The organism is Blastococcus sp. TML/C7B (assembly GCF_016612845.1).
In the GTDB taxonomy this organism is placed as follows: domain Bacteria; phylum Actinomycetota; class Actinomycetes; order Mycobacteriales; family Geodermatophilaceae; genus Blastococcus.
Genome location: NZ_JAEOAA010000002.1, coordinates 1,076,523 through 1,190,523, shown reverse-complemented (window position 1 = coordinate 1,190,523; position 114,001 = coordinate 1,076,523). Strand labels below are relative to the sequence as shown.

General features: G+C 73.7%; 108 protein-coding genes, 4 tRNA genes, 7 pseudogenes and 1 riboswitch (2 of these 120 only partly in view). Of the genes and pseudogenes, 89 read left to right on the top strand and 30 right to left on the bottom strand.

Annotated features, from left to right (window positions below):
* Together JKP76_RS18660 and JKP76_RS18655 are read left to right on the top strand one after the other, a co-directional pair.
* Positions 1–665, top strand: partial view of an SDR family oxidoreductase gene (locus JKP76_RS18660; protein ID WP_200492252.1) — the 3' portion only. 97 nt of this gene lie to the left of the window's left edge; the window shows 665 of its 762 coding nt (coding positions 98–762); its start codon lies beyond the left edge, outside the window; its stop codon occupies positions 663–665.
* 130 nt (positions 666–795) lie between these two features.
* The gene (locus tag JKP76_RS18655; RefSeq protein ID WP_200492251.1) at positions 796–1,278 is read left to right on the top strand and encodes a ribose-5-phosphate isomerase; all 483 of its coding nucleotides are present in this window, start codon (positions 796–798) and stop codon (positions 1,276–1,278) included.
* Position 1,279: 1 nt separating this feature from the next.
* On the opposite strand, the gene JKP76_RS18650 is transcribed toward JKP76_RS18655, so the two are convergent.
* The 3 genes and pseudogenes from JKP76_RS18650 to JKP76_RS18640 all read right to left on the bottom strand — a co-directional run bounded on the left by JKP76_RS18650 (position 1,280) and on the right by JKP76_RS18640 (position 5,006).
* A complete protein-coding gene (locus JKP76_RS18650) occupies positions 1,280–2,524 on the bottom strand; it encodes a GNAT family N-acetyltransferase (protein ID WP_200492250.1) in 1,245 nt (414 codons plus the stop codon).
* Between the two features lie 496 nt (positions 2,525–3,020).
* A pseudogene (locus JKP76_RS24255) lies at positions 3,021–3,684 on the bottom strand (response regulator transcription factor).
* Positions 3,681–5,006, bottom strand: coding sequence for a sensor histidine kinase (locus tag JKP76_RS18640; RefSeq protein WP_200492249.1), 1,326 nt, complete (start codon positions 5,004–5,006; stop codon positions 3,681–3,683). Before JKP76_RS18640 ends, JKP76_RS24255 begins: the two are co-directional and overlap by 4 nt.
* A 343-nt stretch (positions 5,007–5,349) precedes the next feature.
* On the opposite strand from JKP76_RS18640, the gene JKP76_RS18635 reads away from it, so the two are divergent.
* Positions 5,350–6,873 (top strand): hypothetical protein, encoded by a 1,524-nt coding sequence (locus JKP76_RS18635; RefSeq protein ID WP_309229533.1) that lies wholly within the window; start codon positions 5,350–5,352, stop codon positions 6,871–6,873.
* A gap of 74 nt (positions 6,874–6,947) precedes the next feature.
* Positions 6,948–7,931: a sigma-70 family RNA polymerase sigma factor gene (locus JKP76_RS18630; RefSeq protein WP_200492247.1), complete on the top strand. Its 984-nt coding sequence runs from the start codon at positions 6,948–6,950 to the stop codon at positions 7,929–7,931.
* Positions 7,932–7,947: 16 nt separating this feature from the next.
* Here the strand turns inward: JKP76_RS18630 and JKP76_RS18625 are convergent, their stop codons facing one another.
* Positions 7,948–8,367, bottom strand: a complete 420-nt coding sequence (locus JKP76_RS18625; protein ID WP_309229534.1) for an MmcQ/YjbR family DNA-binding protein — start codon at positions 8,365–8,367, stop codon at positions 7,948–7,950.
* Between the two features lie 70 nt (positions 8,368–8,437).
* Between JKP76_RS18625 and JKP76_RS18620 the strand changes: the two genes are divergently transcribed.
* Positions 8,438–8,956, top strand: coding sequence for a hemerythrin domain-containing protein (locus JKP76_RS18620; RefSeq protein WP_200492246.1), 519 nt, complete (start codon positions 8,438–8,440; stop codon positions 8,954–8,956).
* 8 nt (positions 8,957–8,964) lie between these two features.
* On the opposite strand, the gene JKP76_RS18615 is transcribed toward JKP76_RS18620, so the two are convergent.
* From JKP76_RS18615 to JKP76_RS18605, 3 genes are all read right to left on the bottom strand, one after another.
* Positions 8,965–9,876 (bottom strand): Fpg/Nei family DNA glycosylase, encoded by a 912-nt coding sequence (locus tag JKP76_RS18615; protein WP_200492245.1) that lies wholly within the window; start codon positions 9,874–9,876, stop codon positions 8,965–8,967.
* A gap of 138 nt (positions 9,877–10,014) precedes the next feature.
* The gene (locus JKP76_RS18610) at positions 10,015–11,226 is read right to left on the bottom strand and encodes a cytochrome P450 (protein ID WP_200492244.1); all 1,212 of its coding nucleotides are present in this window, start codon (positions 11,224–11,226) and stop codon (positions 10,015–10,017) included.
* Positions 11,227–11,302: 76 nt separating this feature from the next.
* A tRNA-Gly gene (locus JKP76_RS18605) sits at positions 11,303–11,376 on the bottom strand.
* A 77-nt stretch (positions 11,377–11,453) separates the two neighbouring features.
* Here JKP76_RS18605 and JKP76_RS18600 point away from each other — a divergent pair.
* From JKP76_RS18600 to JKP76_RS18570, 7 genes are all read left to right on the top strand, one after another.
* Positions 11,454–12,896, top strand: coding sequence for an amidase (locus JKP76_RS18600; protein WP_200492243.1), 1,443 nt, complete (start codon positions 11,454–11,456; stop codon positions 12,894–12,896).
* Positions 12,897–12,948: 52 nt separating this feature from the next.
* Positions 12,949–13,026 (top strand) — tRNA-Pro (locus JKP76_RS18595).
* A gap of 232 nt (positions 13,027–13,258) precedes the next feature.
* Positions 13,259–14,707: a trigger factor gene (gene tig, locus JKP76_RS18590; protein ID WP_200492242.1), complete on the top strand. Its 1,449-nt coding sequence runs from the start codon at positions 13,259–13,261 to the stop codon at positions 14,705–14,707.
* Positions 14,708–14,994: 287 nt separating this feature from the next.
* Complete coding sequence (locus tag JKP76_RS18585) at positions 14,995–15,633, top strand: ATP-dependent Clp protease proteolytic subunit (RefSeq protein ID WP_375335662.1); 639 nt, start codon at positions 14,995–14,997, stop codon at positions 15,631–15,633.
* 16 nt (positions 15,634–15,649) lie between these two features.
* Positions 15,650–16,279 (top strand): ATP-dependent Clp protease proteolytic subunit, encoded by a 630-nt coding sequence (locus JKP76_RS18580; protein WP_200492241.1) that lies wholly within the window; start codon positions 15,650–15,652, stop codon positions 16,277–16,279.
* Positions 16,280–16,602: 323 nt separating this feature from the next.
* Entirely contained in the window at positions 16,603–17,871 is a 1,269-nt protein-coding gene (gene clpX / locus JKP76_RS18575) for an ATP-dependent Clp protease ATP-binding subunit ClpX (RefSeq protein WP_200492240.1), read from the top strand.
* Between the two features lie 197 nt (positions 17,872–18,068).
* On the top strand, positions 18,069–18,986 hold the full coding sequence (locus JKP76_RS18570; RefSeq protein ID WP_200492239.1) for a DUF559 domain-containing protein: 918 nt from the start codon (positions 18,069–18,071) through the stop codon (positions 18,984–18,986).
* Positions 18,987–19,038: 52 nt separating this feature from the next.
* On the opposite strand, the gene valS is transcribed toward JKP76_RS18570, so the two are convergent.
* Positions 19,039–21,624 (bottom strand): valine--tRNA ligase, encoded by a 2,586-nt coding sequence (gene valS / locus JKP76_RS18565; RefSeq protein ID WP_200492238.1) that lies wholly within the window; start codon positions 21,622–21,624, stop codon positions 19,039–19,041.
* An 84-nt stretch (positions 21,625–21,708) separates the two neighbouring features.
* Here valS and JKP76_RS18560 point away from each other — a divergent pair, with 84 nt between their 5' ends.
* From JKP76_RS18560 to JKP76_RS18500, 14 genes and pseudogenes are all read left to right on the top strand, one after another.
* On the top strand, positions 21,709–22,146 hold the full coding sequence (locus JKP76_RS18560) for a YccF domain-containing protein (protein ID WP_200492237.1): 438 nt from the start codon (positions 21,709–21,711) through the stop codon (positions 22,144–22,146).
* A gap of 39 nt (positions 22,147–22,185) precedes the next feature.
* The gene (locus JKP76_RS18555; RefSeq protein WP_200492236.1) at positions 22,186–23,541 is read left to right on the top strand and encodes a folylpolyglutamate synthase/dihydrofolate synthase family protein; all 1,356 of its coding nucleotides are present in this window, start codon (positions 22,186–22,188) and stop codon (positions 23,539–23,541) included.
* Positions 23,538–23,942 (top strand): DUF4233 domain-containing protein, encoded by a 405-nt coding sequence (locus tag JKP76_RS18550; protein ID WP_200492235.1) that lies wholly within the window; start codon positions 23,538–23,540, stop codon positions 23,940–23,942. Before JKP76_RS18555 ends, JKP76_RS18550 begins: the two co-directional genes overlap by 4 nt.
* A 12-nt stretch (positions 23,943–23,954) precedes the next feature.
* Positions 23,955–25,097, top strand: a complete 1,143-nt coding sequence (locus JKP76_RS18545; RefSeq protein ID WP_200492234.1) for an NADH:flavin oxidoreductase/NADH oxidase — start codon at positions 23,955–23,957, stop codon at positions 25,095–25,097.
* Between the two features lie 36 nt (positions 25,098–25,133).
* Positions 25,134–25,544, top strand: a complete 411-nt coding sequence (ndk, locus tag JKP76_RS18540; protein ID WP_200492233.1) for a nucleoside-diphosphate kinase — start codon at positions 25,134–25,136, stop codon at positions 25,542–25,544.
* Between the two features lie 132 nt (positions 25,545–25,676).
* Positions 25,677–27,620 carry a TIGR03960 family B12-binding radical SAM protein gene (locus tag JKP76_RS18535; protein ID WP_200492232.1) on the top strand — a complete coding sequence of 648 codons (1,944 nt, stop codon included), beginning with the start codon at positions 25,677–25,679 and terminating at the stop codon, positions 27,618–27,620.
* Entirely contained in the window at positions 27,620–28,387 is a 768-nt protein-coding gene (locus JKP76_RS18530) for a TIGR03936 family radical SAM-associated protein (protein ID WP_200492231.1), read from the top strand. The genes JKP76_RS18535 and JKP76_RS18530 overlap by 1 nt, the downstream gene beginning before the upstream one ends.
* A 289-nt stretch (positions 28,388–28,676) precedes the next feature.
* Complete coding sequence (locus JKP76_RS23665; RefSeq protein ID WP_309233049.1) at positions 28,677–31,856, top strand: Rne/Rng family ribonuclease; 3,180 nt, start codon at positions 28,677–28,679, stop codon at positions 31,854–31,856.
* A 234-nt stretch (positions 31,857–32,090) separates the two neighbouring features.
* Positions 32,091–32,402 carry a 50S ribosomal protein L21 gene (gene rplU / locus JKP76_RS18520; protein WP_200492229.1) on the top strand — a complete coding sequence of 104 codons (312 nt, stop codon included), beginning with the start codon at positions 32,091–32,093 and terminating at the stop codon, positions 32,400–32,402.
* Positions 32,403–32,409: 7 nt separating this feature from the next.
* Positions 32,410–32,667: a 50S ribosomal protein L27 gene (gene rpmA, locus JKP76_RS18515; RefSeq protein WP_091984959.1), complete on the top strand. Its 258-nt coding sequence runs from the start codon at positions 32,410–32,412 to the stop codon at positions 32,665–32,667.
* A gap of 118 nt (positions 32,668–32,785) precedes the next feature.
* A pseudogene (obgE, locus tag JKP76_RS24250) lies at positions 32,786–32,971 on the top strand (GTPase ObgE); the annotation flags it as partial.
* Positions 32,907–34,277 carry a GTPase ObgE gene (obgE, locus tag JKP76_RS18510; RefSeq protein WP_375335661.1) on the top strand — a complete coding sequence of 457 codons (1,371 nt, stop codon included), beginning with the start codon at positions 32,907–32,909 and terminating at the stop codon, positions 34,275–34,277. The pseudogene obgE (JKP76_RS24250) and the gene obgE (JKP76_RS18510), both read left to right, overlap by 65 nt.
* Positions 34,274–35,389 carry a glutamate 5-kinase gene (proB, locus tag JKP76_RS18505; RefSeq protein WP_200492228.1) on the top strand — a complete coding sequence of 372 codons (1,116 nt, stop codon included), beginning with the start codon at positions 34,274–34,276 and terminating at the stop codon, positions 35,387–35,389. Before obgE (JKP76_RS18510) ends, proB begins: the two co-directional genes overlap by 4 nt.
* A 42-nt stretch (positions 35,390–35,431) precedes the next feature.
* Positions 35,432–35,914, top strand: a complete 483-nt coding sequence (locus JKP76_RS18500) for a peptide deformylase (RefSeq protein ID WP_200492227.1) — start codon at positions 35,432–35,434, stop codon at positions 35,912–35,914.
* A 12-nt stretch (positions 35,915–35,926) separates the two neighbouring features.
* On the opposite strand, the gene JKP76_RS18495 is transcribed toward JKP76_RS18500, so the two are convergent.
* From JKP76_RS18495 to JKP76_RS18480, 4 genes are read right to left on the bottom strand one after another with little or no spacing between them, the layout of a single operon-like run.
* Entirely contained in the window at positions 35,927–36,322 is a 396-nt protein-coding gene (locus tag JKP76_RS18495; protein ID WP_200492226.1) for a Fur family transcriptional regulator, read from the bottom strand.
* A complete protein-coding gene (locus JKP76_RS18490) occupies positions 36,319–37,347 on the bottom strand; it encodes a metal ABC transporter permease (RefSeq protein ID WP_200492225.1) in 1,029 nt (342 codons plus the stop codon). The genes JKP76_RS18495 and JKP76_RS18490 overlap by 4 nt, the downstream gene beginning before the upstream one ends.
* 1 nt (position 37,348) lies before the next feature.
* Positions 37,349–38,161, bottom strand: a complete 813-nt coding sequence (locus JKP76_RS18485; RefSeq protein WP_309233048.1) for an ATP-binding cassette domain-containing protein — start codon at positions 38,159–38,161, stop codon at positions 37,349–37,351.
* Complete coding sequence (locus JKP76_RS18480) at positions 38,158–39,147, bottom strand: metal ABC transporter substrate-binding protein (protein WP_242472014.1); 990 nt, start codon at positions 39,145–39,147, stop codon at positions 38,158–38,160. The genes JKP76_RS18485 and JKP76_RS18480 overlap by 4 nt, the downstream gene beginning before the upstream one ends.
* 313 nt (positions 39,148–39,460) lie before the next feature.
* Between JKP76_RS18480 and JKP76_RS18475 the strand changes: the two genes are divergently transcribed.
* The 10 genes and pseudogenes from JKP76_RS18475 to holA all read left to right on the top strand — a co-directional run bounded on the left by JKP76_RS18475 (position 39,461) and on the right by holA (position 50,685).
* Complete coding sequence (locus JKP76_RS18475) at positions 39,461–40,480, top strand: glutamate-5-semialdehyde dehydrogenase (RefSeq protein ID WP_309233047.1); 1,020 nt, start codon at positions 39,461–39,463, stop codon at positions 40,478–40,480.
* A 59-nt stretch (positions 40,481–40,539) separates the two neighbouring features.
* Entirely contained in the window at positions 40,540–41,427 is an 888-nt protein-coding gene (locus tag JKP76_RS18470; RefSeq protein ID WP_200492224.1) for a MoxR family ATPase, read from the top strand.
* An 11-nt stretch (positions 41,428–41,438) separates the two neighbouring features.
* The gene (locus JKP76_RS18465) at positions 41,439–42,863 is read left to right on the top strand and encodes a VWA domain-containing protein (RefSeq protein WP_309229538.1); all 1,425 of its coding nucleotides are present in this window, start codon (positions 41,439–41,441) and stop codon (positions 42,861–42,863) included.
* A 518-nt stretch (positions 42,864–43,381) separates the two neighbouring features.
* Entirely contained in the window at positions 43,382–44,602 is a 1,221-nt protein-coding gene (gene nadD / locus JKP76_RS21770) for a nicotinate-nucleotide adenylyltransferase (RefSeq protein ID WP_309233046.1), read from the top strand.
* Complete coding sequence (locus JKP76_RS18450) at positions 44,599–45,330, top strand: histidine phosphatase family protein (protein WP_200492221.1); 732 nt, start codon at positions 44,599–44,601, stop codon at positions 45,328–45,330. Before nadD ends, JKP76_RS18450 begins: the two co-directional genes overlap by 4 nt.
* Before the next feature lie 35 nt (positions 45,331–45,365).
* Positions 45,366–46,277 carry a DegV family protein gene (locus JKP76_RS18445; protein WP_200492220.1) on the top strand — a complete coding sequence of 304 codons (912 nt, stop codon included), beginning with the start codon at positions 45,366–45,368 and terminating at the stop codon, positions 46,275–46,277.
* Positions 46,278–46,438: 161 nt separating this feature from the next.
* Positions 46,439–47,272 carry a ComEA family DNA-binding protein gene (locus tag JKP76_RS18440; protein ID WP_200492219.1) on the top strand — a complete coding sequence of 278 codons (834 nt, stop codon included), beginning with the start codon at positions 46,439–46,441 and terminating at the stop codon, positions 47,270–47,272.
* Positions 47,273–47,532: 260 nt separating this feature from the next.
* Positions 47,533–48,693 (top strand): annotated as a pseudogene (locus tag JKP76_RS23660) (ComEC/Rec2 family competence protein); the annotation flags it as partial.
* A 340-nt stretch (positions 48,694–49,033) separates the two neighbouring features.
* Complete coding sequence (locus tag JKP76_RS21760; protein WP_242472386.1) at positions 49,034–49,618, top strand: ComEC/Rec2 family competence protein; 585 nt, start codon at positions 49,034–49,036, stop codon at positions 49,616–49,618.
* 65 nt (positions 49,619–49,683) lie between these two features.
* Positions 49,684–50,685 carry a DNA polymerase III subunit delta gene (gene holA / locus JKP76_RS21755; protein ID WP_309229683.1) on the top strand — a complete coding sequence of 334 codons (1,002 nt, stop codon included), beginning with the start codon at positions 49,684–49,686 and terminating at the stop codon, positions 50,683–50,685.
* Positions 50,686–50,775: 90 nt separating this feature from the next.
* Here the strand turns inward: holA and rpsT are convergent, their stop codons facing one another.
* A complete protein-coding gene (gene rpsT / locus JKP76_RS18430; protein WP_200492218.1) occupies positions 50,776–51,036 on the bottom strand; it encodes a 30S ribosomal protein S20 in 261 nt (86 codons plus the stop codon).
* Positions 51,037–51,254: 218 nt separating this feature from the next.
* Between rpsT and lepA the strand changes: the two are divergent.
* The 3 genes and pseudogenes from lepA (at position 51,255) to JKP76_RS18415 (ending at position 54,187) form a co-directional block, all read left to right on the top strand.
* Positions 51,255–53,085, top strand: a pseudogene (lepA, locus tag JKP76_RS18425) (translation elongation factor 4).
* Positions 53,082–53,741, top strand: coding sequence for an MOSC domain-containing protein (locus JKP76_RS18420; protein WP_309229542.1), 660 nt, complete (start codon positions 53,082–53,084; stop codon positions 53,739–53,741). The pseudogene lepA and the gene JKP76_RS18420 overlap by 4 nt, the downstream one beginning before the upstream one ends.
* Positions 53,742–53,794: 53 nt before the next feature.
* Positions 53,795–53,860: riboswitch (guanidine-III (ykkC-III) riboswitch) on the top strand.
* Positions 53,861–53,872: 12 nt separating this feature from the next.
* Positions 53,873–54,187, top strand: a complete 315-nt coding sequence (locus tag JKP76_RS18415) for a multidrug efflux SMR transporter (protein WP_200492217.1) — start codon at positions 53,873–53,875, stop codon at positions 54,185–54,187.
* Between the two features lie 27 nt (positions 54,188–54,214).
* On the opposite strand, the gene JKP76_RS18410 is transcribed toward JKP76_RS18415, so the two are convergent.
* On the bottom strand, positions 54,215–55,180 hold the full coding sequence (locus tag JKP76_RS18410; protein ID WP_200492216.1) for a zinc-binding dehydrogenase: 966 nt from the start codon (positions 55,178–55,180) through the stop codon (positions 54,215–54,217).
* Between the two features lie 103 nt (positions 55,181–55,283).
* Here JKP76_RS18410 and JKP76_RS18405 point away from each other — a divergent pair, with 103 nt between their 5' ends.
* Positions 55,284–56,126 carry a patatin-like phospholipase family protein gene (locus JKP76_RS18405; protein ID WP_200492215.1) on the top strand — a complete coding sequence of 281 codons (843 nt, stop codon included), beginning with the start codon at positions 55,284–55,286 and terminating at the stop codon, positions 56,124–56,126.
* On the opposite strand, the gene selD is transcribed toward JKP76_RS18405, so the two are convergent.
* Both selD and JKP76_RS23655 read right to left on the bottom strand, forming a co-directional pair.
* The gene (selD, locus tag JKP76_RS18400) at positions 56,123–57,130 is read right to left on the bottom strand and encodes a selenide, water dikinase SelD (protein ID WP_200492214.1); all 1,008 of its coding nucleotides are present in this window, start codon (positions 57,128–57,130) and stop codon (positions 56,123–56,125) included. The two genes, JKP76_RS18405 and selD, sit on opposite strands and share 4 nt — an antisense overlap.
* 40 nt (positions 57,131–57,170) lie before the next feature.
* The gene (locus JKP76_RS23655; RefSeq protein WP_200492213.1) at positions 57,171–57,464 is read right to left on the bottom strand and encodes a hypothetical protein; all 294 of its coding nucleotides are present in this window, start codon (positions 57,462–57,464) and stop codon (positions 57,171–57,173) included.
* 64 nt (positions 57,465–57,528) lie between these two features.
* On the opposite strand from JKP76_RS23655, the gene JKP76_RS18390 reads away from it, so the two are divergent.
* The 3 genes from JKP76_RS18390 to JKP76_RS18380 all read left to right on the top strand — a co-directional run bounded on the left by JKP76_RS18390 (position 57,529) and on the right by JKP76_RS18380 (position 60,723).
* Positions 57,529–57,624: transfer RNA gene (locus JKP76_RS18390), tRNA-OTHER, on the top strand.
* A gap of 30 nt (positions 57,625–57,654) precedes the next feature.
* Positions 57,655–58,986 carry an L-seryl-tRNA(Sec) selenium transferase gene (selA, locus tag JKP76_RS18385; protein WP_200492212.1) on the top strand — a complete coding sequence of 444 codons (1,332 nt, stop codon included), beginning with the start codon at positions 57,655–57,657 and terminating at the stop codon, positions 58,984–58,986.
* Positions 58,987–59,028: 42 nt separating this feature from the next.
* On the top strand, positions 59,029–60,723 hold the full coding sequence (locus tag JKP76_RS18380; protein WP_309233045.1) for a SelB C-terminal domain-containing protein: 1,695 nt from the start codon (positions 59,029–59,031) through the stop codon (positions 60,721–60,723).
* Positions 60,724–60,725: 2 nt separating this feature from the next.
* On the opposite strand, the gene JKP76_RS18375 is transcribed toward JKP76_RS18380, so the two are convergent.
* The gene (locus JKP76_RS18375; RefSeq protein WP_200492211.1) at positions 60,726–61,178 is read right to left on the bottom strand and encodes a MarR family transcriptional regulator; all 453 of its coding nucleotides are present in this window, start codon (positions 61,176–61,178) and stop codon (positions 60,726–60,728) included.
* A gap of 80 nt (positions 61,179–61,258) precedes the next feature.
* On the opposite strand from JKP76_RS18375, the gene JKP76_RS18370 reads away from it, so the two are divergent.
* Positions 61,259–61,906 carry a maleylpyruvate isomerase family mycothiol-dependent enzyme gene (locus JKP76_RS18370; protein ID WP_200492210.1) on the top strand — a complete coding sequence of 216 codons (648 nt, stop codon included), beginning with the start codon at positions 61,259–61,261 and terminating at the stop codon, positions 61,904–61,906.
* On the opposite strand, the gene JKP76_RS18365 is transcribed toward JKP76_RS18370, so the two are convergent.
* The gene (locus JKP76_RS18365) at positions 61,903–62,682 is read right to left on the bottom strand and encodes an enoyl-CoA hydratase-related protein (protein ID WP_200492209.1); all 780 of its coding nucleotides are present in this window, start codon (positions 62,680–62,682) and stop codon (positions 61,903–61,905) included. The genes JKP76_RS18370 and JKP76_RS18365 overlap by 4 nt on opposite strands.
* Here JKP76_RS18365 and hemW point away from each other — a divergent pair.
* From hemW to JKP76_RS18340, 6 genes are all read left to right on the top strand, one after another.
* Positions 62,674–63,951 carry a radical SAM family heme chaperone HemW gene (gene hemW / locus JKP76_RS18360; protein ID WP_309229543.1) on the top strand — a complete coding sequence of 426 codons (1,278 nt, stop codon included), beginning with the start codon at positions 62,674–62,676 and terminating at the stop codon, positions 63,949–63,951. The genes JKP76_RS18365 and hemW overlap by 9 nt on opposite strands.
* Before the next feature lie 103 nt (positions 63,952–64,054).
* Complete coding sequence (locus JKP76_RS18355; protein WP_200492208.1) at positions 64,055–64,237, top strand: hypothetical protein; 183 nt, start codon at positions 64,055–64,057, stop codon at positions 64,235–64,237.
* A gap of 88 nt (positions 64,238–64,325) precedes the next feature.
* A complete protein-coding gene (locus JKP76_RS18350; RefSeq protein WP_200492207.1) occupies positions 64,326–64,652 on the top strand; it encodes a TraR/DksA C4-type zinc finger protein in 327 nt (108 codons plus the stop codon).
* A 27-nt stretch (positions 64,653–64,679) separates the two neighbouring features.
* Entirely contained in the window at positions 64,680–65,009 is a 330-nt protein-coding gene (locus JKP76_RS24245; protein WP_375335660.1) for an FAD-dependent oxidoreductase, read from the top strand.
* A complete protein-coding gene (locus JKP76_RS18345) occupies positions 65,006–65,929 on the top strand; it encodes an NAD(P)/FAD-dependent oxidoreductase (RefSeq protein ID WP_375335659.1) in 924 nt (307 codons plus the stop codon). The genes JKP76_RS24245 and JKP76_RS18345 overlap by 4 nt, the downstream gene beginning before the upstream one ends.
* A gap of 2 nt (positions 65,930–65,931) precedes the next feature.
* Positions 65,932–67,287, top strand: coding sequence for a DUF2254 domain-containing protein (locus JKP76_RS18340; protein WP_200492206.1), 1,356 nt, complete (start codon positions 65,932–65,934; stop codon positions 67,285–67,287).
* An 89-nt stretch (positions 67,288–67,376) separates the two neighbouring features.
* Here the strand turns inward: JKP76_RS18340 and JKP76_RS18335 are convergent.
* Positions 67,377–67,667, bottom strand: a pseudogene (locus tag JKP76_RS18335) (type II toxin-antitoxin system VapB family antitoxin); the annotation flags it as partial.
* 236 nt (positions 67,668–67,903) lie between these two features.
* Here JKP76_RS18335 and hrcA point away from each other — a divergent pair.
* From hrcA to JKP76_RS18320, 3 genes are read left to right on the top strand one after another with little or no spacing between them, the layout of a single operon-like run.
* Positions 67,904–68,926: a heat-inducible transcriptional repressor HrcA gene (gene hrcA / locus JKP76_RS18330; RefSeq protein WP_200492205.1), complete on the top strand. Its 1,023-nt coding sequence runs from the start codon at positions 67,904–67,906 to the stop codon at positions 68,924–68,926.
* 14 nt (positions 68,927–68,940) lie between these two features.
* Positions 68,941–70,074: a molecular chaperone DnaJ gene (gene dnaJ, locus JKP76_RS18325; protein WP_200492204.1), complete on the top strand. Its 1,134-nt coding sequence runs from the start codon at positions 68,941–68,943 to the stop codon at positions 70,072–70,074.
* 5 nt (positions 70,075–70,079) lie between these two features.
* A complete protein-coding gene (locus tag JKP76_RS18320) occupies positions 70,080–70,832 on the top strand; it encodes a 16S rRNA (uracil(1498)-N(3))-methyltransferase (RefSeq protein ID WP_200492203.1) in 753 nt (250 codons plus the stop codon).
* Between the two features lie 302 nt (positions 70,833–71,134).
* Here the strand turns inward: JKP76_RS18320 and JKP76_RS18315 are convergent, their stop codons facing one another.
* From JKP76_RS18315 to JKP76_RS22785, 3 genes and pseudogenes are all read right to left on the bottom strand, one after another.
* Entirely contained in the window at positions 71,135–71,323 is a 189-nt protein-coding gene (locus JKP76_RS18315; RefSeq protein WP_200492202.1) for a YbdD/YjiX family protein, read from the bottom strand.
* Positions 71,320–72,969: a carbon starvation CstA family protein gene (locus tag JKP76_RS22790; RefSeq protein WP_255522715.1), complete on the bottom strand. Its 1,650-nt coding sequence runs from the start codon at positions 72,967–72,969 to the stop codon at positions 71,320–71,322. Before JKP76_RS22790 ends, JKP76_RS18315 begins: the two co-directional genes overlap by 4 nt.
* 106 nt (positions 72,970–73,075) lie before the next feature.
* Positions 73,076–73,477 (bottom strand): annotated as a pseudogene (locus JKP76_RS22785) (carbon starvation CstA family protein); the annotation flags it as partial.
* A 212-nt stretch (positions 73,478–73,689) separates the two neighbouring features.
* On the opposite strand from JKP76_RS22785, the gene JKP76_RS18305 reads away from it, so the two are divergent.
* The 9 genes and pseudogenes from JKP76_RS18305 to JKP76_RS18265 all read left to right on the top strand — a co-directional run bounded on the left by JKP76_RS18305 (position 73,690) and on the right by JKP76_RS18265 (position 80,845).
* Positions 73,690–74,049 (top strand): HIT domain-containing protein, encoded by a 360-nt coding sequence (locus tag JKP76_RS18305; protein ID WP_309229546.1) that lies wholly within the window; start codon positions 73,690–73,692, stop codon positions 74,047–74,049.
* 25 nt (positions 74,050–74,074) lie between these two features.
* Positions 74,075–74,899 carry an enoyl-CoA hydratase/isomerase family protein gene (locus tag JKP76_RS18300; protein WP_200492201.1) on the top strand — a complete coding sequence of 275 codons (825 nt, stop codon included), beginning with the start codon at positions 74,075–74,077 and terminating at the stop codon, positions 74,897–74,899.
* Between the two features lie 167 nt (positions 74,900–75,066).
* Positions 75,067–76,122 carry a PhoH family protein gene (locus JKP76_RS18295; protein ID WP_375335658.1) on the top strand — a complete coding sequence of 352 codons (1,056 nt, stop codon included), beginning with the start codon at positions 75,067–75,069 and terminating at the stop codon, positions 76,120–76,122.
* A 5-nt stretch (positions 76,123–76,127) separates the two neighbouring features.
* Positions 76,128–76,631 (top strand): rRNA maturation RNase YbeY, encoded by a 504-nt coding sequence (gene ybeY, locus JKP76_RS18290; protein WP_200492200.1) that lies wholly within the window; start codon positions 76,128–76,130, stop codon positions 76,629–76,631.
* Positions 76,628–77,977 carry a hemolysin family protein gene (locus JKP76_RS18285; RefSeq protein WP_200492199.1) on the top strand — a complete coding sequence of 450 codons (1,350 nt, stop codon included), beginning with the start codon at positions 76,628–76,630 and terminating at the stop codon, positions 77,975–77,977. The genes ybeY and JKP76_RS18285 overlap by 4 nt, the downstream gene beginning before the upstream one ends.
* A gap of 4 nt (positions 77,978–77,981) precedes the next feature.
* Positions 77,982–78,314: a cytidine deaminase gene (locus JKP76_RS18280; protein WP_200492198.1), complete on the top strand. Its 333-nt coding sequence runs from the start codon at positions 77,982–77,984 to the stop codon at positions 78,312–78,314.
* Between the two features lie 44 nt (positions 78,315–78,358).
* Positions 78,359–79,276: a GTPase Era gene (gene era / locus JKP76_RS18275; protein WP_200492197.1), complete on the top strand. Its 918-nt coding sequence runs from the start codon at positions 78,359–78,361 to the stop codon at positions 79,274–79,276.
* A pseudogene (gene recO / locus JKP76_RS18270) lies at positions 79,276–79,944 on the top strand (DNA repair protein RecO); the annotation flags it as partial. The gene era and the pseudogene recO, both read left to right, overlap by 1 nt.
* Before the next feature lie 136 nt (positions 79,945–80,080).
* Entirely contained in the window at positions 80,081–80,845 is a 765-nt protein-coding gene (locus JKP76_RS18265; RefSeq protein WP_200492196.1) for an isoprenyl transferase, read from the top strand.
* On the opposite strand, the gene JKP76_RS18260 is transcribed toward JKP76_RS18265, so the two are convergent.
* Positions 80,842–82,059 (bottom strand): CaiB/BaiF CoA-transferase family protein, encoded by a 1,218-nt coding sequence (locus JKP76_RS18260; RefSeq protein WP_200492195.1) that lies wholly within the window; start codon positions 82,057–82,059, stop codon positions 80,842–80,844. The genes JKP76_RS18265 and JKP76_RS18260 overlap by 4 nt on opposite strands.
* A 25-nt stretch (positions 82,060–82,084) precedes the next feature.
* On the opposite strand from JKP76_RS18260, the gene JKP76_RS18255 reads away from it, so the two are divergent.
* The 6 genes from JKP76_RS18255 (at position 82,085) to JKP76_RS18230 (ending at position 86,606) form a co-directional block, all read left to right on the top strand.
* Complete coding sequence (locus JKP76_RS18255) at positions 82,085–83,248, top strand: acyl-CoA dehydrogenase family protein (RefSeq protein ID WP_200492194.1); 1,164 nt, start codon at positions 82,085–82,087, stop codon at positions 83,246–83,248.
* Between the two features lie 3 nt (positions 83,249–83,251).
* Positions 83,252–84,016: an SDR family NAD(P)-dependent oxidoreductase gene (locus tag JKP76_RS18250; protein WP_200492193.1), complete on the top strand. Its 765-nt coding sequence runs from the start codon at positions 83,252–83,254 to the stop codon at positions 84,014–84,016.
* Between the two features lie 26 nt (positions 84,017–84,042).
* Positions 84,043–84,315, top strand: a complete 273-nt coding sequence (locus JKP76_RS18245; RefSeq protein ID WP_200492192.1) for an antibiotic biosynthesis monooxygenase — start codon at positions 84,043–84,045, stop codon at positions 84,313–84,315.
* Positions 84,312–84,710 (top strand): rhodanese-like domain-containing protein, encoded by a 399-nt coding sequence (locus JKP76_RS18240; protein WP_200492191.1) that lies wholly within the window; start codon positions 84,312–84,314, stop codon positions 84,708–84,710. Before JKP76_RS18245 ends, JKP76_RS18240 begins: the two co-directional genes overlap by 4 nt.
* Before the next feature lie 46 nt (positions 84,711–84,756).
* On the top strand, positions 84,757–85,131 hold the full coding sequence (locus JKP76_RS18235) for an HNH endonuclease signature motif containing protein (protein WP_309229549.1): 375 nt from the start codon (positions 84,757–84,759) through the stop codon (positions 85,129–85,131).
* A 71-nt stretch (positions 85,132–85,202) separates the two neighbouring features.
* Entirely contained in the window at positions 85,203–86,606 is a 1,404-nt protein-coding gene (locus tag JKP76_RS18230) for a glycine--tRNA ligase (RefSeq protein ID WP_309233043.1), read from the top strand.
* 4 nt (positions 86,607–86,610) lie between these two features.
* Here the strand turns inward: JKP76_RS18230 and JKP76_RS18225 are convergent, their stop codons facing one another.
* Positions 86,611–87,183 carry a DinB family protein gene (locus tag JKP76_RS18225; RefSeq protein WP_200492189.1) on the bottom strand — a complete coding sequence of 191 codons (573 nt, stop codon included), beginning with the start codon at positions 87,181–87,183 and terminating at the stop codon, positions 86,611–86,613.
* Between the two features lie 25 nt (positions 87,184–87,208).
* On the bottom strand, positions 87,209–87,877 hold the full coding sequence (locus tag JKP76_RS18220; RefSeq protein WP_200492188.1) for a bifunctional 2-polyprenyl-6-hydroxyphenol methylase/3-demethylubiquinol 3-O-methyltransferase UbiG: 669 nt from the start codon (positions 87,875–87,877) through the stop codon (positions 87,209–87,211).
* A gap of 21 nt (positions 87,878–87,898) precedes the next feature.
* Here JKP76_RS18220 and JKP76_RS21735 point away from each other — a divergent pair, with 21 nt between their 5' ends.
* From JKP76_RS21735 to JKP76_RS18200, 5 genes are all read left to right on the top strand, one after another.
* The gene (locus tag JKP76_RS21735; RefSeq protein ID WP_309233042.1) at positions 87,899–88,504 is read left to right on the top strand and encodes a tRNA-dihydrouridine synthase; all 606 of its coding nucleotides are present in this window, start codon (positions 87,899–87,901) and stop codon (positions 88,502–88,504) included.
* Between the two features lie 43 nt (positions 88,505–88,547).
* The gene (locus JKP76_RS21730) at positions 88,548–89,057 is read left to right on the top strand and encodes a tRNA-dihydrouridine synthase (protein ID WP_309233041.1); all 510 of its coding nucleotides are present in this window, start codon (positions 88,548–88,550) and stop codon (positions 89,055–89,057) included.
* Between the two features lie 16 nt (positions 89,058–89,073).
* Complete coding sequence (locus JKP76_RS18210) at positions 89,074–89,502, top strand: hypothetical protein (RefSeq protein ID WP_200492187.1); 429 nt, start codon at positions 89,074–89,076, stop codon at positions 89,500–89,502.
* A 76-nt stretch (positions 89,503–89,578) separates the two neighbouring features.
* Complete coding sequence (ppdK, locus tag JKP76_RS18205) at positions 89,579–92,281, top strand: pyruvate, phosphate dikinase (protein ID WP_200492186.1); 2,703 nt, start codon at positions 89,579–89,581, stop codon at positions 92,279–92,281.
* 26 nt (positions 92,282–92,307) lie between these two features.
* Positions 92,308–93,189, top strand: coding sequence for an ABC transporter substrate-binding protein (locus JKP76_RS18200; protein WP_200492185.1), 882 nt, complete (start codon positions 92,308–92,310; stop codon positions 93,187–93,189).
* Between the two features lie 63 nt (positions 93,190–93,252).
* On the opposite strand, the gene katG is transcribed toward JKP76_RS18200, so the two are convergent.
* Positions 93,253–95,475 (bottom strand): catalase/peroxidase HPI, encoded by a 2,223-nt coding sequence (gene katG / locus JKP76_RS18195; protein WP_200492184.1) that lies wholly within the window; start codon positions 95,473–95,475, stop codon positions 93,253–93,255.
* A 47-nt stretch (positions 95,476–95,522) separates the two neighbouring features.
* Positions 95,523–95,957, bottom strand: coding sequence for a Fur family transcriptional regulator (locus JKP76_RS18190; protein WP_200492183.1), 435 nt, complete (start codon positions 95,955–95,957; stop codon positions 95,523–95,525).
* 83 nt (positions 95,958–96,040) lie between these two features.
* Here JKP76_RS18190 and JKP76_RS18185 point away from each other — a divergent pair, with 83 nt between their 5' ends.
* From JKP76_RS18185 to JKP76_RS18170, 3 genes are read left to right on the top strand one after another with little or no spacing between them, the layout of a single operon-like run.
* Entirely contained in the window at positions 96,041–96,670 is a 630-nt protein-coding gene (locus JKP76_RS18185; protein WP_309229552.1) for a YdcF family protein, read from the top strand.
* Positions 96,671–96,680: 10 nt separating this feature from the next.
* Positions 96,681–99,077, top strand: a complete 2,397-nt coding sequence (gene dnaG, locus JKP76_RS18175) for a DNA primase (RefSeq protein WP_309233040.1) — start codon at positions 96,681–96,683, stop codon at positions 99,075–99,077.
* On the top strand, positions 99,074–99,628 hold the full coding sequence (locus tag JKP76_RS18170) for a hypothetical protein (protein WP_200492181.1): 555 nt from the start codon (positions 99,074–99,076) through the stop codon (positions 99,626–99,628). The genes dnaG and JKP76_RS18170 overlap by 4 nt, the downstream gene beginning before the upstream one ends.
* A gap of 1 nt (position 99,629) precedes the next feature.
* Here the strand turns inward: JKP76_RS18170 and JKP76_RS18165 are convergent, their stop codons facing one another.
* Entirely contained in the window at positions 99,630–99,839 is a 210-nt protein-coding gene (locus JKP76_RS18165) for a hypothetical protein (protein WP_200492180.1), read from the bottom strand.
* Between the two features lie 142 nt (positions 99,840–99,981).
* Between JKP76_RS18165 and JKP76_RS18160 the strand changes: the two genes are divergently transcribed.
* Together JKP76_RS18160 and xerC are read left to right on the top strand one after the other, a co-directional pair.
* Positions 99,982–100,054 (top strand) — tRNA-Asn (locus tag JKP76_RS18160).
* A 110-nt stretch (positions 100,055–100,164) separates the two neighbouring features.
* Positions 100,165–101,415, top strand: a complete 1,251-nt coding sequence (xerC, locus tag JKP76_RS18155; protein ID WP_163205927.1) for a tyrosine recombinase XerC — start codon at positions 100,165–100,167, stop codon at positions 101,413–101,415.
* Positions 101,416–101,470: 55 nt separating this feature from the next.
* On the opposite strand, the gene JKP76_RS18150 is transcribed toward xerC, so the two are convergent.
* The gene (locus JKP76_RS18150) at positions 101,471–101,674 is read right to left on the bottom strand and encodes a helix-turn-helix domain-containing protein (protein ID WP_163205929.1); all 204 of its coding nucleotides are present in this window, start codon (positions 101,672–101,674) and stop codon (positions 101,471–101,473) included.
* A 247-nt stretch (positions 101,675–101,921) separates the two neighbouring features.
* On the opposite strand from JKP76_RS18150, the gene JKP76_RS18145 reads away from it, so the two are divergent.
* The 4 genes from JKP76_RS18145 to JKP76_RS18130 all read left to right on the top strand — a co-directional run bounded on the left by JKP76_RS18145 (position 101,922) and on the right by JKP76_RS18130 (position 107,185).
* Positions 101,922–103,142, top strand: coding sequence for an ABC-three component system protein (locus JKP76_RS18145; protein WP_200492179.1), 1,221 nt, complete (start codon positions 101,922–101,924; stop codon positions 103,140–103,142).
* Between the two features lie 82 nt (positions 103,143–103,224).
* A complete protein-coding gene (locus tag JKP76_RS18140) occupies positions 103,225–103,704 on the top strand; it encodes a three component ABC system middle component (RefSeq protein ID WP_309229554.1) in 480 nt (159 codons plus the stop codon).
* 5 nt (positions 103,705–103,709) lie between these two features.
* Positions 103,710–105,734 carry a DUF3732 domain-containing protein gene (locus tag JKP76_RS18135; protein ID WP_200492177.1) on the top strand — a complete coding sequence of 675 codons (2,025 nt, stop codon included), beginning with the start codon at positions 103,710–103,712 and terminating at the stop codon, positions 105,732–105,734.
* Positions 105,735–106,150: 416 nt separating this feature from the next.
* A complete protein-coding gene (locus JKP76_RS18130; RefSeq protein ID WP_200492176.1) occupies positions 106,151–107,185 on the top strand; it encodes a hypothetical protein in 1,035 nt (344 codons plus the stop codon).
* Between the two features lie 173 nt (positions 107,186–107,358).
* On the opposite strand, the gene JKP76_RS18125 is transcribed toward JKP76_RS18130, so the two are convergent.
* Positions 107,359–107,535 carry a hypothetical protein gene (locus tag JKP76_RS18125; protein ID WP_200492175.1) on the bottom strand — a complete coding sequence of 59 codons (177 nt, stop codon included), beginning with the start codon at positions 107,533–107,535 and terminating at the stop codon, positions 107,359–107,361.
* A 724-nt stretch (positions 107,536–108,259) separates the two neighbouring features.
* Here JKP76_RS18125 and JKP76_RS18120 point away from each other — a divergent pair.
* From JKP76_RS18120 to JKP76_RS18090, 7 genes are all read left to right on the top strand, one after another.
* A complete protein-coding gene (locus JKP76_RS18120) occupies positions 108,260–108,877 on the top strand; it encodes a hypothetical protein (RefSeq protein ID WP_242472011.1) in 618 nt (205 codons plus the stop codon).
* A gap of 29 nt (positions 108,878–108,906) precedes the next feature.
* Positions 108,907–109,830, top strand: a complete 924-nt coding sequence (locus tag JKP76_RS18115) for a hypothetical protein (RefSeq protein WP_309229555.1) — start codon at positions 108,907–108,909, stop codon at positions 109,828–109,830.
* Positions 109,827–110,561 (top strand): SAF domain-containing protein, encoded by a 735-nt coding sequence (locus tag JKP76_RS18110; protein WP_200492173.1) that lies wholly within the window; start codon positions 109,827–109,829, stop codon positions 110,559–110,561. The genes JKP76_RS18115 and JKP76_RS18110 overlap by 4 nt, the downstream gene beginning before the upstream one ends.
* Positions 110,562–110,565: 4 nt before the next feature.
* Entirely contained in the window at positions 110,566–111,348 is a 783-nt protein-coding gene (locus JKP76_RS18105; protein WP_200492172.1) for a hypothetical protein, read from the top strand.
* A gap of 176 nt (positions 111,349–111,524) precedes the next feature.
* Entirely contained in the window at positions 111,525–112,874 is a 1,350-nt protein-coding gene (locus JKP76_RS18100) for a CpaF/VirB11 family protein (protein WP_309233039.1), read from the top strand.
* Complete coding sequence (locus tag JKP76_RS18095) at positions 112,871–113,737, top strand: type II secretion system F family protein (protein ID WP_200492170.1); 867 nt, start codon at positions 112,871–112,873, stop codon at positions 113,735–113,737. The genes JKP76_RS18100 and JKP76_RS18095 overlap by 4 nt, the downstream gene beginning before the upstream one ends.
* Before the next feature lie 29 nt (positions 113,738–113,766).
* A protein-coding gene (locus tag JKP76_RS18090; RefSeq protein ID WP_207146582.1) for a type II secretion system F family protein crosses the window boundary here: on the top strand, positions 113,767–114,001 show its beginning. It continues 632 nt past the right edge of the window; the window shows 235 of its 867 coding nt (coding positions 1–235); the start codon lies at positions 113,767–113,769; its stop codon lies off the right edge, out of view.

Here is a 114,001-nt window from a genome sequence, read left to right as displayed (position 1 = left end):
TCGCGCTGACCGCCCGCCGCCTGGACCGGCTCGAGGCGCTGCGCGATGAGCTGCTCGCCGCGCACCCCGGCATCCGGGTGGTCGTCGCGGCCATGGACGTCGACGACCCGGCCTCGGTCGCCGAGGTGATGCCCCGTCTGGCCGAGGAGCTGGGCGGCGTCGACCGGGTGATCGTCAACGCCGGCATCGGCAAGGGCGGCTCGGTCGGCACCGGCGCGGCCGCGGACAACCGCGCGGTGCTGCTCACCAACGTGCTCGGCTCGCACGCGCAGTGCGAGGCGGCGATGGAGCTCTTCCGCAGCCAGGGCGCCGGGCACCTGGTGCTCATCTCCTCGGTCGCCTCGGTCCGCGGCATGCCCGGCACCCGCACCGCCTACGGCGCGAGCAAGGCCGCGCTCAACTCGCTGGCCGAGGGCATCCGCTCCGACGTGTACGGCTCGCGGATCGTCGTCTCCACGGTGCTGCCCGGCTACATCGCCACCGACATCAACGCCGGACGGCGGGGCCCGCTCACCGTCGGGTTGGACAAGGGCGTGGCCGCGCTGGTCGCCGTCGTCGAGCGGGAGCCGGTGCGCGGCTACGTGCCCGAGTGGCCCTGGCGCCCGGTCGCCCGCCTGCTGAAGGTGCTCCCGCTCCCCGCCGTCCGCCGCCTCACCGGCTCCTGAACGGGACTTTCGGTACCGAAAGTCCGGGAGAGTCGGGGACTTTCGGTACAGAAAGTCCGCGGTGGGGCGGCGGGCGCACGGGCCCGGGACCCCGGGGACCGGGACGCCGCCCGCCTGACAAACTGCACCCATGCGCGTCTTCGTCGGAACCGACCACGCCGGCCTCGAGTTCAAGGACCACCTCAAGCAGGTGCTCGCCGACGCCGGCCACGAGCCCGTCGACTGCGGGGCGTTCGAGTACGACGCCCAGGACGACTACCCGCCCTTCTGCTTCGAGGTCGGCGAGCGCACGGTCGCTGAGCCCGGTTCGTTCGGCGTCGTCATCGGCGGCTCGGGCAACGGCGAGCAGATCGCGGCCAACAAGGTGCCCGGCGTCCGCGCCGCGCTGGTCTGGAACACCGCCACCGCGCAGCTGGCCCGCCAGCACAACGACGCGAACGTCGTCTCGATCGGCGCCCGGCAGCACAGCGTCGAGGAGGCCACCGAGCTGGTGCTCGAGTTCCTCCGCACCGACTTCAGCGGCGACGAGCGGCACGTCCGCCGGATCGGGCTGATCAGCGACTACGAGCGCGACCGGCACCGCCCCGCCGGGGGACTGCCCACCGGGCGCTGACTCAGAACTCGTCCGGGCACCACGGGGTGACCGGCCAGCCGAACCCCGTCGACGCCTGGACGACGGCGCCCGGGCTCACCTCGTGCACCCGGCCGGCTGCCTGCAGCGAGGCGAGGGTGACCCCACCCAGGTAGGCCGCCGACAGCTCCTCGATGCCGAGGACGACGTCGGGGTCGCGGTCGGTGCGGTCGCAGAAAGCGCCGGCGGGGTGCCCCCACAGGTGCCAGCGGCCGGTGTTCTCCGGGCAGAACTCGTCGCGCACCTCGAACACCAGGTCCAGCGGGGCGGGGTAGCGGCGGGCGGAGAGCGCGCGGCCGACGTCGACCACCCGGACCCACAGCGCGTCGACCGGCCGGGCGTGCAGGGCGCGCGGGTCGGCGAGCAGGTGGCGCAGCGGGTCGTCGTCCGAGGCCATCGGGGAGTGGACGGTGCGGACGAGGTCGATCGAGAGCAGGTACCGCCACAGCGCGGCGTAGCCCGCCGGCGTCGCGGCGCGCACCTCGCCGACGGTGAGCTCGCCCTCGGGCTCGCTCGTGTCGCTCCAACGGGCCTTGCGCCGGTAGGTCGCGTACCCGGTCGCGGAGCCGTCGGCCTCGGTGTGCAGCAGCAGCTGCTGGGCGGGCCGGCCCTTGCGCTCCTCGGGCTCGTCGAGCAGCACCCGGTCCCACCAGCGCTCGTCGCGGGCCAGGTTGCCCGGCACCCAGCGGCGCAGCTGCTCGTGCACCCGCGCGGCCGCGGCCCGGAACTCGCCAGGCTCCGCCGGCCGCACCGCACCGGTGCCCAGGTCGGTGCCGGGCCGCAGCCGCAGCCGCTCGGTGCGGCCGGTCCAGCCGCCGCGGCGGGTGGCCGGGGCGTAGCCGAACCGGCCGTAGATGGCCGACTCCGCCGCCCAGAGAGCGGCGACCGGCTCGCGCTCGGCCGCGCGGATGTCGTCGAGCTGCCGGCGCATGATCGCGGTGAGCACGCCGCGCCGCCGGTGGGTGGGGGCGACGGTCACCCAGGTGATCCCCGCGCAGGGGACGACGGCGCCCGGCACGGTCAGCTCGCGGCTGTAGATGCCCGCGGTGGCGACGACCCGGTCGTCCTCCCACAGCGAGAGCGACCGGTCGAGCTCGGCCCACGGCGAGGGGACGTCGACGAACCGGCCGCTGGGCTCGTCGCCGAACACCCCGTACATGGCGCGCAGGAACCGGGGCCACTCGTCGGCGGTGATCGGGCGGAGCTGGGCGGCGGGGTCCTCGGGCACGGCCCGTGTCTACCGGTCGGGGGACTCTGGGCGCCAACGGGTTGTCGCCCGGCCCCGCGCTGCCCAGGATGCGCGGATGGACGACGAGCGGCCGATCGGCTGGTGGGTCAAGCGCCTCGACGCGCTCCTCGAGGAGGCGCTGGACTCCGTCGTCACCGGTGAGGGGCTGACCCGCCGCCACTGGCAGGTGCTGCACTCCCTCGCCGGCGGCGCCGTCCCGGAGGTCGACGTCGTCGCCGCGCTGGCCGACTTCGCCGGCGACACCACCGCCGTCGTCACCGACCTGGCCGCCCGCGGCTGGGTGGACCGGCCGCGGGCCGGCCTGCTGCACCTGACCGCCGAGGGCGTCGCCGCCCACGACCGGGTCCTGCGGGCGGTGGGCCGGGTGCGCCGGCACACCGCCGACGGGCTGTCCCGCCAGGAGTACGAGCGCACCGTGCTGGTGCTCGCCCGGATGGTGGAGAACGTTGGAGCGGGCGCTCGGCCGGCCCGGGGATCAGGAGCGCAGGTAGGCCAGCGTCGCCATGACCCGGCGGTGCTGGTCGCCGTCCTGGGTGAGGCCGAGCTTGGCGAAGATGTGCTGGGTGTGCTTCTCCACCGCGCCGGGGGTGACGACGAGCTCGCGGGCGATCGCGGTGTTCGAGTGCCCCTCCGCGATCAGCCCGAGCACCTCGCGCTCGCGGGGGGTGAGCCGCCGCACCGGGTCGTCGGCGCGCCGCCGTCCCGGGCACCTGCCGGCGTGCCTCGACGGCGGCGCGCAACCCCTCGTCGGTGTGCGTCGGCGGCATCCGGACGTCGACGACGGCGACCCGGTCCTTGAGCAGGTAGCCCACCCCGCCGGTGCCGTCGGCCAGCAGCTCGTCGGCGTAGGCCACCTCCACGTACTGGGAGAGCACCAGCACCGCCGTCCCGGGCACCTGCCGGCGCGCCTCGACGGCGGCGCGCAACCCCTCGTCGGTGTGCGTCGGCGGCATCCGGACGTCGACGACGGCGACGTCCGGCCGGTGCTCGACGACGGCGGCGACCAGTGACGGGCCGTCGGCGACCGCCGCGACCACGTGGGTGCCGGCCTCCCCGAGCAGCCGGACCAGGCCCTCCCGCAGGAGGACCGAGTCCTCGGCCAGCACCACGCGGAGGGCTCGGTCCCGGGGTCCGCTCACGTGCACGGCAGCTCCGCCGTCAGCCGGGTCGGCCCGCCGCGGGGGCTGTCCACGGTCAGCTGCCCGTCGACCGCGTGCAGCCGGTCGGTGAGCCCGGCCAGCCCGTGCCCGGGGGCGAGCACCGCGCCGCCGGCGCCGTCGTCCTCGACGACGACCCGCAGCCGGCCCGCCGCGCAGACCAGGGCGACCCGGCACAGCGTCGCGTCGCTGTGCTTCGCGACGTTGGCCAGCGCCTCGCTGACCACGAAGTAGGCGGTGTTCTCGGTGACCGGCGCCAGCCGCTCGGTGGGCAGGTCGACGGAGAGGTCGACCGGCACGGGGGAGCGGGCGGCGAGCGCGGCCAGCGCCGCGGCCAGCCCGCGGTCGGCGAGCACCGGCGGGGCGATCCCGCGGGACAGCGCGCGCAGCTCCTCGAGGGTCTCCCGGGCCAGGTCGGTCGCCTCGCCGAGGGTGGCGCGGGCGCGCGCGGGGTCGGTGTCGAGCTGCCGCTGGGCGCGGGCGAGGTCCATCGCCAGCCGGACCAGCCGCTGCTGCGGGCCGTCGTGGATGTCGCGCTCCAGCCGGCGCAGCGCGACCGCCTCGGCGGCGACGGCGGCCTCGCGGCCCTCGGCGAGCCGGCCGATCTCGGCCTGCGCGGCCGCGCGGGAGGTCAGCATCACCCGGCCCAGCTGGGCCTGCAGCAGCGCGACGGCGCGGACGACGAAGGGCAGCAGCAGGGCGAACACGACGCCGATCGCGGTGTTCAGGGCGATCCGCCGGCCGGCCGACGTCTCGAACCCCAGCAGCTCCAGCAGCTCCAGCAGGTCGGTGTTCTCGGTGTCCTGCGCGGCGTCGGGCAGCGCCCAGTCCCAGGCGCCGTAGGTGAGGCCGCCGAGGGCGAGCGACCAGGTGGTCACCGTGACGACGAAGGAGACGGTCGCGAGCGGGAAGCGGACGAGGGCGTGCAGGGCGTCCAGCCAGGTCTGCGGGTCCCGCAGCGGGGTGAGCAGCTTGCGGACCGGGCGGCCCTCGGCGACGAGGTAGGCGGGGTGCGGGACCGGCCGGTCGAGCACGGCCGGCAGCCAGGCCCGCTCGACGGTGGCGAACCCGCGGGCGGCGAGCAGCGTGGCGGCGAGAACGGCCACACCCACCCAGACCACGAGGAGCCCGGCGCCCGCGGCCAGGCCGGTGACCACGACGACGAAGGCGGCGATGGCCAGCGGGAAGCCGGTCAGCGTGTAGCCGGTGTCGATGCCGAGCCTGCGGAGCAGGCGCCGGGGACGTCGGATCGGCGCGGGTTCGGCGACGGTCATCGCGGGGAGGACGGCGGTGTCGGTGGTCATGCCGTCGAGCCTGGTGCAGGGCAGGGGCGCGTCCCAGCCCGCTGGCTGGTCGATCGGGGGTCGGGCTGGCCCGAACGGAGCGGCGTCATCGCGGTACCGATGCTCGCGGCCGGGGCCCGCCGGTGTCCAGCGCCCGGGCCCGGCGCTCCCCGCTTAGGGTCGGTCGAGGCGCGGACGTCGCGGGCACGGGGGACAGGACCCCGCGCCGCCGTGCCCGAACGGGAGGTCCTCCGTGCGTGCTCGTGCCATCCCCGCCGTCCTGGTTGCGGTGGTCGCTGCCGGGTGCACGGCCTCCGCCACGGACTCCCCGGGCGCGCCGGAGGGAGAGGACGCCGGAGCGGCCGTGACCGCCGCCCCCGGCGAGCGGCTCACCCTCCTGCCGCAGACCGAGCCGGCCGCCGCGGCGCTGGCCGCCAGCGACGTGTTCTTCGACAGCAGCCCCGTCGTGGTGAGCGCCCGGGCGGACGACCGCCCCGGCCTGCTGCTCGCCGCCTCCGCCGCGGTCGGGCTCGGGGTGCCGCTGCTGGTGGACGACGGCGACGGGTTCGCCGACGAGCTGGACCGGCTCGACGCCGGCACGGTGCTGGCGGTGGGGGAGGCCGACGGCGCGGGTGCCGACGGCCCCGACGTCGTCCGCGTGCCCGCGCGGGCGGGTGCGGTCGCCGCGAGCACCGGGCTGCCGCTCGACGAGGTCGAGGAGGTGGCGGCCGAGGATGAGCTGGAGGCGGTCGCCGATCTGGACCGCGACGAGCCGGTCGCGCTGGTCGACGAGGCGCCGGACGACCCGCGGGCCGACGACGACGTCGAGCAGCTGCCGCGGGTGCGCCCGGGCGCGGACCGCGCCGGCACCGTCGTCCTCGTGCCGGCGGAGGACGACGCGGTCGCCGCCGTCGCCACCGCCCGCGCCGCCGGTGCGCAGGTCGTCGTGCTCGACGGCCCGGCCGATCCGCGCGGCTCGGAGGCGGCGCGCACGGCGCTGGCCGACGAGGGCACCGAGTCGGTCGTCGCGCTCGGCGACCTCGCCGCCGACGAGGGCCTGGACTGGAAGGTGGAGACGGCGGCCTCCGGCACCGAGCTGCCCGGCGGCGGCCAGCTGCTGTTCCCGGGGCGCCTGCTCGTCGCGCTGTACGGCTACCCCGGCTCGGCCGCCCTCGGCGTGCTGGGGGAGCAGCCGGTGGAGGCGGCCATCCAGCGCGCCCGGGACCACGCCGCCCCGTACGAGCCGCTCGCCGGCGGCCGGACGGTGGTGCCGTCGTTCGAGATCATCGCGACCGTGGCCTCGGAGTTCCCCGGCCCGGACGGCAACTACTCCACCGAGAGCGAGGTCGACGCGCTGCGGCCCTGGGTGGAGGCGGCGGGCGAGGCCGGTGTCTACGTGGTGCTGGACCTGCAGCCCGGCCGCACCGACTTCGTCACGCAGGCCGAGCGCTACCGGCCGCTGCTGGAGCTGCCGCACGTCGGGTTGGCGCTGGACCCGGAGTGGCGGCTGGCCCCCGACCAGGTGCACCTGACCCAGATCGGCTCGGTCGGCGTCGAGGAGGTCAACCGCGTCGTGGGCTGGCTGGCCGACCTGACCCGGGAGGCGCGGCTTCCGCAGAAGCTGCTGGTCCTGCACCAGTTCCGCACCGACATGCTGCCCGGGCGCGAGGCCCTCGACGTCTCGCGCGACGAGCTGGCGGTGCTCGTGCACGCCGACGGCCAGGGCTCGCAGGGGGACAAGCAGGCGACCTGGAACCGCGTGCGGGAGGGCGCACCCCCGGTCTGGTGGGGGTGGAAGAACTTCTACGACGAGGACGCCCCGATGCTCACCCCGGAGCAGACCATGGAGCAGGTGCAGCCGGCACCGGACCTCGTCAGCTACCAGTAGGCGCTCGCCCCTCCCGTTCTGTCGGTGTCCTGTGATGTGCTGGCGCGCACACCGACCGGAGGAGTGGTTGCCAGGTGACCAGCGTGGCGCTCGGCCCGACCGACCAGCTCGATCCGCGGCTCCTCGAGCACCGCCGCGAGCTCACCGGCTACTGCTACCGGATGCTCGGCTCGGCGTTCGACGCCGACGACGCGGTGCAGGAGACGATGGTGCGCGCCTGGCGCGGCCTGGCCGACTTCGAGGGCCGCTCGGCGCTGCGGTCCTGGCTCTACCGGATCGCGACCAACGTCTGCCTCGACCAGCTCAACGGCCGGAACCGACGGGCGCTGCCGATGGACCTGGCGGGCGACCCCTACCCGCCGGTGCCGGCGTCGCTGGCGGGTCAGCGGCCGATGACGGCCTGGATCGAGCCCGTGCTCGACCGGCAGGTGCTGCCCGAGGACGGCGATCCGGCCGAGCAGGCGGTCGCCCGCGAGTCGATCCGGCTGGCGTTCATCGCGGCGCTGCAGCACCTGCCACCCCGGCAGCGGGCGGTGCTCATCCTGCGCGAGGTGCTGCGCTGGAAGGCCGAGGAGGTCGCCACGCTGCTGGAGACGACGGTGGCGTCGGTGAACAGCGCGCTGCAGCGGGCGCGGGCCACCCTCGCCGACCTGGACGGTCGCCCGGCGCCCCGCAGCCTGGACGACGACGACCGCGCGCTGCTCGCTCGCTACCTGGACGCCTTCGAGCGCTACGACATCGAGGCGTTCGTGCAGCTGCTGCACGAGGACGCCACCCAGCACATGCCCCCTTTCGAGATGTGGCTCCGCGGCGCGGAGGACATCGGCACCTGGATGCGGGGGCCGGGCGCGGAGTGCGCGGGGTCGCGGGTCTTCCTCACCTCGGCGAACGGGACGCCGGCGCTGGCGCAGTACCGCCGCCGCGAGGGCGGTGGCCACGAGCCGTGGGGGTTGCACGTGCTGGAGATCGAGGGCGGGAAGGTCGCCCACATCTCCAGCTTCCTCGACCTCGGGACGGGGCTGTTCGCCAAGCTCGGCCTGCCCGCGGGCTTCGACTGAGCGCACCGGCGCGGAGCTAGTCCGCCGCCCCGTGCTCGGTCAACCACACCGCCCGGCGGCGGGGGGAGGCCTGGGCGAGCCAGGCGTCCTGCACCACCTCGGCCAGTTCCTGTCGGCTGATCTCGCCGAGCCGGCTCGCCTGCACCAGCACCGAGCGGTGGCCGTCGAAGTGCGAGGTGGTGAAGAACGGCGTCCGCTCGTCCTGGACCAGCGCGAGCTTGTCCGTCTCGTCGGGCACCCAGAAGACGATCACGTCGGGCAGCTTGCGGCCCTCGGCGTCGACGGCGTCCGGCCGCGGGGTGCGGAAGAAGACGAAGGACTTCCCGCCCACCTGGTAGACGGCGTTGCCGCCCGACCCGTGGACGACGGTCACGTGCGGCATCGCCTGCGCGAGCTCGTGCACGTCCTCGACCCGCGCCGGCCGGTCAGCGGTCACGGCCGGCAGCGTAGGTGCGGGATCCGCGTTCGTGGAGCGGTCGCGCCGCGGAGCGGGTACCAAGGGCGGCATGTCCGACTTCGAGATCACCGCGCTGGTCCTGGCCGAGCACGAGATCTTCCGGCGGGACTTCGCCGCGCTCGACGACCTGCCCGCCGACGAGCTCGCCGCCGCCTGGGAGGCGCTGCACGCCAAGCTCGAGGTGCACGCCGTGGCCGAGGAGCAGCTGTTCTACCCGCTGCTGGCGCAAGAGGCCGACGGCGAGGAGGAGACGGCCGAGGGGGTGCACGACCACAACGAGATCCGGCACGCGGCGGCCGCGGTGGGGGAGCAGGAGGTCGGCAGCGAGGCCTGGTGGGAAGCGGTGCGGAACGCGCGGCAGGTCAACGCCGACCACATGGCCGAGGAGGAGACCGACTTCTTCCCGCCGTTCAAGGAGGCCGTCGACGACGAGCAGCGCGAGGCCCTCGGGATGCGCTGGCTGGCCTTCCACGACGAGCACGAGGAGGCCGAGGGGCTGTCCGGGGAGGACGCGGACGTGGCCGAGGTGGTCGCGATCGAGGTGCCCGAGGGCGACCCGACCGCGTAGGGCGCTGGTCAGCCGGGAGGTCGTCGCGCGTACCCGGGCGCGCCGCGCAGCCGCCGGCCGCGCGAGCCGAAGGACTCCTCGTTGACGCCCCGCCGCAGCCCGGGTCGGGTGGGCCGCTCGGCCAGGGACGGGAAGGGGCCGGGCTGGCAGTGCGGGCACCACCAGGTCTCGCGGGAGTAGGGCGTGCCCGTGACCGAGTCCCGGAAGGCCACCGGCGTCCCGCACCGGCGGCACGGCCGCTCGGCCCTGCCGTACACCCAGTGGGTCTGGCCCCGGCGGGTGTCGCCCGTGGTGACCTGACCCGGGTGGTCGAGCGAGTGCTGCATCATCCGGCGGGCCAGGCGGACGGTGGCCCGCAGGTCGACCTCGCGCACCGGCGTCCAGGGGGAGTAGCCGCGCAGGTAGCAGGTCTCGACGGCCCACAGGTTGCCGATGCCGGCGAGGTTCTTCTGGTCCAAGAGCGCCTCGACCAGCGGCCGCCCGGGATCGCGCAGCAGCCGCTCGACGGCCGCGTCCTCGTCCCACGACGGCCCGAGCAGGTCCGGCCCGAGGTGACCGACGACCGCGTCCTCGCGCGCGGTCTGGACGAGCTCGAGCACCGGCATGCGCAGCGCGTACGCCGTCGGGCCGTCGGTGTGCAGGACCAGCCGGATCTCGTCGTCGAAGGTGCGCGGCAGCCGCTTGCCGGGACCGACCACCTGCCAGGCGCCGTCCATCTGGAAGTGGGTGTGCAGCGTCAGCCCGCCGCTGAAGCGGGTGAGCATGTGCTTGCCGTAGGAGTCGAACGCAGTGATCGTGCGGCCGGCGAGGTCGGCCGTGGCGAGCTGCGGGACGCGGAAGTCGCTGCGCACGACGGTGCGGCCGACCAGGTGCCCGCGCATCCGGCGCGCGGCCTTCCAGACGCTGTCTCCCTCGGGCACGTTCCCATGGTGCCCGCCGGCTGACGGTCCCGCCGTCGCGACGAGAACGGCATCTCCTCGGAACGACGTGCTCGGACGCCCCGTCGGACCCTGAGTCGAGGGGCGTGACCCCGATGTGCGGTCGGAGAGGCCGTGACCTCAGCGCGCCCGAACGGGAGTGAAGCGGACCGGCATCGTGCGCGGCCCGAAGATGAACGCGGAGTCCTGCCACGTCGGCGGTCCCGCCGGCTCGATGTCGGGCAGCCGGGTGAGGATCTCGCGCAGCATCGCGGTGATCTCGACTCGGGCGATGTGCATGCCCAGGCAGGTGTGGCGGCCCACCCCGTATGCGATGTGCGGATTGGGGCTGCGGTCGACCCGGAACGCGTCCGGCTCGTCGAACACCGTCTCGTCGCGGTTGGCCGAGCCGTAGTAGACGACGACCTTGTCACCGGCGGAGATCTGCCGGCCGCCGAGCACGGTGTCCCGCGTCGCCGTGCGACGCATGTAGATGACCGGGCTGACGAAGCGCAACATCTCGTGCATCGCCGGCCCGAGCAGGCCATCGAGGTCGGCCTGCAGCCGCCGCCGCTCTCCCGGGTGGTCGAACAGCGCCTGCACCCCGCCCGCGACCAGGTTGCGGGTGGTGTCGCCACCCGCGTCGACGAGGAGCAGGAAGAACAGGCCGAAGTCCATCTCGTCCAGCCGCCGGCCGTCGACCTCGGCGTGCAGCAGCCGGCTGGCGAGGTCCTGGCCGGGCTTCGCGCGCTTCTCCGCCGCCACCTGCGAGGCGTAGCCGAACATCTCCAGCACTGCCTTCGTGCCGGCACCCTCCGGCACCTTCACGGGGTCGGCGTGGATGGTCTCGGTGAGGTGGTAGAGGCGGCGGCCGTCCTCGAGCGGGATGCCGAGCAGCTCCGCGATGACGTACGACGGCAGCTCGCCGGCGACGTCCGCGACCAGGTCGCACTCGCCCCGGCCGGCCACCCGGTCCACGATCGTGGCGGCCAGCTCGCCGATACGGCCGCTGAGGGCCTGTGCCGCCCTCGGCGTGAACTCCTCGTGCACCAGCCGCCGGTAGCTGGTGTGCAGCGGCGGGTCGCACGAGATCATCATCTGGTGATCGCCGGATCCCAGCGCCCCGCCGGCGTCGGCGATCATGATCGAGGGCTCGGATGAAAAGGTCTCGTGGTCCTTCTCGACCGCGATGACGTCGGCGCGCCGCGTCACGACCCAGAAGTCCGGCCCGCGCGGGTCGGCGTGGCGGTGGACCGGGTCGTGCCGGCGCAGCCAGCGGAACTGCTCGTGCGGCTGGCTGCCGGCGAAGGCCGTCGTGTCGAGCAGGTCGATGCGCGGCGCAGTCGTGGTCATGCCGGAAGCTAGCAGGGGAAGCAGCGCCCACGCCCTGCTGAGCTGCGCGGACACGCATCCACCCATGGCGAGGATGTGGAGCGGGTGACCGGGATCGAACCGGCATGGCCAGCTTGGAAGGCTGGGGCTCTACCATTGAGCTACACCCGCGAGGTGCCCGGACAGCCTAACGGCCGGAGCGCTCGCGGCCGCGCCGCCCCGGGCCGGACGCCGCTACGGTGCTCGACGTGACGCAGACCACGTGGATGGACGCCACCGCACAGGCCGAGCTGGTGCGCTCCGGCGAGGCGAGCCCGGCCGAGCTCGTCGACGCCGCGATCGAGCGCATCGAGCGGGTGAACCCGCAACTGGACGCGGTGATCCGCGACCGCTTCGACGACGCCCGCAAGGAGGCCGGGGGCGAGCTCCCCGACGGCCCGTTCCGCGGCGTCCCGATGCTGCTCAAGGACCTCGGTTGCCACGTCGCGGGCGAGGCCACGAACTACGGCACCTCGTTCCTGCGCGACGCCGACGTCCGCTGGCCCACCGACAGCTACGTCGCGCAGCAGTTCCGCGCCGCCGGATTCGTCTTCCTCGGCCGCACCAACGTGCCCGAGTTCGGCACCACCATCACGACCGAGCCGGCGGCCCACCGCCCCACGCGCAACCCGTGGAACCCGGGGCACTCCGCCGGTGGCTCCAGCGGCGGCTCGGCGGCGGCCGTCGCCGCCGGGATGGTCCCGGTCGCCCACGCCAGCGACGGCGGGGGATCGATCCGCATCCCGGCGTCCGAGTGCGCGCTGGTCGGTCTGAAGCCCACCCGCGCGCGCGTGAGCCACGGCCCGGAGGTGGGGGAGAGCTGGGCCGGCGCCACCACCGACGGCGTGGTCACCCGCACGGTGCGCGACGCCGCCGCCGTCCTCGACCTGATCAGCGGCGCCATGCCCGGTGACCCCTACGTCGCCCCGCCGCTGCCCCGAGCCCTCGCGGACGAGGTCGGTGCCCCGGTCGGCCGGTTGCGCGTCGGGATCCTCGACACCGAGCCGGGGGAGCCGTCGCCGGACTGCCGCGCCGCCGTGGACCGCGCCGGGCGGCTCCTCGAGCAGCTCGGCTGCGCCGTCGAGCCCACCACCCCCGACGTCATGTTCGACGAGCGGTTCATGCGCGGCTTCGGCGCCACCATCGCCGCCGACATCGCCCTGGCCCTGGCCGCCCACGAGCGCCTCCTGGGCCGCCCGGTGCGCGACGAGGAGCTGGAACGCCGCAACGCGACCTACCGGGCGATGGGCCGGCAGATGTCGTCCGCCGACTACCTGGCCGCGCGCGCCGAGCTGGCGACCTGGGCGCGGCAGATGGCCGCCTTCTGGACGCCGACGGAGCAGGGCGGCCGCGGCTTCGACCTGCTGGTCACCCCGACGGTGGGCGCACCCCCGCCGGAGCTCGGCTGGTTCGCCGCAGCCGGCCCGGAGCAGGAGGGGCGACGCGTGGGGGCCTTCATGCCCTACACCGCCCAGTTCAACGTCACCGGCCAGCCGGCGGTCAGCCTGCCGCTGCACTGGACCGCCGACGGGCTGCCGGTCGGGGTGCAGATCGTCGCGGCCTTCGGGCGGGAGGACGTGCTCGTCCGGGTCGCCGCAGCGCTCGAGGACGCGGCGCCGTGGGCGGACCGCCGTCCGCCGGTCTCCGCCTGAGACGTCGCCCGGCCGTCCACGACCGGCCGGGGCCCTAGACTCGGCCCGGCCACGGGGTGTGGCGCAGCTTGGTAGCGCACCTGCTTTGGGAGCAGGGTGGCCGCAGGTTCAAATCCTGTCACCCCGACCAGGTCTTGCAGCAGGCTCACATCCTGTCACCCCGACCAGGTCGTGCAGCAGGCTCACATCCTGTCACCCCGACCAGGTCGTGCAGCAGGCTCACGTCCTGTCACCCCGACCAGCCGCCGGCCGCATCCCGGCCCGGCGTGCGCTCGCCCGTCGCCCGTAGACTCGTGGGTCGACGCGGCGCTGTCGAGCACCGAGCGCCCCACCCACTGTCTTTATCGAGGAGCACTGCCGCTGTGAAGAGCACCATCGAGGAACTCGGCCCCACGCGGGTCCGGATGGCGATCGAGGTGGCTTGGGGGGACCTGGACCACGCCTTCGGTGAGGTCTACAAGGAGCTGGGCAAGCAGGTCCGCGTCCCCGGCTTCCGCCCCGGCAAGGTCCCCAACCGCGTGCTCGACCAGCGCATCGGCCGGCCCGTCGTCCTGGAGCAGGTCGTCCAGCACGCCATCCCGGAGGTCTACTCCGAGGTCGTCCGCGAGAACCAGGTCCGCGTGCTCGGCCAGCCCGACATCGAGGTGACCAAGCTCGAGGACAACGAGACCCTCGAGTTCACCGCCGAGGTCGACGTCGCCCCGCAGCTCGAGCTGCCCCCGCTCGAGGACCTGTCCGTGACCGTCGACGACGTCGAGGTCACCGACGAGGAGATCGACCAGCAGATCACCGTCATGCGCGAGCGCTTCGGCATGCTGCAGTCGGTCGAGCGGGCCGCCCAGGACGGCGACTTCGTCTCCATCGACCTCGAGGCCAAGCTCGGTGACGAGGTGCTCGAGGACGGCTCCACCACCGGCATGTCCTACGAGGTCGGCTCCGGCAACCTCATGGAGGGCCTCGACGACGCCGTCCGCGGGCTGTCCGCCGAGGAGTCCAAGACCTTCCAGACCGCGCTGCTCTCCGGCCCCAACGCCGGCGAGACCGCCGACGTCACCGTCACCGTCCGCTCGGTGAAGGAGAAGGAGCTCCCCGAGCTCGACGACGAGTTCGCCTCCACCGCCAGCGAGTTCGACACCCTCGACGAGCTGCGCGAGGACGTCCGCACCCGCCTGGCCCGCACCAAGGTGATCCAGCAGGGCGCGCAGGCCCGCGACAAGCTGGTCGAGCACCTGCTCGAGGCCGTCGAGGTGCCCATGCCCGACAACCTGGTCGAGCGCGAGATCGAGTGGCGCAACCGCGCCTTCGAGGGCGAGCTGCAGCAGGCCGGCATGGACTGGGACAGCTTCCTCAAGATGTCCGGTGTCGAGAGCCGCGAGGCCTACGACGCCGACCAGCGCAAGAACGTCGAGGAGGCCGTCCGGACGCAGTTCATCCTGGACGCGATCGCCGACGCCCGTGAGGTCACCGTCGACAACGACGACCTCTCCGCGCAGATCATGGCCCAGGCCCAGCGCAACCGGATGAGCCCGGAGCAGTACGCGCAGCAGCTGCAGCAGGGCAACAACATCGCCGAGTTCGTCGCCGACGTGCGCCGGACGAAGACGCTGGCCCAGCTGCTCGAGCAGACGACGATCACCGACGCGTCGGGCACCGTCGTCGACCTCGAGGCGCTCCGCCCGAAGACGGTCCAGGCCCCGGCCGAGGACGCCGCTGACGAGGACGCCGCCGACGCCGAGTTCGCCGCCGAGGCCACCGCCGTCGAGGCGGCCGAGGGCGCCGTCGAGGACACCGAGGTCGTCGACAAGGCCTGATCGCCCCCGCAGCACCGCACGCGACGCCGCTCCACCCGATGCCGGGTGGGGCGGCGTCCGTCGTTCCGGGACGTCCTGGCCGGTCCGGCCGCTGCGCCGACGGCGAACACCACCCGTCGCGGGACTGCACCGTCGGAGGTGCGCGTTAGGGTCGACAGGACTCAGGCGAATCGCCGGGGAGCACCGCTCTCCGGAGGGCCGTCGAAGCCCGCACCATCGCCCCGCACCACGACTCACCAGTCCACCGAGACCGACTGCTCGACAGTCCTACGGAGGTCACCGCACCCGTGAGCACTACCCACCCGAACCTCGCGAGCGCCCCCATGATGCGCGGCGCCGGCGGCATGATGAACCTCGGAGACTCCGTCTACGAGCGCCTGCTGCGCGAGCGCATCATCTTCCTCGGCACGCAGGTGGACGACGTCATCGCCAACCAGCTCGCGGCGCAGATGCTGCTGCTGTCGGCGGAGGACCCGAAGACCGACATCCACTTGTACATCAACTCGCCCGGCGGCTCGGTCAGCGCCGGCATGGCGATCTACGACACGATGCAGTTCATCGACTGCGACGTCGCCACCTACGGCATGGGCCTGGCCGCCTCGATGGGCCAGTTCCTGCTCACCGCCGGCACCAAGGGCAAGCGCTACGCCCTGCCGCACGCGCGGATCATGATGCACCAGCCCTCGGCGGGCGTCGGCGGCACCGCGGCCGACATCGCCATCCAGGCCGACCTCTTCCGCCGGACGAAGAAGGAGCTCAACGAGCTGCAGTCCTTCCACACCGGCCAGAGCGTCGAGCAGATCGAGAAGGACTCCGACCGCGACCGGTGGTTCACCGCGCAGGAGGCCCTCGAGTACGGCTTCGTCGACCACGTCGTCAGCCGCGCGACCATGACCGACAGCGCCAACCCGGTCACCGACAACTGAGTCCGGAGGGACTGACATGAGCTTCCAGATGCCCTCCAGCCGGTACATCCTGCCCTCCTTCGTGGAGCGCACGAGCTACGGCATGAAGGAGTCCAACCCCTACAACAAGCTCTTCGAGGAGCGCATCATCTTCCTCGGGGTGCAGATCGACGACGCCTCGGCCAACGACGTCATGGCCCAGCTGATCACGCTGGAGTCCACCGACCCGGACCGCGACATCACGATCTACATCAACTCGCCCGGTGGCTCGTTCACCTCGCTCATGGCGATCTACGACACGATGATGTTCGTCCGTCCCGACATCCAGACCGTGTGCATGGGCCAGGCCGCCTCGGCCGCCGCCGTCCTGCTCGCGGCCGGGACGCCGGGGAAGCGTCTGGCCCTGCCCTACTCCCGCGTGCTGATCCACCAGCCGTCGGGCGAGGCGGGCGGTCAGGTCTCCGACCTCGAGATCCACGCCGCGGAGATCCAGCGGGTGCGGTCGCAGATGGAGGAGATCCTGGCGCGGCACACCGGCCGGACGGCCGAGCAGGTCCGCACCGACATCGACCGCGACAAGATCCTCACCGCCGAGGAGGCCAAGGAGTACGGGATCGTCGACCAGGTGATCCAGAGCCGGAAGCTCAACGCCCTCCCCTCGGTCTGATCCCCGACGGCGCGAGCCGGGGCCGCGCGTGTCGCGTCCCCGGCTCGTACCGTCGAAGGGTCCAACGGTTCGGGAGGCGCTCCCGGGCCGGAACTGGGCCGAGAGGCGAGCGGTACGGAAGTGGGAAGCGCCGGAACCGAACCGGGTGAGTCATTGCCCGGCGGCGTCGGTGGCGGCAGGTACGTTCGGCGGACGCCCGACCCCGGTCGACAGCACCGGGACGAGAGCCCCGCGGAGCGGGGACTGCAGCGGCTGAAGAGCAGCAACGACGACGACGCAGGCACCTGGTTCCAGGGCTGCGAATCCGAGGTGGAGGTCAGCAGGTGGCACGAATCGGTGAGAGCGGTGACCTGCTCAAGTGCTCCTTCTGCGGGAAGAGCCAGAAGCAGGTCAAGAAGCTCATCGCTGGCCCCGGGGTCTACATCTGCGACGAGTGCATCGACCTCTGCAACGAGATCATCGAGGAAGAGCTCTCGGAGTCCTCGGACCTCAAGTTCGACGAGCTGCCGAAGCCGAAGGAGATCCACGACTTCCTCGAGCAGTACGTCATCGGCCAGGACAAGGCCAAGCGGACGCTGTCGGTGGCCGTCTACAACCACTACAAGCGGATCCAGGCCGGCGGTGACCGCCGCGACGAGGGCGTGGAGCTGGCCAAGTCGAACATCCTGCTGATGGGCCCGACCGGGTGCGGCAAGACCCACCTGGCGCAGACCCTCGCGCGGATGCTCAACGTCCCCTTCGCGATCGCCGACGCCACGGCGCTCACCGAGGCCGGCTACGTCGGCGAGGACGTCGAGAACATCCTGCTCAAGCTGATCCAGGCCGCGGACTACGACGTGAAGCGGGCCGAGACCGGGATCATCTACATCGACGAGGTCGACAAGATCGCCCGCAAGAGCGAGAACCCGTCGATCACCCGCGACGTCTCCGGTGAGGGCGTGCAGCAGGCGCTGCTGAAGATCCTCGAGGGGACGACGGCGTCGGTGCCCCCGCAGGGTGGCCGCAAGCACCCGCACCAGGAGTTCATCCAGATCGACACGACGAACGTGCTGTTCATCGTGGGTGGCGCGTTCGCCGGCCTGGAGAAGGTCATCGAGCAGCGCACCAGCAAGCAGGGGATCGGCTTCGGCGCCGAGGTCCGCGGCAAGGCCGAGATCGCCGAGGCCAACGCCTTCGCCGAGGTCATGCCCGAGGACCTGCTGAAGTTCGGCATGATCCCCGAGTTCATCGGCCGGCTCCCGGTGATCACCAGCGTGCAGAAGCTGGACCGCGAGGCGCTGATCAACATCCTCACCGAGCCGAAGAACGCCCTGGTGCGCCAGTACCGGAAGCTCTTCGAGCTCGACGGCGTGGAGCTGGAGTTCACCGACGACGCGCTCGAGGCCATCGCCGACCAGGCGATCCTCCGCGGCACCGGCGCCCGCGGGCTCCGCGCGATCATGGAGGAGGTGCTCCAGTCGGTGATGTACGACGTCCCCAGCCGGGACGACGTCGCCTCCGTGGTGATCACCAAGGAGGTCGTGCTGGAGCACGTCAACCCGACCATCGTGCCGCGCAAGCCCACCCGCGAGCGCCGCGAGAAGTCCGCCTGACCTGAGCGACCGTTGAACGGCCCGCCCCCACCGGGGGCGGGCCGTTCGCGTGTCCCGAGAAGTGCGTCGCCGACGGTGTGCGCTTATCGGCAGTTCCGGGCGATCGAGCTGCCGACCCGCGCACACCGTCGCCGGCCGCCGTCCACAGATCCGGCTGACCGACCCCGACCGCGCCCGACGCCCGGCAGCCTGGCGCCATGACGCGGGACGTGGCAGCGGTCGTGGGTGAGGCCGGGTGGGCGACCGCCGCGGAGCTGCAGCGGCGGATCAGCGCCCGCGCCGTCGGCGCCTGGGTCGCCGCGGGGAAGCTGGTCCTGCTGCGTCCCGGCGTCTACGCGCTGCCGCAGGCCGCGGGGGAGTGGCGGGTCCGCCTGGCCGCCGCGCTGGCCCGCGGCGGCGTGGCCAGCCACGTCACGGCTCTGGCCCTGTGGGGGCTGGTCGAGCACCCGCCCGGCCCGGTCCACGTCACCGTCGACCTGACCCGCAGCGCCCGCGGGTCCCGCGGGGTGACCGTGCACCGCTCGGCCGGCGTGGACGCCGAGCGGCGCCGGGTCGGCAGTACCTCGGTCACCTCGGTGGAGCGGTCGCTCGTCGACACCTGGGGGCGGCCCGCGCCGCTGAGCCGCGCCGACGTGCGGGCCGCAGCCATCACCGCCGTCCGGCGCCGGGAGGCGTCGGTGAGCGAGCTGGCCGACGAGCTCGCCCGCCGCCCGCGCCTGCCGGGCCGCGCCGAGCTCGCGCGGGTGGTCGAGCTGCTCGCTGCCGGGTGCCAGAGCGAGCTGGAGATCTGGGGCTGCCTGCAGGTGCTGCGGGGCCCGGGAATGCCGCCGTTCGTGCAGCAGCGCCGCATCGTCGTCGCGGGGGAGGTGTTCGCGCTCGACGCGGCGTACGAGGAGGTCGCGCTCGCCGTCGAGATGGACGGCGCCGCCTGGCACGGGTCCCGCCGGCAGCGCGAGCGGGACATCCGGCGCGACGCGCTGCTGGCGACCGTCGGCTGGCAGACGCTGCGCTTCGGCTACCGCCGGCTCACGCTGCACCCCGAGGACTGCCGCCGCGACATCCGGGCCGCCCACGCCGCCCGCCGATCGCTCATCGTGGGCAACGGTGTGCGCTAGCCGGCAGCTCCCGGGCCCGGAGCTGCCGACCAGCGCACACCGTCGAGGCGCGTCAGGCCTCTGCGACCTCCGCGAGGACGACGGCCACCGTCAGCTCGCCGTCGCCGGGCTGCACCGACAGCGTGGCGATCCGGCCGGCGTCCACCAGGTCGGCGCGGCCGGCCTCGATGAGCGGCACCTGCGCGGCGGGGGCGGTGACGGTCGCCGTCTCGACGTCGGCGCGCATGGAGACCTTGGCGTCGGACTTGGCCTTGCGGACGCCGGCCAGGGCGGCGGCGGTCGCCGTCACCACGGCGGGGTCGCCGCCCGAGGGGAGCGCGGAGGCCACCGGCCACACGGCGCGGTGCACCGAGCCGGCCTGCCACCAGGACCAGACCTCCTCGGTCACGAACGGCAGCACCGGCGCGAACAGCCGCAGCTGGACCTCCAGCGCCACCGCCAGCGCCGCCTGCGCGGAGGTCGCCGCCGCCCCGGACCCGTAGGCGCGGGACTTCACCAGCTCCACGTAGTCGTCGCAGAACGACCAGAAGAACGTCTCGCTGACCTCGAGCGCGCGGGTGTAGTTGTAGGCCTCGAACGCCGCCGTCGCCTCGTCGACCACCCGGCCGAGCGCGGTGAGCATGCCCAGGTCGATCGGCTCGGTGACCTGGTCGACCGTCGAGGACGCCGAGGCGCCCAGGCCCAGCACGAACTTGCCGACGTTGAGGATCTTCATCGCCAGCCGGCGGCCGACCTTCATCTGCGTCTCGTCGAACGGCGAGTCCGCACCCGGGCGCGCACCGGCGGCGCGCCAGCGGACGGCGTCGGTGCCGTACCGCTCCAGGACGTCGATCGGCGTCGTCGCGTTGCCCTTCGACTTCGACATCTTCTTGCGGTCCGGGTCCACGACGAACCCGGAGATCGCCGCGTGCGACCACGGCACCGTGCCGAACTCGTAGTGCGAGCGCACCACGGTCGAGAACAGCCAGGTGCGGATGATGTCGTGCGCCTGCGGGCGGAGGTCCATCGGGAAGACCGCGGCGAACAGCTCCGGGTCGGTGTCCCAGCCCGAGGCCACCTGCGGCGAGAGCGACGACGTCGCCCAGGTGTCCATGACGTCGGGGTCGGCGATGAACCCGCCGGGGACGCCGCGCTGCGACTCGTCGAAGCCCGGCGGCACGTCGGAGGAGGGGTCCACCGGCAGGGACTCCGGCGCGGCCAGGATCGGCTCGTCGTGGATCGGCTCGCCCTCGGCGTCCAGCCGGTACCAGACCGGGAACGGGACGCCGAAGAACCGCTGGCGGCTGATCAGCCAGTCGCCGTTGAGGCCCTCGACCCAGTTCTCGTACCGGTGCCGCATGTGCTCGGGCACCCACTGGATCTCCCGGCCGCGGGCCACCAGCGCCTCGCGCAGGTCGGCGTCGCGGCCGCCGTTGCGGATGTACCACTGGCGCGTGGTGACGATCTCGAGCGGGCGGTCGCCCTTCTCGTAGAACTTCACCGGGTGGGTGATCGGCTTCGGGTCGCCCTTCAGGGCGCCGGACTCGCGCAGCAGCTCGACGATCCGCTGCTGGGCGCTGAACGACGTCTTGCCGGCGAGCTCCGCGTAGGGCCCGGCGGGCACGCCGGCCGGCGGCTCGGCCAGGAACCGGCCGTCCCAGCCGATGACCGCGCGCGTCGGCAGCTGCAGCTCGCGCCACCAGATGACGTCGGTCAGGTCGCCGAAGGTGCAGATCATCGCGATGCCCGAGCCCTTGTCCTTCTCGGCCAGGCGGTGGGCGACGACGGGCACCTCGACGTCGAAGATCGGCGTCCGCACCGCCTTCCCGAACAGCGGCTGGTAGCGCTCGTCGTCGGGGTGCGCGACCAGGGCGACGCAGGCGGGCAGCAGCTCGGGGCGGGTGGTCTCGATGTGCACCGGGCCGGACGGGCCGGCGAACGCCACGCGGTGGTAGGCGCCCGGCCGCTCGCGGTCCTCCAGCTCGGCCTGGGCGACGGCGGTGCGGAAGCTGACGTCCCAGAGGGTCGGGGCCTCCTGGGCGTAGGCCTCACCGCGGGCCAGGTTCTGCAGGAACATCTTCTGCGCGGTGGCGCGGGAGGCCTCGGAGATCGTCCGGTAGACGTTCGTCCAGTCCACCGACAGCCCGACCCGGCGCCACAGCTTCTCGAACTCGGCCTCGTCGGCCTCGGTCAGCTGCATGCACAGCTCGACGAAGTTGCGGCGCGAGACCGGCACCTGGTCCTTGCCCGCCTTGGCCGGGGGCTCGAACGACGGGTCGTAGGGGAGCGCGGGGTCGCAGCGCACCCCGTAGTAGTTCTGGACGCGCCGCTCGGTCGGCAGGCCGTTGTCGTCCCAGCCCATCGGGTAGTAGACGTGCCGGCCGCGCATCCGCTGGTAGCGGGCGACGAAGTCGGTGTGCGTGTAGCTGAAGACGTGGCCCACGTGCAGCGAGCCGGACGCGGTCGGCGGCGGGGTGTCGATCGAGTAGATCTGCTCGCGCGGCGCCTGCAGGGCGGCGTCCCGGTCGAAGGCGTAGGTGTCATCCGCCGCCCAGCGCTCGACCCACTTCTCCTCGAGCCCGTCGATCGTGGGCTTCTCGGGTACGCCGACGGTGGCTCCCGGAGCCGTCGGGTCCGGGCGGGAGATGTCGGCAGCCATGCCCAGCATCCTAGGAAGCCGGGGACGACGTCGTTCGCTGCCGTCCTGGGGGAACACCGCGCCCCCGCCGTCCGTGGAGGATGCGTGGACACCCTGCGGCTGCTGCTGAACGTGATCTGGCTGGTGCTGCAGGGCTGGATCCTGGCGCTGGCCTACCTGCTGGCGGGCGTGATCGCCTGCATCTTCATCGTGACCATCCCGTTCGGCATCGCGTCGTTCCGGCTGGCCGGCTTCGTCCTGTGGCCGTTCGGGCGCACCACCGTCCGGGCTCCCGGTGCCGGGGTGGCCTCGGCCGTCGGCAACCTGCTCTGGTTCCTCCTGGCGGGCTGGTGGCTGGCGCTCGTCCACGTCGTCGCGGGCATCGGCTTCTGCTTGACGGTCATCGGCATCCCGTTCGGCGTCGCGTCGTTCAAGCTGGCCGCCGTCGGGCTGTTCCCCCTCGTGAAGCGGGTCGTCGAGGCCGCGCCCCCGCGCGACTGGATGCACGCCGGCAGCGGCGTCGTCCAGGGCGCTGCGCGGTAGGCAGCGGGCGTCCCGGCACGGGCTGGCATCCTGAGCAGGATGAGCAACGGCAGCACCGGTGACCTGGCCCGGGTGGAACGCGAGCTGCTGGCGCGCTGGCCGGAGAGCCGGCTCGAGCCCTCGCTGACCCGCATCAACGCGCTGGTCGACCTCCTGGGCAACCCGCACCGCGCGATGCCGGTCATCCAGGTGGCCGGCACCAACGGCAAGACGACGACGGCGCGCATGGTCGACGAGCTGCTGCGCGGCTTCGGCCTGCGCGTGGGCCGGTTCACCAGCCCGCACCTGGAGTCGATGCGGGAGCGGATCGTCCTGGACGGCGAGCCGGTGAGCCCCGAACGGTTCGTCGAGACCTACGCCGACATCGCGCCGTACGTGCAGATGGTCGACGCCGCCGGCGAGCACCCGATGAGCTTCTTCGAGGTGATGGTCGGGATGGCGTACGCGCTGTTCGCCGACGCGCCGGTCGACGTCGCCGTCATCGAGGTCGGCATGGGCGGCACGTGGGACGCCACGAACGTCGCCGACGCGCGGGTCGCCGTCGTCACGCCGGTGGCGATGGACCACGCCGAGTACCTCGGGCCCGACGTCGCCACGATCGCGGGGGAGAAGGCCGGGATCATCAAGGCCGACTCCATCGCGGTGCTCGCCCACCAGCAGCCGGGCGCGCTGGACTCCCTCGTGCGTCGCGCGGTCGAGGTGGAGGCCGTGGTGGCCCGCGAGGGCACCGAGTTCGGCGTGCTGGAGCGGCGGGTCGCGATCGGCGGGCAGCAGGTGCGCCTGCAGGGGCTCGGTGGCGAGTACGACGAGGTCTACCTGCCGCTGTTCGGCGCGCACCAGGCGCAGAACGCGGCGACGGCGCTGGCCGCGGTCGAGGCGTTCCTCGGCGCGGGCGCCGCGACCGGGCCGATCGAGCAGGAGACGGTCCGGGCCGCGTTCGCCGCCGTCCGCTCGCCGGGCCGGCTGGAGCGGGTGCGCACCAGCCCGAGCGTGCTCATCGACGCCGCGCACAACCCCGCCGGCATGACCGCGACGGTCGAGGCGATCCGCGAGTCCTTCGACTTCACCCGCCTGGTCGGGGTGGTCGGCGCCGTCCGCGGCAAGGACGTGACCGGGATGCTGGCCGCGCTCGAGGAGGTGTGCGCCGAGCTGGTGGTCACCCAGAACAGCTCCGAGCGCGCGCTGCCCGCCGACGAGCTCGGTGCGCTGGCCGTCGACGTCTTCGGTGCCGACCGGGTCAGCGTCTCGCCGCGCCTGCCCGAGGCGATCGACGAGGCGATCGAGCTGGCCGAGGCCGGGGAGGACCACGCGCTCGGCGGCTCCGGGGTGCTGGTGACCGGCAGCGTGATCACCGCGGGGGAGGCCCGGGCGCTGTTCTCGGGGCGCCGTCCGTGACCGCGCCCGACCCGGTCCGCGCCGGTCGCGCCCTGGGCGGGGCCGCCGCGGCGATCCTGGTGCTCGAGGGCATCGCCGTGCTGTTCGTGCCCCGCGGCATCGCGCAGACCGAGGAGGGCCTCGGCGCCGTCCGGCTGACGCTCCTGCTGGTCCTCGCGCTGCTGCTGATCCTCGCCAGCGGCGTGCAGCGGCGGGAGCGGGGGCTGGTCATCGGCACCGCCCTGCAGGTGCCGCTGCTGGCGACCGGCCTGATGAACAGCGCCATGTGGTTCGTCGCCGGCGCGTTCGTGCTCATCTGGCTCTACCTGCTGCAGGTGCGCAAGCAGCTCATCGGCTCGGCGTTCGGCCCCGTCCAGCTGCCCGGCCCGGCCGACGGCGGCACCGCCCCCACCACCGACTGAGACCGGACCGGCGTGCCGCACCTGTTCGACGAGTTCGCCCTCAAGGGCGTCACGCTGCGCAACCGCATCGGGATGAGCCCGATGACGATGTACCGGTCGACCGACGGGCGCCTGGACGACTTCCACCTCATGTACCTGGGGGCGCGGGCGGCCGGCGGGTTCGGGCTGGTCTTCCCGGAGCAGATCGCGATCAGTCCGGAGGGGCGCACCAGCCTCTCCTGCGCCGGTCTCTACGACGACGCGCAGATCGAGGGGCACGCGCGGGTCACCGCCATGCTGCGGAGCATGGGGGCCGTGCCCGGCATCCAGCTGGGGCACACCGGCCGCAGCGGCAGCGAGGAGCCGCCGTGGGCGGGCTGGGGGCAGATCGCCCCGGACGCGCCCGGGGGCTGGCAGGTCGTCGGCCCGTCGGCCATCCCGTACGGCGCTCCGCGCCGGCCGTACCCGGTGCACGCGCTCACGGTCGAGGAGATCCGGGCGCTGCACCGGCGGTACGCCGAGGCGGCGGTGCGGGCGGCCGCGGCCGGGTACGAGTGGCTGGAGCTGCACTTCGCCCACGGCTACCTGGGCTCCAGCTTCTTCTCGCCGTTGGCCAACCAGCGCGAGGACGAGTACGGCGGCAGCCCGGAGAACCGCGCCCGGTTCCTGCTCGAGGCGCTGGACGCCGTCCGCGCGGTCTGGCCCGAGCACCTGCCCCTGACCGTGCGGCTCGGCGCCGACGACTTCAACCCGGAGGGCACCCGGTTCGAGGACGCGGTCGTGGCGCTGCGCTGGATGGCCGAGCGCGGCCTGGACCTCGCCGAGCTGAGCTTCGGCGGCAACACCGACGCGATGACCGACCCGCTGTGGAGCCAGCCCGCGGCCTGGGTGGAGCGGGCCGGGCGGATCAAGCGGGAGCTCGGCATCCCGGTCGCGGCCAGCTGGAACCTGGGCGTGCCCCAGGACGCCGACGCCGCGGTGCGGTCCGGCGACGTCGACGTCGTCCTGCTCGGCCGCCCGGCGCTGGCCAATCCGCACTGGCCGGTGTGGGCGGCCCGCGAGCTGGGCCACCCGGACCCCTTCGGCCTGGTCCCCGAGGACTGGGCCTGGTGGCTGCGGAACTTCCGCGGGCACGAGCCGAGCATCGGCTGGCCGGCGGCCGGCGCCGGTGCGTGACCGCGGGGTGCGGCCCGGGCCGTAGGCTCCGGTCCCGTGACCGAACGCACTCTTGTCCTCGTCAAGCCCGACGGCGTCGCCCGTGGCCTCGTCGGCGAGGTGATCACCCGCCTGGAGCGCAAGGGCCTGCGCCTGGTCGCTGCCGAGCTGCGCACGCTGACCGCCGACGTCGCCGAGACGCACTACGCCGAGCACCGCGAGCGGCCGTTCTTCGGCTCGCTGGTCGAGTTCATCACCAGCGGCCCGCTGATGGCGCTGGTCGTCGAGGGCCCGCGGGCCATCGAGGCGTTCCGCGCGCTGGCCGGCGCCACCGACCCGGTCAAGGCCGGCCCGGGCACCATCCGCGGCGACTTCGCCCTCGAGGTGCAGAACAACATCGTGCACGGCTCGGACTCCCCGGAGTCCGCCGCCCGCGAGATCGGGCTGTTCTTCCCGACCCTGGGCTGACGCGCTGGGATCAGGGACCCTGATCATCGAGCGTCCTCCCTCACCTCCCACGGTGAGGGAGGACGCTGGACGATCAGGGAACCTGATCGTGGCCGGGGAGGTGGTCGCGGCGGCGGCTACCCTGGACAGGTCATGACTGCTGACCTCCGCACGACCACGGGCGAGTCGCTGTACCCGCGGCTCGAGCCCCTGCTGGCCCAGATCCAGAAGCCCATCCAGTACGTGGGCGGTGAGCTCAACGCCCAGGTGAAGCACTGGGACGCCGCCCGCGTCCACTGGGCGCTGATGTATCCCGACGCCTACGAGGTCGGGCTGCCCAACCAGGGCCTGATGATCCTGTACGAGGTCCTCAACGAGCGCTCCGACGCCCTGGCCGAGCGCACCTACGCCGTCTGGCCCGACCTCGCCGCCCTGATGCGCGAGCACGGCGTCCCGCAGTTCACCGTCGACGGGCACCGCGCCGTCGCCGACTTCGACCTCCTCGGCGTCAGCTTCGCCACCGAGCTCGGCTACACCAACCTGCTCGAGGCGCTCGACCTCGCCGGCGTCCCGCTGCACGCGGTCGACCGCGACGAGAGCCACCCGGTCGTCGTCGCCGGTGGTCACGCTGCCTTCAACCCCGAGCCGGTCGCCGACTTCGTCGACTGCGCCGTCCTGGGCGACGGCGAGCAGGCCGTCGGCGACATCACCGACGTGGTGGGGGCGTGGAAGGAGCAGGGCCGCCCCGGCGGGCGCGAGGAGCTGCTCGCCCGGCTGGCCCGCGTCGACGGCGTCTACGTGCCGCGCTTCTACGCCATGACCTACGCCGCCGACGGCGCGATCGCGGCCGTCACGCAGACCCGCGACGACGTGCCGGAGAAGGTCGGCAAGCGCACCGTCATGGACCTCGACGAGTGGCCCTACCCGAAGCAGCCGCTGGTGCCGCTCGCCGAGAGCGTCCACGAGCGGATGAGCGTCGAGATCTTCCGCGGCTGCACCCGTGGCTGCCGCTTCTGCCAGGCCGGGATGATCACCCGCCCGGTCCGCGAGCGCACGATCACCGGCATCGGCTCGATGGTCGACCAGGGCCTCAAGGCCACCGGCTACGAGGAGGTCGGGCTGCTGAGCCTGAGCAGCGCCGACCACTCCGAGATCGGGCAGCTGGCCAAGGAGCTCGCCGACCGGTACGAGGGCACCAACACCGGCCTGAGCCTGCCGAGCACCCGCGTGGACGCCTTCAACGTCACGCTGGCCAACGAGCTCTCGCGCAACGGCCGCCGCAGCGGCCTGACCTTCGCCCCCGAGGGGGGCAGCGAGCGGATCCGCCGGGTCATCAACAAGACGGTGTCCAAGGAGGACCTCGTCCGCACGGTGACGACGGCGTACGCCAACGGCTGGACGCAGGTGAAGCTCTACTTCATGTGCGGTCTGCCCACCGAGACCGACGAGGACGTCCTGGAGATCGCCGACCTCGCGGTCGAGGTCATCCGCGCCGGCCGCGAGGCCAGTGGCCGCAAGGACATCCGCTGCACCGTCTCGATCGGTGGCTTCGTGCCCAAGCCGCACACCCCGTTCCAGTGGGCCGGCCAGGCCAGCGCCGAGACGATCGACCACCGCCTGCGCGTGCTCCGGGCCAAGATCAACGAGGACCGCAAGATCGGCCGCTCGATCGGCCTGCGCTACCACGACGGCAAGCCCGGCGTGATCGAGGGACTGCTCTCCCGCGGTGACCGCCGCGTCGGCCGGGTCATCGAGCGGGTGTGGCGCGAGGGCGGCCGGTTCGACGGCTGGAGCGAGCACTTCTCCTACGACCGCTGGGTGGCCGCCGCCACCGAGGAGCTGGCGCCCTTCGGCGTCGACCTCGACTGGTACACCACGCGCGAGCGCACCGAGCACGAGATCCTGCCCTGGGACCACCTGGACTCCGGGCTGGACAAGGAGTGGCTCTGGGAGGACTGGCAGGCCGCCATCTCCGAGGACGAGGTCGCCGACTGCCGCTGGACCCCCTGCTACGACTGCGGCGTCTGCCCGACCAACGGCACGGAGATCCAGATCGGCCCCACCGGCCGCAGCCTGCTCCCGCTCACGGTCGTCTGATGGCCCGCCAGCCCGACGGCCCTCCGCCGCCGCCCACGGTGCAGAAGCTGCGCATCCGGTACGCCAAGCGCGGCCGGTTGCGGTTCGCCTCGCACCGCGACCTCGCTCGCGCCCTGGAGCGGGCGCTGCGCCGGGCGCGGGTGCCGATGGCGTTCTCCGCCGGCTTCAGCCCGCACCCGAAGATCTCCTACCTCGGCGCCGCGCCGACCGGCGCGGCCAGCGAGGCCGAGTACGTGGAGATCGGGCTGTCGGTCCGGTGCGACCCGGAGGCCGTGCGCGCCGCCCTCGACGCCGCCCTGCCCGAGGACGTCGCCGTCCTCGACTGCGTGGAGGCCCAGGAGGGGACCGGCTCGCTGGCCGACCGGATCGACACCTCGGTGTGGCGGGTGGAGCTACCCGGGCTGGACCCCGACGAGCTCACCCGCGCCGTCGAGGCGTTCCTGGCCGCCGACGTCGTCACCGTCGCGAAGCGGACGAAGAACGGGCTCAAGGACATCGATGCCCGCCCGTCCGTGACCAGCGCGTCGGCCTCGGCCGGGGTCGGTTGTGCCATACTGCACATGGTCGTCCGGCAGGGAACGCCCGCCGTTCGACCGGACGACGTGTTGGCCGCCCTGGCTGCCGTCGCCGACCTGCGCCCGCCGTTGCCCCCCCGGGCCGTGCGTGAGGCGCAGGGCCGGCTCGACGACACCGGGACCGTGGCCGATCCGCTCGAGCCCGACCGCACCGCGGGAGCCCCCGACCAGGAGGCGCACGCGACGGTCTGACCGGCGGAGGCCCACGGGGCCGGCGCACCGTCGCCGCGACACGGCTGCCAGACGTGCCGCACCACTGAGACCACCGCACCACCGCACCCAGCCCCACCGGGTGCGTTGCACCGCCCAGGCAGTTCGGCTCCCCGCCGCGGCAACCGTCGCGCGAGAGCCGCCCACAGACTTCGCAGGACGAGCCGGCCGCCGTACCCCGTGCGACGCCTCGCCCCGCCCGATCCCGTGCCCCTGCGCGGCCGCCGGTCACCCGATCGGCGCCCGGGAGCACATGAGGAGACGAGCCCTCGTGGCCGATACCGACAGCACCAGCAGCTCCGACGAGACCGCGACAGGTCCCGCGCCCGACGAGGTCACCGAGGTGCCCGCGGTGTCCGAGGACTCCTCGGTCCCCGAGGACGCCGCGGACGCCGCGGACGCCGCGGACGCCGCGGACGCCGCGGACGCCGCGGACGCCGCGGACGCCGCGGACGCCGCGGACGCCGCGGACGAGGCGGAGACCTCCGCGGACGAGGCCGGGGCAGACGCCCCGGCCGAGCCCGGGACCCCCGCCGCGGAGCCCCCGGCCGAGCCCGAGCCGGATCACGAGCCGGTCGGCTCCCGCTTCGGCGCGCAGTTCAGCTCGCCCGAGCCGACCGCCGTCGTCGCCCGGCCCCGCCGCCGGGCCACCCGGCCGGCCGCGGCGCCCGACCCCGACGCGGTCGAGCCGGTGACGCCTGCGACCCCCGTCGCCCCGGTCCCGGCGTTCGTGAGCTTCATGGCCCCGGTCGAGGCGCCGCCGGCCCCGCGCCGCCGCAGCCGCCGTCCGGCCGAGTCCCCGGAGGTGGAGCCCGCCGAGGCCGAGGCCCCGGAGGTGGTCGAGGAGGAGGCCGAGCCGACCCGCACCGGCCGGCAGCGCTCGCGCCGCCGTCCGGCCGCCGAGCAGCCCGCCGAGGACGTCGAGCCCACCGAGGACGACGACACCGACGACGAGACCGGCGCCGAGGACGACGGCGACTCCGCCGACGGCACCGGCAGCCGCCGGCGTCGCCGTGGCCGCCGCGGCCGCGGTCGTGGCCGCACCGGCGAGGGCGAGAGCGACGACGAGGCCGGCGAGCAGGCGCCCGCCGCCGACGCCGAGAGCGACGAGGACGCCGCCGACGAGCAGGACGACGAGGGCGACTCCGACTCCGACTCCGAATCCGACGAGGCCTCGGGCGGTTCGAGCACCCGCCGTCGCCGGCGCCGCCGCCGTCGCACCGGTGGTGGGGGCGGCGAGGACGCCTCCGACGACACCGACGACGACGACCGCCCGGAGCGGGCCGGCCGCAACGGCCGCACCACGAGCGACGACGACGTCCGCGGGGTCGCCGGGTCCACCCGCCTGGAGGCCAAGCGCCAGCGCCGCCGGGACGGCCGCGACACCGGCCGCCGCCGCGCGCCCATCCTGACCGAGAGCGAGTTCCTCGCCCGGCGCGAGGCGGTCGACCGCACGATGGTCATCCGCCAGCGCGGCGAGCGCACCCAGATCGCCGTCCTCGAGGACGACGTGCTGGTCGAGCACTACGTGACCCAGGCGCAGGCGACGTCCTTCGCCGGCAACGTGTACCTCGGCCGCGTGCAGAACGTGCTGCCCAGCATGGAGGCGGCCTTCGTCGACATCGGCAAGGGCCGCAACGCCGTCCTGTACGCAGGCGAGGTCAACTGGGACGCCGCGGGCCTGTCGGGCAAGCAGCGCTCGATCGAGACCGCGATGAAGTCCGGCGACAAGGTGCTGGTGCAGGTCACCAAGGACCCGATCGGCCACAAGGGCGCCCGGCTCACCCAGCAGATCAACCTGCCCGGCCGCTTCCTGGTCTACGTGCCCGGCGGCTCGATGACCGGGATCAGCCGCAAGCTGCCCGACACCGAGCGCCAGCGGCTCAAGGACATCCTCAAGCGGATCGTCCCCGAGGACGCCGGCGTCATCATCCGGACCGCCGCCGAGGGGGCCTCCGAGGAGGAGCTCACCCGCGACGTCAACCGGCTCAAGGCGCAGTGGGAGGTCATCTCCCAGAAGGCCGAGTCGACCTCGAACGCGCCGACGCTGCTCTACGGCGAGCCCGACCTCGCGATCCGCGTGATCCGTGACGTCTTCAACGAGGACTTCAAGAGCCTGGTCGTCCAGGGCGACGACGCCTGGGACACCGTCGAGGCCTACGTCGGCCACGTCTCGCCGGAGCTCAGCTCGCGGCTGTCGCGCTACACCGGCCAGGGCGACGTCTTCCACGACCTGCGCATCGACGAGCAGCTGGCCAAGGCGCTGGACCGCAAGGTGTGGCTGCCCAGCGGCGGCTCGCTGGTGATCGACCGCACCGAGGCGATGACCGTCGTCGACGTCAACACCGGCAAGTTCGTCGGCTCGGGCGGCAACCTCGAGCAGACCGTGACGCGCAACAACATGGAGGCCGCGGAGGAGATCGTCCGCCAGCTCCGGCTGCGCGACATCGGCGGCATCATCGTCATCGACTTCATCGACATGGTCCTGGAGAGCAACCGCGACCTCGTGCTGCGGCGGCTCACCGAGTGCCTCGGCCGCGACCGCACCAAGCACCAGGTCGCCGAGGTGACCTCGCTGGGCCTGGTCCAGATGACCCGCAAGCGGGTCGGGCAGGGCCTGCTCGAGGTGTTCTCCGAGACCTGCGAGCACTGCCGTGGCCGCGGGATCACCGTCAGCACCGACCCGGTGGACGAGAAGCGCCGCGGCGGGGGGAACGGCGGCTCCGGCTCCGGGAACTCGGGCGGGGGCAACGCCGGCGGCAACCGCCGGGACCGCTCCGGCAAGGGCGGCGACAGCTCCAAGGACGACGGCCCGGCCAAGGACGACACCCCGGCCAAGGACGACGCCGCGACTGAGCAGGCTCCCGCCGAGAAGGCGGGCGACGGGCCGGCCGGTGACGGCGACGCCGAGCCGACCGAGGGCACCCGCAGCGGGCGGCGCAACCGCGGCCGCCGCAACCGGGGCCAGTCGGGGGAGGAGCGCGCCGCCGCGGACGCCGCCGTGCTGGCCGGCACCCACGGCGACGACGCGGACGCCCCCACGGACGCACCCGAGGGCGCCGCTGGCCAGGACGAGGTCCCGGCCGTCGCCGTCGAGGACGTCGCCCCGGTGAACGCCGACTCCGACGCACACCCGGCCACGCCGCCGCGCGGGTCCGACGACGTCGTCGTCGTGCCGCCGCTCGCGGTCGCCGAGCCCCGGGCCGCCGAGCCCGAGGCAGCCGAGACGGAGCCCGAGGCAGCCGAGACGGAGACCGCGGCGCCCGAGGTCGCGGCGCCCGAGGTCACGGTGCCGGAGGTCGTCGCCCTGGAGGCGGCCGCGCCCGAGATCGTGCCCGCTCCCGAGAGCACCCCTGCCGCCGAGAGCGCACCCGCGCCCGAGGTGGCACCGACCGGGCGCCCGCGCCGCCGCCGGGCGGCCAGCCGCCCGGCCGGACCGCCGGTCGGCTGATCCCGGGCTCCTCCACCCGCACCCGCACCCGCGCGACGCGGGCGGAGGAGCCGCCGAGGTCACGTCGACCCGGTCGATCGGCTCAGGTACGCTGGTCGGGTTGCATCGCCACCGCGCGGGCGCCTCCGGGTGCCGCCGGGTCAGGCGTTCGCAGCCCGCCCAGCACCCGGCGCCCGATCGGTCGTGCGCGCCGGGCAGACAGCTGGACACGAAGAAGCTAACGAGGAGTCAGTGGTGTACGCAGTGGTGAAGGCCGGTGGCAGCCAGCACAAGGTGGCCGTGGGCGACACGTTCACGATCAACCGCCTGGCGGGTGCGGCCGGCGACAGCGTCGCCCTGCCGGCGATCCTCCTGGTCGACGGCGACACCGTCACCAGCGACGCCGCGGCCCTGGCCAAGGTGACCGTGACCGGCGAGATCGTCGAGCACGGCAAGGGTCCGAAGATCCGCATCCACAAGTTCAAGAACAAGACCGGCTACCACAAGCGGCAGGGGCACCGTCAGCCCCTGACCAGCGTCGTGGTCCGCGACATCTCGAAGGGCTGACCTCGACATGGCACACAAGAAGGGCGCATCGTCGTCCCGCAACGGTCGCGACTCGAACGCCCAGCGCCTCGGCGTGAAGCGCTTCGGTGGCCAGGTCGTCAAGGCCGGCGAGATCATCGTCCGCCAGCGCGGCACCCACTTCCACCCGGGTCTCGGCGTCGGCCGCGGCAGCGACGACACGCTGTTCGCGCTCGCCCCCGGTGCGGTCACCTTCGGCACCCGCCGCGGCCGCAAGACGATCTCCATCAGCGCCGTCGAGGCCTGAGCACGCTCCCTGCTCCGGCAGGGCGGGCCCCTCGGGCCCAGCACATTCGTGTCGCCACGAGCGCACGGGCGACCTGCCCGTGCGCTCGTGGCGCTAGCAGGTAGGAGGCGGTGCGGGTATGGCCGCTTTCGTCGACCGGGTGGTCGTGCACGTGGCGGCCGGCAACGGCGGGCACGGCGTCGCCTCGATCCACCGCGAGAAGTTCAAGCCCCTCGGCGGGCCCGACGGCGGCAACGGCGGTGACGGCGGCGACGTCGTCCTCGAGGTCGATCCCAACGTGCACACGCTGCTGGACTTCCACCACCGCCCGCACCAGAAGGCCGGCAAACGGCCGCCCGGGCGAGGGCAGCAACCGGCACGGCGGCAAGGGCGAGGACCGCGTCCTGCGGGTCCCGGCCGGCACGGTCGTCAGCGCCCCGGACGGCCGCGTGGTCGCCGACCTCGTCGGCGCCGGCACCCGCGTGGTGCTCGCCAAGGGCGGCCGGGGCGGGCTCGGCAACGCCGCGCTGGCCAACTCCCGGCGCAAGGCGCCCGGCTTCGCGCTGCTCGGTGAGCCCGGCGAGGCGTTCGACGCCGTCATCGAGCTCAAGAGCATCGCCGACGTCGGCCTGGTCGGGTTCCCGTCGGCGGGCAAGTCCTCGCTGATCGCGGCGATGTCCGCGGCCCGGCCGAAGATCGCCGACTACCCGTTCACCACGCTGGTGCCCAACCTCGGCGTGATCCGCTCCGGCGACACCGTCTACACGATGGCCGACGTCCCGGGCCTGATCCCGGGCGCCTCCACCGGCAAGGGCCTCGGCGTGCAGTTCCTCCGCCACGTCGAGCGCTGCGCCGTGCTCGTGCACGTCGTCGACATGGCCACGATGGAGCCCGGGCGCGACCCGGAGAGCGACATCGAGGCGCTCGAGCACGAGCTGGCGGAATACGGCGGCGATGAGCTCGACCTCGTCGGCCGGCTGCAGATCGCCGTCCTCAACAAGATCGACGTCCCGGACGCCCGTGAGCTGGTCGACCTGGTCCGCGCGACCCTCGAGGCGCGCGGCCTGGCCGTCTACCCGGTGAGCGCCGCGACCGGCGAGGGGCTCAAGGAGTTCGGCTTCGCCCTCGCCGCCGCCGTCGAGCAGCACCGCGCCAGCCTGCCGCCCATGGAGCCCGCGCGGGTCACGGTGACCCCCAGGGCGGTGGACGACTCCGGGTTCACCGTGGAGCGCGACACCGAGTTCGACACCGGCGGCTTCCTCGTGCACGGCGTCCGGCCCGAGCGCTGGGTGCGCCAGACCGACTTCAGCAACGACGAGGCCGTCGGCTTCCTCGCCGACCGGCTCAACCGGCTCGGCGTGGAGGACGCGCTGGCCAAGGCCGGTGCGGTCGCCGGGGACGCGGTCACCATCGGCGGGGTCACCTTCGACTGGGAGCCCTCGCTGCCGGCCGGCACGCTCACCGTCGAGGAGTCCGCGGGCCTCGGGGGCCGCGGCACCGACAGCCGCATCGACGCCCCGCACCGCGTGCGGGCCGAGGAGCGGCTGGCCGCCAAGCGCGCCCGCCGCGTCCCGTACGAGCTCAGCGAGTCGGGGTGGACCGAGGACGACCTGCCGGAGGACCTGCCGTGACCGCTCGACCCGAGATCAGCGGCGCCCGCCGGGTCGTGGTCAAGGTCGGCTCCTCCTCGCTCACCACGCTGCCCGGCGGCCTGGACACCGAGCGGCTGACCGCGCTGGTGGACGTCCTCGGCGCGGCGCGTGCCGCCGGCCGCGAGGTCGTGCTGGTCTCGTCGGGGGCGATCGCCGCCGGGCTGGCACCGCTCGGGCTGGACGGCCGGCCGCGGGACCTCGCCACCGCGCAGGCCGCCGCCAGCGTCGGCCAGCTGCGCCTGGTGCAGACCTACGCCGACGCCTTCGCCGCGCACGGCGTCACCGTCGGCCAGGTGCTGCTCACCGCCGACGACCTCACCCGGCGCGGGCACTACCGCAACGCGCGCCGGACCGTGGAGCGGCTGCTGACCCTCGGCGTGCTGCCGGTCGTCAACGAGAACGACACGGTCGCCACCGAGGAGATCCGCTTCGGCGACAACGACCGGCTCGCCGCGCTCGTGGCGCACGTCGCGCAGGCCGATGCCCTCGTGCTGCTCTCCGACGTCGACGGCGTCTACGACGGCGACCCCCGCTCCGGCCCGGCCTCGCTGGTGGACACCGTGCGCGACCCCGCGGACCTCGCCGCCGTCACCCTCGGCACCGCCCGCCGCAACGGCGTGGGCACCGGCGGCATGGCGACCAAGGTGGAGGCGGCCTTCATCGCCGCGCACGCCGGGGTCCCCGTCGTCGTCACCTCCACGCCCCAGGCCGGCGCGGCGCTGGCCGGCGAGCAGGTCGGCACGCTCTTCCAGCCGATGGGCCGGCGGCCCAGCGCCCGCCAGTTCTGGCTGCGCTATGCCAGCCGCCCGCGCGGCCGGCTGACCCTGGACGACGGCGCGGTGGAGGCCGTCCGCGAGCGGCACGCCTCGCTGCTCGCCGCCGGCATCACGGCGGTGTCGGGGGAGTTCGTCGCCGACGACCCGGTCGAGCTGATCGGCCTCGACGGCACCGTCGTCGCCCGCGGGCTGGTCGCCTACGACGCCTCGGAGCTGCCCCGGCTGCTCGGCCACAAGACCGGCGACCTGCCACCGGAGTACCGCCGCGAGGTCGTGCACCGCGACGAGATGGTGCTGGTCCGCCGCCGTCCCTGAGCCCGGGACCGGCCCGCCCGGCCCGGCTGAGAGACTGCCGGGGTGACGATCCGCCCCATCCGCGAGTTCGGTGACCCGGTCCTGCGCACCCCGTCCGACGAGGTGACCGACTTCGACGGCTGGCTGGCCGCGCTGGTGCGCGACCTGGAGGAGACCGTGGACAACCCCGGCCGCGCCGGGGTGGCCGCACCGCAGATCGGTGTCAACGTCCGCGCGTTCTCCTACAACGTCGACGGCGTGATCGGGCACATGGTCAACCCGGTGATCGTCGAGCGCTCCGACGAGATCCAGGACGGCGACGAGGGCTGCCTGTCGGTGCCCGGCATCTGGGCGCCGACCGTGCGGGCGCTGCGCTGCGTCGCCGAGGGCTTCGACGTCACCGGCAAGCCGCTGCGGATCGAGGGCGAGGGGCTGATGGCCCGCGCCCTCCAGCACGAGGTCGACCACCTCGACGGGAAGCTCTTCCTCGACCGGCTCACCGGCGACGCCCGGAAGTCCGCGCTGCGGGCGCTGCGCGAGCGCTGAGCGGCCGCGGGGTCAGCCCGCGCAGTCGGCGCAGGTGCCGAACAGCTCCATCCGGTGGCCGACGTCGGCGAACCCGTGCTCGGCGGCCACCTTGCGGGCCCAGCGCTCCACCGGCGGGTCGCTGATCTCCACCGCGCGGCCGCACACGCGGCACACCAGGTGGTGGTGGTGCACCGTCGAGCAGCGGCGGTAGGAGGCCTCGCCGTCGTCGCCGCGCAGGACGTCGACCCGGCCGTCCTCGACCAGGCACTGCAGGCCGCGGTAGACCGTGGCCAGCCCGACCCGCTCGCCGCGCTCGGCCAGCAGGCCGTGCAGCTCCTGCGCGCTGCGGAAGCCGTCGAGCTCCTCGAGCAGCGCCAGCAGAGCGCTGCGCTGGCGGGTGGCCGGCCGGGAGGAGGGGGCGTTCACCGGGCGCTCCCGGGCGGCGTGGCGGCGGGGTGCTCGTGGGCGTCCCCGTGCTCGTCGTAGTGCACGCCCGTGCCGGTCCGGTGCGGTGCGTGCCGGTGGCCGTCGTGGTCGTAGTCGACGTGGTCGTCGTGGGGGACCGGCGGGTGGCCGCACCCCTCGCCGTGCTCGTGCGGGTGCGCGGCGTGCACGTCGGCGCGGCGGCGGTGCCGGCGCCGGGCGGTCGCATCGCGCACCGCCACGGCCACCGAGACGACGAGGAACAGCGCGATCGCCAGCAGCACGATCGTGCCGCCCGACGGGGTGCCCGTGTAGTACGACGTCGCCGTGCCGGAGAGGCTGACCAGCAGGCCGATGGCGCAGGCGAGGAACACCGTCTGCCGGAAGCTGCGGGCGACCAGCTGGGCCACCGCGCACGGCACGATCATCAGCGCGCTGATCAGCAGCAGGCCGACCACGCGCATGGAGAGCACGACGGTGGAGGCCACCAGGGCGGCCAGCACGACGTTGAGGGCGAGGACCGGCAGGCCGACGGCGCGGGCGTACTCCTCGTCGTCGCTGACCGCGTAGAGCCGCTGCCCGAGCAGCCCGACCACGGCGAGCACGACGACGGCGATCGCGGCGAACACCGCCACGTCGGAGCTGCTGGTGGTGGTGATCGCGCCGAACAGGTAGGCGTCGAGGTTGGTCGCCTGCCCGCGGGGCGCGAGGCTCAGCAGCACCACGCCGCCGGCGATCCCGCCGTAGAACAGGACGGCGAGGGCGACGTCGCCGCTGGTCCGGCCGCGGGCGCGGACCAGCTCGATGAGCACCGCTCCGAGGACGGCCGCGACCAGCGCGGTGCCCACCGGGGCGGTCGAGGTGAGGACGCCGACGGCGACGCCGGTGAGCGCGACGTGGCCCAGGCCGTCGCCGAGCAGCGACAGCCGGCGCTGCACCAGGAAGATCCCCACGGCGGGGGCGACGAGCCCGACCATCAGCGAGGCCAGCAGCGCGCGCTGCATGAAGGAGTAGTCGAGGATCTCCACGTCAGGCTCCTGCGGTGCGGGGTCGGTTCGGCGGAGCGGTGACCGTCGGCTGGTCGAGCCGGTAGCCGGGCCGGCCGGCGGGGCGGCCGGTGTCCTCGCCGTGGTGGTGGCCGCCGCCGGGCTCGGCCGCGGCGCCGGCCAGCGGGCCGTCGTAGGTGATCAGGCCGGACTCGACGACGACGGCGCGGTGCAGCACCCCGGCCAGCGGTCCCGCCTCGTGCGTGACCACCAGCAACGTCGTCCCGGCGGCGGAGACGCGGGCCAGCACGCCGGCGAGCGCGTCCTGGCTGGCGGCGTCCACCCCGGCGGTCGGCTCGTCCATGATCAGCAGCTCCGGTTCGGCGGCGAGCGCGCGGGCGACGAGCACCCGCCGCTGCTGGCCGCCGGACAGCGACGCGACCGGGTCCTCCATGCGGTCGGTCATGCCGACGGCGTCCACCGCGTCGGCGACGGCGCGGCGGTCGACCGCGCCCAGCCGGCGGAACAGGCCCAGCCGGGCGAGCCGGCCCACCGAGACCACCTCGCGCACCGTCGCCGGTGCGGTGCCGCTGACCGTGTGCCGCTGCGGCACGTAGCCGACCCGGCCGCGCTCGTGCAGCCGGCCGACCGGGGCGCCGAGGACGGTGACCTCCCCGGCGAGCACGGTGGCCAGCCCGAGCAGGCCGCGGGCGAGCGTCGTCTTGCCGGAGCCGTTGGAGCCCAGGACCGCCACGGCCTCGCCGGCGTCGACGGTCAGGTCGACGCCGCGGACGATCGGCACCTCGCCGTAGCCGATGCTCGCCGCGCGCAGCTGGATGGCGGGTCCACCGGTCACGAGCAGGACTGCCCGTCGCGCAGCGTGGCCAGGTTCGACCGCATGACCTCGAGGTAGTCCTCGCCGGCGGAGTCGTCGCTCAGCCCCTCGACCGGATCGAGGACGGCGGTGCGGGCACCGGCCTCCGACGCCACCGTCTCGGCCACGGCCGGGTCGACCAGCGCCTCGGTGTAGACCGTGGTCACACCCCGCTCGGAGACGAGCCGGGAGATGGTGGCCAGCTGCGCAGGCGAGGGCTCCGCCGACGGGCTCAGCCCGTTGATGCCGACCACCTCGAGACCGTAGCGCTCGGCGAGGTAGCCGAAGGCGTCGTGCGCGGTGACCACGGTGCTCACCGCGCAGTCGGCCAGGCCGGCGCGCAGCTCGTCGTCGAGCGCCTCGAGGTCCGCGCGCAGCGCCGCCGCGTTGGTGGTGAAGGTGTCCGCGCCCTCGGGGTCGAGCTCGGTCAGCCGGTCGGCCAGGGCGTCGGCGACGTCGGCCAGCCGGGCGGGGTCCAGCCAGAAGTGCGGGTCGACGACGTCGTCGCCGTGGTCGTGGCCGTGGTCCTCGCCGTCCTCGTGCCCGGCGTCCTCCTCGGCGTCGTGCTCGGCGTCGTGCTCGTCGTCGTGGGCGTCGCCGGTCAGCAGGTCGGCGGCGTCCCCGGCGTCCCAGGTGTGGTCGCCGCCGGCGGTCTCGGCGGCCTCGTCCAGCGCGGGCTGGAATCCGGCCAGGTAGACCAGCAGGTCGGCGTCCTCGACGGCGGCGACGTCGCGCGGGGTGAGCTCGAGGTCGTGCGGCTCGCCCCCGGGCGGCGTGAGCGCCTCGACCGAGACGCGGTCCCCGCCGACCCGCTCGGCCGCCCACTCGAGGGGGTAGAAGCCGGCGAGCACCTGCACGCCGTCGTCGGTCGCGGCGTCGTCGCTCCCGCAGCCGGTGGTGATCGCCAGCACGGCGGTGGTGAGCGCGACGCCGGCCCAGCGGGACCTTCTCGTGAACATGAGAACCATTCTCACATGGCGGCCGTGCGTGCGGCTCGCGCAGGGGCTCGGGCGGGCACGCGTAGTCTCGCGGACGTGTTCGACGTCACGGAGCTGCCGCTGATCGGCGCTGCCGCGCTGCGTGCCCGGTCGGCGGCGCGCGTGCTGCGCACCCTGCCCACCGACGCCAAGGACGCCGCGCTGACCGCGATGGCCGAGGCGCTGGTGGAGCGGACCGAGGAGATCCTCGCCGCGAACGCCACCGACGTGGCCGCCGCGCGCGCCGACGGCACGCCCGAGTCGACCGTCGACCGGCTGCGCCTGGACGCCGACCGGATCGCCGGTGTGGCGGCCGCGCTGCGCCAGCTCGTCGCGACTGCCCGACCCGGTCGGCGACGTCGTCCGCGGGTCGCGGCTGGCCAACGGGCTGGAGCTGCGCCAGGTGCGGGTGCCCCTCGGCGTCGTCGGCATCGTCTACGAGGCGCGGCCCAACGTGACCGTGGACGCCGCCGGCCTGTGCCTGAAGAGCGGCAACGCCGCCCTGCTGCGCGGCTCGGCCTCGGCCTTCACCACCAACACCGCGCTGATCGCAGTGCTGACCGAGGCGGGGGAGAAGGCCGGCCTGCCGGCCGGGTTCGTGGAGCTGCTGCCCGCCGACCGCGCGTCGGTCGGCGAGCTGCTGAACGCCCGTGGTCTGGTCGACGTGGTCATCCCGCGCGGCGGCGCCTCGCTCATCCAGCGGGTCGTGCGCGAGTCCCGGGTGCCGGTCATCGAGACCGGCGAGGGCAACTGCCACGTCTACGTGGACGCCTCCGCCGACCCCGCGATCGCCGAGGCCGTCGTCCTCAACTCCAAGACCCACCGGGTGAGCGTGTGCAACTCGGCGGAGACGCTGCTGGTGCACCGCGACTTCCCGCACCTGCGCCGGCTGCTGGGCGCCCTGACCGACGCCGGGGTGACGGTGCACGGCGACCCCGCCGTCCTCGAGGCCGTCGGCGCCGGCGCGCCCGCCGTCCTGCCTGCCACCGACGAGGACTGGGCCGCGGAGTACCTGTCGATGGACATGGCGGTGCGCGTGGTCGACGACCTGCCGCAGGCTCTGGAGCACATCGCGCGCTGGACCACCGGGCACACCGAGGCGATCGTGGCCGACTCGGCGGGCGCCATCGCCGCCTTCACCGCCGGCGTCGACGCCGCCGCGGTGCTCGTCAACGCCTCCACCCGGTTCACCGACGGGGGAGAGTTCGGATTCGGCGCCGAGATCGGCATCTCGACGCAGAAGTTGCACGCCCGTGGCCCGCTCGGCCTGCCCGAGCTGACCTCGACCACCTACGTCGTCACCGGCCGAGGCCACATCCGCTGAGCGGTCCGTCCGGCCCGCGCCACCACGCCGGCCCACCCCCACCACCCGTAGGAGCTGTCTTGCCCCGTCCGCCGTCGCAGTCCCCGCACTTCTCCTCGGTCACCGACGTGTCCAAGCGGCTGAGCGAAGCGGGCTACCTGCCCGACGCCCAGATCGCCACCACGGTGTTCCTCGCCGACCGGCTCGGCAAGCCGCTGCTGGTCGAGGGGCCCGCGGGCACCGGCAAGACCGAGCTGGCCAAGGCGCTGGCCGCCGCGACGGAGTCGGACCTGATCCGGCTGCAGTGCTACGAGGGCCTGGACGAGGCCCGCGCGCTCTACGAGTGGAACTACAAGAAGCAGCTGCTGCGGATCCAGGCCTCGCAGGCCGAGGGCGGCGCGGACTGGGACACCGTCCACGACGACATCTTCGGTGACGAGTTCCTGCTCTCCCGCCCGCTGCTCACCGCCATCCGGCGCACCGACCCGACCGTGCTGCTCATCGACGAGACCGACAAGGCCGACGTCGAGGTCGAGGGCCTGCTGCTGGAGGTCCTGTCGGACTTCCAGGTGACCATCCCCGAGCTCGGCACGATCACCGCCACCCGCCGGCCGATGGTCATCCTGACCTCCAACGCCACCCGCGAGCTCTCCGAGGCGCTCAAGCGCCGCTGCCTCTACCTCGCCCTGGACTACCCCTCGGCCGACCGCGAGCGCGAGATCGTGCTGTCGCGGGTGCCCGACCTGGCGCCGGGGCTGGCCGACCAGCTGGTCAAGACCGTGCGGGCGCTGCGCGCGCTGGAGCTCAAGAAGTCGCCGTCGATCTCCGAGACGCTGGACTGGGCGCAGACCCTGCTGGAGCTGGGCCTGGACACCCTCGACGAGGGGGCCATGGCCTCGACCCTCGGGGTGGTGCTCAAGCACGCCAGTGACCAGGAGCGCGCCGCCGCCGAGCTCCGGCTGAACTGATGAGCGCCCCGGTGAGCCGCTCGCAGGAGCTCGGCGGGCTGGCCGGGCACCTCGACGGGTTCGTGCGCGCGGTGCGTGCGGCCGGTATCCCCGTCGGCATCAGCCAGGCCGTCGACGCCGCGGAGATCCTCACCGTGGTGGACCTGCTCGACCGCGAGCAGCTGCGGCACGGGCTGGCGGCGGTGCTGCTGCAGCGCGGCGCCCAGCGCCCGGCCTACGACGTCCTGTTCGACCTGTGGTGGCCGCTGTCGGACCGGCCGACGGCCTCGGACTCCGAGGAGTCGGAGGAGGGGGACGGCGAGCCGGGTGAGCCGCAGCAGGGCGGTCCGCGTCGGGACGACGCCGCGCTGGCCAAGGCGATGCGGGACCAGCTGTTCCAGTTGCTGCTCGAGGGCGACGAGGACGCGATCCGCCGCTTCGCCCGGCTGGCCGTGGACCGGCTCGGCAGCGGGCAGCCCAGCCCGACCGGGCAGTCGTACTTCAGCTACCGGGTCATGCGGGCGCTGTCGCCGGACACCCTCGTCGCGCAGCTGCTGGCCGGGCTGCTCGCCGAGGGCGACCGGGGCGGGCTCAACGAGCAGGTGGCCCGCCAGACGGTGCGCGAGCGGGTGGACGCGTTCAAGAACGCCGTCGAGACCGAGGTGCGGCGGCGGACGGCGGACGAGAAGGGCCGCGACCGCGTCGCCAAGAACGCGGTGCGCCCGCTGGCCGACCAGATCGACTTCCTGCGGGCGCAGTCCACCGACCTCGCCGAGCTGCGGCGGACGGTCGCGCCCCTGGCGCGCCGGCTCGCGGTGCGGCTCTCCGCCCGCCGCAAGATCGGGCGCCAGGGCCGGCTGGACTTCCGCAAGACGGTGCGGGCCTCGCTCGGCACCGGGGGTGTGCCGGTGGTGACCCACCACCGGCCGCGCAAGGTGCACAAGCCCGAGCTGGTCGTGCTTTGCGACGTCAGCGGCTCGGTGGCCGGGTTCAGCCACTTCACGCTGATGCTCACCCAGGCGCTGCGGGAGCACTTCACCGGCGTGCGCGCGTTCGCCTTCGTCGACTCGACCGACGAGGTCACCCGGTTCTTCAGCCCGGGGGCCGACGTCGCCGACGCGGTGCGGCGGATCGGGCAGGAGGCGAAGGTGGTGGCCTTCGACGGGCACAGCGACTACGGGACGGCGTTCGAGGTGTTCGCCGACAAGTACGCCTCGGCGATCGGGCCGAAGACTTCGCTGCTCGTGCTGGGCGACGCCCGGACGAACTACCGGCCGGCCGCGGTGCCGCTGCTGGCCAGCATGGTGCGCCGGTCCCGCTCGGCGCACTGGCTCAACCCGGAGCCGCAGCGGCAGTGGGGGAGCGGGGACTCCGCCGCCGACCGCTACGGCGAGGTCATCGACATGGTGGAGTGCCGCAACGCCGCCCAGCTGGCGGACTTCATCACCACGCTCTGACCTCCTGCACCACGCCCGACCTGCTTCACGCTCGACCCTGCACCACGCGACGGCCGCCGGCGGTCGGACCCGGCACCCGCCCGGTCCGGCCGCCGCTCCGCGTCGAGCAGTCGATCCGCCGACGTGGCGCCTCGTCGACGTGCCGCCGCGTCGACGTGGCGCCTCGTCGATCTGTCGACGTGTCGACCCGACGGTGGATCGACTCCGGTGCGCCGACCCGGTGCGCGGCTGTGCACGTGGGCCCGGCGCGCGCGTGGGCGCAGCAGTTTGTCTGTACCCGTGCGTAACCCCCGGGCGCGGCGGCCGTTGGTCAGGGCGGTGCCGGTGCTCCCGAGGGCCGGCACCGCTCGACCGCGGTAGGGCGGAGACGCCCGCGACCGGCTGCACGGGGGAGCCGGTCGCCGCGGGGCGGAGCGCTCTCCGGCCGGCGCGGAGCGGGCGCGCCCGGGCCGCTCGTCCGGGGGAGCCCGACCGGTGCGGGCACGGCCCGTTCCGGCGCTCCCGGATACGCTCGGTCGGTGACAGGCGGGCGGATCGGTGTGATGGGTGGGACGTTCGACCCCATCCACCACGGGCACCTCGTGGCGGCGAGCGAGGTCGCCGGGCTCTTCGGGCTCGACGAGGTCGTCTTCGTGCCGACCGGCCAGCCCTGGCAGAAGAGCGACCGGCAGGTGAGCCCGGCCGAGGACCGCTATCTCATGACGGTCATCGCCACCGCGTCCAACCCGCGCTTCTCGGTGAGCCGGGTCGACATCGACCGCGGCGGCCCGACCTACACGATCGACACGCTCGTCGACCTGCGTGCCCAGCGGCCGGACGCCGAGCTGTTCTTCATCACCGGCGCCGACGCCCTCGCCCAGATCATGACCTGGCGCGACGGGGACCGGTGCTTCGACCTCGCGCACTTCATCGGCGTGACCCGGCCCGGCTACACCCTCGCCGACCTGGACCTGCCCGACGGGCGGGTCAGCCTGGTCGAGATCCCGGCGCTGGCCATCAGCTCGAGCGACTGCCGCGGGCGCGTCGCCCGCGGGATGCCGGTCTGGTACCTGGTGCCCGACGGCGTCGTCCAGTACATCGAGAAGCGGGGTCTCTACCGGGAGGGCACGCGTCGTCGCCCGCCGGCCGCGCGTCACCGGCGGCGAGCAGGCCGGCCCGGCCGGGCCCCCGGTGGGCGACCGGCCCTCGTACGACCGACCGCCGGCCGGCTCGGCTGCTCCGCACGACCCCACCACTTCACCCACGTTCCAGGAGGTACCCCGATGACCGCCTCGGCCGAGGCGCGGGACACCGCGCAGCTCGCCGCTCAGGCGGCCGCCGACAAGCTCGCCACCGACGTCTCGATCGTCGACGTCAGCGAGCGGTTGGCGATCACCGATGCGTTCGTCCTCGCATCCGCGCCCAACGAGCGCCAGGTGCAGGCGATCGTGGACGCGGTCGAGGAGCGCCTCCGCGAGCACGGCATCAAGCCGGTGCGCCGCGAGGGCATGACCGAGAACCGCTGGGTGCTGCTCGACTTCGTCGACGTCGTGGTCCACGTCCAGCACGCCGAGGAGCGCGCCTACTACGCCCTCGAGCGGCTGTGGAAGGACTGCCCGACGATCCCGTTCGTCGACAGCGCCCTGCCGGCGCAGGCGGCGGCCGAGCCGTCAGCCGCAGCGGACGGGGCGTCTGCGGCGGAGGGCGAGCCGGCGACCCCGGAGGACGCGGCACCCGCCGAGGACGACGCCGACCGGTGAGCTCCGACGCGCCCCTCGCCCTGCCCGTCCGCCGGCTGATCCTCTGGCGGCACGGACGGACCGAGTGGAACGCCGCAGGACGCTTCCAGGGCCGGATGGACCCGCCGCTGGACGAGGTCGGTCGGCGGCAGGCCGTCGAGGCCGCGCCGCACCTCGCAGCCGCCGGGCGGCTGTCCGCCGACACGCTCGTGGTGTCGAGCGACCTGGACCGGGCTGCCGACACCGCCGCCGCGCTGACCCGTCTGCTGGGCGTGCAGCTCCGGCTGGACCCCCGGCTGCAGGAGCACGGCATGGGCTCGTGGGAGGGGCTCACGCGGGACGAGGTGGCCGAGCGGTACCCCGACCAGTTCGCGGACTGGCTGGCCGGCCGCCCGGTCCTCGGCCGCGGAGGCGAGGAGCCCGAGGAGGTCGCCGAGCGCGCTCTCGCCGCGCTGGCGGACCTGCCCCCGGCACCGGTCGCGGTCGTGGTGACGCACGGCGGCACCAGCGGCCGGCTCATCGAGCGGCTCCTGGGGCTCGGGTCGGGGCAGCGCCGGGTGTTCGGGCCGCTGGGCAACTGCGCCTGGAGCGAGCTGCGCGAGCAGTCCGGCTCCTGGCGGCTCATGCACCACAACGCATCGGCCCCGGCCCCGCTCGCGGCAGGCCCCGAGGGCGTGCCCGCGCGGGCCGACGGCAACCCCGAGGACGGCGCCGCGGGGCCGGTCGGGGACGCGGATGCGGTCGTCTGACCGGTTCTCCACGGGCGGGCGATAACCTTCGCCGCGTGCCCGTTGCCGTCGTGACCGATTCGACGGCGTACCTCCCGGCGGAGCTGCTCGAGCGGTACCGCATCGAGGTCGTCCCGCTGTACGTCGTCCTCGCGGGTCGCTCTGGGACCGAGGGCGGCTCGGTGGGGCCCGACGACGTGGCGCGGGTGCTCGGCACCCGCGGTGGACGGGTCTCCACCTCGCGCCCCACCCCCGGGGACTTCGTCGCGGCCTACCGGCGGCTGCTCGACGCGGGGGCGGACCGGCTGGTGTCCATCCACCTCTCCGCCGAGCTGTCGGGCACGTGGGACGCCGCCCGCCTGGCCGCCTCGCAGGTCGGCGAGCACGTCGTGACCGTCGTCGACAGCCGGTCGGCCGCCATGGGCAACGGCTTCGCCGTGCTGGCCGCCGCCCGCGCCGCGGACGCGGGTGCCGACGCCGCCGAGGTGGCCGAGACGGCCCGGCGCACGGCCGCGGCGACCCGGACCTTCTTCGTGGTCGACACCCTCGAGCACCTGCGTCGCGGCGGGCGGATCGGGCCGGCGGCCGCCCTCCTCGGTTCCGCGCTCGCCGTCAAGCCGGTGCTCCACGTGGAGGACGGGCGGGTGGTCCCGCTGGAGAAGGTGCGCACGTCCGCGCGCGCCCTGCACCGGCTGGTGCAGCGAGTCGTCGAGGTGGTGGACGGCCAGCCCGCCGCGCTCGCGGTGCACCACCTCGCGGCGCCGGAGCGGGCGGAGCGGCTGGCCGCCGAGCTGCGCGAGCACGTGCCGACGGCGCACGAACTGCACGTCAGCGAACTCGGCGCCGCCATCGGCGCGCACGTGGGCCCCGGGGCGGTCGGTGTCGTCGTCGCGCCGGCGCCGGAGGACCCCACCGAGCTGCAGGACGGCCGGGAGCAGGACGACCCGGAGCAGGGCGCCGACGGGTGACCGCCGTCGGGGTCGGGGGCCAGGAGCGCTGAGCGGTGGCATGCGCGCACCCTGCCCCGGACGGCCGACCCGGCGCCGGCTGACGTCCACAGGCCGGCCCTCCGTCCACAGGTTCCGCAGACGGCCCCCGCGCGCCGGGCGGGCTGCCTAGCGTCCGCGGGGTGCGCCAGACCTCCCGCCGTCCCGACGACGCCGACGTCATCCGTGCCCGGCTCCGCGCCCTGCTCGACGACGGGTTCCGCGGCGGGTGGGTTCCCGAGGAGGAGGACGAGGAGGACCGGCACGAGGCCGACCGACCGGCGCGACCGCCGGTCGCGTCGCCCGACGGGCCGGACCGCCAGGTGCCGTCGGGGCTGGGCCGGCACCGGGCGCCCGGGCCCGCGGTGCGGTGGAACCCCGGCCGGCCCGGTGCCCGCGCACTCTGGATCGCGGGCCTCCTCACCGGCCTGCTGGTCGTCGCCGGTACGTGGCTGGACCGCCCCCGCGTGGAGCCCGTGCCGCCGGTCCGGGCCGGCAGCGCGGCGACGACCGCACCCGTGCCCGCCCCCGAGGTGGGTGAGGTCGCCGGGACCGCGGCTCCCGTCGTCGTCGCGGTCGTGGGCCTGGTCGGCCGCCCGGGCCTGGTCACCCTGCCCACGGGCGCTCGGGTGGCCGACGCCGTGGAGGCGGCCGGGGGCCTGCTGCCGGGCACCGACCCGGCCGCGGTGAACCTCGCGGCCCTCGTCAGCGACGGGCAGCAGATCGCGGTGGGCGTGCCCCCGGCAGCGGGGGCGCCCCCGGCGAGCGCCGGAGGCGCAGGCGCCGGGCTGGTGGACCTGAACACCGCGACCGTTCAGGACCTCGACGCGCTCCCCGGGATCGGTCCCGTCCTCGCCCAGCGGATCGTCGAGCACCGGAGCAGCCAGGGGCCGTTCCGCAGCGTCGACCAGCTGGACGACGTCCCGGGCATCGGACCGGCGATCGCGGCGGAGCTGGTCGAACTGGTGACCGTGTGACCGCGCCCGGGCAGCAGCGGAGCGATCGCGCAGAGGGCCGCTGGCAGTGGACGGACCTGCGTCTGGTGCCCGCGGCCGGCGCCGTGTGGGCGGTCAGCCTGGCAGCGCCGCACCTGGCTCCCGCGCTGCTGGCCGGGGTGTCGGTCGCCGCGGTGGCCGCGGCGTGGAAGGCCCGCGACCACCGGAGCGCGGGAGCCACCGTGCTCCTGACCGTGCTCGCCGCGCTGGCCGTGACCGGCGGGACGGCGGCCGTCCGGGGCATGGACCGCGAGTCCTCGCCCCTGCGCCTCATCGCCGACGACCGGGGCACCGTGACCGTGGACCTTCGGCTGGACGGCGATCCGCACCTGCTCACCGGCAGCGGGCGCCCCCGGGTGGTCGTCGACGCGACCGTCACGGCGCTGCACGACGGGGCGCTGGTCCGGCGGCTGGACGCGAGCGTGCTGCTCTTCGCTCCGGAGGAGGGCTGGCGGGACCTGCTCCCGGGCCGACCGGTGCGCACCGAGGCGCGGGTGGCCCCGCCGCAGTCGGGCGACGAGGTCGTCGCCGTGCTCTCCGCCCGCGGGCCACCGACGGTCCTGGGGGACACCGCCGGCTGGCAACGGGTCGCCGGCGGGCTGCGGAACGGGCTGGCCGAATCAGCGGCGCGGGTGCTCGATCCGCGACCCGCCGGGCTGCTCCCCGGTCTCGTGGTCGGCGACACCCGCGGGATGGATCCCGTCCTGGACGAGGACTTCCGGCGGGCCGGCCTCGCGCACCTGACGGCCGTCTCGGGCGCCAACGTGGCGATCACGATCGCCGCCGTGCTGTGGCCGCTGCGCCGGAGGGCCGTCGACCGCAGGGTCCAGGCCGCGGTCGGGAGCGCAGCCCTGGTCTGCTTCGTGGTCCTGGCCCGCCCGGAGCCGAGCGTGGTGCGGGCCGCCGCGATGGGCGCGGTGACGTTGCTGGCGCTGGCCTCGGGCCGGGTGCGGATGGCGGTACCGGCCCTCGCGGCGGCGGTCTGCGTGCTCCTGCTGCTCGACCCCGGCCTGGCGAGGGACCCCGGCTTCGCGCTCTCCGTGCTCGCCACCGCCGCGATCGTGCTGCTGGCACCCGGCTGGTCCCGGCGGCTCCGGGAACGGGGCTGGCCGGCACCGGTCGCCGACGCGCTCGCCGTCAGCGCCGCCGCCGGGCTCGCGACGGCGCCGCTGATCGCCGCGCTGTCCGGGACGGTGAGCCTGGTGTCCCTGCCGGCGAACCTGCTCGCCGCACCGGCCGTGGCCCCGGCGACGGTGCTCGGGCTGCTGGCCACCCTCGTGGCACCGGCGCTGCCGCCGGTCGCGGACCTCCTCGTCCGGGGAGCCGGCTGGCCCACACGGTGGCTGGTGCTGGTGGCCGAACGGGCGGCGCAGCTGCCCGACGCGGCACCCGGCTGGCCCGCGGGCCTCGAGGGCGCGGTGCTGCTGGCGGCGATCCTGCTGGGCGGCAGCTGGGCTCTGTGGCGGTTCCGCCGCCTCCGGCCGCTGGCGCTGGCGGTCCTGCTCGGGCTGGTCGTGATCGGGTGGCCGGTCCGGCAGGCGGTCCGCGGCTGGCCGCCGCCGGGCACCGTGGTCGTCGCCTGCGACGTGGGGCAGGGCGATGCGCTGGTGCTGCCGACCGGGCCGGGGGAGGCCGTGCTCGTGGACGCGGGACCGGACGTCGCGGCCGTCGACCGGTGCCTGGACGACCTCGGCGTGGACCGGCCTGCCGCTGGTCCTCCTGACGCACCTGGACGCCGACCACGTGGGCGGCCTCGCCGGCGCGTTCGGCGGTCGGGCCGTCGGGGTGGTCGCGACCGGTGTCCTCCCGCCGGCCGAGGACCGGCTGCCCGCCGTCGACGCCCTGGTGCGCCGGACCGGCGCCGAGCGGGTCCGGCTGGTGGCGGGGGAGCGGCGGACGCAGGGCGCGGTGCTGATCGAGGTGCTGGCGCCCGCGCCGGAGCGGGCGACCGCGGGCGCGGAGGCCAACGACCTCTCGCTGGTCGTGCGCGCCACCGTCCGCGGCCTGCGCGTGCTGCTGACCGGCGACCTGGGGGCGGAGGCGGAGGCCCGGTTGCGCCGCGACGGGACCGACCTGGCCGCCGACGTCCTCAAGGTGCCGCACCACGGCAGCGCGGACGCCGATCCGGCGTTCCTGGCCGCCACCGCGGCGCGGGTCGCACTGGTCTCGGTGGGCGCCGACAACACCTACGGGCACCCCGCACGGACGCTCCTCGAGACGCTCGCGCGCACCGGGATGACCGTGCACCGCACCGACCGGCAGGGCGACCTGGCCGTCGTCGGCTCGGCCGACGGGTGGGGCGTCGCCGCGCGCGGCCGCAGCCCGTGACGGCAGCCCGTGACCGCCGACCGTCGGCGGCCGGTCGTGTCGGTCCCGCGTGGCACCATGCAGGCGTGCCTGCCGCTCCCGTGCCACCGACCTCGCGGCTGCGGGTGGTGACCGGGGAGGAGGAACTGCTCCGGTCCCGCGCGGTCTCCGCGGTGCGGGCCGCGGTCGTGGCCCGCCACCCGGACGCCGAGCTGCACGAGCTCGCCGCCCTCGGGTTGCCCCCGGGCCAGCTGGCCGACGTGCTGGCGCCCTCGCTGTTCGGCGGCCACCGCCTCGTGGTCGTCACCGGTGTGCACGAGTGCGCCGCGGTGCTGGCCGAGGCCCTGACCAGCTATGCGAAGGACCCGGATCCCGAGATCACGCTGGTCATCGTCCACTCGGGCGGCAAGCGCAACGAGGCGCTGGTCAAGGCGTTCGTCGCCGCCGGCGCCGCCGTCGACGAGTGCCCGAAGATCAGCTCCGCCGGCGACCGGGCGGCGTTCGTCCGCAACGAGGTCCGCACCTTCGGTGGCCGGATCACCGGCGACGCGCTCACCGCCCTGGTCGACGCCGTCGGCAACGACCTGCGCGCGCTGTCGGCGGCCGCCAGCCAGCTGGTCTCGGACTTCGGCGGCACGATCGACGGGGACGCGGTCGCCCGGTTCCACCGCGGGCAGGCGGAGGTCACCGGCTTCACCGTCGCCGAGCGGGTGCTGGTGGGGGACCGGCAGGGCTCGATAGAGATGCTGCGCTGGGCGCTGCAGCGCGGGGTCGCGCACGTGCTCATCGCCGACGCCCTGGCCGACGGGGTGCGCACCGCGGCGCGGGTCGCCTCGCTCAGCTCCACCAACCCGGGCGAGCTGGCCCGCACGCTCAAGATGCCGCCGTGGAAGGTCAAGAAGGCGCAGGCCCAGGCGCGGGGCTGGAGCATCGACGGGCTGCAGCAGGCACTGGGCGTCGTCGCCGAGCTCAACGCCGACGTCAAGGGCGTCGCGGCCAGCGCCGACTACGCGCTGGAGAGCGCGGTCCGCCGGATCGTCGAGATCCGCGCCTCCACCGGCCGCGGCCGGGTGCCCGCCGGCCGCTGACCGCCGGCTCCACCAACGCGAACGAGCCCCCGTCCCGCGAGGGGAGGAGGGCTCGTGCGCGTCCGCGTCACAAGGACGCGGGCTGCCGGATCAGAGACCGGCGGTGAGCTTCGCCAGACCCGACTTGCGGTTGGCGGCCTGGTTCTTGTGGATGACGCCCTTGCTGGCGGCCTTGTCCAGCGCCTTGTTGGCGGTGCTCAGAGCGGTGGCCGCAGCGGCGGCGTCCCCGGACTCGGCAGCCGTGCGGACGCGCCGGACGGCCGTCTTGAGGGCGGACTTGACCGCGACGTTGCGCTGACGCGCCTTCTCGTTGGTCTTGATCCGCTTCATCTGGGACTTGATGTTCGCCACGCGTGAGCCTCGGTGTCTCGACAGGAGGGAGTACTTCTGACAATCGTGCTGAAGTTCTGCGTCCGGGCGCTGTGCGTACGCACGACGATGCGCACACGGACCGGCCTGCCAAGATACCAGCGTCCCGGCGCCCGCCCCAACCCGCGGGTGCGGAGGCGCAGCACACATCGCCGGTGGTGTGCCGCGCCGGCGGGAGGACGTGGGACGATGGCCGCACTGTGACGACTCCCGCTACCACCGACCCGGCCCTCATCCGGAACTTCTGCATCATCGCCCACATCGACCACGGCAAGTCGACGTTGGCCGACCGGATGCTGGAAGTCACCGGGATCGTCGAGGCCCGGCAGATGCGCGCCCAGTACCTCGACCGCATGGACATCGAGCGCGAGCGCGGTATCACCATCAAGGCGCAGAACGTGCGCCTCCCGTGGCAGGTCGAGGGCACCGAGTACGTGCTCGACATGATCGACACCCCGGGGCACGTGGACTTCACCTACGAGGTGTCCCGGTCGCTGGCCGCCTGCGAGGGCGCGGTGCTGCTGGTCGACGCCGCGCAGGGCATCGAGGCGCAGACCCTGGCCAACCTCTACCTGGCCATGGAGAACGACCTCACGATCATCCCGGTCCTGAACAAGATCGACCTGCCGGCCGCCCAGCCGGAGAAGTACGCCGCGGAGATCGCGCACATCATCGGCTGCGAGCCCGACGACGTCCTCCGGGTCAGCGGCAAGACCGGTGAGGGCGTGCCGGCCCTGCTGGACGCGATCGTCGCGCAGATCCCCGCGCCCGTCGGCGAGGCGGCGTCGCCGGCCCGGGCGATGATCTTCGACTCGGTCTACGACATCTACCGCGGCGTCATCACCTACGTCCGCGTCGTCGACGGCCGGATCTCCGCCCGCGACCGGATCAAGATGATGTCCACCGGCGCGACGCACGAGCTGCTCGAGATCGGCGTCATCTCCCCGGAGCCCAAGCCGGTCGACAGCCTCGGCGTCGGCGAGGTCGGCTACTTCATCACCGGCGTGAAGGACGTCCGACAGTCGCGCGTCGGTGACACCGTCACCCACCAGCACAAGCCGGCCGCGGAGCCGATCGGCGGCTACAGCGACCCCAAGCCGATGGTCTACTCCGGCCTGTATCCCATCGACGGCAGCGACTACCCGCTGCTGCGCGAGGCCTTGGACAAGCTGCTGCTCAACGACGCCGCGCTGACCTACGAGCCGGAGACCTCCGCCGCGCTGGGCTTTGGCTTCCGCGTGGGTTTCCTAGGCCTGCTGCACCTGGAGATCGTGCGCGAGCGCCTCGAGCGCGAGGCCGGGATCAGCCTCATCTCGACCGCGCCCAACGTCGTCTACCGCGTGATCATGGAGGACCGCTCCGAGATCACCGTGACCAACCCGAGCGACTGGCCCGAGGGCAAGATCGACAAGGTCTACGAGCCGGTCGTGAACGCCACGATCATCGCGCCGAGTGACTACACCGGCGCGATCATGGAGCTCTGCCAGGGCCGCCGCGGGCAGCTCGGTGGGATGGACTACCTGAGCGAGTCCCGGGTCGAGCTGCGCTACTCGCTGCCGCTCGGCGAGATCATCTTCGACTTCTTCGACGCGCTGAAGTCCAAGACCCGCGGCTACGCGAGCCTGGACTACCAGGAGGCCGGCGAGCAGGAGTCCTCCCTGGTCAAGGTGGACATCCTGCTGCAGGGCGAGGCGGTCGACGCGTTCAGCGCCATCGTGCACAAGGACAAGGCGTACAGCTACGGCGTGATGATGGCCGGCAAGCTGCGCGAGCTCATCCCGCGCCAGCAGTTCGAGGTGCCGATCCAGGCCGCCGTCGGCTCCCGGGTCATCGCCCGCGAGACGGTGCGCGCCATCCGCAAGGACGTCCTCGCCAAGTGCTACGGCGGTGACATCACCCGCAAGCGGAAGCTGCTGGAGAAGCAGAAGGAGGGCAAGAAAGCGGATGAAGATGGTCGGCCGCGTCGAGGTCCCCCAGGAGGCCTTCGTGGCCGCGCTCTCCACCAACGAGTCCACCGCCTCCAAGAAGTGAGGCTGCCGGGCCCCGGCCGGGTGGACGCGGTCTGCGTCTCGGGCACGGACCTGCCCGCGGTCGAGGGCCGCAAGCCGCTGCGCACCGGGATCGACAAGCGGCCGGTGACCGGCCGGGTCGCCGTCCACCCGCTGGGGCTGGAGGGCGACGTCCAGGTCAACCGCCGGCACCACGGCGGCGAGGGGCAGGCGGTCTACGCCTACGCGCAGGAGGACGCCGACCACTGGGCCGCCGAGCTGGACCGCGAGCTCCCCGCCGGCCGCTTCGGCGAGAACCTGCGCACCACCGGCCTGGACCTGCGCAACGCCGTCCTCGGCGAGCGGTGGCGGATCGGGACGGCGCTGTTCGAGGTCACCGCCTGGCGCACCCCGTGCGCCAACTTCGCCCGCTTCTGGGACGTGCCGGACCTGGTCAGGCGCTTCGCCGCGCACGGCGCCACCGGCGCCTACCTGCGCGTGCTCGAGACCGGTGAGCTCGGCGCCGGCGACGCCGTCGAGATCGTGTCCCGCCCCGAGCACGGCATCACCGTCGAGACCGGTTTTCGCATCGTCATGACCCAGCAGCACCGGCTGCCCGAGCTGGCGCCGGCGCTCGCCCACCTGCCGTTCAAGGACCAGCCGAAGCTCGCGGGGAAGATCGCCGCGCGCCTCGGGTGACCGATCTGACCGCCCTGCACGCGTCCGGGGGCCCGGCCGCCTGAGAGAGTGGGGGAGAGCCGTTCTCCCGGCTCCCGGACGAGCGGTGCCGTACCCGGTGTGCGACAAGACGGCGCCAGAGGAGTCCTGCGATGTCGTGGCTCGTGCTCGTCGTGTCCGGGTTGTTCGAGGCCGTGTGGGCCACCGCCCTGGGCCGGTCCGAGGGGTTCACCCGGCTGGTGCCGTCGGTCGTGTTCAGCGTGGCGATGGTGTTCAGCATGGTCGGGCTGGCCTACGCCATGCGTGAGCTGCCCGTCGGCACCGCCTACGCGGTCTGGGTGGGCATCGGGGCGTCGGTCACGGTCGTCTACGCGATGGCGACCGGAACCGAGCCGGTGTCGCTGGCCAAGGTGCTACTGATCCTCGGCCTGATCAGCTGCGTCGTCGGCCTCAAGGTCGTGCACTAGGGCAGACCCCGGGGCCGACGACGGCGGTCAGAGGGTGAAGACGATCTTCCCGTTGGTCCGGCCCTCGGCCATCCGGGCGAAGCCTTCCCGGGCCTCGGTGAGCGGGAGCTCGACGTCGATCTGCGGGCGGACGCCGGTGACGGCGCACATCCGGATGAGCGCCTCGAGCTCGTCCTTGGTGCCCATCGTCGACCCGATCACCGACAGCTGGGTGAAGAACACCCGGTTGAGCTCGGCGCCGGGGTCGAAACCGGTGGTCGCGCCGGAGGTGACCAGCACCCCGCCGGGCTTGAGCGACTTGATGCTGTGGCTCCAGGTCGCCTTGCCGACGGTCTCCATGACGCCGTCGACCCGCTCGGGCAGCCGGGCGCCGCTCTCGAACGCCTGCTCGGCGCCGAGCGCCAGGGCCGCGGCGCGCTTCTCCTCGCTGCGGCCGGTCACCCAGATCCGGTAACCGGCGGCGCGGCCGAGCACGATGAGCGCCGTCGCGACGCCGCCGCTGGCGCCCTGCACGAGCACCGTCTGCCCGGGCCGCAGGCCCGAGCGGACGAACAGCATCCGGTAGGCGGTGAGCCACGCGGTGGGCAGGCAGGCCGCCTCGGCGAACGAGAGGTCGGCGGGCTTGGGCAGCAGGTTGCGCTTGGGGACGGCGACCCGCTCGGCCATCGAGCCCTGGTGCACCTCGGAGAGCAGCGAGCGCTTCGGGTCCAGCGTCTCGTCGCCCATCCAGTCGGGGCTGGCGATGACCCCGTGGACGACCACCTCGTTGCCGTCCTCGTCGATCCCGGCGGCGTCGGTGCCCAGGATCATCGGCATCTTCTCCTGCGGCAGGCCGATGCCCTGCAGGCTGAACAGGTCGTGGTGGTTGAGCGACACGGCCTTGACCTGGATCGTCGTCCAGCCGTCGGGGACCACGGGCTCCGGGCGCTCACCGACCTCGAGGACGGAGAGCGGGTCCTTCGGGGCGGGCGTGGAGACGAAGGCAGCGAGCATGACCGGACGCTAACCGAGGTGCGGCGGGGCAGCGACGCGGGTGGCGCAGCGCACCCCTAGCCTGTGGTCCGGCTCACCCGACCGACGGCAAGGGGTTCCTCCGATGGCGACACGTGCACTCGTTCTCGGTGGCGGCGGCGTCGCCGGCATCGCCTGGGAGCTCGGCCTGCTCAGCGGCTGGGCCGCCGAGGGCGTCGACGTGACCGCGGCCGACCTGGTCGTCGGCACCTCGGCCGGCTCCGTGGTGGGCGCCCAGGTGCGCCTCGACGGCGACCTGCAGGCCCTCTACGCCCGTCAGCTGCTCCCGCCGGTCGGCGAGATGAAGGTCGACTTCGACGGGGTGTCGGCGATGACCGTCTTCGCCGACGCGATGAAGGGCGCGACGGGGGAGCAGGACGCACGGGCCCGCCTCGGCGCGGTGGCCCTCTCGATCGACGCCGTCCCCGAGGCGGAGCGCCGGGCCATCATCGAGGGCCGGATCGGCGACCCCGAGTGGCCCTCCGGCCGGCTGGTGATCACCGCCGTCGACACCGCCGACGGCGAGTTCCTGCCGTTCGACTCGACCTCGGGCGTGCGGCTGCTCGACGCGGTCACCGCCAGCTGCGCGGTCCCCGGCGTCTGGCCGCCGGTCACCGTGGACGGCCGCCGGCTGATGGACGGCGGGATGCGCTCGGTCACCAACGCCGACCTGGCCGCCGGCTGCGAGAAGGTGCTGATCGTGACCCCGACCCGCGGCATGCCCGGTGGCCTGCTCGGGCCCGGCCTCGACCGGGAGATCGAGATCCTGGAGAAGGAGGCCGAGGTGCTCGTGGTCACCGCCGACGAGGCCTCGCTGGCCGCCTTCGGCAGCAACGTGCTGGACCCGGCGACCCGCGAGCCCTCGGCCCGCGCCGGCCGGGCCCAGGCCGCCACCACGATCGAGGCGGCCCGCGCCTTCTGGGGCTAGCCCCGGATGACCACCACGTGCTCCCCGCGGGGCACGAACTCCCCGATCACCGGGGCGCCGGGCACCTCGCCGCCGAGCAGCAGGCCACCGGATGTCTGCGCGTCGGCGAGCAGCAGCGCCTCGTCCTCGGTCACCGCGGACAGGTCGGTGTGCGGGCGGACCCAGTCCAGGTTGCGCCGGGTGCCTCCGGAGACGAAGCCGTCGGCCAGCGCCTGCCGGGCCCCGGCCAGGTAGGGGACGGCGGCGGCGTCCACGACAGCGGTGACGCCGCTGGCGCGGGCCATCTTGTAGAGGTGCCCGAGCAGGCCGAACCCGGTCACGTCGGTGCCCGCCCGGATGCCGGCGGCGACCGCGGCCTGCCCGGCCTCGCGGTTGAGCGCGGTCATCGAGGCGACCGCCTCCTCCGACACCTCGCCGGTGGCCTTCATCCGGCTGTTGAGCACCCCGACGCCCAGCGGCTTGGTGAGGCTGAGCGGGGTGCCGGCGACCGCGCCGGAGTTGGTGATGATCCGGTCGACGTCGACCACGCCGGTGACGGCCATGCCGTACTTCGGCTCCGGGTCGTCGATCGAGTGCCCGCCGCCGACGTGGCAGCCGGCCTCGTGCGCCACCTCGAGGCCGCCGCGCAGCACCTCGGCGGCCAGCTCGGCCGGCAGCACGTCGCGCGGCCAGCCCAGCAGGTTCACCGCGACGACCGGGGTGCCGCCCATGGCGTAGACGTCGGAGAGCGCGTTGGCCGCGGCGATCCGGCCAAAGGTGTACGCGTCGTCCACGACGGGGGTGAAGAAGTCGGTGGTCAGCACCAGGCCCTGGCCGCCGGCGATCCGCACCACAGCGGCGTCGTCCCCGTCGTCCAGGCCGACCACGAGCTCGGCAGCGGGATCCGCGGGGCCGCGGTCGGTGAGCCCGGCGACGACGGACTCAAGCTCGCCGGGCGGGATCTTGCAGGCGCACCCGCCGCCGTGCGCGAACTGGGTGAGCCGGATGGCAGGCGCGATCGTCACGCCACCGACCGTAGTCGCGGACGACCCGCCGGGCCGCCGGTCAGGCCCGCCCACCCGGCAGCAGCACCAGCCGCGGCGGGACCGGCTGCTCCGGCTGGGCGCGTCGGGCCCGGCCGGCGGGGTGCCGCGAGCGCTCGCCGGCCGCCCGCAGCTCCGCCCGCCGTTGCGGGTCGGGCTCCAGCGCGGCGAGGACCTTCTCCAGCGCGCCGCGGCCGGCCTCGGCGAAGGGGCCCTCGGGCCGGGCGGTGAGCGCCACGGCGACGGCGGCCGCCTCCTCAGGGGTGAGGGTCACCGGCGGCAGGAGCGCGGGGGAGCGGGACTCGGTGCGGTTCACGGTCGGGATGCTGGCAGCGACCTCCGACACTTTTTCCGGGGTCCCGGCCCGTAGGCTGCCCGGCGGAGGCGTCAGGGTGTCTGGTGACCCCCGCGGCCTCTAAAGCCGACGTGGCCGAGCAGCTCGGCCAGGCGGGTTCGATTCCCGTCCGCCTCCGCCACACCTCCTCGCCCGCCTACGCTGCGGAGCGATGTCCGACGACGCGCGCACCGACGACCCGCGGCGCGCGGTGCCGCGCACCGACGCGTTGCTGGCCGACCCGGCGCTCCGCGCCGCCGAGCAGCGGCTGGGCCGGGCGCTGGTGAAGGACGCCGTCGCCCGCGTCCAGCAGCGCATCCGCACCGGTGCGCTGGCGCCCGAGCGGGCGGTGCCCGCCGTCCTCGACGACCTGCCGACCACGGCCGGCAGCCTGCGCCCGGTCCTCAACGCCACCGGGGTGCTCGTGCACACCAACCTCGGGCGGGCGCCGCTCTCCGCGGCCGCGGTCGAGGCGATCGCCGCCGCCGCGGGCACCACCGACGTCGAGCTCGACCTGGCCACCGGGCGGCGCGGCCCGCGCGGGGAGGCGGCCCTGGGCGCCCTGCTGGACGCCGTCCCCGCCGCGGAGGCCGCGCTCGTCGTCGGCAACTGCGCCGCGGCGCTGGCGCTGGTCGCCACCGCGCTCGGGCAGGGCCGCGAGCTGGTCCTCGCGCGTGGCGAGCTGGTCGAGATCGGCGACGGCTTCCGCATCCCCGACCTGCTCCAGTCCACCGGCGCCCGCCTGCGCGAGGTCGGGACGACCAACCGGGTCACCGTCGAGGACTACCGCGCCGCGCTCTCGCCGGACACCGGTGCCGTGCTCAAGGTCCACCCCTCCAACTTCGTCGTCCGCGGCTTCACGCGGTCGGCCGACGTGGGCGAGCTGGCCGCGGCGCTGGCCGGCACCGGGGTGCCGCTCGTCGCCGACGTCGGCTCGGGCCTGCTCCGCGCCCACCCGCTGCTGCCGGACGAGCCCGACCTCCAGTCGACCCTCGCCGCCGGTGCGGACCTCGTGCTGGCCAGCGGGGACAAGCTGCTCGGCGGGCCGCAGGCGGGGCTCGTGCTCGGGCGGGCCGACCTCGTCCAGCGGTTGCGCCGGCACCCGCTCTACCGCGCGCTCCGGGTCGACAAGACCACCCTCGCCGCCCTGGAGGCGACGCTGCGCGGCCCGACGCCGCCGGTCCGGCAGCTGCTGGAGACCGGGGTCGAGGAGCTGCGCACCCGCGCCACGGCGGTGGCCGGGCGGCTCGCCGCCGCCGGCGTCGACGCACGCGTCGTGGACGCCCCCGGCCGCGTCGGCGGGGGAGGAGCCCCCGAGCACCCGTTGCCCGGCGTCGCGGTCTCGCTGCCCGACGGGTTCGCCGAACCGCTGCGTCGGGCGACCGTGCCGGTGGTCGGCTACGTGGAGGAGGACCGCACGCTGCTCAACCTGCGCAGCCTGCTCCCCGCCGACGACGACGCCCTGGTCGGCGCCGTGCTGGAGGTGGCCCGGCGGTGGACGTGATCGCCACGGCCCGGGCACGTCGACCACGGCAAGTCCGCGCTGGTGCGCGCGCTGACCGGGATGGAGCCCGACCGCTGGGCCGAGGAGCGCCGCCGCGGCCTGACCATCGACCTCGGGTTCGCCTGGACCGACCTGCCCTCGGGGCGCACGGTCGCCGTCGTCGACGTGCCGGGGCACGAGCGGTTCATCGGCAACATGCTGGCCGGGATCGGCCCGGTGCCGGCCGCGCTGCTGGTGGTCGCGGCGGACGACGGGTGGTCGGCGCAGACCGAGGAGCACGTCGCCGTGCTGGACGCGCTCGGGGTGCGGCACGCGCTGCTCGCGGTCACGAAGTCCGACCTCGCCGACCCCGCCCCGGTGCTCGCCGACGCCACGGAGCGGCTCGCGGCGACGTCGATGGGCGCGGTGCCCGGGCTCGCGGTCAGCGCCCTCACCGGGTCCGGCCTGCCGGAGCTCTCCGCCGCGCTGGAGCAGTTGCTCGCCGGGCTGCCCGCGCCGGACACCGCGGCGCCGGTGCGGCTCTGGATCGACCGCGCCTTCACCATCAAGGGGGCCGGCACGGTGGTCACCGGCACGCTCGCCGGCGGGACGGTGGCCCCGGAGGACCGGCTGCGGCTGGGGGACCGCGACGTCGTCGTCCGCGGCGTGCAGTCCCTCGGCCGACCGGTCGAGCGGGCACAGGCCACCGCCCGCGTCGCCCTGAACCTGCGCGGGATCGCGGTCGAGGAGATCCGCCGCGGCGACGCGCTGTTGACCCCGGGTGCCTTCCGCAGCACCACCGAGGTCGACGTGACGCTGGTCGGCGCTCCCGAGGGCCGGCTCCCCGGCGAGGCGGTGGTGCACGTCGGCTCCGCGACGGTCGGCGCCCGGGTGCGCCCGCTCGACGGCGCCGTCGTGCGACTGCGCCTGGACGCCGCCCTCCCGCTGCGGATCGGCGACCGGCTGATCCTGCGCGACCCCGGCGCCCGGCGGGTGCTGGGTGCCGACGTGCGGGACGTCGACCCGCCGGAACTGCGCCGACGCGGCGCGGCCCGGGCGCGGGCGGCGGAGCTCGCCGCGCGGCCCGCGGGCGCCGACGGCGCGGCCGCGGAGCTGGCCCGGCGCGGGATCGTCCGCACCGCCGAGTTCACCGCCATGGGCTGGACCCTCCCCGCGGAGGCGGTCGAGCACGGCCCGTGGCTGCTCGCGGCCGAGCTCGCCGGAACGCTGGCCGACCGGGTGCCCGACGTCGTCGCTCGCTACCGCCGGCTGCGCCCGCTGGAGCCGGGCCCGCCGGTGGACGTCGTGCGTCGCGCCCTGGAGCTGCCCGACGTCGAGCTGGTGCGCGCCCTGGTGCGCCCGCCGCTGGCGCTGCGCGACGGCCGGGTCGCCGACGCCGGGGCCGAGCTGCCCCCGGAGGTGCAGCGCGCCGTGGACACCGTCCGCGCCCGGCTGGCCGACGACCCGTTCGCCGCACCCGAGGTGCCCGAGCTGGCCGCCGCGGCGCTGGGTCCGCGCGAGCTGGCCGCGGCGGTGCGCAGCGGGCAGCTGGTCCGGATCGCCGAGGGCGTGTACCTGGCGCCGGGCATCGCCGAGGTCGCGCGCGCCCGGCTGGCCGCGCTGCCGCAGCCGTTCACCCTCAGCCAGGCCCGCCAGGCGTGGGGGACCAGTCGCCGCGTCGCCGTGCCGCTCATGGAGTGGCTCGACGCGCAGGGGATCACCGCGCGGTTGCCGGACAACACCCGCCGGCTGCGCTGACCTCAGCGGTAGGGGTCGGTGATCTCGCGCAGGTCGGTCAGCGCCGCCCGCAGCTGCCGCCACCGTCGCTCGCCCAAGTGCGCCCGCCACCCGGCCTCGACCTCGGCCACGACGGCGGCGGCGACCGGCTGGGCGGCGGTGCCGCGCTCGGCCAGGCGGACCAGGCGGGCGCGGGCGTCGGTCGGGTCCGGGGTGCGCCGCACGTAGCCGGTCCGCTCGAGCTGGTCGACCAGGTGGCTGGCGGTCTGCTTGGTCACCTGCGCCGCCTCGGCGAGCTCGGTCAGCCGGGTGCCGTCGGGTCCGATCCGCTGCATCACCCGCGCCTGGGCGAGGGTGAAGTCGTCGAAGCCGGCCTGCGCCAGCGCGGCGAAGATGCGGTTCTCCATCGCGCGGTAGGGGAGGAACAGCAGCAGGCCGACGTTGAGCTCCTCGGTGTCCGCACCCGACTCGGCCACGGCGCTCCCCGTTCTTGACGATGGTCAGAAGTCCGAACTATCTTGGTTCGATCATCGTACGGGTTCCCGCGGAGTGCGCCATGGACCAGCGACCGATCGACACCCTGCCCACCGACGCCGTGTGGGCCACCATCGACGCCGAGCGGGCGGACCTCGCGGGCCTGCTCGACGACCTGTCACCCGACGAGTGGGCGCACCCGTCGCTCTGCGCCGGCTGGCGGGTGCGCGACGTCGTCGCGCACCTGGCGCTGGCGCAGACCGGTCCCGGGCGCGCGACCCTCGACCTCGTCCGCGCGCGGGGCAGCCTGCCGCGGATGATCCACGACAGCGCGGTCCGGCACGCGGTCGCGCCACCGGAGCAGCTGACGGCGGAGATCCGCGCGATGGTGGGATCCCGGCGCCGGGCGCCGGGGGTCACGCCGATGGAGCCGCTGCTCGACGTCCTGGTGCACGGGCAGGACGTCGCCGTCCCGCTGGGCCGGGAACGGCACATGCCGGTCGCCGCGGCCGTTCCGGCTGCGACGCGGGTGTGGACCATGCCCTGGCCGATGTCCACGACGTTCCCCCGGGTGCGGGGCGTGCGGTTGGTCGCCACCGACGCCGACTGGTCGGCCGGCGAGGGCGACATCGTCGAGGCCCCGATCGAGGCGCTGCTCCTGGTGCTCACCGGACGCACCGCCGCCGTGCGGGACCGGCTCGCCGGCCCGGGGGTGGCGCGGCTGCGCTAGCTGCCCTGCTCGGCCGCCGGCACCCAGCGGGCCGGGCGCTTCTCGCGGAACGACGCGATCCCCTCCTGGCCCTCCTCGCCGGCGAAGAACCGCGCGGACAGCGTCAGCAGCTCGCCGAACTCCAGCTCGGGCTGCCGGGCCCGCAGCATCCGCTTGGTCTCGGCCAGGGCGACGGGGGCGCCGGCGGCGAGCGCGGTCAGCTGCCCGGCGACGACGGCGTCGAGCTCGTCGGGTTCGGCGACCAGGTCGACCAGCCCGCCCGCGGCGGCGGCCGCGGCGTCGAAGACCTCGCCGGTGAGCATCAACCGGTGCGCCACGTGCGGCGTCATCCGCGGCAGCACGACGGCCGAGATGACCGCCGGCACGAGCCCGAGGCGGACCTCGGAGAAGGCGAAGCTCGCCGAGGAGGCGGCGACGACGACGTCGCAGGCGGCGACCAGGCCGACCCCACCGGCGCGCGCCGGACCGCGCACGACCGCGACGACCGGCTTGGGGGAGGACCAGATCAGCCGGAGCAGCTCGGGGAACTCGTTGACGCCCTGCTCCTGCGACGAGCCGCCGGCGGCCTCGGCGAGGTCCATGCCGGAGCAGAAGACCCGGCCGGTGTGGTCCAGCACGACGACGCGGACGGCGTCGTCGGCGAGCGCGTCGGTGAGCGCCTGGCGCAGCTGCCCGCGCAGCGCCCGGGACAGCGCGTTGCGGTTCTCCGGGGAGTCGAGGGTGAGCGTCGCGACGCCGGCGGACACGGACACCTGGATCACTCGGTCGTGGGTCACAGCCGCATCCTGCCGCGCCGCCGCCCCGGCGCGGCACACTGGGAGCAGATGAACACCGTCCTGCCCCTCGTCGAGCGCGCCGTGCCCCCGCTCGAGCTGCCGGAGTCCGCCCGCGACGGCCTGGCGAGCACGCCGTTCGGCCTCTACGTGCACGTGCCGTTCTGCGCCACGCGCTGCGGCTACTGCGACTTCAACACCTACACCTCCGACGAGCTCGGCCCCGGCGCCAACCGGGCGGAGTACGCGGGGACGGCGATCGACGAGCTGCGCCGGGCCGCCCGCGTCCTGGGCCCGGACCTGCCGACGGTCTCCACCGTCTTCGTCGGCGGCGGCACCCCCACGCTGCTGCCCGCCACCGACCTGACCGCCGTCCTGGCCGAGGTGCGCCGCCTGTTCCCGGTGGCCGACGACGTCGAGATCACCACCGAGGCCAACCCCGAGACCGTGGACCGCGGCTACCTGGCGCAGCTGCGCGAGGGCGGGTTCACCCGGGTCAGCCTCGGCATGCAGTCCGCCGCCGAGCACGTCCTCGCCGTCCTCGACCGGCGGCACACCCCCGGCCGGGCGGTGCAGGCCGCGCACGACGCCCGCGCCGCGGGGTTCGAGCACGTCAACCTCGACCTCATCTACGGCACCCCCGGCGAGACCGACGCCGACTGGGCGACCTCGCTGGACGCCGTCCTCGCCGCGCCGGTCGACCACGTCAGCGCCTACGCGCTGATCGTCGAGGAGGGCACCCGGCTGGCCCGGCGGATCAGCCGCGGCGAGCTCCCGATGCCCGATGACGACGTCCTCGCCGACCGCTACGAGCTGGCCGACGCGACCCTGCGCCGCGCCGGCTTCGACTGGTACGAGGTGTCCAACTGGGCCACCTCGGAGGCCGCCCGCTGCCGGCACAACGAGCTGTACTGGGCCAACGCCAACTGGTGGGGCGTCGGCCCCGGCGCGCACAGCCACGTCGGCGGGCTGCGCTGGTGGAACGTCAAGCACCCGGCCGCGTACGCCGACCGGCTGGCGAGCGGCGAGAGCCCGCACGCCGATGCCGAGCTGCTCGACGACGACGACCGCGCCCTGGAGACCGTGATGCTCGGCCTGCGGCTGCGCGAGGGCCTGCCGCTGACCCTGTTGAGCGAGCTGGGCCGGCGCCGGGCGGCCGACGCCGTCACCCGCGGGTTGCTGGACCCGGACGCGCACGCGGCGGGCCGCGCGGTGCTCACCGATCCCGGCCGGCTGCTGGCCGACGCGCTGGTCCGCGACCTCACCGACTGACCCCGCGCGGAAATCCGGCGCACGGTCGGCGTTCCTGCACTATGGTGTCCGTTTTCCAGGTGACTCCGCCGGCAACGGCGCCGCGGGTGAGGAGGTGGTCGGTGTGCACGCGCTCGCGTCCGCTGCCGCCCCGAGCTCCCCGCCGGGCGTTCCCACCACCGGCGCCGCGCCCGCGCTGACCGGCGGCATGCTGCTGGCCCTGGCGCTGAACCGCCGGGCCCGAGGGCTGCGCGGGCTGGACGTGCTCCGCCGCAGCCAGGACAGGGCCCCGCCGCAGCTCGCCTGACCCGCTCCCGCGAGTCGCCGCCGCACCCCTGTCCTGACGCGCACCCACCGGGTGACCGCGTCTTTCTGCGTACCCCTGAGGAATTCTGATGACCAGCACGCTCGACACCCGCGACCTGTCCGCCGACGACGCCCGCTGGGGCGCCTTCCGCACCCTGCTCGAGGACCAGCGCGGTGACTGCGTCCGCCAGCGCGAGGCCGCGCTGGAGGAGTGCGCCCAGTCGGTTCCCGACCCGGTCGCGCTGCGCCGCAGCGCCTCCCTGCAGGAGACCATCACCGCCATCGACGAGGCGCTCGCCCGGATCACCGACGGCACCTACGGCTCCTGCGTCCACTGCGGCGCCGGCATCCCCGAGGAGCGGCTCGAGCTGCGCCCCTACGCCGGGGCCTGCGTCGCCTGCACCGACCGGCGCTGACCCGGCGGTGGAGGAGGGAGCGCGACCATGTCGGTCCACCCCCGGTCCGTCGCCGTCGTGGGCGCCGGGATGGTCGGCCTGGCCACCGCCTGGTTCCTGCAGGAGAGCGGCGCGGAGGTCACCGTCTACGAGCAGGACGTCGTGGCGGCCGGCGCCTCGTGGGGCAACGCCGGCTGGCTCACCCCGAGCCTGACCGCGCCGCTGCCGGAACCCGCGGTGCTCCGCTACGGCCTGCGCGCCGTGCTGAGCCCGCGGTCTCCGGTCTACGTGCCGCCGCGAGCCGACGCCCGGCTGCTGCGGTTCCTCGCCCGGTTCGCCCGGAACAGCACGCCCGGCCGGTGGCGCGCCGGGGCATGACCGCCTACGTGCCGCTCAACGAGCGGGCGCTGGAGGCCTTCGACGCCCTCGCCGCCGGCGGGGTGGAGGCGGTCACCCACCGCGCCTCGCCCTTCCTGGCGCTCTACCGCACCGAGCGGGAGCGCTCCGGCCTGCTCGCCGAGCTGCAGGCCATCCGGGACAGCGGCCAGTCCGAGGTCGTCTTCGGGCAGCTGACCGGCGAGCAGGCGCGCGCCCTCGAGCCGGTGCTCACCGACCGGGTCGGGGCCGGCGTGCAGCTCTACGGCCAGCGGTACCTGCACCCACCGGAGTTCGTCGGCGCGCTCGCGGCCTCGGTGCGGGCTCGCGGGGGAGAGGTCCTCGAGGGCTCGGGCGTCCGCAGCGTCCGGGAGACCCCGCAGGGCGTCGTCCTCGACCTGGGGGACCGGGAGCGCCGGCACGACGCCGTCATCGTCGCGACCGGAGCCTGGTCGGAGCGGCTGACCCGGCGGTTCGGCGTGCGCGAGCCGGTGCAGGCCGGCCGCGGTTACAGCTTCAGCGTGCCGGTCGAGCGGATGCCCGGCGGCCCGCTGTACTTCCCGCAGCAACGGGTGGCGGTCACGCCGCTGGGCGACCGGCTGCGGGTCGCCGGGATGATGGAGTTCCGCCGTCCCGACGCGCCGCTGGACGCCCGCCGGATCGACGCCGTCGTGGACGCCGTCCGGCCGTTCCTCGCCGGGGTCGACCTCGACGACCGGCAGGACGAGTGGGTCGGCTCCCGGCCGGTCACCGGTGACGGGCTGCCGCTGATCGGGCGCACGTCGTCCGAGCGGGTGTTCGTCGCCGGCGGGCACGGGATGTGGGGGATCGCGCTCGGCCCGGTCACCGGCATGCTCCTCGCCGAGGCCGTGCTCAAGGGCGAGACGCCGGAGGTGCTCCGGCCGTTCGACCCGCTGCGCTGAGGATGCGCCGACCCCTGCGACCGGTGCCGGTGCTCCGGCTGGCCTCGGTCGGGTACCGCTTCCGGGAGAGCCTGTTCCTCCTCCCGGCGCTGATCGTCGTCGGTGGCGTGCTGCTCGCCGAGGGCACCCGTGCCCTCGACCGCGCCACCGGCGACGGCGGTGATCCGCCGTTCACGCTGCACATGAGCAACAACACGGCCACCTGGCTGCTGAGCACGGTGGCCGGCGCGATGATCACCACCGCCGGCGTGGTGTTCTCGCTGACGGTGGTGAGCCTGCAGCTGGCGAGCAGCCAGTTCTCGCCGCGCGTCATGCGGTCGTTCATCCGGGACCGCCTGGCGCAGGTGGTGATCGGGTCGCTGGTCGCGACCTTCGTCTACAGCGTGCTCACCCTGCGCGTGGTGAGCGGGCCCGAGGAGGAGACGGCCGCACCGGTGCCGGTCACCGTGGCCGTCGTCCTGACCGTCGTCACGGTGCTGCTCATCGTGGCCTACCTCGACCACCTGGCTCACGGGATGCAGGTCGGCGAGGTGGTGCGGCGGATCACCGGCGAGGCCGAGGCGGTGCTGGCGGCCGTCGCGCGCCGGACTGCCGCCGAACGCCCGGAGGAGGACGCCGTGCCGGCAGCCGAGCCCGGGCTGACGGTGTTCGCCGCCGCGGACGGCTGGGTGACCCAGGCGCCGGTCGACCGGCTGCTCCGGGCGTTGCCCGTCGGCGCGACCATCCGGCTGGAGACGCGGGTCGGTGCCTACATCCACGAGGGCGAGCCGCTGGCGCACGTCTGGCCGCGTCCGGAGCGGCCGGAGCGGGTCGAGGCCCGGGTGCAGGCGAGCGTCCTCGTCGGCGACGTCCGCACGATGCAGGACGACGTCGACTTCGCGTTGCGGCAGCTGGTCGACATCGGGCTGCGGGCGCTCAGCCCGGCGGTCAACGACCCGACGACAGCGGTCGAGGTGATCCTGCGGATCGGCAGCCTGCTGCGCCGGCTGCTGCCCGCCGAGCTGCCGCAGCCGGTGGTGGCGGGCCCGGACGGGCGGCGCCTGGTCCGCCCGTGGGAGCTGAGCGCGGCGGAGTACGTCACCCACGGCTTCGAGCAGCTCCGCCAGGCCGCGGCTCCCCAGCACCAGGTGGTCGCCGCGCTGGCCCGCGTGCTGCGGATGCTGGTGCTGCACCTGGAGGAGGCGGGCCGGACCGACGCGCTGCCCGAGCTGCGGCGCCAGCTGCGCCTGCTCCTGGACATGGTGGAGCGGGAGCCCGAGCTGCACGTCGAGGACGTCGCCCACCTCCGGGCCGTGGCGGAGGACCCGGTCGACCCGGCCGACCACACCGGCCGGGCGGACGTGGTCCCGCCGGCCTGAGCGGCTCAGCCGCGGCGCGACCCGGGGACGGGCGGCTGGGCCGGGATGGCCTCGGTGGACGGGCCGGTCGCCTGCACCGGGCTGAGGGCGTCCAGGTCCAGCACCCGGACGTGGATGACGTTGCGCTGCTGGAGCGCAGCGCGCAGCGCCCGGTGCAGGCCGTCCTCCAGGTACAGCTCGCCGTGCCACTGGACGGCGTGCGGAAACAGGTCGCCGTAGAAGGTGGAGTCGTCGGCCAGGAGCGTGTCCAGGGCCAGCTGCCGCTTCGTCGTCGTCAGCGTGTCCATGCGCACCTGGCGGGGCGGGATCATCGCCCAGTCACGGGCGGACAACCCGTGCTCGGGGTAGGGGCGCCCGTCTCGAACCGCCTTGAAGATCAGGGGGACCGTCTCCGCTCTCTGTCCGCCGGGCGCCGACCGCTCCACCCTATCGGCCGGGGGTGCCGGGCGTCGCGCCCTCGGCCTGCCCGGGCGGACCGCGAGCCACGCGACGACGGCGCCCGGCGGTCGTATGCTGGCTTGGCACTCCCACCGTGCGAGTGCCAGCAGGAACCGGCCCCGGGTAGCAGCCCGCGGTTCCCGCGCGCGGTGGGCCGACCGGTACGGGGAGGTGTCTCGTGGCGCACGACGAACGCCGCCTGGAGGTCCTCCGGGCGATCGTCCAGGACTACGTCTCGACCAACGACCCGGTGGGCAGCAAGGCGCTGGCCGACCGGCACGACCTGGGCGTCTCCCCGGCGACGATCCGCAACGACATGGCGGTGCTGGAGGAGCAGGGCTACATCACCCAGCCGCACACCAGCGCCGGCCGGGTGCCCACCGACAAGGGCTACCGGCTCTTCGTCGACCGGCTCTCGGCGGTCAAGCCGCTGTCGGTGGCCGAGCGGCGGGCCATCGAGCGGTTCCTCGACGGCGCCGTCGACCTGCACGACGTGCTGGGTCGCACCGTCCGGCTGCTCGCGCAGCTCACCCGCCAGGTCGCCGTCGTCCAGTACCCGACGCTGTCCCGCAGCGCGGTGCGCCACCTCGAGGTGGTGCAGGTCGGTGCCGCCCGGCTCATGCTGGTGCTCATCACCGACACCGGCCGCGTCGAGCAGCGGGTCGTCGACGTCCCGGTCGACACCGACGCCGGCGCGGTCGCCGAACTGCGCACGCTGCTCAACTCCGCGTTCAGCGGCGTCAAGCTCACCGAGGCCGGGGACAAGGTGCCCGACCTGCTGGAGACCGCGCCGCAGCACCTGCGCGGCCTGGTCGCCACGGTCAGCTCCACGCTGCTGGAGACACTCGTCGAGCCCAGCGAGGACAGGCTGGTCATCGGCGGGACGGCGAACCTGGCCCGGGGCAGTGCCCTGGACTTCCAGGGCACCGTCAGCCCGCTGCTGGAGGCGCTCGAGGAGCAGGTCGTCGTGCTCCGCCTGATCAGCGAGGTCGACGCCGGCACCGTGCTGGTGCGCATCGGCGAGGAGAACGCCCATGAGGCGCTGACCGGCGCCTCGCTGGTCACCGTCGGCTACGGCTCCCCGGACCGGGCGCTGGGCGGCCTGGGCATCGTCGGCCCGACCCGCATGGACTACCCCACGAACATGGCCGCGGTTCGCGCCGTGGCCCGCTACGTCGGCCAGATCCTGGCCGAGAGCTGAGGACGACACACTCGATGGCAACCGACTACTTCGGCGTCCTGGGCCTGGCCCGCGAGGCCAGCGACTCCGACATCAAGCGCGCCTACCGGCGGCTGGCGCGGGACCTGCACCCCGACGTCAACCCGGACCCGGAGGCCAAGGAGCGCTTCCAGGAGGTCACCCGCGCCTACGAGGCGCTCACCGACCCGGAGAAGCGCCGGATCGTCGACCTCGGCGGCGACCCGTTCGAGACCGGCGGCGGCGAGGGCAACGGGTTCGGCGGCGCCGGCTTCGGTGGCGGCCTGGGCGACATCATGGACGCCTTCTTCGGCGGGGCCACCACCCGCGGCCCGCGCGGCCGCACCCGGGCCGGCCGGGACGCGCTCATCCCCGTCGAGCTCGAGCTGGACGAGGCGGTGTTCGGCACCGTCAAGGAGCTCACCGTCGACACCGCCGTCCTCTGCGACGTCTGCGCCGGCGCGGGCACCGCCCCCGGCACGCACGTCACCACCTGCACGACCTGCTCCGGCCGCGGCGAGGTGCAGAGCGTGCAGCGCAGCTTCCTCGGCCAGGTGATGACCAGCCGCCCCTGCCCGACCTGCTCGGGCACCGGCCAGGTCATCCCCGAGCCGTGCGCGAAGTGCGCCGGCGACGGCCGCGTGCGGGCCCGCCGCACCATCTCGGTGAAGGTGCCCGCCGGCGTCGAGGACGGCATGCGCATCCGGCTGACCGGCCAGGGCGAGGTCGGCCCCGGCGGCGGCCCGGCCGGCGACCTCTACGTCGAGGTGCACGAGCGGCCGCACGACGTCTTCACCCGGGACGGCGAGGACCTGCACTGCCGCGTCACCCTGCCCATGACCTCCGCCGCGCTGGGCACCACGCTCAACCTCAAGACGCTCGACGGCGAGGAGGAGCTGGCGATCGCGCCGGGCACGCAGTCCGGCAGCGTCCTCACGCTGCGGGCGCACGGAGCTCCGCGGCTGCGGGCCACCGGCCGCGGCAATCTGGTGGTGCACGTCGACGTCGTCACGCCCACCAAGCTCGACGGCGAGCAGGAGCGGCTGATGCGCGAGCTGGCGGCACTGCGCGGCGAGGACCAGCCCGAGTCCAACCGCGAGGCCCAGGGCGGGCTGTTCTCGCGCGTGCGCGACGCCTTCCACGGGCGCTGAGTCCCATGAGCACCGACGGCCCGGAGCTCGACGGCGCCCCGCTGTTCCTCCTCGACGAGCTGCCCGGCACCGCCGAGGTGCTCGTCGACGGCGCCGAGGGCCGGCACGCCGTCGACGTGCTGCGGCTGGAGCCGGGGGAGCGGGTGCGCGTCGGCGACGGCCGGGGTGCGGTGGCCGAGGGTGAGGTCGTCGCCGCCTCCGCGCAGGGGCTGCGGGTGGCGGTCACCGCCCGCTTCGAGGTGCCCGCGCCGCAGCCGGAGTTCGTGCTGGTGCAGGCCCTGCCGAAGGGCGACCGCGGGCCGCTGGCCGTGGACCTCGCCACCGAGCTCGGTGTCGACCGGATCGTGCCGTGGACGGCGGCGCGTTGCGTCACCCGCTGGCGCGACGACCGCGTGGCCAAGGGCGTCGCCAAGTGGCGGGCGGCGGCGCGGGCGGCCAGCAAGCAGTCCCGACGGCCGCGGGTGCCCGAGGTGACCGAGCCGATGTCGACCCGAGAGGTGTGCGGGCTGCTCGGCGACGTCGAGCTCGCGGTGGTGCTGCACGAGCAGGCCCGCCGTCCCCTCGCCGAGCTGACCGTGCCCTCGACCGGCACCGTGGCCGTCGTCGTCGGGCCGGAGGGCGGGATCACCGACGGCGAGGTCGTCGCCTTCCGCGCGGCGGGCGCCGAGCCGGTGCGCCTGGGCCCCGAGGTGCTCCGCACCTCCACCGCCGGCGCCGCCGCCCTCGCCGCGCTGTCCGCCCGCACCCGCTGGGCATGACCGCCACCCGCGCTGGGATCAGGTGACCTGATCGTCGAGCGTCCTCCCTCGTGGTGTGCGGTGAGGGAGGACGCTCGGCGGTGAGGGAGGACGCCGCCCGGTCAGGTGACGGGTGGCCTTCCGGCTCGCTGCCGGCGGGGGTCACCGCGACGATCGACCGGTGACGGAGACCGGGCGGCGGCGATGGTCCGGAACCGCCCTCGCCGGGCTCGCCTACGCCGTCGCGGCCCGGCGATTGTGCGGGTACCGCGGTCTCCGGCTGCTGGACAGCCCGGAACGTGCACACGACGCAGGCGACGGCGTCAGCAGCAGCGGGTGACCGGGTTCCGCTCCAGCGCGTCGGAGCGCAGCCGCTCGAAGGCGCGCCGGCTCATCGGCTCGTGCCCGTGCGCGGCGCAGTGCTCGAGGTAGCGGTCCCAGCGGGCCTCGCCGGTGAACTCGCGCAGGTACCAGCGCACGCCGTGCCAGGCCCGGGCCAGCGGGACGGTCACTTCTCCTCCGCCTCGGGCCGCCCGGCTCCGGCGCCGACGAGCCGCCGGTGCTCGGCGACGGCCTCGCGCTCCTCCGCGGTCGGGAAGAAGCCGGCCGGTTCGACCAGCGTCGAGGGCACGTGCGGCTCCTCCGTCGTCGGCAGCCGGCCGCCGGCGCGCAGCGCGCGGGAGATGACCACGGCCGCGTCCACCACGACGACGAGCACCAGCACCGCGAACGTCGCCTGCAGGATCCCGTTGAGCGTGGAGTTGAAGACGATCTGGTCCATCTGCCCGCGGTCGGTCGCCGGGGCGAGCAGCTCCCCGGCGGCGCGGGCGTCGGCGTAGCGGGCGCGCTGCGCGAAGTACCCGACGGCGGGGTCGCCGGAGAAGACCTTCTGCCAGCTCGCCGTCATCGTGACCACGAGGTCCCACACCAGCGGGACCGCCGTCACCCAGGCGTAGCGCAGCTTCCCGTGCTTGATCAGCAACACCGTGACCAGCGTCAGCGCGATCGCCGCGAGCAGCTGGTTGGCGATGCCGAACAGCGGGAAGAGCTGGTTCACCCCGCCCAGCGGGTCGGTGACGCCCACGTAGAGCACATAGCCCCAGAGCCCGACGACGACGGCGCTGGCCATCACGTTGCCCGGCCGCCAGGAGAGGTCGCCGAACTTCTTCCAGACGTTGCCGATCGTGTCCTGCAGCATGAACCGCCCGACGCGGGTGCCGGCGTCGACGGCGGTGAGGATGAACAGCGCCTCGAACATGATCGCGAAGTGGTACCAGAACGCCTGCAGGTTGCCGCCGAACGCGTTGTGGAAGATGTCGGAGATCCCGACGGCCAGGGTCGGCGCGCCGCCGGTGCGCGAGATCAGGCTCGGTTCCTGCACCGCCGCGGCGGCGGCCGCGAGGTCGTCGGCGGAGGTGTCGAAGCCCAGCCCGCCGATGAACGCCGCCGCCGAGCCCGGGTCGCCACCGGTGGCGCCGGCCGGGGCGTTCATCGCGAAGTAGAGCCCCTGGTCGATCACGCATGCGGCGATGAGCGCGCTGATCGCGACGAAGGACTCCATGAGCATCCCGCCGTAGCCGATCAGCCGGACCTGGTTCTCCTTGGCCACCATCTTCGGGGTCGTCCCGGACGAGATGAGCGCGTGGAACCCCGACAGCGCGCCGCAGGCGATGGTGATGAAGACGAACGGGAACAGCGAGCCGGCGAACACCGGCCCGGTGCCCTCGCGGGCGAAGTCGGTGACCGCCTCGGCCTGCAGCACCGGCCGCGCGATGAGCAGCCCGATCGCCAGCAGCACGATGACGCCGACCTTCATGAAGGTCGACAGGTAGTCGCGCGGGGTGAGCAGCATCCAGACCGGCAGCACCGAGGCGACGAAGCCGTAGACCACCAGCGCGAGCACCAGCCACTCGCGGGAGAGGGTGAGGGCGTCGCCGAGGCCGGTGTCGTCGATCCAGCCGCCGCCGATGATCGCCAGCAGCAGCAGGGCGACGCCGATGCCGGTGGCCTCCAGCACCCGCCCGGGCCGCAGCACCCGCAGGTAGAAGCCCATGAACAGCGCGATCGGGATGGTCAGCGCGATGGAGAAGACGCCCCACGGCGACTCGGCCAGCGCGTTGACCACGATCAGCGCGAGCACCGCCAGGATGATGATCATGATCGCGAAGACGGCGATCAGCGCGGCGATCCCCGCCGACGACGCCGATCTCCTCGCGCACCATCTGGCCCAGGCTCTTGCCGTTGCGCCGCATGGAGAAGAACAGCACCGTCAGGTCCTGCACGGCCCCGGCGAAGATGACGCCGACGATGATCCAGATCGTGCCGGGCAGGTAGCCCATCTGCGCGGCCAGCACCGGCCCCACCAGCGGGCCCGCCCCGGCGATCGCGGCGAAGTGGTGGCCGAACAGGACGCGACGGTCGGTGACGTCGAAGTCGACGCCGTTCTCCAGCCGCTCGGCGGGGGTGGCGCGGGTGTCGTCGGCCTCCAGCACCCGCCGGACGATGAACCGCGCGTAGAAGCGGTAGGCGATGGCGTAGGAGGACAGCGCCGCGAACAGGATCCACAGCGCCGAGATGGTCTCGCCGCGGGCCAGCGCCAGCACCGCCCAGCAGACGGCGCCGACCGCGGCGACCAGCGCCCAGATGCCGACCTGTGCCGGGGACATCCGCCGGCCGGCCGGGGGTGCGGGGGAGCGGCCGCTCGACGAGCTCCCCGCGGTGACAGTTCCGGACATGACGTCCTCCGTCCCGACACCGGCTCCGCTGCCGGCCCCCGTCGGTTACGCGTCCGAGCATAAGGACGCCGAGGGGTTCCGGCTGGCTGGAACCGGGGGCTCCGGAGGGCGGGCGCGGCCGGTCGGGCCCTAGGGTGCGGACCGTGTCCGACTGCCTGTTCTGCCGCATGGTCGCCGGGGAGATCCCCGCCGACGTCGTCCACTCGACCGACCGCGTGCTGGCCTTCCGGGACATCAACCCGCAGGCGCCCACGCACGTGCTGGTGATCCCCAAGGAGCACCACCGCAACTTCGGTGCCCTCGCGGCGGCCGACCCCGCGCTGCTGGGGGAGGTGGCGAACGCCGCGCACGCCGTCGCCGTCCAGGAGGGGCTGGTCGCCGACGGCGGCAACGAGCCCGGCTACCGCGTCGTCACCAACACCGGGCCGCAGGCCGGGCAGTCGGTCGACCACCTCCACCTGCACGTCCTCGGCGGCCGCGGCCTCGGGTGGCCCCCCGGCTGACGCCGGCGGGTGACAGGGTGGGGGCGTGACCGAGCAGACCGCCGCCCCCGTCCGCATCGAGCGGGACGGCGACGTCGCCGTCGTCGTCCTCGACAACCCGCCGCTGAACCTGTTCACCCCGGCGGTGTTCCAGGCGCTGGACGCCGTGGTGACCCAGCTGGTCGCGCTCACCGACCCGCAGCGCACCGACCGGGCGCGGGCCGTGCTGTTCGAGGCGCGCGGCAAGGTCGTCTCCGGCGGCGTCGACGTCACCTTCTTCCGCGACATCGCCGAGGGGCCGGATCCCGCCGGCCGGGGCGGCGAGCTGTGGGCCCAGCTGCTGCGGGTGGCGCAGACCGTGGAGGACCTGCCGGTGCCCACGGTGTTCGCCGCGCACGGGCTCACGCTGACGGCCGCCTTCGAGCTCTCCCTGGCCTGCGACATCCTGCTGGCCGCCGAGAAGGCGTCGTTCGGGCTGGTGGAGATCGTCGTCGGGCTCACCCCGTCGATGGGCGGCCCGCAGCGGCTGGCCGAGCGGGCCGGCGCGGCCCGGGCCCGCGAGCTGGTGTTCACCGGCGAGCGCTACCCGGCCGCCGTCCTCGAGCGGTGGAACGTGGTCAACCGGGTGCTGCCGGACGACGGCTTCGCCGCGGCCGCCCGCGCCTACGCCCACCAGGTCGCTGCGGGGCCGACGCTCGCGCACGCCGCGACGAAGCGGCTGGTCGCCACCTCGGTCCGGGACGGTGCCCGGGCCGCCGACGCGCTGGTCCCGGAGGTGTCGGGCGCGCTGTTCGCCACCGAGGACCTGCGCGGTGCGGTGCGCTCCTTCCTCACCGACGGGCCCGGCAAGGCGACGTACTCCGGGCGCTGACCCCATCGGGCGATCGGCGCTTCGCGGTGCCGCGCGCGGGTAGCATCGAACGGTCCGCCACTCCCCAGCCAGGAAGGCAGGGTCGAGGGTTCTTGCCCGACACCTCCCCGAACGTCCCCGTCGAGGGTGCTCCCACGTCCCGTGAGGCATCGGCCCAGGCCGCTGCCGTGGACGACACCGCCACCGCCGCCCACCCGGCGCCGGTCCGCGCCACGATCGCCGTCCCCGAGTCGGTCTCGATGGTCGCCCTGCTCGGCTCCGCCGACGAGCTGCTGCGCCTGGTCGAGGCGGAGGTCGAGGCCGACGTGCACGTGCGCGGCAACGAGATCACCGTGACCGGGCAGCCGGCCGACAACGCCTTCGCCGTCCGCGTCTTCGACGAGCTGCTGGCGCTGCTCGGCACCGGTCAGCAGCTGCGCCCGGACTCCGTGCGCCGCGTCATCGCCATGCTCCGGGGCGGTGGGTCCGAGCGGCCGGCCGAGGTGCTCAGCCTCGACATCATCAGCCGCCGCGGGCGCACGATCCGGCCCAAGACGCTGAACCAGAAGCGCTACGTCGACGCGATCGACGAGCACACCATCGTCTTCGGCATCGGCCCGGCCGGTACCGGCAAGACCTACCTCGCGATGGCCAAGGCGGTGCAGGCGCTCCAGACCAAGCAGGTCAACCGGATCATCCTGACCCGCCCCGCGGTCGAGGCCGGCGAGCGGCTGGGCTACCTGCCCGGCACGCTGAGCGAGAAGATCGACCCCTACCTGCGGCCGCTCTACGACGCGCTGCACGACATGGTCGACCCGGAGTCGATCCCGCGGCTCATGGCCTCGGGCACGATCGAGGTCGCGCCGCTGGCCTACATGCGCGGCCGCACGCTCAACGACGCGTTCGTGATCCTCGACGAGGCGCAGAACACCACCGCCGAGCAGATGAAGATGTTCCTGACCCGGCTCGGGTTCGGCTCGAAGATCGTCGTCACCGGCGACGTCACGCAGGTGGACCTGCCCGGGGGCGCGCAGAGCGGCCTGAAGATCGTCCGCGAGATCCTCGACGGGGTCGAGGACGTGCACTTCGCCACGCTGACCAGCACCGACGTCGTCCGGCACCGGCTGGTCGGCGACATCGTCGACGCCTACGAGCGCTTCGACGCCGCCCGCCAGCCCACCACGACCCGACCGGCCGCCAGCGCGCCGGCACGACCGACCCGGCCGCGCCGGCAGGGGAGCTGAACCCGATGCCCGTCGAGGTGTCCAACGAGTCCGAGATCGCCGTCGACGAGGCGGAGCTGGCCGGCATCTGCCGCTTCGTGCTCGGCGAGATGGACGTCAACCCGATGGCCGAGCTCTCGGTCCTCTGCGTCGACGTCGAGTACATGAGCAGCCTGCACGAGCGCTGGATGGGGGAGAAGGGCCCGACCGACGTCCTCGCCTTCCCCATGGACGAGCTCGACACCGCCCGCCCGGACGACCCCGATCCGGGTCCCGCGCTGCTCGGCGACGTCGTGCTGTGCCCCGCCGTCGCCGTCCGCCAGGCCCGCGCCGCCGGCCACACGATGGACGACGAGCTGGTGCTGCTGGCCACGCACGGCGTGCTGCACCTGCTCGGCTACGACCACATGGAGCCGGACGAGGAGAAGGAGATGTTCGGCCTCCAGTCGCAGCTCATCGAGGCCTGGCGCTCGGCGTCGCGGGAGCCCGTGACGGGCGAGGCGGTCGACAAGGGGCAGAACCCCCGATGAGCTCGGGTGCGGTCGTCCTCCTGGTGATCGCGGTCTGCCTGGTCCCGCTCGCGGGCCTGTTCGGAGCCATGGACGCCGCCCTGCAGCGGGTGTCCAAGGCTCGGGTCGAGGAGCTCCGGCGCGAAGGTGCCAAGCGCGCCGTCGCGCTCGAGGAGGTCGTCGGCGAGCGCGCCCGCCACGTGTCGCTGCTGCTCCTGCTGCGCATCGCCTGCGAGATGGTCGCCGCGGTGCTGGGCACCGTCCTGCTCTACGACGCCTGGGGCGGCGGCTGGCGCACCGTGCTGACCGCGGCCGGGATCATGACCGTCGTCAGCTACGTGCTGATCGGCGTCGGCCCGCGCACCCTGGGCCGCCAGCACGCCTACTCCGTGGCGCTGGCCAGCGCCGGCGTCGTCCGCTTCCTGGGCCGCGTGCTCGGGCCGGTCGCCACCCTGCTCATCCTGGTCGGCAACATGATCACGCCCGGACGCGGCTTCCGCGACGGCCCGTTCTCCTCCGAGGTGGAGCTGCGCGAGCTGGTCGACATGGCCGAGGAGCGCGGCGTCGTGGAGTCCGGCGAGCGCAACATGATCCACTCGGTGTTCGAGCTCGGCGACACGATCGCCCGCGAGGTCATGGTGCCGCGCACCGACGTCGTCTGGATCGAGCGCGGCAAGACCGTCCGCCAGGCCCTCGCGCTGGCCCTGCGCAGCGGGTTCAGCCGCATCCCGGTCATCGGCGAGAACGTCGACGACGTGGTGGGCGTGGTCTACCTCAAGGACCTCGTCCGCCGGTCGCAGAACGCCGGCGACGGCCGCGGGCCCAGGGTCGAGGAGCTGATGCGCACCCCGGCGTTCGTGCCGGAGTCCAAGCCGGTCGACGAGCTGCTGCGCGACATGCAGGCCCGGCGCATCCACATCGCGATCGTGGTCGACGAGTACGGCGGCTTCGCCGGGCTGGTCACCATCGAGGACATCCTCGAGGAGATCGTCGGCGAGATCGCCGATGAGCACGACGCCGTCCAGCGCCCGCCGGTCGAGGAGCTGGCCGACGGCTCCATGCGGGTCACCGCCCGCCTGCCCGTGGAGGACCTCGCCGCGCTGTTCGGCGTCGAGCTGCCCGAGGACGACGACGTCGAGACCGTCGGCGGCCTGCTCGCCCGCGAGCTGGGCCTGGTGCCCATCGAGGGCGCCTCGGCCGAGATCGGCGGGCTGCGGCTGGTCGCCGAGAGCAGCGGCGGCCGGCGCAACCGGATCGACACGATGCTGGTCTGCCGGGTCGAGCCGCCGGAGGACGACGAGGAGACCGACAGCCGCGGCCGGGCCGCCACCCGCGACCAGGAGCCGGCCGTCGGCGTGGAAGGCTGATCCGGTGCCCGACCTGCAGCCCGAGGACGCCAAGCTCGTCACCCTCGCCCGCTCCGCGCGCGCCCGCACCGGTGCGGCGGAGGGAGCCGCGGTCCGTGACACCGACGGCCGCACCTACGTCGCCGCGGGCGTCGCGCTGCCCTCGCTGAAGCTGTCGGCGCTGCAGGCCGCGGTCGCCGCCGCCGTCTCCAGCGGCGTCGAGGGGCTCGAGGCCGCGGCGATCGTCTCCGAAGCCGACGCGGTCGAGCAGGAGGGGCTCGCCGCCGTCCGCGACCTCACGCCGTCGGCGCCGGTGCACCTCGCCGGCCCCGACGGCACCCTGCGCACCACCGCCTGACCGGGCCGGCCGCTGGTGTCAGCCGTCGGTGGGAGACTGTCCGGGTGAGCACACCCGAGCAGACGCCGCACCGCAGCGGCTTCGTCGCCCTGGTGGGCCGCCCGAACGCCGGCAAGACCACCCTGACCAACGCGCTGGTCGGCGAGAAGGTCGGCATCGTCAGCAACCGCCCGCAGACCACCCGGCACGCCATCCGCGGCGTGGTGCACCGGCCCGAGGGCCAGATCGTGCTGGTCGACACCCCGGGCCTGCACAAGCCGAAGAGCCTGCTGGGCAAGCGGCTCAACGACGTCGTCCGGGACACGCTCTCCGACGTCGACGTGGTGGTGTTCTGCGTCCCGGCCGACCAGCCCGTGGGCACCGGCGACAAGTTCATCGCCCGCCAGCTGCGCGAGATCAAGGCCCCGATCGTCGTGGTGGTGACCAAGACCGACGCGACCGGCAAGAAGCAGGTCGCCGAGCAGCTGATCGCCGCCAGCCAGCTGGTCGAGGCGGCCGAGATCGTGCCGATCAGCGCGGTGAAGGGCGACCAGGTCGACCTGCTGGAGCAGCTGCTCATCGGCCTGCTGCCGGAGGGCCCGCCGCTGTACCCGGAAGAGCAGACCACCGACGAGGACGTCGAGCGCCAGCTCGCCGAGCTGGTCCGCGAGGCGGCGCTGGAGAAGGTGTTCCAGGAGGTGCCGCACTCGCTGGCGGTCACCATCGAGGAGATGACCCGCCGGCCCGACCCCAAGCAGGCCGGCCGCGACCTGGTCGAGGTGCACGCCCTGCTGCACTGCGAGCGGGCCAGCCAGAAGCCGATGCTGCTGGGCAAGGGCGGGTCGATCATCAAGGCGATCGGCAGCGAGGCGCGCGTGGGCATGGAGACGCTGCTCGACGCCCGCGTCCACCTCGCCCTGCACGTCACCGTGCTCGGCGAGTGGCAGGACGACCCGAAGAAGCTCAACCGGCTGGGCTACTGATGAGCGCGCACACCCCGAAGGCCCTGTACCGGGACGAGGGCATCGTGCTGCGCACCCAGAAGCTGGGCGAGGCCGACCGGATCGTCACGGTCCTCACCCGCCGCACCGGCAAGGTGCGCGCCGTCGCCAAGGGGGTGCGCCGCACGAAGAGCAAGTTCGGTGCCCGGCTCGAGCCGTTCACCCACGTCGACCTGCAGCTCTACACCGGCCGGAACCTCGACATCGTGAGCCAGGTCGAGTCGATCCGCTCCTACGGCCAGGAGGTCGTCACCGACTACCCGGCGTACACCGCCGGCACCGCGGTGCTGGAGACCGCCGACCGGCTCACCGCCGAGGAGAAGGAGCCCGCGCTGCGGATGTTCCTGCTCGTCGTCGGTGCGCTGCGGACGCTGGGCGAGCGCACCCACTCACCCGGCCTGGTGCTGGACGCGTTCCTGCTGCGCGCGATGTCGGTGGCCGGCTGGGAGCCCGCGCTGGGCGACTGCGCCCGCTGCGGTGAGGTCGGCCCGCACCGGCACTTCTCCGTCCCGGCCGGCGGCACGGTGTGCCCGGCGTGCCGGCCCACCGGCTCGGCGATGCCGAGCCCGGTCACCCTCGAGCTCATGGAGGCCCTCCTGACCGGCGACTGGGCGCGCGCGGATGCCAGCCAGGGCATCAACCGCCGCGAGAGCAGCGGCCTGGTCGCCGCGATGCTGCAGTGGCACCTCGAGCGCGGGCTGCGCTCTCGCTGCCGCTGGTCGACCGGTCCGACGCCCGCCCCGCGGTGGTGCAGCCGGCCGCGCCGATCGTCGTCGGGACCGGCGCGTGACGCGCGCCGTCCGGCCGCCGAACCCGCACCCCTCCGGCGCGCGCCCGCCGCAGCTGCCCGCCGACAAGGTGCCCGGCCACGTCGCGATCGTCATGGACGGCAACGGCCGCTGGGCCAAGCAGCGCGGGCTGCCCCGCACCGCCGGGCACGAGGCGGGGGAGTCCTCGCTGTTCGACTGCGTCGAGGGCGCCATCGAGCTCGGCGTGACCGCGATCAGCGCCTACGCGTTCTCCACCGAGAACTGGCGGCGCAGCCCCGACGAGGTGCGCTTCCTCATGGGGTTCAACCGCGACGTCATCCGCCGGCGCCGCGACGAGATGCACGAGCTCGGGGTGCGGGTGCGCTGGGCGGGTCGTCGTCCCCGGTTGTGGCGTTCGGTGATCAAGGAGCTGGAGATCGCCGAGGAGCTCACGAAGGACAACGACGTCCTCACCCTCACCATGTGCGTCAACTACGGCGGCCGGGCCGAGATCGCCGACGCCGCCGCGGCCATCGGCCGCGAGGTCGCCGCCGGCCGGCTGAACCCGGACAAGATCGACGAGAAGACGATCGCCCGGTTCCTCGACGAGCCGGACATGCCCGACGTCGACCTGTTCGTGCGCAGCTCCGGGGAGAACCGCACCAGCAACTTCCTGCTGTGGCAGTCGGCCTACGCGGAGATGGTCTTCCTGGACACGCTGTGGCCCGACTTCGACCGCCGGCACCTGTGGGCCGCCTGCGAGGAGTACGCCTCCCGCCAGCGCCGCTTCGGCTCCGCCTAGGACTCCGTCGCCGGCCGGCCGGCGACGCCGCTGGCGAGCAGTCGCTCCACCGTCTGGTCGTCGTAGCCGAACTCCGCCAGGACGGCGGCGGTGTGCTCGCCGAGGTCGGGGACCGCGCCCATCGCCAGCTCCACGTCGGTGAACGTCATCGGCGGCAGGATGGCGCGCACCGGCCCGACCGGAGTGTCCACCTCGCGCCACCGGTCCCGGGCGCTGAGCTGGGGGTGGTCGATCAGGCCCTGCAGCTCGTTGATCTGCGCCGCGGGCACGCCGGCCTCCGCGAGGCGGGCGTCGAGGTCGGCGGTCGACCACTGCTGGGTCTCGGTGGAGACCACCGCGTCGCACTCCTCGCGGTGGGCCACCCGCAGCACGTTCGTGCGCAGCCGCGGGTGGTCGGCGAGGTCCGGGCGGTCGAACACCTTGGTCACGAGGTCCTGCCACCCCCGGTCGTTCTGCACCCCGATCAGGATCTGCCCGTCCTTGGTCGGGTAGGCGTCGTAGGGCGCGATCGCGGCGTGGCTCAGGCCCATCCGCGGCACCTGCCGGTCGGCGTACATCTGCATGTACATCTGGTGGCCCAGCCACTCGGCTGTCGCGTCGAACATCGACACCTCGACGGTGGCGCCCTCGCCGGTGCGCTCCCGCCGGAACAGCGCGGCCAGCACCGACTGGGACGCGTACAGGCCGGCGGCGATGTCGGAGGTCGGGATGCCGGTCTTGGTGGCGGTCTCGGGAGTGCCGGTCACGGACACCAGTCCGGTCTCGGCCTGGATGAGCATGTCGTAGGCCTTGCGGTCCCGCCGCGGTCCGTCGGTGCCGTAGCCGGACATGTTGACGACGACGAGCCGCGGGTCCGCCGCCCGCAGCGCCTCGCCGTCCAGGCCCAGCCGGGCCGCCGCGCCGGGCGCGAGGTTCTGCAGGAAGACGTCGGCCCGGGAGACGAGGGCGCGCACCGCGGCCACGCCGTCGGGGGACTTCAGGTCCAGCGCCACCGACTCCTTGCCCAGGTTGAGCCACACGAAGTGCGACGCCATCCCGCGCACCGCGCCGTCGTAGTGGCGGGCGAAGTCGCCCTCGCCGACGCGCTCGACCTTGATGACCCGGGCGCCCAGGTCAGCGAGGTGCCGGGTGGCGATCGGGGCGGCCACCGCCTGCTCCAGCGCCACCACGGTGATCCCGGTGAGCGGCAGGGACGGGTCTGTGGCGGCGGTCATAGGCGCACAACATAGTGTCCCGGCCATGAGCTCCCTGACAGCCGACGAGCAGGACATGGTCGCCCTGGTCGCGCAGTTCGTCGACGAGCGGGTCGCCCCCCGCGTGCGCGAGTTCGAGTCGGTCGACCAGTACCCGGAGGAGTTCATCGAGGAGATGAAGGAGCTCGGCTTCTTCGGTCTCCTCGGCCCCGTGGAGCACGGCGGCTCCGACGTCAGCGCCGCGTGCTTCGCCCGCGTCACCGAGGAGCTGGCCCGCGGCTGGATGAGCCTGGCCGGCGCCATCGGCGGGCACTCGGTCATCACCTACCTGATCCGGACCTTCGGCACCGAGGACCAGCAGCAGCGCTACCTGCCGGCGATGGCCGAGGGGCGCATCCGCGCGACCATGGCGCTCACCGAGCCCTCGGGCGGCAGCGACCTGCAGGGCATGCGCACCCACGCCGTCGCCGACGGCGACGACCTGGTCATCTCCGGCTCGAAGACCTGGATCTCCAACGCCCAGCACTCCGGCCTCATCGGCCTGCTCTGCAAGACCGACCGCACCGCCCAGCCGGCACACGCGGGGATGAGCGTGGTGCTGGTCGAGCCGGGCGAGGGCCTGACCGTGTCGGGCAAGATCCCCAAGCTCGGCTACCGCGGAGTGGAGGCCTGCGAGCTCTCCTTCGACGCGATGCGGGTGCCCGCCTCCGCCGTCCTCGGGGGCGAGCCCGGCCACGGCTGGCGGCACATGATGCGCGGGCTCGAGGTCGGCCGGATCCAGGTCGCCGCCCGAGCGGTCGGCGTCGCCCAGGCCGCGCTCACCGCGGCGCTGCGCTACGCCCAGGACCGGGAGACCTTCGGCAAGCCGATCTGGCAGCACCAGTCGGTCGGCAACCTGCTCGCCGACATGGCGACGAAGACCCGGGCCGCCCGCCTGATGACCCTCGACGCCGCCGCCGTGCTCGACAGCGGCAGGCGCGCCGACCTCGAGGCCGGCATGGCCAAGCTGTTCGCCTCCGAGACCGCCATGCAGGTAGCCCTCGACGCCATGCGCGTGCACGGCGGCTACGGCTTCTCCCGTGAGTACGACGTCGAGCGCTACTTCCGCGACGCCCCGCTGATGATCCTCGGCGAGGGCACCAACGAGGTGCAGCGCAACGTCATCGCCGCCCAGCTCGTCGCCCGTGACCGCAACCGAGAAGGAATCTGACCCATGCAGCTCAACGGACTCGTCACCGCCGTCACCGGCGGCGCCTCGGGCCTCGGCCTGGCCACCGCCCAGCGCCTGGTCGCCGCCGGCGGCCGGGTCACCATCATCGACCTGCCGAGCTCGGCCGGTGAGCAGGTCGCGGCCGACCTCGGCGACGCCGCCCGCTTCGCCCCGGCCGACGTCACCGACGCCGACCAGTTCGCGGCGGCCCTCGACGCGGCCGGCGAGGACGGCCCGCTGCGCGGGCTCGTGCACTGCGCCGGTGCCGGCCGCCGGCTGCGCGTCCTGGACAAGGACGGCGAGCCCGGCTCGCTCGAGGACTTCGAGTGGGTGATGAAGCTCAACGTCACCGGTTCCTTCAACGCCCTGCGGCTGGGGGCGGCGCGCATGGCCCGCACCGAGCCCGTCGACGGCGAGCGCGGCGCGATCGTGCTCACCGCCTCGGTGGCCGCCTACGAGGGCCAGATCGGTCAGCTGCCCTACACCGCGTCCAAGGCCGCCATCGTCGGCATGACCCTCAACGCCGCCCGCGACCTGGCGAGCAAGGCGATCCGGGTCTGCACCATCGCGCCCGGGATCATGGACACCCCGCTGCTGGCGCGGCTGCGCGAGGACGTGCGGGCCTCCCTGGAGGCCTCGGTGCCGAACCCGGCGCGGCTGGGCCACACCTCGGAGTTCGCCCAGCTGGCCGGCCAGATCCTGGAGAACGGCTACCTCAACGGCGAGACGATCCGCCTCGACGGCGCCATCCGGATGGCACCGCGCTGATCGGCGGGACGGCAGGGGACGTCGGCATGTTCGCGGTGACCCGCCTGCGGGCGACCGGGGCGGACGCCGACGCCCTGGTGGCCGCGGTCGGTCCGCTGCTCGAGGCGCTCGGCGCGCAACCCGGCTTCCGGGGCGGGGACTTCGGGCGCGCGGCCGACGACCCCGCCCTGTTCGCCCTGGTGACCCGCTGGGACGGCGTCGGCGCCTACCGGCGCGGGCTGTCGGCCGCCGCGGTCAAGATCGCCGGGGCGCCGGTGTGGGTGCACGCCGTCGACGAGCCGGGTGCGTACGTCCCGTGACGGGGATCGACGCCCTGCTGGCCGCCAGCCGCGCGGGCGTGCACCGCCCCGGCCCCGCCGAGGTCGTCGCGGCGCAGGCCCGCGGGGCGCTGGTCGTGGACACCCGCACCGAGGCCCAGCGCCGCCGGCAGGGCGAGCTGCCCGGCGCGCTGGTCATCGACCGCACCGTCCTCGAGTGGCGGTTGGACCCGACGAGCGACGCGAGGATCCCCGAGGCGACCGGCTGGGACGTCGAGGTGGTCGTCGTCTGCCGGCAGGGCTACAGCTCCAGCCTGGCCGCGGCCTCGCTGCGCGCGATCGGCCTGCACCGCGCCACCGACCTCGCCGGCGGGGTCGAGGCGTGGCTGGCCGCCGGGCTGCCGGTGACCTGCGGCCCGGCCGACGTGCGGGAGTGACGCGGCGGTCCCACGCCCGGCGCCGGTCAGCGCCTACGGTCGGCCCGTGGTCAGCCGCACCCGCACCGCCCGGTACGCCCGCCGGCGCAAGCGCCGGATGGACGCCGTCGAGCACGACCTGAGCCCGGAGCAGTGGAGCGCGCTGCAGGCGGCCTGGGGCGGCTGCGCGTACTGCCGTGCCACCGGGGTCCCGCTGCAGCGGGACTGCGTGCTGCCGATCTCCCGCGGCGGCCGCTACACGCTGGACAACATCGCGCCGGCCTGCGGCTCGTGCAACGCCAGCAAGTGCAACGACGAGGTGACCGGCTGGCTGCGCCGGAAGAAGCTGGACGAGCGCGCCTTCCTGGTGCGGCACGCCGAGATCAGGATGGCGCTGACCCCGCAGTCCGCGGGGGAGCCGGCGGCGGTGGTCACCGACTGACGACGCCGCGGACGGGGGAACTACCGTGGGCAGGTCAACCGCCGACCGCCAGCCGGATGGAGCCTCTCGCCGTGAGCGACAGCACCGCCAAGCACGACCCCGCCCGCCTCGACAAGGTCGTGAACCTCTGCAAGCGACGGGGCTTCGTCTTCCCGTCGGGGGAGATCTACGGCGGTACCCGCTCCGCCTGGGACTACGGTCCGCTGGGCGTCGAGCTCAAGGAGAACATCAAGAAGCAGTGGTGGCGCACCGTCGTCCAGAGCCGGGACGACATCGTCGGCCTGGACTCCTCGGTGATCCTGCCGCGCCAGACCTGGATCGCCTCCGGTCACGTCGGCGTCTTCACCGACCCCCTGACCGAGTGCCAGAGCTGCCACAAGCGCTTCCGGGCCGACCACCTCGAAGAGGGCTACGAGGAGAAGAAGGGCCGGGCGCCGGAGAACGGCCTGGCCGACATCTCCTGCCCGAACTGCGGCACGAAGGGCGCGTGGACCGAGCCGCGCGACTTCAACATGATGCTCAAGACCTACCTCGGCCCGGTCGAGGACGAGTCCGGCCTGCACTACCTCCGGCCGGAGACCGCCCAGGGCATCTTCGTGAACTTCGCCAACGTCATGGGCGCCGCGCGCAAGAAGCCGCCGTTCGGCATCGGCCAGATCGGCAAGTCCTTCCGCAACGAGATCACCCCCGGCAACTTCATCTTCCGCACCCGCGAGTTCGAGCAGATGGAGATGGAGTTCTTCGTCGAGCCGGGCACCGACGAGGAGTGGCACCAGTACTGGATCGACCAGCGCACCGCCTGGTACACCGACCTCGGCATCGACCGCGACAACCTCCGCCACTACGAGCACGCGAAGGAGAAGCTGTCGCACTACTCGAAGCGCACCGTCGACATCGAGTACCGCTTCGGCTTCCAGGGCTCCGAGTGGGGCGAGCTCGAGGGCATCGCCAACCGCACCGACTTCGACCTGAAGACGCACACCGAGCACTCGGGCACCGACCTGTCGTACTTCGACCAGGCCTCGAACACCCGGTGGACGCCGTACGTCATCGAGCCCGCGGCCGGCCTGACCCGCTCGCTGATGGCGTTCCTCATCGAGGCGTACACCGAGGACGAGGCGCCCAACGCCAAGGGCGGTGTGGACACCCGTACGGTGCTCAAGCTCGACCCGCGGCTGGCGCCGGTGAAGGCCGCCGTCCTCCCGCTGTCGCGCAACGCCGACCTCTCGCCCAAGGCGAAGGACCTGGCCACCGCGCTGCGCCGCAACTGGAACGTCGACTTCGACGACGCCGGCGCGATCGGCCGCCGGTACCGCCGGCAGGACGAGGTCGGGACGCCGTTCTGCATCACGGTGGACTTCGACACCCTCGAGGACCAGGCCGTGACCATCCGCGAGCGCGACTCGATGAACCAGGAGCGCGTCGCGCTGGACCAGGTCGAGTCCTACCTGGGCGCGCGGCTCGTCGGCTGCTGATTCGTCAGCGTCGGCGGTGGAGGTCGCGCAGCAGGGCGATCTCCGCGCCGTGGTGGATGACCTCCCGGTTGATGTGCAGGACCAGCGTTGCCATCGGTGCCTCGGCGTAGGGCCCCTCGGCCGGGCCGCACGGCCGGCGCATCCCCTCCTCGTCCAGTCCCCGCACTCCGGCGCTCCACGCCGCGTACCCGGCATCCAGCTGGAGGAGCGCGGTCGCGGCGTCGCCGGGGAAGGCATGACTGTCGTAGTCCACCGGCGACCCGCCGAAGTGCGATGCGACCCGCATGCCCAGCACGCCGACGACGACGTCCCCCAGACGCCAGGCGATCGTCGTCACCGGGGCCGGGTCGGGTTCGGGGAACTCGAAGTCGATGGTGAACGGCCCCTGACCGGCGGTGATCGGTGCCGACGACGTCCCGCGTGGGCGGACGCTCCACATCCCGCCGACCGGCTCCCACAGGTACTCGTCGTCGGTCAGCCCCTCGAGCCGGGGGCGCAGCTGGTTGCGCCAGTGCCAGTCCAGCTGCTCGGCGATCTCGTGCGGCCAGCCGAGCCGGCCCGGGGCCCTCTCGTCCATGCCCGCGAGACTAGGGCCGATCCGATCAGGCGGGCTTGCGCCAGACCAGCAGGTAGCGCCAGAACAGCAGCTGCCGCACGCGGACGCCGGGCAGCACCGCCGCCGCCTGCGCCCGGACCTCGCGGGTGCTCAGCGTCGCGTCCTGGATCGGCATCGCGCCGTGGCTGTCCTCGTGGCGGAACAGCTCCGCCCCGGTGAGCGGGCGGGCGGCGGCGAACGCCAGCCCGAGCCCGTGGTGGCCGAGGGACGACGCCACCTGCAGCGGCAGCTCGCGGGGCAGCTCGGCGCGGGGCAGCGCGACCGCGGTCAGCACGCCACCGGGCCGGAGCCAGCCGGCCATGCGCGGCAGCGCCTCGGCCAGCGGCAGGTGGTGCAGCACCGCGACGCTGACGACGGCGTCGTACGTCTCGGGCGGGACGTCGACGGTGAGCGCGTCGGCCACCCGGAGCGACAGGTTCGCCGGCGCGTCCTTCCGCGCCTCGGCGATCATCTCCGGCGACAGGTCGAAGCCGTCGACCTGCGGCACCGTCGCCGCGAGCCGGCGGGCGAGCGTGCCCGAGCCGCAGCCGACGTCGAGCACCCGCCGCGCGCCCGCGGGGACCTGCCGCTGGAGCAGGGAGTGGTACCAGCTGTTGTGGCTCCAGTCGGTCAGCACCCGGGCAGGCTGGCAGACGGTGACCCGGGTGTCACGCACCGCGCCGCCTACCCTGGAGACGTGACCGCCACGCTCGAGCCGACGACGGCGCTCCCGCCGCTGCGGCTCGGGGCGCTGACGGTCGACCCCGCGGTGGTGCTCGCGCCGATGGCCGGCATCACCAACCCCGCCTTCCGCACGCTGTGCCGCGAGTTCGGCGCCGGGCTCTACGTGTGCGAGATGATCACCACGCGGGCGCTGGTGGAGCGCAACGACAAGACGCTGCGGATGATCCGCGCGACCGCCGACGAGAAGGACGCCTTCTCCGTCCAGCTGTACGGGGTGGACCCGGCGACCGTCGGCCGCGCCGTCGAGATGCTGGTCGACGAGGGCGTCGCCGGCACCCGTCCGGCGCACATCGACCTCAACTTCGGCTGCCCGGTGCCCAAGGTGACCCGCAAGGGCGGTGGCTCGGCGCTGCCCTGGCACCGCGTCCTGCTGCGCGACATCGTGCGCGCGGCCGTCCGGGCGGCCGGTGACGTCCCGGTCACCATCAAGACCCGCATCGGCATCGATGCCGACCACGTCACCTACCTCGACGCCGGCCGGATCGCCCAGGACGAGGGCGCCGCCGCGGTCACCCTGCACGGCCGCACCGCCGACCAGCTCTACAGCGGCACCGCCTGACTGGGCGCCGATCGCGCGGCTGGTCGAGGCCGTCGACATCCCGGTGCTGGGCAACGGCGACATCTGGGAGGCCGACGACGCCCTGCGCATGGTCGCCGAGACCGGCTGCGCGGGCGTGGTCATCGGGCGGGGCTGCCTGGGCCGGCCGTGGCTGTTCGGCGACCTCGCCGCCGCCTTCGCGGGGGAGACCCGGCGCGCGCTGCCGACGATGCGCGAGGTCGGGGCGATCATGCACCGGCACGCCACCCTGCTCGCCGCCGAGCACGGGGAACGCCACGGCTGCAGCGACTTCCGCAAGCACGTCGCCTGGTACCTCAAGGGCTTCTCGGTCGGGTCCGACGTCCGGCGCGCGCTGGCGATGGTCAGCGGTCTCGACGAGCTGGCCGAGCTGCTGGCCCGCATCCCCGACCAGCCCTATCCCACCGCCGTCCTCGGGGCTCCCCGGGGCCGGACCACCCCGCCCCGGCCGGTCGCCCTCCCCGAGGGCTGGCTGCTCGACCGGGACGACCCGAGGCCGCCGTCCGGCGCCGAACTGGAAGTGAGCGGCGGATGAGCACGCCTTTCGAGCCATGAGCACGGGACCGTTCCTCTACGACGAGGGCCCGGCGCCGCTGCACACCGGCGTCCCGCAGCGCTCGGGGAAGCTCCTCGTGCTGATCATGGGCGGCACCGTGCTGGTGGCGCTGCTCGTCGTCGTCCTGGCCTACCTCATCCGGGGGTCGGGCAGCGACCAGGCGACGGAGGTCAGCGGTGTCTTCCTGACCGCGCTCGCCGCCGGCGACACCGAGACCGCGCACGCGCTGCTCTGCGAGGAGGAGCGCGCCCGGCTCGAGCCCACCGAGGTGGCCGACGCGTACCTGGGCCAGGGGGAGCCCGAGCTCGGTGAGGTGCGCCGGGACGGCGACGCCCGCGTCGTGCCGGTGCGCTGGTCCGGCGGCGGCTCGGCCGAGCTGACCGTCATCGGCCAGGACGGCCTGCGCATCTGCGGCGTCGGCTGAACCCGGCCGCGCGCGCTCCGGTGCGGCACGATCGCCTCCAGGCGGTAGCCGGCCGACGAGCGCGGAGGTGCGGACGATGTCCAGCGGGGACACCTGGGTCTACGACTTCAGCCAGGGCAGCAAGGAGCAGAAGGACCTGCTCGGCGGCAAGGGCGCCAACCTCGCCGAGATGACCACCCTGGGGCTGCCCGTCCCGCCGGGCTTCACGATCACCACCGACGCCTGCCGGTACTACCTCGAGCACGGGACGACGCCCGACGAGCTCGGCGCGCAGGTCGGCGAGCACCTGGCCGCGCTCGAGCAGGCCATGGGCCGGACGCTGGGCGACCCGGCCGACCCGCTGCTGGTGTCGGTCCGCTCCGGGGCGGCGGCGTCCATGCCCGGGATGATGGAGACCGTCCTCAACGTCGGCCTGACCGACGAGTCGGTGCGCGGGCTGGCCGAGCAGGCCGGCAGCGAGCGGTTCGCCTGGGACTCCTACCGCCGGCTGATCCAGATGTTCGGCAAGACCGTGCTGGGCATCGACGGCGAGCTGTTCGACGAGGCGTTCGACGCGGTGAAGGCCGAGCAGGGCACGGAGTCCGACCTCGACCTGGACGCCGAGCACCTGCGCGACGTCGTCGACCGGTTCAAGGCGATCGTGCGCGAGCACACCGGGCGCGACTTCCCGCAGGACCCGCGCGAGCAGATGGACCTGGCGATCACCGCCGTCTTCGACTCCTGGAACTCCGACCGCGCGGTCATCTACCGCCGGCGCGAGCGCATCCCCAGCGACGCCGGCACCGCCGTCAACGTGTGCGCGATGGTGTTCGGCAACCTCGGCATGGACTCCGGCACCGGCGTCGCCTTCACCCGCGACCCGGGCAGCGGCGCGCAGGGCGTGTACGGCGACTACCTGCAGAACGCGCAGGGGGAGGACGTCGTCGCCGGCATCCGCAACACCGTGCCGCTGGTCGACCTGCAGGAGATCGACCGGCCCGCCTACGACGAGCTCATGGGGATCATGGGCCGGCTCGAGCAGCACTACCGCGACCTGTGCGACATCGAGTTCACCGTCGAGCGCACCAAGCTGTGGATGCTGCAGACCCGGGTCGGCAAGCGCACCGCGGCGGCGGCGTTCGTCATCGCCGCCCAGCTGGTCGACGAGGGGCTCATCGACCTGGACGAGGCCGTCCGCCGGGTGACCGGTGACCAGCTGGCCCAGCTCATGTTCCCGCGGTTCGTCTCCGGCGGGGACGCCACGCAGCTCACCCAGGGCATGAACGCCTCGCCGGGCGCCGCCGTCGGCAGGGCGGTGTTCTCGTCGGAGACGGCGGTCGAGTGGACCGGCCGCGGGGAGAAGGTCGTGCTGGTCCGCCGCGAGACCAACCCCGACGACCTCGCCGGGATGATCGCCGCCGAGGGCGTGCTGACCAGCCGGGGCGGCAAGACCTCGCACGCGGCCGTCGTCGCGCGCGGCATGGGCAAGACCTGCGTCTGCGGCGCCGAGGAGCTCGACGTCGACACCAAGGCGCGCCGGTTCACCGCGCCCGGCGGCGCCGTCGTCGAGGAGGGCGACGTCGTCTCCATCGACGGGTCGACCGGCCGGGTGTGGCTGGGGGAGGTGCCGGTCGAGCCGTCGTCCGTCGTCCGCTACTTCGAGGGCGAGCTGGACCCCGGCGCCGACGACGCCGACGAGCTGGTGCGGGCCGTGCACCGGATCCTGGCGCACGCCGACGAGGTGCGGCGGCTGGACGTCCGGACCAACGCCGACACCGCCGAGGACGCCGAGCGCGCCCGCCGGTTCGGCGCTCGCGGCATCGGGCTGTGCCGGACCGAGCACATGTTCCTCGGCGACCGGCGGCGGCACGTGGAGAAGCTGATCCTCGCCGAGGACGACGCCGACCGGCAGGCCGCGCTGGACGCCCTGGAGCCGCTGCAGAGGCAGGACTTCCTGGAGATCTTCGAGGCGATGGACGGGCTCCCGGTCACCGTCCGGCTGCTCGACCCGCCGCTGCACGAGTTCCTGCCCGACCTCACCGAGCTCTCCGTGCGGGTCGCGGTGGCCGAGGCGGAGGGCCACCACGACGAGGGGCAGCTCCGGCTGCTCGCCGCGGTGCGCCGCATGCACGAGGAGAACCCGATGCTCGGCCTGCGCGGGGTCCGGCTGGGCCTGGTGGTGCCCGGCCTGTTCGCGATGCAGGTGCGGGCGATCGCCGAGGCGGCCTGCGAGCGGAAGAGGGCCGGCGGCGACCCGCGACCGGAGATCATGATCCCGCTGGTCGGCGCCGTCCAGGAGCTGGAGGCGATCCGCGAGGAGGCGCGGGCGGTGCTCGCGCAGGTCTTCGAGGAGCAGGGCTGCGAGGTCGACGGCCTGCTGGGCACGATGATCGAGGTGCCGCGCGCCGCGCTCACGGCCGGCCAGATCGCGGGCTCGGCCGAGTTCTTCTCCTTCGGCACGAACGACCTCACCCAGATGACGTGGGGGTTCTCGCGGGACGACGTCGAGGCGGCGTTCTTCCACGCCTACCTGGACAAGGGGATCTTCGGCGTCTCGCCGTTCGAGTCCCTGGACCGGGACGGGGTGGGGGAGCTGGTCCGGATCGCGGTGGAGGCCGGGCGCGCCGCGCGGCCCGACCTCAAGCTCGGCGTCTGCGGCGAGCACGGCGGGGACCCCGACTCGGTGCACTTCTTCCACGAGGTCGGGCTGGACTACGTGTCCTGCTCGCCGTTCCGGGTGCCGGTCGCCCGGCTGGAGGCGGCTCGCGCCGCGCTGGGCGGGGACCTGGCGGGCGGCTGATCCGCTGCCGCCCTAGCGTGCTCGCCGTGCGCATCGTCTCCCTGCTGCCCTCGGCGACCGAGATCGTCTATGCCCTCGGGCTGGGCGACCAGCTCGTCGGCGTCACCTTCGAGTGCGACGAGCCGGCCGCGGCCCGGCAGGAGAAGTCCGTCGTCGTGGGCGGGCTGGACACCGCAGGCCTGGGCCCCGCGGAGATCGACGCGGCGGTGCGCGCCCGGGTGGCGGCGGGGGAGGACCCCTACACGCTGCACGCCGGCGCCCTCGCCGCACTCGATCCCGACGTCGTGCTGACCCAGGACCTGTGCCGGGTCTGCGCGCTGCCCGCCGGCCGGGTCGACGAGGCGGTCGCGCACCTCGGCTGCCGGGCCGACGTCGTGACTCTCGACCCGCACACGCTGGAGGACGTCCTCGCCACGATCGGCACCGTCGGCGAGCGGGCCGGGGTGCCGGCTCGGGCCGACGAGCTGGTGACCGCGCTGCGGGCCCGGCTGGCCGCGGTCGGGGCGCGGGTGGCGGGCCGGCCGCGGCCGCGGGTCGCCGTCGTCGAGTGGGTCGACCCGCCGTTCCCGGCCGGGCACTGGGTCCCGGACCTCGTCACCGCGGCCGGCGGGGAGCCGGTGGCGTGCCGGCCGGGGCAGCGGTCGGCCCCCGTCGACTGGGCCGAGTTCGCCGCGGCGGACCCGGAGGTGGTGGTGGTCGCACCCTGCGGCTTCGGCCTGGGCGGGGCGGTCGAGCAGGCCGCGACGGTCGCCCAGCACCTGCCCGGCGTCCCGGTGTGGGCGGTCGACGGCAACGCCGTCGTCGTCCGGCCCGGACCGCGGCTGGTGGACGGCGTCGAGACGCTGGCCGCGGTGCTGCACCCCGAGCCGGGCGCCGCCCCGCCGCCGCTGGCCGTGCGGGTCGCCTGACCGCGCCCGGACGCGCCGACGCCCCGGCCCGCACGAGGCGGGCCGGGGCGCCGGCGGGGTGGGTCAGGCGTGCAGGTCGAAGCGGTCGAGCTCCATGACCTTCACGAACGCCGCGACGAAGTCCCGGACGAACAGCTCCTGGGCGTCGTCGGAGGAGTAGACCTCCACCATGCCGCGCAGGATGGAGTTCGAGTTGAACACCAGGTCGGCCGCGGTGGCGGTGCGGACGACGGTGCCGTCGGCGTCTCGGCCCTCGTAGACGTTCTCGGCCGAGGCCGAGGTGGACCACGAGATGCCCAGGTCCAGCAGGTTGCGGAAGAAGTCCTGGGACAGGACGCCCGGGCGGTCGGTGAAGACGCCGTGCTGCGTGCCGCCGGTGTTCGCGCCGAGCACGCGCAGCCCGCCGACGAGGACCGTCATCTCCTTGGCCGTCAGGTTCAGCATGTAGGCCTTCTCGACCAGCAGCGTCTCCGGGGAGATCTTGGTGGTCGGGTCGATCCAGTTGCGGAAGCCGTCGGCCCGCGTCTCCAGCCAGCGGAAGTTGTCGACGTCGGTCTGCTCCTGCGAGGCATCGGTCCGCCCCGGGTGGAACGGCACGGTGACCTGAACGCCGGCGTCCGCGGCCGCCTTCTCGACCGCGGCGGTGCCGCCGAGGACGATCAGGTCGGCCAGCGAGACCTTCGCGCCGGTCTGCTGCTCGAACTCGCCCTTGACGCGCTCGAGCACGGGCAGCACGTCGCGCACGCCCTCGTTGGCCGCCCAGTCGATCTGCGGCTGGAGGCGGATGCGGGCGCCGTTCGCGCCGCCGCGGTAGTCGGTGCTGCGGAAGGACGCGGCGGACGCCCAGGCGGTGTGCACCAGCTGCGACACGGTGAGACCGGAGGAGAGCAGCCGCTGCTTCAGGTCGGCGATCTCCGCCTCGCCCACGAGCTCGTGGTCGACGGCGGGGACCGGGTCCTGCCAGACGAGCTCCTCGGCGGGCGCGTCCGGGCCGAGGTAGCGCGACCGCGGCCCCAGGTCGCGGTGCAGCAGCTTGAACCACGCGCGGGCGTACTGGTCGGCGAAGTACTCCGGGTCGTCCCGGAAGCGCTCGGCGTAGGCACGGAGCTCGGGGTCCATCCGCAGCGCCATGTCGGCGGTGGACATCATCGGGGGGTTCTTCTTGCCCTCGATGTGCGCGTCGGGGACGAGCTCCTGCGCCTCGGGGTTCTTCGGCTGCCACTGCTTGGCGCCCGCCGGGCTCGTGACGAGCTCCCAGTCCCAGCCGAACAGGGTGTCCCAGTAGGAGTTGTCCCACTGGGTCGGCGTGGGGGTCCAGGCGCCCTCGAGGCCGCTGGTGATGGTGTCCGCGCCCTTGCCGGTGCCCTGCGGGTTCTGCCACCCGAGGCCGTTGCCGTGCACCGGGCAGCCCTCGGGCTCGGGGCCCAGCAGCGACGGGTCGCCGTTGCCGTGCGTCTTGCCGAACGTGTGGCCACCGGCGATGAGCGCGACGGTCTCCTCGTCGGTCATGCCCATGCGGCGGAACGTCTGCTTGATGTCGTGGCCCGAGCCGATCGGGTCGGGGTTGCCCTTGGGGCCCTCGGGGTTGACGTAGATCAGGCCCATGGTGACGTTGGCCAGCGGGCCGTCGTCGAGGTTCAGCGGGTCGTCGCCGGCGTAGCGCTCGTCGCCGAGCCAGGTGTCCTCCGGACCCCAGAAGATCTCCTCGGGCTGCCAGGTGTCCTCGCGGCCGAAGGCGAAGCCGAAGGTGGGCAGGCCCATGTCGTCGTGCGCGACGTTGCCGGCGAGCACGAGCAGGTCGGCCCAGGAGAGCTTGCGGCCGTACTTCTGCTTGATCGGCAGCAGCAGGCGGCGGGCCTTGTCGAGGCTGGCGTTGTCCGGCCAGCTGTTGAGCGGGGCGAAGCGCTGGCCCCCGTTGTTGCCGCTGCCCCGGCCGTCGGCGATCCGGTAGGTGCCGGCCGCGTGCCAGGACATGCGGATGAACAGCGGGCCGTAGTGGCCCCAGTCGGCCGGCCACCAGTCCTGCGAGGTGCGCATGAGCGTGCGCAGGTCGGCCTTGAGCGCCTCGACGTCCAGCTCGGCGAACGCCGCCCTGTAGTCGAAGTCCGCACCGAGGGGGTCGGAGTCCTTCGACGGCTTGTTCAGCACCGACAGGTCGACCTGGTTGGGCCACCAGTCGCGGTTGGTGCGGGGACGGCCGCCGGTGTGTGCCTCCGGCGAGGGGATCGCCGGGTTCTCGCTCTCGCTGGTGCTCGCGGTCTCGACCTTGTTCTGCTCGTCCTTCACGGTGAGCCTCTCTGTGCGGCGGATGGTGCGGGGTCGGGATGGATGTGTCAGGCGTCGGTGGGTCGTGCGAGGCAGTCCGGGCAGCGGCCCCAGTAGACGACCTCGGCCTCGTCGATCGCGAAGCCCGCGTCGTCGCTGACGGTCAGGCAGGGGGCCTCCCCGACCGCGCAGTCGACGTCGACGATGGCGCCGCACGACCGGCAGACCAGGTGGTGGTGGTTGTCGCCGATCCGGGCCTCGTAGCGTGCCACCGAGCCCTCCGGCTGGAAACGGCGGACCAGTCCCACGTCGGTGAGCGTCCGCAGCACGTCGTAGACGGCCTGGTGCGAGACCGGCCCCGACGTCCGGCGCACGGCGCTGATGAGCGAGTCGGTGTCGGCGTGCGGGCTGGCGTGGACGGCGGCCAGGACGGCCAGCCGCGGCCGGGTCACCCGCAGCGCGGCGCTGCGCAGCATCGACTCGTACTCGGGGGGCGTCGGCATGGGGTCGAGTCTGCCGTCCAATCCGGAATCATTCAAGATGAGGTGCCGGCCCGCTCGTCGGACCCGCGTGGTACCCATGACGCGTGGGGGTGCGTGTGCGGAGCCTGGTGGCCCGGGTGGTCGGTGCCGCCGTCGTGGCCTCGCTGCTGCTCGTCGCCGCCACCGCGCTGGCCATCTGGTGGACGGCGCGGCAGGACTCCCGCCCGCCGTCCGACGCGATCGTGGTGCTCGGGTCCGCGCAGTACAACGGCGTCCCCTCCTCGATCTTCGAGGCCCGGCTCGAGCACGCGATCTCGCTGCACGACGCCGGCGTCGCGCCGGTGATCGTGACCGTCGGCGGCAAGGCCGCCGGTGACGCCTTCACCGAGGCCGAGGCCGGTCGCGACTACCTGGCGCAGGCCGGCGTCCCGGCCGAGGCGCTGCTCGCGGTGCCCGAGGGCGTGGACACCCTGGAGAGCATGCGCGCCGTCGCCGCGGCCTTCGACGAGCGCGGCTGGACCGACGCCGTCCTGGTCACCGACCCGTGGCACGCGATGCGGGCGGAGCGCATGGCGTCCGACGCCGGGCTCACCGTGCAGAGCTCGCCGACCCGCCAGGGGCCCGCGGTGCAGACTCGCGTGACGCAGTTCCGCTACATCATGCGGGAGACGGCGGCCTACCTCCTGTACCGCGTGACGGGGGAGTCGGTCGCCGGCGCTCCCGGGATCGGCTGAGGGGGGCACGGTGCTCGAACCGGGCAAGGCCGGCACGCTCGGGGCGGGCAAGGGCGTCGTCCCGGTGCTGTCCGACGGCGTGGTCGTGGCCGCGCTCCGGGCGTCGAGCTGGAAGGAGCAGGCGACGGCCGTCGTCGGCGGGCGCGAGTGGGTGTTCAGCAAGCGCGAGGGCGAGCTGCGCGGGCGCTGGGCCGACGACCCGGAGGACGCCGTCCGCCTGCGGGCGCGCCAGACGTCCTTCTGGAAGGGCACCTGGTCCGCGGAACTCGACGGCGTCCCGGTCGAGGTGTCGAGCCTGTCGTACTGGAAGGGCACCCACCGCTTCGTCTCCGGCTGGCCGGCAGGTCGCGCACAGCGGCTCGACCGGCGGCTGGTCCCCGCGGCCGACGCTGACGGCCGACCCGGCGATGTCCCTGGAGCACCAGGTCTTCCTGCTGTTCCTCGAGCGCGTCATCATGCGGCGGAACGCCACGGCGGTGGTGGCGGCGACGGCGGGGGCCGCCGTGGCCGGGGGGGCGTCCTGATGGCCGGCCGTGGACGCATCCGCGCCGCGGACATCGCGCTGGTCCGCGAGCGCTCGCGGATCGACGAGATCGTCGGCGAGCACCTGCAGCTGAAGAACGCCGGCGGGGGCAGCCTCAAGGGGCTGTGCCCGTTCCACGACGAGAAGTCGCCGTCGTTCCAGGTGACGCCGTCGAGGGGTCTCTACCACTGCTTCGGTTGCGGGGTGGGCGGCGACGTCATCTCCTTCATCCAGCAGATCGACCACCTCGCGTTCTCCGAGGCCGTCGAGCTGCTGGCCAACCGGGCGAACATCGAGCTCAAGTACGAGGACGACGGCGGCCGGCCCACCGCGGGCCCCGACCGCGCGTCGGTCGGCCAGCGCGCGCGGCTGGTCGCGGCCAACGCCGCCGCGGCCGCCTTCTACGCCGAGCAGCTGGGCACGCCCGACGCCGCCCCCGCCCGGCAGTTCCTCGCCGAGCGCGGCTTCGACCGGCAGGTGGCGCTGGACTTCGGCTGCGGGTTCGCCCCCGGCGGCTGGGACGCGCTCACCCGGCACCTGCGGGCGGCCGGCTACACCCAGAACGAGCTGGTCACCGCGGGGCTGGCCAAGGAGTCCTCGCGCGGCACGCTGATCGACCGCTTCCACCGGCGGCTGGTGTGGCCGATCCGGGACATCACCGGGGACGTCATCGGCTTCGGCGCCCGCAAGCTGATGGACGACGACCCCGGCCCCAAGTACCTGAACACCCCCGAGACGCCGCTCTACAAGAAGAGCACCGTGCTGTACGGCATCGAGCGGGCCAAGCGGGACATCGCCAAGCGGCACCAGGCCGTCGTCGTCGAGGGCTACACCGACGTCATGGCCTGCCACCTGGCCGGCGTCACCACCGCCGTCGCCTCGTGCGGCACCGCCTTCGGCGGCGAGCACATCAGCGTGCTGCGCCGGCTGCTCATGGACCAGGACGAGTTCCGCGGGGAGGTGGTCTACACCTTCGACGGCGACGCCGCGGGCCAGGCCGCCGCGATGAAGACGTTCAAGGAGGACCAGCGCTTCGTCGCGCAGACCTTCGTCGCCGTCGAGCCCGACGGTCGGGACCCCTGCGAGCTGCGCCAGGAGCACGGGGACGCCGCCGTGCGCGACCTCATCGCCCGGCGCTCGCCGCTGATCGAGTTCGTGCTCAAGACGACGCTCGCCGAGTACGACCTGGACACGGTGGAGGGCCGGGTCGCCGCGCTGGAGAAGACCGCGCCGCTGCTCGCCCAGATCAAGGACCACGCGCTGCGCCCCGCGTACGCGCGGCGGCTCGCCTCGCTGATCGGCGACACCGACGAGGCCGACGTGCTGGAGCGGGTGCGCCGGCACACCGGGGACGGCGGGCAGCAGTCCCGCGGGCGCCGGCCCCGCCCGCCGCAACGCACGCCGGACGACGCCGCGCTCGCGGTCGAGCGGGAGGCGGTCAAGGCCGCGCTGCAGGCGCCCGAGCTGGCCGGGCCGGCGTTCGACGCCGTCCCGGCCGCGGCCTACACCGATCCGGACTACGCGGCGGTGGCCGCCGCGGTCGCGGGCACCGGGGGAGCGGCGGCCGCGACGGTGACCGGCCCCGCGTGGCTGGACCTGGTGGCCGAGCAGTGCGACCGGGATAGCGCCCGCGCTCAGCTGACCGCGCTGGCGGTGGAGCCGCTGCGCTCGACCGGCGCCGCGGACGCCGGGTACGTCACCGCGGTGATGGCCCGGCTGCAGGAGATGGCGACGGTCCGCGAGATCGCCGGCCTCAAGGGGCGGCTGCAGCGGATGAACCCGGTCGAGAGCGGCGACGAGTACATGAAGGCGTTCAAGCAGCTCATGGACCTGGAGCAGCTGGCGATCTCGCTGCGCAAGCGCGCCATCGGGGGGCTGGGGTGAGCCTGCTGGACGCGGTGCGACGGCGGTTCGCCCGCGCCCCGGAGGCCGTGCGCGCCGCCCTGCCAGGCGACGAGGAGGCGCTGGCGTGGGGCGCGCTGACCCGCGACGAGGGCTGGCTGGTGGCCACCGACCGCGGGCTGCGCCGGGTGGGTGCCGACGGCGTCGCCGGCGAGCCGCTGCCGTGGCACGAGATCGCGTCGGCGCGGTGGACGGCGGCTGGCCAGGTGGGCGGGGCGTTCCTGGTCACCCCGCTGAGCGAGGTGGAGCCGGGCGTGCAGGCGCGCGGGCCGGTGCAGCGGCACGCGCTCACCGACGCGGGGGAGCTGCCCGCCGTCGTGCGCCGGCGGGTGGACCAGACGGTCGTGGCCAGCCAGCGCTCGCCGCTGCCCGGGCGGGGCGGCGTGCTGCTCGTCGCGCGGCGCATCCCCGGCCAGGCCGGGCGGGAGTGGACCGTCGTCTTCGACGACGACGCCGACCGCGCCGATCCGGTGGCTCGCGAGCACGCCCGCCAGAAGCTGGCCGACGTCGTGGCCGCGGAGCAGCCCGAGTAGGTCAGCGGGGCGCGTCGCTGCCCATGCGGCTGCGGATCGAGGAGAAGGCGTCGTCGGCGCGGGCCTGGGCCATGCCGGCGAGGCTCTGCAGGCGCGGGTCGTCCTTCGCGCGGTCCCAGCCGCGCCGGATCTGCTCGTAGCGCTCGCGCCCGGCGCGCGCGCCGAGCACGTAGCCGGCACCGAATCCGGCCAGGAACGACAGCTTCGCCACGGGGTCCTCCAGGGCAACGGGGGCAGAACAGTGGATGACGCTACCTGTGAGCACCGTCGCTCCGGACACGGCCGAGGGGGCTGAGGGACGCCGCAACCGTTGCGGTAGTCTCGTCGGGCCAGCGGGTGCTCGCGCCCGCTCGTCCCCCGTAGCTCAATTGGCAGAGCATGCGACTGTTAATCGCAGGGTTACTGGTTCAAGTCCAGTCGGGGGAGCAAGCCAAGCCCCTGACCAGCGGAGACGCCGGTCAGGGGCTTTTCTATTGTCTCTGTCACACGGGTCAGGCACTCTTAAGGCACTCTTTACTTAGCGCCGGAGGTGCCTGGTGGGCCGTCCCCCGCTGCCGCTGGGCACCAGCGGCAAGGTCCTGTTCGCCACGCTGCCCAACGGCCGGGTCAAGGCCCGGGTCAAGTTTCGCGACTACGACGGCAGGGTCCGATTGGTGTCCAAGGTGGGGCCTTCGCGCGCCGCCGCCGAACGGGCGCTAAAAGCCGAGTGCACCAGCCGCCAGGCGCCCGGCGGCGTCGGCGCCCTCACTGCCGCGACACGAATGGCCACGTTGGCCGATGCCTGGATCGAGGCCGACCACGGCTGGTCGACCGGCACGCAGCGCACCTACCGCTCGGTGGTCAGCAAGCAGGTCAAGCCGGCCCTCGGTCAACTCTGCATCCGCGAGGTGACCCCCGGCGTGATCAGCCGGGCGCTGGCCGCCATCGCCAAGAGCAGCGGACCGGGGGCGGCCAAGACCGCGCGGGCGTGCCTTTCCGGGATGTTCACGATGGCGATCCGGGACGGCGCCGCCGCGGTCAACCCGGTCCGCGACGCCACTGCCAAGATCAGTACCGGCAAGCGAGCGCCGCGTGCCCTGACTGCGGCAGAGACCGGACGACTCGTCGAGCTGTTCCGGACCAGCGACCGCGCGGTCCAGATCGACTTGCCCGACATCGTCGACTGGATGCTCGCCACCGGCTGCCGGATCGGCGAAGGGCTGGCCCTGCGGTACGGCACCAACGGCGACGGGAAGCCGATCCTGGATCTCGAGGCCGGGACCTGGGAGGTGAACGCCACCGTGGTCCGCATTCCAGGCGCTGGGCTGACGGTCCAGCCGCGTCCGAAGACCACGGCCGGCTGGCGGATCATCGCGCTGCCCGAATTCGCCGTCCGGATGCTGGAGGACCGGCGGGCGAGTTCTCTCCGGCAGACGGACGCTGAGGTCGTATTCCCTCCGCCGCTGAACGGCGCCCTGCGGGATCCGTCGAACGTCTCAGGAGGCCTCCGCCAGTTGCTCGACTCGTTCGAGTGTGAGACCTGCGGGGGAACGGGCTATCAGCTCGACAAGGACGGGTCCTTCAGGGCCGGGGCAGGTGGGCGACGCATCCGCTGCGAGGAGGGGCCCTGGTCGTGGGTCACCTCGCACACCTTCCGCAAGACCGTCGCCACGCGCCTCGACGAGGCCGGCCTCAGCCCGCGGCAGGTGGCCGACCAGTTGGGCCACGCCAACCCGTCGATGACCCTCGACGTCTACTTCGGCAGGCAGGTCGTCAGCGCCGAGGCAGCGCGGGTGCTGAACCGCTGAGCTGGATCGCCGTGAAGTCCTGGCACGACGGCGGGGCGGCGTTCACTGCCGCCGCTCACCCCGCTCGATCGGCGCGCCCTGCTTCCGCCTGCTCATGCAGCCACGCGGTCACGTCGGCGCGCCGGTAGACGACGCGTCGTCCCACACGGAAGCTGTGCGGCCCCGTGCCACGGTGCCGCCAGTACCTCAACGTGGAGACGGGCGAGCGCATGATCAGGGCAACCTCGGCCGTGGTCAGCAGGTCATCGGCGTTGTCCATGACGAACCTCTCTGGTCTCTTGACGCCGCCCGCGGGGAGGCCCTGCATCGCAAGGTAGGGCGAGGTATGGACAGCTCGTCTGCGCCGCGTATCGGTGGAGGCGAACGAAACCATGCACGTGATACGAACTGAGGTGTCCGCCTGACGAGAGGGTCACTTCAACTGAGTCACCGCAACGAGGAGCCCTAGGGTTCGAACGGCAGCTGTGATGACGTGGCCGGGGTGGAAGGGGGCCTGCGCTATGCCAGTGGGCCAGCACAGTGCGGCGGCATCGGCCTCGGGCTACCTGTACCAGACCTCATGGGCGCTCCTGGAATTGCTGCGTCAGGCGCCTCACCGGCCGGATCAGGCACTCACGCTAGAAATGCACGACGACATCGCGTGGGAGGACGCGTCCGGAAACCCCACGGAGTTGCTTCAGGCGAAGCTGCACCGAAAGGCGAATGCCGGGCTTGGTGACAGGGATACGGACGTCTGGAAGACGCTGGGGAACTGGATGGCGCGATCGGACGCTACCGACCCAAACGGCGCCGATCTCGCCCTTGTCACCACATCCACTGCACAACCTGGCACCGCCGCATACCTGCTACGCCCTGCCCCTGCGACCCGCGACGAGCCCGCTGCGGCCCGGCTGCTCCTGGGGGCCGCAGAGGAGTCGACCGCGCGGGCAACCGAGGCAGCACGGGAGAAGTTTCGCGGCCTCTCGTCAGCGGCTAGGACGACTCTCCTGGTGAAGGTGCGGGTCTTAGACGGAGCCGTGCAGCCGCAGGACATCGACGCTGCGGTGCGGGGAGCGTTGGCACTGGGGCTTCCCCAGGGGGAGCTGGCCCAGAGTCGGTTCGTGGCCGAGGTCCGCCGCTGGTGGGACGGGGTGGCCGTCGACATGCTGGCCGGCCGGCGACCAGCCCTTGAGGTTGGACAGCTCCAGGCGTTCCTCCAGGACCTCCGCAACGGCTTTGGTCCGGACAGTCTCCGGACGACGATCCAGCTCGAGGACGTCGCCGAGGAGGACGTCCTGCAGTACGACGACGCGTTATTCGTCAGCCAGATGAAGCTGGTGTCCTATCCGCTGGATAACCTGCGCCGCGCTGTCATCGACTACCACCGCGCCGTCACGCAGGAGACTCAGTGGCTCGGTGAAAGTCTGCTGGAGCTCCACGAGCTGCGCCGGTTCGAGGAAACCCTGCGTGATGAATGGGCCCGGGCGTTCACCGACATGCTAGACGAGCTCGCTGGCGGCGTCGACGAGTACGACTCGAACACCGTGGAGGAGGTCACGAAGATCAAAGCCGGCAAGCTCCTGCTGCGGCGGCTTCTCGGCTCGACCGCGGTGACCGTCCGGGAGCACTACACCGATCCGTTCTTTGCTCGAGGCAAGCGACATGAGCTGGCGAACCGTGAGCAGGGAGGGATCGGCTGGCATCCCGACTTCGTCAGCCGGCTACAGGCGCTGGTCGCTACTGCGTGAGCAGAGCTCCGATGGGCCTGCTGGTCTTTGTGACCAGCGTGATTAACCTCCCGACAGAGATGCCACGAGGAGATGACTTTCTGTGACGACTTGGCGGGAGCGGTCACCGGCGCAGGCGGCGATGTTGAACCCTGCACTGATGGCTCTCGTGACTGCGGCGGCCGCTAGCGAGTACGAGAGGGCCGATGGTGGACCAATGCCATGGCCGCTCGCGTACCTGGTGGCGCCCATGGTGCTCCATTCAGGAACCCGTGCAGTGCTTCCGGGCAGCACCAGGACCCACCTCGCCAGCTGGCTCTCGTCCCACCCGGTCATCCACGCGGGGTTCGCCCGCAGAGCCCAGGGGCTCGCCGACCTGGTCCGCGAAGGAGTTCGGTTCGGACTGGCCAACTCCGTCCTCGTCGTCAACGACTTGGGCGGCGTCTCGGGCACGGTGAACACGCGACCGGCACGGGGCACCGAAACCGGCGAGCTCATCAGGAAGGCCGGCTTCGTCGGCAAGTGGCTCACCCAGGTCGACCAGCCGGCCACCGCGTTCGTCCTACTGGGCGTGGCACTCTAGCCGCCGTGCAGCTTCTGGCGATCACGCTCTACAACGCCGACGGCCGAACCCGGACCGTCGACTTCATGCCGGGTGCCCTCAACATCGTCACCGGCGAGTCGCAGACCGGGAAGAGCGCGCTCCTCACGATCGTCGAGTACTGCCTGGGCCGATCGCAGGTTCTCGTTCCTGTGGGGCCCATCTCCGACGCCGTCCTTTGGTACTCGGCACTTTGGCAGCTCGAGGAGGGGCGCGCGTTCGTGGCCAGGCCCCGACCCGCGAAGGGAAAAGCCAGCTCGAGTCAGGCGATGCTGGAGTTCGGTGTCGACCTGACTCCGCCGCCGCTGGAACAGCTGCGGGTCAACATCGACGCCCGTTCCCTACGGGAACAGCTGGGGCGCCGCATTGGCATCGAGGAGAACGTCACTGAGCCCCGTCCCGGATCGCTTCAGCAGCCTCTCGAAGCGAACTTGGGCCATGCTGCGCTGCTCTGCTTGCAGGGACAGAACGAGGTCGCGAGCTCCACCGCTCTGTTCCATCGGCAAGGAGAGCAGGGAATCGACCAGGCGCTGCGTGACACGATCCCGTACTTCCTCGGGGCCGTAGACCGCGACGACGCCTTGAAGAGGGCACAGCTTCGGGATGCCAGGCGCACCCTGACCCGGCTGAACAACGAACTCGAGCGCGCTGAGACCGCAGCGTCCACCCTCGATGTGGAACTTGAGGGGCTGTTGGCGGAGGCGCGTGCCGCCGGCCTGGTCTCGGACACTGTGGCAGGTGCTGCGGCGAGCACCGTTGGCACCGATCGGCGAGGCACGACCGTTCGGTTGCTGCAGGCTGCCCGTAGTGCGCAGCCAAGCTCTCGGCCCTTGCAGGACGCGAGAGCGCAGGACGAGCGACTCACCCTCATGGCCGAACGTGACTCCTTGCGTGCACGGCTTCGTCGAGTTCTCGACGACCGCGCCCTGCTGCTGGCCGAGTCGCAAGCGGCAGGCGATTTCACCGTCGCAGTGCAGCAGCACGTGGATCGACTGTCGGCCGTCAATCTGCTGCCCGCGAGTGCAGCCAATCGGGCTGCCGACGATGGCGACGCCCGTGGTGGCGGTGGAGCAGCCCTCGACGAAGGGCTTTGTCCGGCTTGCGGTCACGAGCTCATCGAATCGGACCCCACCGCAGCGGCACTGCGCACCGGGCTAGAGGCGCTCCGTGAGCAGGTCGGTGCCCTGACCGGTGCCCGTCCAACGCGGCGCAGGGCACTCGCGGAACTAGACGGGGAGGCTGACCGCCTCCGCGGCGAACTTCGGGCGCGTCAGTCGGCGGTATCGGCGCTTGAACGCGCCGCAGACATCGGTGGGCAAGCGGACGCTGGTCAGCGCGACTTCACCCGCGGGCGCATCGACGCCTTCCTGAGCCGGGTCGCCGTCGTCGATGACGTCCAGCTCGCTGTACTGCGCCAACGCGCGCGACAACTTGAAGACACAGTTGCGGCTCTCGAAGCAGACCTGGACGCCGACAACGACCGAGAGCAGCTCACCTCCCGGCTGTTCGCGATCGGGCGCGACATGAGCGCCTATGCGACGCGTCTCAACCTGGAGCACAGCAGCGAGAGCGTCCGCCTGGATCTGGCGCGGTTGACGGTCGTCACTGACACGCCCAACGGCCCGACACCGCTGTTCCGCATCGGCAGCGCCGCCAACTGGATCGGCTACCACCTGGCCGCACACTTGGCCCTCCACCGGTTCCTGACCCTGCAGGACCGTCCGGTTCCGCGGTTCCTGATGCTCGATCAGCCAACCCAGGCGCACTACCCATCGGACGCTGACAACGAGAGCGGGCTCCCGGAAGATGACGCCGACAGGCTCGCTGTCAGAGCGATGTTCGAGTTGATGCGCGACGTCGTGGCTGAACTCGCCCCGCGATTGCAAGTGATCGTCTGCGACCACGCTGATCTGCCAGAAAGCTGGTTCCAGGCCGCGGTCCGACACAGATGGCGAGGCGGCGTAAAGCTCATTCCGAGTGACTGGATGGGGGATCACGACGCCGCTAGGTGAGCGGCCTGTGGCGGCACACACAGTCATCGAGGAAGCCATCTGGGCCGAGATACGGGGACCAGGTCGCGGCGAGCGTTAGCGTCGGCAGCCACACCGGGTGGTCTCACCGCAACAGCGGAGAGGTGCACGCCGAGGTGAGCAGGAGGCGCAGCGGAGCTCATGGACCGCTGTGGAAGCAGAGTCACTGTCCACAGGACGGCCGGTGAAGCGTTCCGTCGTCATTACGTCGGTGCAGCTTTGCGTTATGAGCGACGCAACTGAAACCGAACGAGCGTACCTGTCGGTTCCCCGGCTGTCAGCGGCCAGCGGCGGCCTCGCGGGCGGGGGCCGGCCGCCCGCCGGAGTACTGCGACGACAGCGCGCACAACCGGACCGCCGCCTGGCACGCCCGTCGCCGGCTGCGCACGGAGCAGGCCGTGCACGCGGCCGGGACCGAGCAGCGGCCGATCGATGCCGCGCGACAGCGCGCAAGTGAGTTGCACGGCCAGGTCGCCGGCATGATCGAGCACTTGAATCAGCAGCTGAAGGGGTTGCTCGAGGAGCTGCGGACGGTGGCCGATCCGGAGGCCGCCGAGCTGCAGATCGAAACTGTGACCAGCGAGGCGGCCGAGCAGGTCGCGACCGCCGCGGCTCGCGCCAGCCGGGCCGAGCAAGCGCAACAGCGCGCCGAGGCCGAGCGCGCGGAGGCCGACTCCGCTGCTGAGGAGGCATCTGTCCTGAGCGAGCAGCTCCGTACCGGGCTCGGAGAGGCTCGCCAGCAGCTAAGGGAGGCCGAGACCGAGCGAGAGAGGCTGAACGCCGAGTTGGCCGACGCCCTCGCGGCCATGAATGCAGAGCGAAAGCAGTCCGCCGCGAAGTCGGCCGATTCGGCCGAGAAGCTGACCGCCGTCGAGGCTCGGCTCGTCGAGTCACATGGCGACCGCGACGCCGCGATCCGACGAGCGGAAGGCGCGATGGTCGCCCAGTCCGAGGCGGAAGAGCGATCCCGCAACGCTGTCGAGCGGGCCGACGCCGAGTCGGCGCGCGCTGCCCGTGCCGAGGATGCTGTCGAGTCGGTACGTCGGGGCCTGGCGCAAGCTGACCAGCAAGTCGCAGATCTCCGTGACGAGGTCAGCGACCTGCGCGGGAAGCTGGCGGCGATGTCCGCCCAGCGGGACGCCGCCGTACACGATGCCGAGCGCGAGAAGACCCATGGCCATCAGCGAGTGAACGACCTGCGTGCCCGTCACGAAGAGGAGAACCGACGACTGCGCGAGGAGCTCGCCGGATTGCGGGGTGAGCTCAACACTGCGCGCGACGAAGCCCGCGTGCAGCGCAGCAGAGCCGACCGAGCCGAAGCCCACCTCGACAACGCCGTGACGATCAAGGCGCGGCGTCCTCAGTCGTACGCGGGACGCGGACGCCGTCGACGAGAGAGCACGGCCACAGGAACCGAAGACCCCCGCGGCTGACACCGGAGCAGCGTGGCCGAGCTCGTCCTACGCGCCTTGCGCGGTGCAGGAATCGGCGATGACGCGCCCCGTTGGGACCGGCGTCCTGCTGCTGTGCCATAGATGTTGATCGGGGGGACCCACCGCCAACGGTTCCAGATGGACGTCACAGTCAGAGGGCGGGTGCGAGACAGTCAGAGGGTGGCCGCGAGCAGGAAGCCCACCGCGAGGGCAGGGCCGTAAGGAAAGGTGCTCTGGCGGCCTCCGCCACGCATCAACGTGATCACGGCCTGCGTCACGGTGATCAAGGAGAAGGCGGCGAGGGCCAACAACAAGCCGGCGATGCGTGGTGTGTCCGAGGCCCAGGCCACCGAGCACAGCCAAACGGACGTCGCCGAACCCTGCTCCCGCGAACCGCCAGCACAACAGCAGGACGACCCCCGCCAACGCAGCTGCGAGACCGCTGGTGAGCAGACCGCGCCAGTCACCGTGCACGGCGAAGCCGACGGTCAGCAGCACGCCGGTGCCGACGGCGGCCTGCCGGACGAGCGCCGTCGGTATGCGTTGGGTGACCGCATCGCAGGACGCCGCGGCCACCAAGGCGGATCCCCAGACCAGCAGGGCAGGCACCAGCCACCACGTGTCCGCACGGTGGGACGTCACGATCGCGGCGGCTCCCGCTCCGCCGCCGGCGACGGCGCTGGCCAGCGCCAGGCTCGGCCGGGCAGCGTCAATTTGCGCCAGCTGCGCGAGCCCGTGCGTAGTAAGCCAGGGCGTCGCTGCGGCGCCGACCACCGCGCCTGCCACCAAGGCGACTATCCACATGTCGTTCATCCGCTGGCGGCCACCCTCGACCTCCACAGGGATCTCGTCCTGATCCTCGCCGCGCCGACCCTGTGGACAGCTGCGCCATCTCAGCTTCCGGTGCGGGAGCGTGTCAGGACCGCGCGGTACACCCAGACGGGGAGGACGAGTGACGGACTCAGCGACAACCTGTCACCCGAAAGGGTGGGAACGAGACGGCGGTCACACGTCCGCTCGACCCGGAGGGCAACCTCGGTCGACGGACGGTGACGCGATCGGGGGTGATCAGGCATGGCGGTGATGCGCACGACGGCCGGAGCGGCCGCGGTGCTCCTGGCGCTGACGACCTTGGGTTGTTCGTCGTCGTCAGACGCCGGCTCGTCGAGTCTGTCGACATCCGGGACGTCGAGCTCCCAGACGTCGAGCCCCTCGCCGACCACTCCGAGCCCCGCCGAGGAAGCAGAGACACTGGCGGTCGCGCTCGTTCCGGACTACCTGGGGACAATCGACGACCTGTACCTCGACCCGTCGCTCCCGCTCGACGGCATACACCAGGTCGCGGTGGCTCCGGAAGCCACGGCCCAGGCCACGGCGATCGGCAAGTTCCGCTCCCAGGGATACCGCCAGACCGGACGGTCGCAGCTGGTGAGCGCGTCTGCCGTCAGCGTCGACCTCTCCAACAATCCCGCCGCTTCGCCTTCACCTGTCTTCCCGACCGTCGTTGTCACCGCCTGCGTCGACGTGGGAGAGGTGGACGCGGTCGATGATTCCGGCGCGTCCATCGTGCCGTCAGGTCGTCCGCGGTACCTCGTCCAGCAACTCACCGTGGTGAACCCGGACTATCCGGACACGTCGTCGTGGCGGGTCAGCGAGGCGCCGAACAGGCAGGCGGAGTCATGCGACGGGTAGTCCTCGCCCTGGCGGGAGCGCTGCTGTGCGTGTGCGCCTCGCTGGTCCTTTCGCCAACTGCTGTCGCTGATCCGGCGACCTGCCAGCAGTACGACTCGCACGGCATCTGTGTAGTCGGAGTCGAGACGGCCGAGGATGCCCCTGGGACGGCGGCCCCACCGGCCGCGACGACTCCCGACAGGGATGGCGGCACGCCTGCGGCGGCCTGCACTGTCAACCCCTCCGGCACCGTCATTCCGTGCCAGGAGGGCCAGGCGTGGTGGGTGCAGGGCATGCAGTGCTACGTGGAGGCGATGGCCCAACAGCCTCCCAAGGACTCGCCGATCTGGGGCGGTCGTACGGACGGCGCCATCTACAGCTGCCTTTCCTACACCGGCGGTGGAGCTTTCCCTGGTACCAACGGCTTCAGCTTCTGGTCGGCGAACCCGCCGGGGGTTCCGGCCGCGATCGATCCAGCGCAGCTCGCGCAACAGGCGCTCAGCACAATGACGGTGCCATCACCGACGACGGGCCGGTACCCAGCCGGCACTCTGCAGGACGGGCGGCCGTTCACGGTCGTCAACGCCTACACCTGGTTCTGGACCGACCCGGGATCGTTCCGAGCACTGACTGCGCGTGCCGACGCCGGAGGCGTGTGGGCGCAGGTGACGGTGACACCGACGGCGCTGTCGTTCACGCCGGGCGATGGGGCTGCCCCGGTGTCGTGCCCGGGTCCTGGTGTGGCCTGGCAGCCGGGTGACGGGGTGTGGGCCGCGTCGTCGGCTGGTTGTGACTACCGGTACCCGCAGTCATCGATCCACCAGCCCGGTGAGCGGGTGACGGCGACGTACGGCATCCAGTGGTCGGTCACCTGGACGTCGTCGACGGGTGCAACCGGCACGCTGCCGAATCTGACGACGACCTCGAACGAGACGTTCGCGGTGGCGGAGGTGCAGTCGGTGGTGATCAGGTGACTACGCGGGTCAACGGGATGGCGTCGCCGGCGGCCGGGCGCTATCAGGCTCCGGCGCCAGAGGCGGCGCTGCCGCCGGCTCCTCCGGTGCGTACCGCGGCGGCGAGGAGACGCGCCAGCCGCAAGTCGCTGGTCCTGAGCGTGCTGGTCGTGCTGCTCGGGGGCCTGCTGGCCTTCAGCGCCGGCCAGATGCTCACCGCGCGCACGGAGGTGCTGGCGGTCGCCCGAGATGTGCAAGTGGGCTCGACGATCACCGCGGAGGACCTGACGGTCGCGAACGTGACGTCGGATCCCAACCTGTCACCGATTCCTGCCTCGCAGCGGTCCCAGATCGTCGGGATGGTCGCCCAGGTGCCGCTGACCCGCGGAGAGCTGCTGACCGGCGCCCAGGTCGGCCCGGACAGCGGATTCACGGCGGGGGAGATGCTGGTCGCCCTGCCATTGAAGGAAGGGCAGTTTCCGGTCGGTGGCCTGAACCCAGGCCAGCAGGTGCTGATCGTGGCGACGCCTGGCAGCGCCGGCTCGACCGGGGGCAGCGGCACGCCGTCTGCCGACTCAGACGGTCCCCGCGGTCAGCAGATCGACGCGACGGTCGCCGAGGTCGGACCGCTCAACCAGGCCACGCAGGTGACGGTGATCGACGTGCGAGTCAGCGCCGACGACGGCGTGCGGGTGGCCGAGCTCGCCTCGACCGGCAACGTGGCGTTGATCCTGCTGCCGGCGGGGCGGTGAGCTGATGCTGACCGTCGTGACCTCGGGGAAGGCCGCGCCCGGGGTGACCACCTCGACCTGGGCGTTGGCCCTGGGGTGGCCCGGGCCATTGCTGGTCGCCGACTGTGACCCGGCCGGCGGGGACATGGCGCCGGGGCTGCTGGCGGGCCGGGTCGGCGTCGACCGCGGACTGCTGTCATGGTCGACGGCGGCCCGGCGGGGTGTCCCGGCGATGCAGGCCGCCACGATGGTCGCCCAGCATGCCGTGCAGCTTCCCGAGCAGCCGCAGGTGTGGCTGGTTCCGGGAGTGACGACCGCCGCGCAGGGCGCTTCGTTCACCGCCGAGGCGTGGGAGCGGCTGGCGTCGGCCCTGTACACGTCGAGTGTGTCGATCGGGCGGGACGCCTTGGTCGACGCCGGACGACTGGTGACCGAGCGCGGCTGTTGGCCAGTGCTGCGGGCCGCCGACCGGGTGCTGCTGGCGGTGCGGCCCAGCGTGCGGTCGGTGCATGCGGCGCAGGATGCGAAGCAACGACTGCGCCACGAACTGGGCGACCTGTCGAAGGTGACCGCACTCGTGGTCGGGGTCGGGCCGTACTCCGCCGGCGAAGTGGCCAAGGCGTTAGACCTGCCGCTGGCGGGCACGTTGCCCTACGACCGGACCGCAGCGCAGGCGCTCTCCGACGGCGCGGTCGTCAGTCCGAAGACGCTGCAACGGTCGGCGCTGCTGCGCGCGGCGTCGTCCCTGGCCAAGACGCTGACCAGTTCGACGGAGGCGTCTCGTGTCGCTGAGGCGGTGGCCGGATGAGGAACGAGGACGCAGCGTCGCCTCGGCTGGAAGTTCCGGCCGCCCACGGCCTCCCGCGGCCCGGGCGGGAGCGTCCGCCGCTGCCGCCGCCAGAGCCGCTGGCTGCGATGGGCGTACCTGTCGATGCCATGCCAGCCGACACCAGGGAGCTCACTAGCACCGAGTACCGCGTCGTGGTGGAGCTGCGTGACCGGGTGTCGACCCGGTTGACCGTGGAGGACAGGAACTACGCCCCGGGCCCGCGGCGCGAGCTGACCCGGAAGTTGATCCGCGACGAGTACGACCAGTGGCTGCTGCACGAGGCCAACCGCGGTCGCCCGGCGCCGGCGGTGACCACCGAGGACAGGATCTTCGCGGCCGTGCTGGCCGAGCTGGACGGCCTGGGGCGACTGGCTCCGCTGATGGCCCGGGACGACGTGGAGGACATCCACTTCGAGGGCTGCGAGCCGACGATGCTGCGGATGGCCAGCGGCCAACTCGTGCCCGGGCCGGCGATCGCCTCCAGTGACGAGGAACTCGAGCAGCTGCTGCGGTCGATCGGTTCACGGTCGGACGACGGTCAGACCAGCCGCGAGTTCTCCTCAGCCAGCCCCGTCCTGAACGTGCGGCTGAAGGGCGTGACCGAGCTCGGCGCGCGGCTGCAGGCGGCTATGGACGTGCTGCCGCGCCCGGCCGGGGTGATCCGGGTGCACCGGTTCAGTGATCCGAGCCTCGACGACCTGCACGAGATGAACATGGTCGACTCACCGGTGCGAGGCTTCCTGCATGCGGCGATCCTCGCCGGCGCATCTCCGCTGGTCAGCGGAGCGCCGGGGGTCGGCAAGACAACGCTGCTGCGCGCGCTGGGCAACGCTATCCCGTGGAACAACGTGGTCATCACCGTGGAGGACGAGCGGGAGCTGGGTCTGCACCTGCCTCGGTGGGATCCCGAGCGCCGGCAGCTGGTCAGGCGGCACGCGGTGTGCCGACCGTTCGAGTCCCGGCTACCCAACGCCGAAGGCAGAGGCGGGTTCGACATGGGGGATGCGCTGCACCTGGCGCTGCGCGCGTCCCCGACCTGGGTGCTCGTCGGGGAGGTCCGCGGTGCCTACGTCACCTATCTGCTGGAGGCGGCGACCAGCGGCATCTCGTCGGTCATGTGCACGATCCACTCACCGACGGCCGACGGCGTGTTCGACAAGGTGCTGATCAACGCGCTGAAGGCGCATCCGGCCCCGTCCCCGGAGCTGGTGCTGCGCTCGCTGGCCGCCCTCAACCTGGTCGTGCACGTGCATCGCGACAGTGACTACGCCCGGTACGTCTCGGGCATCTACGAACTTGGCCCGATCGGCGACTCCGGTCGGCCGGACCTCAAGCCGATCTTCGCGCCGCGCGCCGAGGACGGGCGCGCCCAGGCCACGGGGCCGGGGATGCTCAGCGAGTCGCTGGCCGAGCGGCTGACCGCGGTCGGCTTCGATCTGAACTGGCTGCACCCGGGCGCCTCGGATTGGCACACCGGTCCTCACCGCCGCGAGCGTGCGTCGTGACGGCCGGTGGCCTGCTCCTGACCCTGGCGGGGTTGCTGCTCGCGGCCGGCCTGGTCGGCGTCGTCGGGGCGGTGCGCGGCGTCTCCTTCCTGCCGGAGCGCTCGCCGTCGGTGCGCTCGTCCTCGCGGCGGGGGGCCACTCCGCTGTTCCTCGGTGCGCTGGCCGCCGGCGTGCTCGTCCTGCTGGTCACTGGCTGGCCGGCCGCGGCGCTGGGCGCTGCCGGCGGTGTCGTGTTCATTCCGAAGGTGCTCGGCGGCGGCAAGGAAGCCAAGCGGCTGATCGCCACGTCCGAGGCGCTGGCGGATTGGACGCGGCGGCTGGCCGACCTCATCAGCTCTGGCGCCGCCGGGTCGACGCGCGATGCGCTGCGTCGCTCCCTGAACTCGGTGCCGGAGCCGATCGCACCGGCAGTCACCAACCTGGTGACCAGGATGGGGCCGCAGGGCACCGAGACGGCGCTGCGCCAGTTCGCCCGCGAGATCGACGACCCGGCCGCCGAGAAGATCGCCATGGTGCTCATCCTGCGGGAGCGCAACGGCGGGCCGGGGCTCGCCGAAGTGCTCACCGCGCTGGCCGCCGACCTCGACGACCGCTCCCGCATGGTCCGTGAGGTGGAGGCCGAACGCGCCAAGCCGCGGTCGAACATGCGCACCATCGTCGTGGTGACCCTGCTGCTGGTGGTCGGGATGACGCTGTTCGCCCGGACCTTCCTGTCGGGCTACTCGACGACGTTCGGGCAGATCGCCCTGCTGGCAGTGGTGGCGATCTTCGCGACGTCGCTGCGGTGGATGCGCCGGCTGTCCGACCCGGTCAAGCCCCCGCGGGTGCTCTTCGACCCGGACCCGGCTCCGGTGCACCGGTGACCGGGCTGCAGACGGCGACCCTCGCCGGGATGCTCATCGCGGGCGGCCTCGTCCTCGCGGTCCGTGCACTGCGTCCGGCGCCGCCGTCACTGGTGGCCGCACTGGAGCAGTTGGCGGCCGAGCCGACCGTGCGAACGGCGCCGGCGGTGACGACGTCCACCCGAGACCGGTGGGACTGGCTGCCGGTGTCGGTGGCGCGGGCGTTGGACGGGCATCTGGGCGTCTCGGACGCCGACTTGGCGATCATCGGCTGGACCCGCGCTC

Excerpts from the sequence above, each read along its gene's own strand:
- JKP76_RS18610 (WP_200492244.1), bottom strand. The coding sequence starts at position 11,226 with ATGACCACGACTGCGCCGCGCATCGACCTGCTCGACACGACGGCCTTC.
- JKP76_RS18225 (WP_200492189.1), bottom strand. The coding sequence starts at position 87,183 with ATGGACGAGAGGGCCCCGGGCCGGCTCGGCTGGCCGCACGAGATCGCC.
- JKP76_RS18120 (WP_242472011.1), top strand. The coding sequence starts at position 108,260 with ATGGCGGTGATGCGCACGACGGCCGGAGCGGCCGCGGTGCTCCTGGCG.
- JKP76_RS18620 (WP_200492246.1), top strand. The coding sequence starts at position 8,438 with ATGTCCGACTTCGAGATCACCGCGCTGGTCCTGGCCGAGCACGAGATC.
- JKP76_RS18105 (WP_200492172.1), top strand. The coding sequence starts at position 110,566 with ATGCTGACCGTCGTGACCTCGGGGAAGGCCGCGCCCGGGGTGACCACC.
- JKP76_RS18410 (WP_200492216.1), bottom strand. The coding sequence starts at position 55,180 with ATGCTCGCTGCCTTCGTCTCCACGCCCGCCCCGAAGGACCCGCTCTCC.
- selA (WP_200492212.1), top strand. The coding sequence starts at position 57,655 with ATGTCCGACGACGCGCGCACCGACGACCCGCGGCGCGCGGTGCCGCGC.
- JKP76_RS18555 (WP_200492236.1), top strand. The coding sequence starts at position 22,186 with ATGAGCAACGGCAGCACCGGTGACCTGGCCCGGGTGGAACGCGAGCTG.
- JKP76_RS22790 (WP_255522715.1), bottom strand. The coding sequence starts at position 72,969 with ATGATCATCATCCTGGCGGTGCTCGCGCTGATCGTGGTCAACGCGCTG.
- rpmA (WP_091984959.1), top strand. The coding sequence starts at position 32,410 with ATGGCACACAAGAAGGGCGCATCGTCGTCCCGCAACGGTCGCGACTCG.
- JKP76_RS18415 (WP_200492217.1), top strand. The coding sequence starts at position 53,873 with ATGTCGTGGCTCGTGCTCGTCGTGTCCGGGTTGTTCGAGGCCGTGTGG.
- JKP76_RS18570 (WP_200492239.1), top strand. The coding sequence starts at position 18,069 with ATGACGCGGGACGTGGCAGCGGTCGTGGGTGAGGCCGGGTGGGCGACC.
- JKP76_RS18655 (WP_200492251.1), top strand. The coding sequence starts at position 796 with ATGCGCGTCTTCGTCGGAACCGACCACGCCGGCCTCGAGTTCAAGGAC.
- JKP76_RS24245 (WP_375335660.1), top strand. The coding sequence starts at position 64,680 with ATGTCGGTCCACCCCCGGTCCGTCGCCGTCGTGGGCGCCGGGATGGTC.
- JKP76_RS18250 (WP_200492193.1), top strand. The coding sequence starts at position 83,252 with ATGCAGCTCAACGGACTCGTCACCGCCGTCACCGGCGGCGCCTCGGGC.
- JKP76_RS18480 (WP_242472014.1), bottom strand. The coding sequence starts at position 39,147 with ATGGTTCTCATGTTCACGAGAAGGTCCCGCTGGGCCGGCGTCGCGCTC.
- JKP76_RS18260 (WP_200492195.1), bottom strand. The coding sequence starts at position 82,059 with ATGACCGCCGCCACAGACCCGTCCCTGCCGCTCACCGGGATCACCGTG.
- JKP76_RS18345 (WP_375335659.1), top strand. The coding sequence starts at position 65,006 with ATGACCGCCTACGTGCCGCTCAACGAGCGGGCGCTGGAGGCCTTCGAC.
- JKP76_RS18150 (WP_163205929.1), bottom strand. The coding sequence starts at position 101,674 with ATGGACAACGCCGATGACCTGCTGACCACGGCCGAGGTTGCCCTGATC.
- JKP76_RS18370 (WP_200492210.1), top strand. The coding sequence starts at position 61,259 with ATGGACCAGCGACCGATCGACACCCTGCCCACCGACGCCGTGTGGGCC.
- JKP76_RS18530 (WP_200492231.1), top strand. The coding sequence starts at position 27,620 with ATGGCCCGCCAGCCCGACGGCCCTCCGCCGCCGCCCACGGTGCAGAAG.
- JKP76_RS18210 (WP_200492187.1), top strand. The coding sequence starts at position 89,074 with ATGAGCACGGGACCGTTCCTCTACGACGAGGGCCCGGCGCCGCTGCAC.
- JKP76_RS18350 (WP_200492207.1), top strand. The coding sequence starts at position 64,326 with ATGACCAGCACGCTCGACACCCGCGACCTGTCCGCCGACGACGCCCGC.
- JKP76_RS18245 (WP_200492192.1), top strand. The coding sequence starts at position 84,043 with ATGTTCGCGGTGACCCGCCTGCGGGCGACCGGGGCGGACGCCGACGCC.
- JKP76_RS18190 (WP_200492183.1), bottom strand. The coding sequence starts at position 95,957 with ATGCCGACGCCCCCCGAGTACGAGTCGATGCTGCGCAGCGCCGCGCTG.
- JKP76_RS18405 (WP_200492215.1), top strand. The coding sequence starts at position 55,284 with ATGGCGACACGTGCACTCGTTCTCGGTGGCGGCGGCGTCGCCGGCATC.
- JKP76_RS18340 (WP_200492206.1), top strand. The coding sequence starts at position 65,932 with ATGCGCCGACCCCTGCGACCGGTGCCGGTGCTCCGGCTGGCCTCGGTC.
- dnaJ (WP_200492204.1), top strand. The coding sequence starts at position 68,941 with ATGGCAACCGACTACTTCGGCGTCCTGGGCCTGGCCCGCGAGGCCAGC.
- ppdK (WP_200492186.1), top strand. The coding sequence starts at position 89,579 with ATGTCCAGCGGGGACACCTGGGTCTACGACTTCAGCCAGGGCAGCAAG.
- JKP76_RS18580 (WP_200492241.1), top strand. The coding sequence starts at position 15,650 with ATGAGCTTCCAGATGCCCTCCAGCCGGTACATCCTGCCCTCCTTCGTG.
- valS (WP_200492238.1), bottom strand. The coding sequence starts at position 21,624 with ATGGCTGCCGACATCTCCCGCCCGGACCCGACGGCTCCGGGAGCCACC.
- JKP76_RS18535 (WP_200492232.1), top strand. The coding sequence starts at position 25,677 with ATGACTGCTGACCTCCGCACGACCACGGGCGAGTCGCTGTACCCGCGG.
- JKP76_RS18320 (WP_200492203.1), top strand. The coding sequence starts at position 70,080 with ATGAGCACCGACGGCCCGGAGCTCGACGGCGCCCCGCTGTTCCTCCTC.
- JKP76_RS18640 (WP_200492249.1), bottom strand. The coding sequence starts at position 5,006 with ATGACCACCGACACCGCCGTCCTCCCCGCGATGACCGTCGCCGAACCC.
- JKP76_RS18255 (WP_200492194.1), top strand. The coding sequence starts at position 82,085 with ATGAGCTCCCTGACAGCCGACGAGCAGGACATGGTCGCCCTGGTCGCG.
- ybeY (WP_200492200.1), top strand. The coding sequence starts at position 76,128 with ATGCCCGTCGAGGTGTCCAACGAGTCCGAGATCGCCGTCGACGAGGCG.
- JKP76_RS18285 (WP_200492199.1), top strand. The coding sequence starts at position 76,628 with ATGAGCTCGGGTGCGGTCGTCCTCCTGGTGATCGCGGTCTGCCTGGTC.